At 64.5% G+C, this 111758-nt stretch carries 110 protein-coding genes (2 of these 110 cut by a window edge); 55 read left to right on the top strand and 55 right to left on the bottom strand.

What is annotated here, in order from left to right:
• On the bottom strand, positions 1-553 hold the start of the coding sequence (gene sufB / locus GGD65_RS00860; protein WP_018323031.1) for a Fe-S cluster assembly protein SufB. It extends 944 nt beyond the left edge of the window; only the first 553 of its 1497 coding nucleotides appear in the window; its start codon is at positions 551-553; the stop codon falls past the left edge of the window.
• Positions 554-678: 125 nt separating this feature from the next.
• A complete protein-coding gene (locus GGD65_RS00855; protein ID WP_183234164.1) occupies positions 679-1818 on the bottom strand; it encodes a cysteine desulfurase family protein in 1140 nt (379 codons plus the stop codon).
• Positions 1819-2168: 350 nt separating this feature from the next.
• Between GGD65_RS00855 and GGD65_RS00850 the strand changes: the two genes are divergently transcribed.
• Positions 2169-2816 (top strand): alpha/beta hydrolase, encoded by a 648-nt coding sequence (locus GGD65_RS00850; protein WP_014495555.1) that lies wholly within the window; start codon positions 2169-2171, stop codon positions 2814-2816.
• Positions 2817-2926: 110 nt separating this feature from the next.
• Here the strand turns inward: GGD65_RS00850 and GGD65_RS00845 are convergent, their stop codons facing one another.
• The 4 genes from GGD65_RS00845 to GGD65_RS00830 form a co-directional block, all read right to left on the bottom strand.
• Positions 2927-3250, bottom strand: a complete 324-nt coding sequence (locus GGD65_RS00845; protein ID WP_018323029.1) for a multidrug efflux SMR transporter — start codon at positions 3248-3250, stop codon at positions 2927-2929.
• Between the two features lie 9 nt (positions 3251-3259).
• On the bottom strand, positions 3260-3937 hold the full coding sequence (locus GGD65_RS00840) for a glutathione S-transferase family protein (RefSeq protein WP_183234163.1): 678 nt from the start codon (positions 3935-3937) through the stop codon (positions 3260-3262).
• 91 nt (positions 3938-4028) lie between these two features.
• Positions 4029-4274, bottom strand: coding sequence for a hypothetical protein (locus tag GGD65_RS00835; protein ID WP_183234162.1), 246 nt, complete (start codon positions 4272-4274; stop codon positions 4029-4031).
• An 831-nt stretch (positions 4275-5105) separates the two neighbouring features.
• Positions 5106-6209, bottom strand: a complete 1104-nt coding sequence (locus GGD65_RS00830; RefSeq protein WP_183234161.1) for an anhydro-N-acetylmuramic acid kinase — start codon at positions 6207-6209, stop codon at positions 5106-5108.
• 165 nt (positions 6210-6374) lie between these two features.
• Here GGD65_RS00830 and tyrS point away from each other — a divergent pair, with 165 nt between their 5' ends.
• From tyrS to GGD65_RS00810, 4 genes are all read left to right on the top strand, one after another.
• A complete protein-coding gene (tyrS, locus tag GGD65_RS00825) occupies positions 6375-7628 on the top strand; it encodes a tyrosine--tRNA ligase (protein ID WP_183234160.1) in 1254 nt (417 codons plus the stop codon).
• Positions 7629-7685: 57 nt separating this feature from the next.
• Complete coding sequence (locus GGD65_RS00820) at positions 7686-8933, top strand: MFS transporter (RefSeq protein ID WP_018323025.1); 1248 nt, start codon at positions 7686-7688, stop codon at positions 8931-8933.
• Positions 8934-9153: 220 nt separating this feature from the next.
• Complete coding sequence (locus GGD65_RS00815; RefSeq protein WP_183234159.1) at positions 9154-9591, top strand: DoxX family protein; 438 nt, start codon at positions 9154-9156, stop codon at positions 9589-9591.
• Between the two features lie 363 nt (positions 9592-9954).
• A complete protein-coding gene (locus GGD65_RS00810) occupies positions 9955-11649 on the top strand; it encodes a methyl-accepting chemotaxis protein (RefSeq protein ID WP_183234158.1) in 1695 nt (564 codons plus the stop codon).
• Positions 11650-11835: 186 nt separating this feature from the next.
• On the opposite strand, the gene GGD65_RS00805 is transcribed toward GGD65_RS00810, so the two are convergent.
• Positions 11836-15645, bottom strand: a complete 3810-nt coding sequence (locus GGD65_RS00805) for a DUF3971 domain-containing protein (protein ID WP_183234910.1) — start codon at positions 15643-15645, stop codon at positions 11836-11838.
• Positions 15646-15849: 204 nt separating this feature from the next.
• Here GGD65_RS00805 and GGD65_RS00800 point away from each other — a divergent pair, with 204 nt between their 5' ends.
• Together GGD65_RS00800 and GGD65_RS00795 are read left to right on the top strand one after the other, a co-directional pair.
• Complete coding sequence (locus GGD65_RS00800; RefSeq protein ID WP_092262057.1) at positions 15850-16539, top strand: peroxiredoxin; 690 nt, start codon at positions 15850-15852, stop codon at positions 16537-16539.
• A 109-nt stretch (positions 16540-16648) separates the two neighbouring features.
• Positions 16649-18001 (top strand): M23 family metallopeptidase, encoded by a 1353-nt coding sequence (locus tag GGD65_RS00795; protein WP_183234157.1) that lies wholly within the window; start codon positions 16649-16651, stop codon positions 17999-18001.
• 28 nt (positions 18002-18029) lie between these two features.
• Here the strand turns inward: GGD65_RS00795 and GGD65_RS00790 are convergent, their stop codons facing one another.
• From GGD65_RS00790 to GGD65_RS00760, 7 genes are all read right to left on the bottom strand, one after another.
• Positions 18030-19265, bottom strand: a complete 1236-nt coding sequence (locus tag GGD65_RS00790; protein WP_026202862.1) for an ABC transporter substrate-binding protein — start codon at positions 19263-19265, stop codon at positions 18030-18032.
• Between the two features lie 107 nt (positions 19266-19372).
• Positions 19373-20284 carry a DMT family transporter gene (locus GGD65_RS00785; protein ID WP_183234156.1) on the bottom strand — a complete coding sequence of 304 codons (912 nt, stop codon included), beginning with the start codon at positions 20282-20284 and terminating at the stop codon, positions 19373-19375.
• A gap of 80 nt (positions 20285-20364) precedes the next feature.
• Complete coding sequence (locus tag GGD65_RS00780) at positions 20365-21234, bottom strand: DMT family transporter (protein WP_183234155.1); 870 nt, start codon at positions 21232-21234, stop codon at positions 20365-20367.
• 14 nt (positions 21235-21248) lie between these two features.
• Entirely contained in the window at positions 21249-22130 is an 882-nt protein-coding gene (locus GGD65_RS00775; protein WP_183234154.1) for an NAD(P)-dependent oxidoreductase, read from the bottom strand.
• A 2-nt stretch (positions 22131-22132) separates the two neighbouring features.
• Positions 22133-23264, bottom strand: a protein-coding gene (prfB, locus tag GGD65_RS00770; protein WP_099091752.1) for a peptide chain release factor 2 whose coding sequence is annotated in 2 segments (ribosomal slippage) — positions 22133-23194 and positions 23196-23264 — 1131 coding nt in all. Because the reading frame shifts where the segments join, the coding sequence is not laid out codon by codon here.
• A 108-nt stretch (positions 23265-23372) separates the two neighbouring features.
• On the bottom strand, positions 23373-25883 hold the full coding sequence (locus GGD65_RS00765; protein ID WP_018323014.1) for a penicillin-binding protein 1A: 2511 nt from the start codon (positions 25881-25883) through the stop codon (positions 23373-23375).
• Positions 25884-26160: 277 nt separating this feature from the next.
• The gene (locus GGD65_RS00760) at positions 26161-27456 is read right to left on the bottom strand and encodes an N-acetylmuramoyl-L-alanine amidase (RefSeq protein ID WP_018323013.1); all 1296 of its coding nucleotides are present in this window, start codon (positions 27454-27456) and stop codon (positions 26161-26163) included.
• Positions 27457-28162: 706 nt separating this feature from the next.
• Here GGD65_RS00760 and GGD65_RS00755 point away from each other — a divergent pair.
• Positions 28163-31225 (top strand): ribonuclease E/G, encoded by a 3063-nt coding sequence (locus GGD65_RS00755; protein WP_183234153.1) that lies wholly within the window; start codon positions 28163-28165, stop codon positions 31223-31225.
• A 68-nt stretch (positions 31226-31293) separates the two neighbouring features.
• On the top strand, positions 31294-32526 hold the full coding sequence (locus GGD65_RS00750) for an FAD-binding oxidoreductase (protein WP_179730593.1): 1233 nt from the start codon (positions 31294-31296) through the stop codon (positions 32524-32526).
• 85 nt (positions 32527-32611) lie between these two features.
• Here GGD65_RS00750 and GGD65_RS00745 read toward each other — a convergent pair whose 3' ends face one another.
• The 3 genes from GGD65_RS00745 to GGD65_RS00735 form a co-directional block, all read right to left on the bottom strand.
• Positions 32612-33946, bottom strand: coding sequence for a dicarboxylate/amino acid:cation symporter (locus GGD65_RS00745; protein ID WP_018323010.1), 1335 nt, complete (start codon positions 33944-33946; stop codon positions 32612-32614).
• Between the two features lie 85 nt (positions 33947-34031).
• On the bottom strand, positions 34032-34589 hold the full coding sequence (locus tag GGD65_RS00740) for a biotin transporter BioY (RefSeq protein ID WP_092262049.1): 558 nt from the start codon (positions 34587-34589) through the stop codon (positions 34032-34034).
• 89 nt (positions 34590-34678) lie between these two features.
• Positions 34679-35866 (bottom strand): pyridoxal phosphate-dependent aminotransferase, encoded by a 1188-nt coding sequence (locus tag GGD65_RS00735; protein ID WP_183234152.1) that lies wholly within the window; start codon positions 35864-35866, stop codon positions 34679-34681.
• Between the two features lie 177 nt (positions 35867-36043).
• Between GGD65_RS00735 and GGD65_RS00730 the strand changes: the two genes are divergently transcribed.
• The 10 genes from GGD65_RS00730 (at position 36044) to aat (ending at position 45921) form a co-directional block, all read left to right on the top strand.
• Positions 36044-37444, top strand: coding sequence for a M48 family metalloprotease (locus GGD65_RS00730; RefSeq protein ID WP_179730595.1), 1401 nt, complete (start codon positions 36044-36046; stop codon positions 37442-37444).
• A 98-nt stretch (positions 37445-37542) separates the two neighbouring features.
• Positions 37543-38310: a DsbA family protein gene (locus tag GGD65_RS00725; protein WP_179730596.1), complete on the top strand. Its 768-nt coding sequence runs from the start codon at positions 37543-37545 to the stop codon at positions 38308-38310.
• Between the two features lie 208 nt (positions 38311-38518).
• A complete protein-coding gene (locus GGD65_RS00720) occupies positions 38519-39319 on the top strand; it encodes a DUF1236 domain-containing protein (protein ID WP_183234151.1) in 801 nt (266 codons plus the stop codon).
• Positions 39320-39577: 258 nt separating this feature from the next.
• Positions 39578-40045 carry a type II 3-dehydroquinate dehydratase gene (gene aroQ / locus GGD65_RS00715; RefSeq protein ID WP_092262044.1) on the top strand — a complete coding sequence of 156 codons (468 nt, stop codon included), beginning with the start codon at positions 39578-39580 and terminating at the stop codon, positions 40043-40045.
• Between the two features lie 37 nt (positions 40046-40082).
• Positions 40083-40571, top strand: a complete 489-nt coding sequence (gene accB, locus GGD65_RS00710) for an acetyl-CoA carboxylase biotin carboxyl carrier protein (protein ID WP_018323003.1) — start codon at positions 40083-40085, stop codon at positions 40569-40571.
• A gap of 81 nt (positions 40572-40652) precedes the next feature.
• Positions 40653-42011 (top strand): acetyl-CoA carboxylase biotin carboxylase subunit, encoded by a 1359-nt coding sequence (accC, locus tag GGD65_RS00705; protein WP_018323002.1) that lies wholly within the window; start codon positions 40653-40655, stop codon positions 42009-42011.
• Positions 42012-42116: 105 nt separating this feature from the next.
• Entirely contained in the window at positions 42117-43634 is a 1518-nt protein-coding gene (locus GGD65_RS00700) for a CHASE3 domain-containing protein (protein ID WP_183234150.1), read from the top strand.
• Positions 43635-43639: 5 nt separating this feature from the next.
• Positions 43640-44080 carry a response regulator gene (locus GGD65_RS00695; RefSeq protein ID WP_018323001.1) on the top strand — a complete coding sequence of 147 codons (441 nt, stop codon included), beginning with the start codon at positions 43640-43642 and terminating at the stop codon, positions 44078-44080.
• Positions 44077-45180, top strand: a complete 1104-nt coding sequence (locus GGD65_RS00690) for a sensor histidine kinase (protein WP_183234149.1) — start codon at positions 44077-44079, stop codon at positions 45178-45180. Before GGD65_RS00695 ends, GGD65_RS00690 begins: the two co-directional genes overlap by 4 nt.
• Positions 45181-45240: 60 nt before the next feature.
• Positions 45241-45921, top strand: a complete 681-nt coding sequence (gene aat, locus GGD65_RS00685; RefSeq protein WP_018322999.1) for a leucyl/phenylalanyl-tRNA--protein transferase — start codon at positions 45241-45243, stop codon at positions 45919-45921.
• A 13-nt stretch (positions 45922-45934) separates the two neighbouring features.
• Here aat and GGD65_RS00680 read toward each other — a convergent pair whose 3' ends face one another.
• Positions 45935-46969 carry a DUF2155 domain-containing protein gene (locus GGD65_RS00680; RefSeq protein WP_026202859.1) on the bottom strand — a complete coding sequence of 345 codons (1035 nt, stop codon included), beginning with the start codon at positions 46967-46969 and terminating at the stop codon, positions 45935-45937.
• Between the two features lie 209 nt (positions 46970-47178).
• Here GGD65_RS00680 and GGD65_RS00675 point away from each other — a divergent pair, with 209 nt between their 5' ends.
• Both GGD65_RS00675 and GGD65_RS00670 read left to right on the top strand, forming a co-directional pair.
• Positions 47179-48126, top strand: a complete 948-nt coding sequence (locus GGD65_RS00675; RefSeq protein ID WP_183234148.1) for an alpha/beta hydrolase — start codon at positions 47179-47181, stop codon at positions 48124-48126.
• A 32-nt stretch (positions 48127-48158) separates the two neighbouring features.
• Positions 48159-49163 carry a Na+-dependent transporter gene (locus GGD65_RS00670; RefSeq protein ID WP_183234147.1) on the top strand — a complete coding sequence of 335 codons (1005 nt, stop codon included), beginning with the start codon at positions 48159-48161 and terminating at the stop codon, positions 49161-49163.
• Here the strand turns inward: GGD65_RS00670 and GGD65_RS00665 are convergent.
• Complete coding sequence (locus GGD65_RS00665) at positions 49160-50098, bottom strand: GlxA family transcriptional regulator (RefSeq protein ID WP_183234146.1); 939 nt, start codon at positions 50096-50098, stop codon at positions 49160-49162. The genes GGD65_RS00670 and GGD65_RS00665 overlap by 4 nt on opposite strands.
• A 95-nt stretch (positions 50099-50193) precedes the next feature.
• Between GGD65_RS00665 and GGD65_RS00660 the strand changes: the two genes are divergently transcribed.
• Together GGD65_RS00660 and GGD65_RS00655 are read left to right on the top strand one after the other, a co-directional pair.
• Positions 50194-50880 carry a DJ-1/PfpI family protein gene (locus GGD65_RS00660; protein WP_183234145.1) on the top strand — a complete coding sequence of 229 codons (687 nt, stop codon included), beginning with the start codon at positions 50194-50196 and terminating at the stop codon, positions 50878-50880.
• Between the two features lie 82 nt (positions 50881-50962).
• Positions 50963-51682 (top strand): DUF899 family protein, encoded by a 720-nt coding sequence (locus tag GGD65_RS00655; RefSeq protein ID WP_183234144.1) that lies wholly within the window; start codon positions 50963-50965, stop codon positions 51680-51682.
• Between the two features lie 364 nt (positions 51683-52046).
• Here GGD65_RS00655 and GGD65_RS00650 read toward each other — a convergent pair whose 3' ends face one another.
• Positions 52047-52454, bottom strand: coding sequence for an NADH:ubiquinone oxidoreductase subunit NDUFA12 (locus GGD65_RS00650; protein WP_018322992.1), 408 nt, complete (start codon positions 52452-52454; stop codon positions 52047-52049).
• 243 nt (positions 52455-52697) lie between these two features.
• Between GGD65_RS00650 and GGD65_RS00645 the strand changes: the two genes are divergently transcribed.
• The 3 genes from GGD65_RS00645 to GGD65_RS00635 all read left to right on the top strand — a co-directional run bounded on the left by GGD65_RS00645 (position 52698) and on the right by GGD65_RS00635 (position 56412).
• Entirely contained in the window at positions 52698-53366 is a 669-nt protein-coding gene (locus tag GGD65_RS00645; protein ID WP_018322991.1) for a BA14K family protein, read from the top strand.
• Positions 53367-53734: 368 nt separating this feature from the next.
• A complete protein-coding gene (locus GGD65_RS00640) occupies positions 53735-54157 on the top strand; it encodes a response regulator (RefSeq protein ID WP_018322990.1) in 423 nt (140 codons plus the stop codon).
• Positions 54154-56412, top strand: a complete 2259-nt coding sequence (locus tag GGD65_RS00635) for a CHASE3 domain-containing protein (protein ID WP_183234143.1) — start codon at positions 54154-54156, stop codon at positions 56410-56412. The genes GGD65_RS00640 and GGD65_RS00635 overlap by 4 nt, the downstream gene beginning before the upstream one ends.
• A gap of 93 nt (positions 56413-56505) precedes the next feature.
• On the opposite strand, the gene GGD65_RS00630 is transcribed toward GGD65_RS00635, so the two are convergent.
• Positions 56506-58083 carry a sensor histidine kinase gene (locus tag GGD65_RS00630; protein ID WP_183234142.1) on the bottom strand — a complete coding sequence of 526 codons (1578 nt, stop codon included), beginning with the start codon at positions 58081-58083 and terminating at the stop codon, positions 56506-56508.
• 586 nt (positions 58084-58669) lie between these two features.
• Here GGD65_RS00630 and GGD65_RS00625 point away from each other — a divergent pair.
• Complete coding sequence (locus GGD65_RS00625; RefSeq protein ID WP_246783175.1) at positions 58670-59620, top strand: ABC transporter substrate-binding protein; 951 nt, start codon at positions 58670-58672, stop codon at positions 59618-59620.
• A gap of 8 nt (positions 59621-59628) precedes the next feature.
• Positions 59629-61428 carry an adenylate/guanylate cyclase domain-containing protein gene (locus GGD65_RS00620; RefSeq protein WP_183234140.1) on the top strand — a complete coding sequence of 600 codons (1800 nt, stop codon included), beginning with the start codon at positions 59629-59631 and terminating at the stop codon, positions 61426-61428.
• A 19-nt stretch (positions 61429-61447) separates the two neighbouring features.
• Here the strand turns inward: GGD65_RS00620 and GGD65_RS00615 are convergent, their stop codons facing one another.
• Positions 61448-62344, bottom strand: coding sequence for a DMT family transporter (locus GGD65_RS00615; protein ID WP_183234139.1), 897 nt, complete (start codon positions 62342-62344; stop codon positions 61448-61450).
• Between the two features lie 760 nt (positions 62345-63104).
• Between GGD65_RS00615 and GGD65_RS00610 the strand changes: the two genes are divergently transcribed.
• From GGD65_RS00610 to GGD65_RS00600, 3 genes are all read left to right on the top strand, one after another.
• The gene (locus GGD65_RS00610; protein ID WP_183234138.1) at positions 63105-66878 is read left to right on the top strand and encodes a vitamin B12-dependent ribonucleotide reductase; all 3774 of its coding nucleotides are present in this window, start codon (positions 63105-63107) and stop codon (positions 66876-66878) included.
• 148 nt (positions 66879-67026) lie between these two features.
• On the top strand, positions 67027-67623 hold the full coding sequence (locus GGD65_RS00605) for a hypothetical protein (protein ID WP_183234137.1): 597 nt from the start codon (positions 67027-67029) through the stop codon (positions 67621-67623).
• A 122-nt stretch (positions 67624-67745) separates the two neighbouring features.
• Positions 67746-68120 carry a hypothetical protein gene (locus tag GGD65_RS00600; RefSeq protein WP_183234136.1) on the top strand — a complete coding sequence of 125 codons (375 nt, stop codon included), beginning with the start codon at positions 67746-67748 and terminating at the stop codon, positions 68118-68120.
• A gap of 97 nt (positions 68121-68217) precedes the next feature.
• Here the strand turns inward: GGD65_RS00600 and GGD65_RS00595 are convergent, their stop codons facing one another.
• Positions 68218-69186 (bottom strand): hypothetical protein, encoded by a 969-nt coding sequence (locus GGD65_RS00595; protein ID WP_183234135.1) that lies wholly within the window; start codon positions 69184-69186, stop codon positions 68218-68220.
• Positions 69187-69428: 242 nt separating this feature from the next.
• Here GGD65_RS00595 and GGD65_RS00590 point away from each other — a divergent pair, with 242 nt between their 5' ends.
• Positions 69429-69944 carry a ParB N-terminal domain-containing protein gene (locus GGD65_RS00590; RefSeq protein ID WP_183234134.1) on the top strand — a complete coding sequence of 172 codons (516 nt, stop codon included), beginning with the start codon at positions 69429-69431 and terminating at the stop codon, positions 69942-69944.
• A 172-nt stretch (positions 69945-70116) separates the two neighbouring features.
• Here the strand turns inward: GGD65_RS00590 and GGD65_RS00585 are convergent, their stop codons facing one another.
• Entirely contained in the window at positions 70117-70587 is a 471-nt protein-coding gene (locus tag GGD65_RS00585) for an SMI1/KNR4 family protein (protein WP_092262023.1), read from the bottom strand.
• 149 nt (positions 70588-70736) lie between these two features.
• Here GGD65_RS00585 and GGD65_RS00580 point away from each other — a divergent pair, with 149 nt between their 5' ends.
• Positions 70737-71531: a transglycosylase SLT domain-containing protein gene (locus GGD65_RS00580; RefSeq protein ID WP_183234133.1), complete on the top strand. Its 795-nt coding sequence runs from the start codon at positions 70737-70739 to the stop codon at positions 71529-71531.
• 115 nt (positions 71532-71646) lie between these two features.
• Complete coding sequence (locus tag GGD65_RS00575; protein WP_183234908.1) at positions 71647-72651, top strand: hypothetical protein; 1005 nt, start codon at positions 71647-71649, stop codon at positions 72649-72651.
• A gap of 157 nt (positions 72652-72808) precedes the next feature.
• On the opposite strand, the gene GGD65_RS00570 is transcribed toward GGD65_RS00575, so the two are convergent.
• From GGD65_RS00570 to GGD65_RS00555, 4 genes are all read right to left on the bottom strand, one after another.
• Positions 72809-73354, bottom strand: coding sequence for a hypothetical protein (locus GGD65_RS00570; protein ID WP_018322976.1), 546 nt, complete (start codon positions 73352-73354; stop codon positions 72809-72811).
• A gap of 393 nt (positions 73355-73747) precedes the next feature.
• Positions 73748-74029 carry a hypothetical protein gene (locus GGD65_RS00565; RefSeq protein ID WP_018322975.1) on the bottom strand — a complete coding sequence of 94 codons (282 nt, stop codon included), beginning with the start codon at positions 74027-74029 and terminating at the stop codon, positions 73748-73750.
• A 250-nt stretch (positions 74030-74279) separates the two neighbouring features.
• Positions 74280-74816 (bottom strand): helix-turn-helix domain-containing protein, encoded by a 537-nt coding sequence (locus GGD65_RS00560; protein WP_183234132.1) that lies wholly within the window; start codon positions 74814-74816, stop codon positions 74280-74282.
• 162 nt (positions 74817-74978) lie between these two features.
• The gene (locus tag GGD65_RS00555) at positions 74979-75626 is read right to left on the bottom strand and encodes a cell envelope biogenesis protein TolA (RefSeq protein ID WP_183234131.1); all 648 of its coding nucleotides are present in this window, start codon (positions 75624-75626) and stop codon (positions 74979-74981) included.
• 390 nt (positions 75627-76016) lie between these two features.
• Here GGD65_RS00555 and GGD65_RS00550 point away from each other — a divergent pair, with 390 nt between their 5' ends.
• Together GGD65_RS00550 and GGD65_RS00545 are read left to right on the top strand one after the other, a co-directional pair.
• The gene (locus GGD65_RS00550) at positions 76017-76190 is read left to right on the top strand and encodes a hypothetical protein (RefSeq protein WP_177237474.1); all 174 of its coding nucleotides are present in this window, start codon (positions 76017-76019) and stop codon (positions 76188-76190) included.
• Positions 76191-76317: 127 nt separating this feature from the next.
• On the top strand, positions 76318-76668 hold the full coding sequence (locus tag GGD65_RS00545) for a zinc ribbon domain-containing protein YjdM (protein ID WP_018322971.1): 351 nt from the start codon (positions 76318-76320) through the stop codon (positions 76666-76668).
• A gap of 7 nt (positions 76669-76675) precedes the next feature.
• Here the strand turns inward: GGD65_RS00545 and GGD65_RS00540 are convergent, their stop codons facing one another.
• Complete coding sequence (locus tag GGD65_RS00540; RefSeq protein WP_183234130.1) at positions 76676-77596, bottom strand: DMT family transporter; 921 nt, start codon at positions 77594-77596, stop codon at positions 76676-76678.
• 80 nt (positions 77597-77676) lie between these two features.
• The gene (locus GGD65_RS00535; protein ID WP_183234129.1) at positions 77677-78099 is read right to left on the bottom strand and encodes a nuclear transport factor 2 family protein; all 423 of its coding nucleotides are present in this window, start codon (positions 78097-78099) and stop codon (positions 77677-77679) included.
• A gap of 125 nt (positions 78100-78224) precedes the next feature.
• Between GGD65_RS00535 and GGD65_RS00530 the strand changes: the two genes are divergently transcribed.
• The gene (locus tag GGD65_RS00530; RefSeq protein ID WP_026202855.1) at positions 78225-78785 is read left to right on the top strand and encodes a bifunctional transcriptional activator/DNA repair enzyme AdaA; all 561 of its coding nucleotides are present in this window, start codon (positions 78225-78227) and stop codon (positions 78783-78785) included.
• 18 nt (positions 78786-78803) lie between these two features.
• On the opposite strand, the gene GGD65_RS00525 is transcribed toward GGD65_RS00530, so the two are convergent.
• The 4 genes from GGD65_RS00525 to GGD65_RS00510 all read right to left on the bottom strand — a co-directional run bounded on the left by GGD65_RS00525 (position 78804) and on the right by GGD65_RS00510 (position 80153).
• Positions 78804-78950: a hypothetical protein gene (locus GGD65_RS00525; protein ID WP_183234128.1), complete on the bottom strand. Its 147-nt coding sequence runs from the start codon at positions 78948-78950 to the stop codon at positions 78804-78806.
• A 290-nt stretch (positions 78951-79240) separates the two neighbouring features.
• Entirely contained in the window at positions 79241-79489 is a 249-nt protein-coding gene (locus tag GGD65_RS00520) for a hypothetical protein (protein ID WP_179730619.1), read from the bottom strand.
• Between the two features lie 172 nt (positions 79490-79661).
• Positions 79662-79865: a hypothetical protein gene (locus GGD65_RS00515; RefSeq protein WP_183234907.1), complete on the bottom strand. Its 204-nt coding sequence runs from the start codon at positions 79863-79865 to the stop codon at positions 79662-79664.
• A gap of 117 nt (positions 79866-79982) precedes the next feature.
• On the bottom strand, positions 79983-80153 hold the full coding sequence (locus GGD65_RS00510; protein ID WP_183234127.1) for a Flp family type IVb pilin: 171 nt from the start codon (positions 80151-80153) through the stop codon (positions 79983-79985).
• A gap of 327 nt (positions 80154-80480) precedes the next feature.
• Here GGD65_RS00510 and GGD65_RS00505 point away from each other — a divergent pair, with 327 nt between their 5' ends.
• Positions 80481-81785, top strand: a complete 1305-nt coding sequence (locus tag GGD65_RS00505) for a hypothetical protein (RefSeq protein ID WP_183234126.1) — start codon at positions 80481-80483, stop codon at positions 81783-81785.
• A 3-nt stretch (positions 81786-81788) separates the two neighbouring features.
• Here GGD65_RS00505 and pdxY read toward each other — a convergent pair whose 3' ends face one another.
• A complete protein-coding gene (gene pdxY, locus GGD65_RS00500) occupies positions 81789-82607 on the bottom strand; it encodes a pyridoxal kinase (RefSeq protein WP_183234125.1) in 819 nt (272 codons plus the stop codon).
• 45 nt (positions 82608-82652) lie between these two features.
• A complete protein-coding gene (locus tag GGD65_RS00495; RefSeq protein WP_183234124.1) occupies positions 82653-83285 on the bottom strand; it encodes a TetR family transcriptional regulator in 633 nt (210 codons plus the stop codon).
• Between the two features lie 97 nt (positions 83286-83382).
• On the opposite strand from GGD65_RS00495, the gene GGD65_RS00490 reads away from it, so the two are divergent.
• The 3 genes from GGD65_RS00490 to GGD65_RS00480 all read left to right on the top strand — a co-directional run bounded on the left by GGD65_RS00490 (position 83383) and on the right by GGD65_RS00480 (position 85151).
• Entirely contained in the window at positions 83383-84048 is a 666-nt protein-coding gene (locus GGD65_RS00490; protein WP_183234123.1) for an O-methyltransferase, read from the top strand.
• Positions 84049-84237: 189 nt separating this feature from the next.
• The gene (locus GGD65_RS00485; RefSeq protein ID WP_092262009.1) at positions 84238-84582 is read left to right on the top strand and encodes a multidrug efflux SMR transporter; all 345 of its coding nucleotides are present in this window, start codon (positions 84238-84240) and stop codon (positions 84580-84582) included.
• Positions 84582-85151, top strand: a complete 570-nt coding sequence (locus tag GGD65_RS00480) for a TetR family transcriptional regulator (protein ID WP_018322960.1) — start codon at positions 84582-84584, stop codon at positions 85149-85151. The genes GGD65_RS00485 and GGD65_RS00480 overlap by 1 nt, the downstream gene beginning before the upstream one ends.
• 14 nt (positions 85152-85165) lie before the next feature.
• On the opposite strand, the gene GGD65_RS00475 is transcribed toward GGD65_RS00480, so the two are convergent.
• The 5 genes from GGD65_RS00475 to GGD65_RS00455 form a co-directional block, all read right to left on the bottom strand.
• Positions 85166-85486 (bottom strand): hypothetical protein, encoded by a 321-nt coding sequence (locus GGD65_RS00475; protein WP_183234906.1) that lies wholly within the window; start codon positions 85484-85486, stop codon positions 85166-85168.
• Positions 85487-85557: 71 nt separating this feature from the next.
• The gene (locus GGD65_RS00470) at positions 85558-85764 is read right to left on the bottom strand and encodes a hypothetical protein (protein WP_018322958.1); all 207 of its coding nucleotides are present in this window, start codon (positions 85762-85764) and stop codon (positions 85558-85560) included.
• A gap of 268 nt (positions 85765-86032) precedes the next feature.
• The gene (locus GGD65_RS00465; RefSeq protein WP_244550826.1) at positions 86033-86260 is read right to left on the bottom strand and encodes a hypothetical protein; all 228 of its coding nucleotides are present in this window, start codon (positions 86258-86260) and stop codon (positions 86033-86035) included.
• A gap of 212 nt (positions 86261-86472) precedes the next feature.
• Positions 86473-87489, bottom strand: coding sequence for an SH3 domain-containing protein (locus GGD65_RS00460; protein ID WP_183234122.1), 1017 nt, complete (start codon positions 87487-87489; stop codon positions 86473-86475).
• A 171-nt stretch (positions 87490-87660) separates the two neighbouring features.
• The gene (locus GGD65_RS00455) at positions 87661-89583 is read right to left on the bottom strand and encodes an FAD-binding monooxygenase (protein WP_183234121.1); all 1923 of its coding nucleotides are present in this window, start codon (positions 89581-89583) and stop codon (positions 87661-87663) included.
• A gap of 98 nt (positions 89584-89681) precedes the next feature.
• Here GGD65_RS00455 and GGD65_RS00450 point away from each other — a divergent pair, with 98 nt between their 5' ends.
• On the top strand, positions 89682-90146 hold the full coding sequence (locus GGD65_RS00450) for a MarR family winged helix-turn-helix transcriptional regulator (RefSeq protein WP_183234120.1): 465 nt from the start codon (positions 89682-89684) through the stop codon (positions 90144-90146).
• 119 nt (positions 90147-90265) lie between these two features.
• Positions 90266-90697: a hypothetical protein gene (locus tag GGD65_RS00445; RefSeq protein WP_183234119.1), complete on the top strand. Its 432-nt coding sequence runs from the start codon at positions 90266-90268 to the stop codon at positions 90695-90697.
• Between the two features lie 10 nt (positions 90698-90707).
• Here GGD65_RS00445 and GGD65_RS00440 read toward each other — a convergent pair whose 3' ends face one another.
• The 3 genes from GGD65_RS00440 to GGD65_RS00430 form a co-directional block, all read right to left on the bottom strand.
• Positions 90708-90890, bottom strand: coding sequence for a hypothetical protein (locus tag GGD65_RS00440; protein WP_018322952.1), 183 nt, complete (start codon positions 90888-90890; stop codon positions 90708-90710).
• Positions 90891-90907: 17 nt separating this feature from the next.
• Entirely contained in the window at positions 90908-91894 is a 987-nt protein-coding gene (locus GGD65_RS00435) for a hypothetical protein (protein WP_183234118.1), read from the bottom strand.
• A gap of 112 nt (positions 91895-92006) precedes the next feature.
• Positions 92007-92603 carry a L,D-transpeptidase gene (locus tag GGD65_RS00430; RefSeq protein ID WP_177237477.1) on the bottom strand — a complete coding sequence of 199 codons (597 nt, stop codon included), beginning with the start codon at positions 92601-92603 and terminating at the stop codon, positions 92007-92009.
• 371 nt (positions 92604-92974) lie between these two features.
• Here GGD65_RS00430 and GGD65_RS00425 point away from each other — a divergent pair, with 371 nt between their 5' ends.
• The gene (locus GGD65_RS00425; protein WP_183234117.1) at positions 92975-94018 is read left to right on the top strand and encodes a hypothetical protein; all 1044 of its coding nucleotides are present in this window, start codon (positions 92975-92977) and stop codon (positions 94016-94018) included.
• 358 nt (positions 94019-94376) lie between these two features.
• Positions 94377-94607 carry a DUF6894 family protein gene (locus tag GGD65_RS00420; RefSeq protein ID WP_018322949.1) on the top strand — a complete coding sequence of 77 codons (231 nt, stop codon included), beginning with the start codon at positions 94377-94379 and terminating at the stop codon, positions 94605-94607.
• On the opposite strand, the gene GGD65_RS00415 is transcribed toward GGD65_RS00420, so the two are convergent.
• Entirely contained in the window at positions 94608-95393 is a 786-nt protein-coding gene (locus GGD65_RS00415) for an SDR family NAD(P)-dependent oxidoreductase (RefSeq protein ID WP_183234116.1), read from the bottom strand.
• Positions 95394-95523: 130 nt separating this feature from the next.
• On the opposite strand from GGD65_RS00415, the gene GGD65_RS00410 reads away from it, so the two are divergent.
• Both GGD65_RS00410 and GGD65_RS00405 read left to right on the top strand, forming a co-directional pair.
• Positions 95524-95913 (top strand): hypothetical protein, encoded by a 390-nt coding sequence (locus GGD65_RS00410; RefSeq protein ID WP_092262000.1) that lies wholly within the window; start codon positions 95524-95526, stop codon positions 95911-95913.
• A gap of 109 nt (positions 95914-96022) precedes the next feature.
• Positions 96023-96274 (top strand): hypothetical protein, encoded by a 252-nt coding sequence (locus GGD65_RS00405; protein ID WP_183234115.1) that lies wholly within the window; start codon positions 96023-96025, stop codon positions 96272-96274.
• Positions 96275-96293: 19 nt separating this feature from the next.
• Here the strand turns inward: GGD65_RS00405 and GGD65_RS00400 are convergent, their stop codons facing one another.
• The 5 genes from GGD65_RS00400 to GGD65_RS00380 all read right to left on the bottom strand — a co-directional run bounded on the left by GGD65_RS00400 (position 96294) and on the right by GGD65_RS00380 (position 99709).
• On the bottom strand, positions 96294-96479 hold the full coding sequence (locus tag GGD65_RS00400; RefSeq protein WP_018322945.1) for a hypothetical protein: 186 nt from the start codon (positions 96477-96479) through the stop codon (positions 96294-96296).
• 177 nt (positions 96480-96656) lie between these two features.
• Positions 96657-96938, bottom strand: coding sequence for a cell division topological specificity factor MinE (minE, locus tag GGD65_RS00395; protein WP_018322944.1), 282 nt, complete (start codon positions 96936-96938; stop codon positions 96657-96659).
• The gene (minD, locus tag GGD65_RS00390; protein WP_183234114.1) at positions 96935-97750 is read right to left on the bottom strand and encodes a septum site-determining protein MinD; all 816 of its coding nucleotides are present in this window, start codon (positions 97748-97750) and stop codon (positions 96935-96937) included. Before minD ends, minE begins: the two co-directional genes overlap by 4 nt.
• 19 nt (positions 97751-97769) lie before the next feature.
• Positions 97770-98468, bottom strand: coding sequence for a septum site-determining protein MinC (gene minC / locus GGD65_RS00385; protein ID WP_018322942.1), 699 nt, complete (start codon positions 98466-98468; stop codon positions 97770-97772).
• Between the two features lie 224 nt (positions 98469-98692).
• The gene (locus GGD65_RS00380; protein ID WP_183234113.1) at positions 98693-99709 is read right to left on the bottom strand and encodes an ABC transporter substrate-binding protein; all 1017 of its coding nucleotides are present in this window, start codon (positions 99707-99709) and stop codon (positions 98693-98695) included.
• A gap of 100 nt (positions 99710-99809) precedes the next feature.
• On the opposite strand from GGD65_RS00380, the gene GGD65_RS00375 reads away from it, so the two are divergent.
• The 6 genes from GGD65_RS00375 to GGD65_RS00350 all read left to right on the top strand — a co-directional run bounded on the left by GGD65_RS00375 (position 99810) and on the right by GGD65_RS00350 (position 105015).
• Complete coding sequence (locus tag GGD65_RS00375; protein WP_018322940.1) at positions 99810-100457, top strand: TetR/AcrR family transcriptional regulator; 648 nt, start codon at positions 99810-99812, stop codon at positions 100455-100457.
• A gap of 83 nt (positions 100458-100540) precedes the next feature.
• Complete coding sequence (locus GGD65_RS00370) at positions 100541-101311, top strand: ABC transporter permease (protein WP_183234112.1); 771 nt, start codon at positions 100541-100543, stop codon at positions 101309-101311.
• Between the two features lie 26 nt (positions 101312-101337).
• Complete coding sequence (locus GGD65_RS00365) at positions 101338-102375, top strand: NAD(P)-dependent oxidoreductase (RefSeq protein WP_183234111.1); 1038 nt, start codon at positions 101338-101340, stop codon at positions 102373-102375.
• Complete coding sequence (locus tag GGD65_RS00360) at positions 102362-103183, top strand: GNAT family N-acetyltransferase (protein ID WP_183234110.1); 822 nt, start codon at positions 102362-102364, stop codon at positions 103181-103183. The genes GGD65_RS00365 and GGD65_RS00360 overlap by 14 nt, the downstream gene beginning before the upstream one ends.
• 6 nt (positions 103184-103189) lie before the next feature.
• Positions 103190-104245: a dihydrodipicolinate synthase family protein gene (locus GGD65_RS00355; RefSeq protein WP_179730634.1), complete on the top strand. Its 1056-nt coding sequence runs from the start codon at positions 103190-103192 to the stop codon at positions 104243-104245.
• Complete coding sequence (locus GGD65_RS00350) at positions 104242-105015, top strand: ABC transporter ATP-binding protein (protein WP_177237472.1); 774 nt, start codon at positions 104242-104244, stop codon at positions 105013-105015. The genes GGD65_RS00355 and GGD65_RS00350 overlap by 4 nt, the downstream gene beginning before the upstream one ends.
• 147 nt (positions 105016-105162) lie before the next feature.
• Here GGD65_RS00350 and GGD65_RS00345 read toward each other — a convergent pair whose 3' ends face one another.
• The 3 genes from GGD65_RS00345 to GGD65_RS00335 form a co-directional block, all read right to left on the bottom strand.
• Positions 105163-106254, bottom strand: coding sequence for a TRAP transporter substrate-binding protein (locus GGD65_RS00345; RefSeq protein ID WP_183234109.1), 1092 nt, complete (start codon positions 106252-106254; stop codon positions 105163-105165).
• 218 nt (positions 106255-106472) lie between these two features.
• A complete protein-coding gene (locus GGD65_RS00340) occupies positions 106473-106730 on the bottom strand; it encodes a hypothetical protein (RefSeq protein WP_018322933.1) in 258 nt (85 codons plus the stop codon).
• A gap of 66 nt (positions 106731-106796) precedes the next feature.
• Positions 106797-107762 carry a DUF2778 domain-containing protein gene (locus GGD65_RS00335; protein ID WP_183234904.1) on the bottom strand — a complete coding sequence of 322 codons (966 nt, stop codon included), beginning with the start codon at positions 107760-107762 and terminating at the stop codon, positions 106797-106799.
• A 189-nt stretch (positions 107763-107951) separates the two neighbouring features.
• On the opposite strand from GGD65_RS00335, the gene GGD65_RS00330 reads away from it, so the two are divergent.
• On the top strand, positions 107952-108383 hold the full coding sequence (locus GGD65_RS00330) for a DUF1810 domain-containing protein (protein ID WP_183234108.1): 432 nt from the start codon (positions 107952-107954) through the stop codon (positions 108381-108383).
• Between the two features lie 105 nt (positions 108384-108488).
• The gene (locus GGD65_RS00325) at positions 108489-110570 is read left to right on the top strand and encodes a methyl-accepting chemotaxis protein (RefSeq protein ID WP_183234107.1); all 2082 of its coding nucleotides are present in this window, start codon (positions 108489-108491) and stop codon (positions 110568-110570) included.
• Positions 110571-110576: 6 nt separating this feature from the next.
• Here GGD65_RS00325 and GGD65_RS00320 read toward each other — a convergent pair whose 3' ends face one another.
• Both GGD65_RS00320 and GGD65_RS00315 read right to left on the bottom strand, forming a co-directional pair.
• Complete coding sequence (locus GGD65_RS00320) at positions 110577-111167, bottom strand: NADPH-dependent FMN reductase (RefSeq protein WP_092261990.1); 591 nt, start codon at positions 111165-111167, stop codon at positions 110577-110579.
• Between the two features lie 49 nt (positions 111168-111216).
• Positions 111217-111758, bottom strand: partial view of an AraC family transcriptional regulator gene (locus tag GGD65_RS00315; RefSeq protein WP_183234106.1) — the 3' portion only. The gene runs 406 nt beyond the window's last position; the window shows 542 of its 948 coding nt (coding positions 407-948); its start codon lies off the right edge, out of view — the gene reads right to left on this strand; its stop codon occupies positions 111217-111219.

Below are 111758 nucleotides of genomic sequence, written 5' to 3'. Positions count from 1 at the left end.
ATTTCTGCACCAATTCAGGGTGCTCGCGGATCGCCTCAGAAATCGGCATGAAGATCACGCCGGCCTTCTTCAGCTCCGCCTTGAAGGTGGTCGCAACCGACACCGAATCGAAGACCGCGTCGACCGCGATCTTCCGGCGGGCGGGATCTTCTTCGCCTACCTTCGGCTCGACGCCTTCGAGCATGGCAACTTCCCGCAAGGGGATGCCGAGCTTCTCGTAGGTCTTCAGGATCTCCGGATCGATCTCGTCCAGCGAGGTGACCGTCTTCTTCGGCTTCGGCGCCGCGTAGTAATAGAGGTCCTGGAAGTCGATCTTGGGATAGTCGACGCGCGCCCAGGTCGGCTCGGTCATGGTCAGCCAGCGCCGATAGGCCTCAAGCCGCCACTGGAGCATCCAGTCGGGTTCGTTCTTCTTCTGCGAGATGAATTTTACGATCTCTTCCGAAAGCCCCTTGGGGGCCTTCTCGGAGTCGATCAGGGTCTCAAACCCATAACGATACTGGTCGACGTCGATGCGCTTCACGCGCTCGACCGTCTCTTGTACGGCTGGCATTCCATCCTCCGCTCGCGGTTTCAAGGACCGCGGTGGATCAAACTCGAACGATTATTACGGTGTCTATTACGATGTTTTTTGGCGGAAAGCACGCGCTTAGAACCGTTCAAGCCGTGTTTCATCGCTTAGCTCTTAAGTAGGGTATTACCGAGCTTTCGCCAAGCCTCTAACGTCCTATTGATGTCTTCGAGTTCCGTGGACCAGCCCAGACTGAGGCGCACCGCTCCCTGGGCCACGGCGGGATCGTACCCCATCGCCGACAGCACGTGGGACGGCTGGACCTTACCCGAGGAACAGGCCGAACCTGAGGAGACTGCGATGCCTTCGAGGTCGAAGCCGATCACGGCGGTTTCAGCCTTGAGGCCGGGCGCGGTGAAAAGGACGGTATTTGGCAACCGCGTCACCTCGTTCGAGAAGATCGTTGCGCCGGCGATTGCTCGGATGCCGTTTTCCAAGCGAATTCTGAGGGTTGCCATCTGTTCCGCATCTTCGGAAAGAGTTTGAAGCGCGGCCTTCACCGCTGCGCCAAAGCCGGCGATTCCCGCAACATTCTCGGTTCCCGCGCGTCGGTTCAGCTCCTGGCCGCCTCCCCGCAACAACGGCTCCAGTCCCGTCAGTCCCTCCGCCACGACCAGAGCGCCGACGCCCTTGGGGCCGCCGACCTTATGCGCAGAAAAAGTCGCAAGATCCGCGCCCATAGCGTTGATTTCAAATGGAATTTTGCCAAGCGCCTGGATTGCATCGACGTGCAGGAGGCCGCCGGCCTCGTGGACGATCCGGGCGATCTCGGCGACCGGCTGGAGCGCGCCGGTTTCGTTGTTCGCGGCCATGACGGAAACCAGTGCCGGAGCGCCGTCACCGAGCAGACTCGTGAGATGGTCGAGGTCAACCACACCGGAACGCGTCACCGGGATCGGGCTGACCCTGTCCGCCGGGAATCGGCCACCGGCCAGCACCGAAGCGTGCTCCACGGCCGAGACCAGCAGCCGCTCGACCGGGCCGCCGGATGACCGCCGCAGGCCAGGCGACAGCGCCAGTGCGTTGGCTTCCGTGCCTGCGGAGGTGAAGACGACGTTCCGCGGCAGCGCCCCTACCGCCACCGCGAGCGCGGCGCGGGCCTCCTCGACCAGCCGTCGCGCCTCGCGCCCCTCGGCATGGACTGAGGACGGGTTCCCGACCAGGTCCCAGGCGGCGAGCATCGCGCGTCGCGCTTCGGCGCGTAGCGGTGTGGTCGCATTCCAGTCGAGATAAACGCGGTTCCGCATCTAGTATTATATTACCTTGCTTGGGAAACTCGGCCCGGGGGGCGCCTCCAGCTCGACATGGCGCCCCGACATGCGCTTGGCAACGGGCGATTCCAGATCCGCGGCAGCCGATGACGCGACCATGACACGCTAACGCCTTGAGCCCATTGGGTGATGTTCAAGATGCTTGCTTTTTGACCCTCTGCCTATGTTAGAACCCGCACCGTCAAGTCACCGCACGCCTTCAGCGCATCACCGCAAGGCGCGCCTTCTCACCCTTCATTCGCGCTTCCGTCGGCACCTGCCGATGAGGCCACAATCGGTTGATTGCCGAGGATCGTCTCTCCAGCAAGTCAATCAAGAGATCATCGATGCCTGAAGTTATTTTCACTGGCCCTGCCGGCCGTCTCGAAGGCCGCTATCACCCGGCCAAGCAGAAGAACGCGCCGATCGCGATGATCCTGCATCCGCATCCGCAGTTTCACGGCACGATGAATCATCAGATCGTGTACCAGTGCTATTATGCGTTCGCGCATCGTGGCTTCTCGGTGCTGCGCTTCAATTTCCGCGGCGTCGGCCGCAGCCAGGGCTCGTTCGACCACGGCACCGGCGAATTGTCGGACGCCGCCGCAGCCCTCGACTGGGCGCAGACCATCAATCCCGAAGCGCGCGCTTGCTGGGTCGCCGGCTTCTCCTTCGGCGCCTGGATCGGCATGCAGCTTCTGATGCGCCGCCCCGAGGTCGAGGGCTTCATCTCGATCGCGCCGCCGGCCAACCTCTACGACTTCTCGTTCCTTGCGCCCTGCCCGTCGTCGGGCCTGATCGTGCATGGCGAGAAGGACGCGGTGGTGCCGCCGAAGGACGTCAACACGCTGGTCGAGAAGCTGAAGACGCAGAAGGGCATCGTGATCGACCAGCAGGTCATCCCCGGCGCCAACCATTTCTTCGACGCCAAGCTCGAGCCGCTGATGGAAACCATCACCGCCTATCTCGACATGCGGCTCGCGAACGTACGCTGAGATTTTGTAGCCCGGATGGAGCGAAGCGAAATCCGGGAAACTCCATCCGCGGATACACGGCCCCGGATTGCGCTCCGCTCCATCCGGGCTACGAAGCCAAGGCTCGCAGCTCAAGCCAGCTTGAGCGCGGCGATCCCCGTCAAGACGAGCGCGATGCCGGCAAGCTTCATCGCGCTCAGGGTCTCGCCGAACAGCACCACGCCCATGACGAAGGTTCCGGCAGCCCCGATGCCGGTCCACACCGAATAGGCAACGCCGACCTCGAGCACCTTCAAGGCGCGCCCGAGCAGGAAGACGAAGGCCGCGAGCAGCACGAGCGAAGCAATGCTCCAGCCCACCCGCGTGTAGCCTTCCGCGTACTTCATCGAGATCGCCCAGCCGACATCGAGCGCGCCGGCGATCACCAGCATCAGCCAGGCCATGGATTGTGACATCGGCTCGCCTCAGGCGGCGAGCTTGAGCAGATGCGCGTCGTGCCGCGCCAGGAAGGCGCGCAGTAATTGCGGATAGTCGGCGCCGACCGCGGTGCGTACGCTCGGACGCTTCGCCAGCTCCGCACGCCACGCCCGCACCTTCGGCAGATCGCTGAAGATGCCGAGCTCGGTCAGTTCGTCGAACACATCGAAATAGCGGAAGACGGGTGCGAACACCGCATCGACCAGGCTGAAAGCATCGCCTGCGAAATACGGGCCCGCGCCAAGCGCTGCCTCGACGCGCGCGAATTTCGCAGCGAGCGCCTGGCGCTTGGTTTCGAAGGTCGCCGGATCCGTCGTCGTCTCCAGTCCCCAGAGGTCGCCGAGGATCGCCGAGCCGAACTCCATCCAGGCGCGATGCTCGGCACGGTTCAGCGCATCCGCCGGATGCAGCTTGAGGCCTGCTTGCGTCTCCTCGATGTATTCACAGATCACGTTGCTCTCGAACAGCGCGACCTCGCCCTTGTCGGTCGTCACAACCAGCACCGGCACCTTGCCGAGCGGCGAGAGCTTTAAGAACCAGTCCGGCTTGTTGGCGAGATCGATATCGACCCGCTCGAACGGAACGCCCTTCTCCGTCAGCGCGATCACGGCGCGCTGCACGTAGGGACAAAGCTTGTGGCTGATCAGTTTCAGTGAAGCGGTCATGGCGCGATCCCGGCGGTTCGATGCAATTGCATCCAATATAAATGCACTTGCATGCACACGTCAAGATCAATGCAACTGCATTGAACTGGCGTTACGGCCGAACCGGGAGTGGGTTGATCGCCATTCCGATCGCGATAAAGGCGACGCAGGCCGCCAGAATGGCCAGCAGGACACGGGGACGAAACAGCCTTGGGGCCCTGCGGTGCAGCCAGCTAAAATAGAGATTGTTGATCATCCACATGGCCGTCATTCCGACCGCCAAGAGCAGAACGAACAGCCAGACCGGCCGGTCCGCCAGAAAGGGAAAATCCGGCGGAAGACGATCATCCAGTTTCATGGTCAGGCCCCGTGCCTAGCTCGTAGGATGGGTTGAGCCCTTGCGAACCCATCATGTCTCAACTCCGTTCTCCGTACTCGCTACCGTCGCCCATTGCGAGTGGAAGCTAAGCAAATGACGGCGTGGCGACACGTCGGGCAAAACACCCAAAACCCGTCAACCCCTTCCGGCAGAAATATATCGCTTTTCCGAATTTCGGATTTATGGCATACACGCGCTATCCCGGCCCTGCCAGAGGGGCGTTTCGCGATCGTCACGAGATGCGGGCCGGGGTGCGGTGGACGCGGTAGCGCCGGCGCGATGTGTGAGGACAGGGCGGGCAACCGTGAGTCCCGGCGCAACGTGCATACGACACGGCGCGGTCACAGCGGCCACGTTGGACATCGGGGGCGAGCACGCGTCAGCCCCTGATGATCTGGCGGGGACGTCCGCGGACGGAGAAGTCGTGTGGTCCCGGCGCCCGGGGTTCTGGCGTCAAGGCTCGCGGTGATGCGGCGGCCCGACCGGGTCCGCACATCGATCAGCCGTGAGGCGACGGGGGCAATAGTGCAACGCTCCCCGAGGAGAGCACGAAGGACACCGTTAAAACCATCCGCGCAGGGAAGGCCGGGCGACCGGCACGCCTGTGGTCCACCCCGTGTGCGTTCTTATCGCCCACGGACCTGCGGGTGCCGCCGGCGCCCGGCCTTCCCTGCGCCCTCTGGTCCGATTGAGGGCGCCGAACGACAGCAAGGCTCGGGCGAAACCTGCCGCGAGACTGCAATGGCGTGTCTGCAATCTGGAAAGCCAATTGAAAGGGCGATGCAGTTGCCCCAATTCGAAAAGCCGCGCTCAGGGCCGCGCGATCACCCCGCCCGTCATCGGCATCGGCACGCCCGTGGTGGTCGGATAGGACAATGGCAGGCCCTTCAGCCCGCGCGCCGCGAGGAAGCCGAAGGCCTGGGCTTCGATGGCGTCGGAGGCCCAGCCGAGCGTCTCGGCGGCCTCGACTGTCGCCGATCCCACCCGCTCCCGCAGCATGCGGAGCATGGTGAGGTTGCGGGCGCCGCCGCCGCAGACGATCCAGCTGCGCGGCCGACGCGGGAGCAACGGGATGATGCGGGTGATCGCCGTCGCGGTGAAGGCGGTCAGGGTCGCCGCACCGTCGGCCGGCGCCACGTCGCCGAGCCTCAAGGCGGCAAAATCGTTGCGATCGAGCGATTTCGGCGGAGGCAGCGCAAAGAACGGCAGCTCCAGCGCGCGAGCGATCCAGACCTCATCGACCTTCCCGAGGGCTGCGAACTTTCCTTCCGCATCGAACGCCTGGTTCATGGTGCGGTACATGAAATCGTCCAGCAGCGCGTTGCCAGGGCCGGTGTCGCAGGCGATCAGCGTATCGTTGCCGTCGATATAGGTGATGTTGGAGACGCCGCCGATATTGACCACGACGATCGGCCCCTCGCGATCCAGCGAGTTGGCGAGCGCGCGGTGGTAGACTGGTACGAAGGGCGCCCCCTGCCCGCCGGCCTCGACGTCGGCGGCGCGGAAATCATGCATCACTGGGATATGGATCGCCTTCGCCAGCGCCGCGGCGTCACCGATCTGCACCGTCAGGCGCCGCTCGGGGCGGTGCAGCACGGTCTGGCCGTGGAAGCCGACGATGTCGACATCCTCGGGCTTCATTCGGTTCTGGGCGAAGAAGGCGGCAACCGCCTCGGCATGGGCCTGTGTTACCGCGCGCTCGGCCTCGGCCAGGATGCCTGGCCGGGCGTCACGTTGCGCCAGGTGCACAGCCTCGGAGAGGGCCTGACGCAACAGATTGCGCTCCGCTGGGCTATAGGCCCGGTAGCCGGACGGCCCAAATGCCTTCACCTGTTTTCCATCGGTTTCGATCAGCGCGACATCCACCCCGTCCAGCGAGGTGCCGCTCATCAAACCGAGTGCCGTCAACATCATGGATCAGCGTCCTCAAGAGACCCCCTCCGGCATGCCGATCTTGTGCCAGAGGGACACATCTTATAATGCCACAGCGCCAAGGGGCGGGTAGCAATCGGGTTCCCACGGAAGACCCTTAAATTGCTCCCGAAACAGTAAACCAAGAATTGTTGGGCATGCCGACAGATGACTGCATTTAAATCGGATTTCCTCAATATCCTGCAGGAACGTGGTTTCATCCACCAATGCTCCGATTTCGAGGGGCTGGACGCGCTCGCCGCCAAGGGCGAGGCGACCGCCTATGTCGGCTACGATTGCACCGCCCGCTCGCTGCATATCGGCAATTACCTGACCATGATGATGCTGCATTGGCTGCAGCAGTCCGGCAACAAGCCGATCACGCTGATGGGCGGTGGCACTACCATGGTGGGCGATCCCTCCGGCAAGGACGAGACGCGCGCGATGCGCACCGTCGCCGAGATCGAGGCCAACAAGGAATCGATCCGCGGCGTGTTCGCGAAAGTGCTGCGCTACGGCAGCGGCGCAAGCGACGCCGTCATGCTCGACAATGCGGAGTGGCTGACCAAGCTGAACTGGATCGAGATGCTGCGCGACGTCGGCCGGCACTTCTCGGTCAACCGCATGCTGACGATGGACTCCGTCCGGCTGCGCCTCGAGCGCGAGCAGGAGATGAGCTTCATCGAGTTCAACTACATGGTCTGCCAGGCCTACGACTTCGTCGAGCTTGCCAAGCGCACCGGCTGCAAATTGCAGATGGGCGGCTCGGACCAGTGGGGCAACATCATCATGGGCGTCGATCTCGGGCGCCGCATGGGCACGCACCAGCTTTTCGCGCTGACGACGCCGCTGCTGACGACCGCATCGGGCGCCAAGATGGGCAAGACCGCGCAAGGCGCGGTCTGGCTCAACGCCGACGCGTTCTCGCCCTATGATTTCTGGCAGTACTGGCGCAACACCGAGGATGCCGATGTCGGCAAATTCCTGAAGCTGTTCACGACGCTGCCGATGGCTGAGATCAGGAAGCTCGAAGCGCTCGGCGGCTCGGAGATCAACGAGGCCAAGAAGGTGCTCGCCACTGAAGCGACCGCGCTGCTGCATGGCCGCGAGGCCGCGAACGAGGCGGCGGAGACCGCGCGCCGCACCTTCGAGGAAGGCGCGCTGGCCGAAACCCTGCCGACGGTAGAAATTCCGCGGGGCGAGATCGACGCCGGCTTCGGCGTGCTCAACGCCTTCGTCAAGGCGGGCCTCGTTGCTTCCAACGGCGAAGCCCGGCGCCAGATCAAGGGCGGCGGCCTTCGCGTCAACGACGAGCCGGTCACTGACGAAAAGATGGCACTGTCGACAAACAATCTGACGCCCGAGGGCGTGATCAAGCTCTCCTTCGGCAAGAAGAAGCACGTCCTGCTTAAGCCTGCATAGGCGTATGAGCTTTTCGCTGCTTGTCAGGGCGCACGGATGCGCGCTCCCTGACAGGCAATGGATCAGAACACTCCCAGGGAGAACGTCGCGAGCGATCAGCGGGACGCTGTTCGCACCGCGCTCGTCGTGCTCGCCCTGTGCTTCACGCTGGCCGTGCTCGGCCGCGGGCTCGGAGACAGCTTTACGGTGTTCCTGAAACCGATTTCGGAAAGTTTTGGCTGGGACCGCGCGCAGATCGTCTCGGTCTATTCACTGACCTGGCTCGCGAGCGGTCTCACTGCGCCCTTCGTCGGACGCCTGTTCGACCATTCCGGACCACGCATCGTCTATGCGCTCGGGCTGTTGCTGCTGGGCGCGGCATTCCTGGTCGCAGCCCACGCGCAACATCTCTGGCAGTTCCAACTCTCGATCGGCCTCTGCGTCGGCATCGGCGTTGCCTTCATCGGCATCGTGCCGAACTCGATCCTGCTCGGCCGTTGGTTCGGGCCCCGTCTGCCGACTGCAATGTCGGTGGTGTATTCGGCGATGGGCGGCGGCGTGCTGGCGCTGCTGCCGGCCTCGCAGCTCCTGATCGATCACGTCGGCTGGCGCGACACCTACCAGCTATTCGGCTTTACGGCACTCGGCCTGTTGCTCCCGCTGATGCTGCTGCCGTGGCGGCTGTTCGCTGCGGGCTCGCCGCATGTCGTGAAAAGGACCGACCCTGATTTCGTCGACAATGGCTGGACCCTCCTTCGTGCCATGCGCCATCACGCCTTCTGGGCGCTGTTCTGGACCTTCTTCTTCACTGCCGTCGGCATGTACTCAATTGCCGCGCAGATCGTGGCCTATCTGATCGACGCCGGCTTCCCGCCGCTGCAGGCTGCGACCGCCTGGGGCTTCTCCGGCGTCGTGCTTGTGTTCGGCATGCTCGGCGTGTCCGCGCTCGACGGCCTGATCGGGCGCAGGCCGTCGGTGCTGCTGAGCTACGCGATCTCGATCCTCGGCATCGTCCTGCTGTGGCTGTTGCAGTATTCTCCGAACATCCTGCTGCTCACCGGTTTCGTCGTCTGCTTCGGCAGCATGATGGGCTCGCGCGGCCCGCTGATCAGCGCCACGGCGATGAGGATTTTCCAGGGCAAGCGGGTCGGCACCATCTACGGCACTATCTCGATCGGCAGTGGACTCGGCTCGGCGTTCGGCTCCTGGAGCGGCGGCCTGATCCATGACGCGACCCACGGGTATAACGCGCTGCTTGCTTTCGCACTTGCGAGCGTGGTGCTCGGGATGATCCCGTTCCTGATCGTGCCCGCCTTGCGGCGGTAAGTTTCCTGGAGGTAACTTGCGCGCATCCGCGTCACCGGCAAATTACGGATGGGCGCGACGGGGAACACGCGCAAAAAGTGCGGTCGCACGGGGCTGAAATCCTGGCCTGCGGTGTTTTGTCCGACATGACGAAAATGTCAGGACGAATCGAGTGTGCACGGCTTGCAGGGCGAAACCGAATGCGGTCCAAGTCGCAGCATTGGATGGAGGGCACAAACCAATGAACTTTCCGTATCTCACTCGCTTTCAACCGGTTCTCTTGAGCCTGTTTCGCTTCGTCACCGGACTGCTGCTGTTCCAGTACGGCATCGCAAAGATCTTCAAGTTTCCGGTGCTCCCCTACTTCGCGAACATCCCGCCGCTGATCTGGACGGCCGGTGCGCTCGAGCTCGTGCTCGGCGCGCTTCTGATGCTCGGCTTGTTCACCCGCCTCACCGCTTTCATTCTCTCGGGCGAAATGGCCTTCGCTTACTTCGTGGGCCACATGCTCAAAGGCGAAGCGCCTGTGTTCCTGCCGCTGCTCAATGGCGGCACCGCAGCAATCCTGTTCTGCTTCGCCTGCCTCTACCTCGCGGCCGCCGGCGGCGGTTCGGTCAGCGTCGATGCGCTGATGGGCAAGGAGAGCGACGCGGCGGGCGACGCCTACGCACGGCGCTGAGGCGCTCGCTAGTTAACCTGAAAGCAAGTCGGCACTGGCGGATCTGCCGGTGCCGACTCAGCGCGCGCCCAGCACGTTCCAGATCAGGACGAGGGCAGCCACGAGCAGCACGGCCATGACGATGCGGTGAACGAATCGGTTCATTGCCGCTCCGGCCCGGCTCGGTCACCACCAAATTCCGACATCATCTGTCTCGACGACCGGACGCGCCACGCACTGGCAAAGCGCGATTCCGCCTGCATGCTTGCGCATCCGGCTGCGGACGCTGCGCGCGCGGCAGCACGTCGCACGCGTCCATTCATGATTGGTAAGAACTTCATGCTACCGACGCGAGCAATAACAACCATTTCTTTCGAGGCCGCGATGAAGCTGATGAGTCATCTCAAGATCCGGACCAAGCTCGCCAGCATGGTCTGTCTTTCAGCTCTCACAGTCACGGCCATCATCGGCGTATCGTCCGTCCTCAGCAAGAGTCGCATGATGGAGGATCGCGTCCAGCAGATGCGGACTGCGGTAGAGCTGCTCTACAACTACGCGCAATCGCTTCAGGAAGAGGTTGCCGCCGGCAAGCTGACGCCGGCCGACGCCAAGGCCCAGTTCCACCAGCGTGGCCGCCGCATGAACTTCAACGGCAACCAGGGCTACCCCGTTGTCTACAACCCCGACACCTCCATCCTGGTGAACGGCGCCAACCAGCAGCTGGAAGGCAAGATCACTGGGGCCAAGGACTCCAACGGCGTCTTGATCGCCGACGCCATCATCAAGGCCGGCGGCGAGACCGCACAGGGCGGAGTGACCTCCTATCTCTACCCCCGCCCCGGCCAGACCGAGCCCGTGCGCAAGACCGTCTTCGCGCGCAAATTCGCGCCCTGGAACGCGACCATCAGCTACGGTCTCTATGTCGACGACATCGACGCCGACGTGCGCGCCCTGACGCTGGAGCTTGCCGCGATCGGCATCGGCCTGATGCTGCTGATGGCGACGCTGTCCTGGCTGATCGCCCGCGACGTGCTCGGCGCTCTCGACCGCCAGAAGAACCGCATGCAGGAGATTTCGGAAGGCGCCATCGACAAGCCGGTCGAGGAGACCGACCGCGGCGACGAGATCGGCCGCATGGCCGAGACGCTCGAAGTCCTGCGTCAGACCGCACTGACGGCGCGTAACCTGGAAGCCGAGCAGGTCGCCACCAAGACCCGCAGCGAGCAGGAGAAGCGCGACGCCCTGATCGCCCTCGCCGATCGCTTCGATGCCTCCGTCGGTCAGCTCGTCGGCCTGATGGCTTCCGGCTCCGGCGAGCTCGAGACCACCGCCAAGTCGATGTCATCCACGGCCGAAGGCACCAACCGCCGCGCCGCCGTGGTCGGCACGGCCGCCACCGAGGCGAGCCAGCGCGTCCAGACCGTCGCGGCTGCCGCCGAGGAGCTCTCCTCCTCCATCACCGAGATCAGCCGCCAGGTCGCTCAGTCCGCAGAAGTCACGGGCCGCGCGGTCGACAGCGCGCGCCGCACCGACACCATCGTGCGTGCGCTCTCGGACGGCGCCCAGCAGATCGAGCACGTCGCCGAGCTGATCTCCAGCATTGCCGCGCAGACCAACCTGCTCGCACTCAACGCCACCATCGAGGCCGCGCGCGCCGGTGAAGCCGGCCGCGGCTTTGCCGTCGTCGCTTCCGAGGTGAAGTCGCTGGCGAGCCAGACTGCCGAAGCCACCCGCGAGATCGGCGACAAGATCGCCCAGATCCAGGGCGCGACCAAGGAGGCCGTCGACGCCATCGGCGGCATCACCGCCACCATCGAGGAGGTCAGCCGCATCGCCACCTCGATCGGGGCTGCCATCGAGGAGCAAGGTGCCGCCACCGCCGAGATCGCCCGCAGCGTCTCGCAGACGGCGGAAGCCACCAAGGAAGTCACCACCAATATCGGCGGCGTCTCGACCGCCGCGAACGAGGCCGGCAACGCCGCCGGCATGGTGCTCGCCGCCGCCTCGAACCTGTCCAAGCAGGCCGAGCAGCTCTCCGGCGAAGTCGGGACATTCCTGGCGGGCGTGCGCGCGGCCTAACGCGTCACTCCAGAATCAAGACATTTGGCGCGAGAGCGTCGCCACATTCGTCATGGCCGGGCTTGTCCCGGCCATCTACGTTTTTGGCCGCGACGAAGAATGTGGATGCCCGGCCTTCGCCGAGCCGAAGCCGCTCCGGCCGCGCAGGCGGGACAAGCCCGGACGGGCACTTGGGACTATGGGTGGTTACCGCCGTGTCAGGCTACAGCCGCTCGAGAGCTGGCGCGTCGACCCGGTCGAACCGTCGTTCGACTGCGAGGGGAATTCCTCGAACGGCGAGTTCTGCTTGCCGGTGTTGAACTCGAAGATCTTGCGGAACAGGCCGGGGGCCATCGCCGAGATCGGATTGACGCGCATCACGGGCGCAGCCGGTGTGCCGACGACCTCATAGGTCACGCCGATCAGCCCTTCATTGTTGCCGCCGCCGAGGAAGATGCCGAACAACGGGATCTGGCCGAAGATGTTGTTGACGCCATACATCGGCACGAAGGTACCGCTCATGCAGACCTGGTTGCCGGGATAGTCGATCGAGCCCTCGATGGTGGCGCCGATCATGGGCCCCTTGACCACACCGTCGCGGACCGTCAGCGCACCGTTCTGCCGCGTGAACTCGGCGCGGAGCGCACTGAACGAGACGCCGTTGCCGGTGCCGTTGGGCGCGCCAGCGGCGACGCGTTCGAGCTGCGCCTCGCCCTTCACCGTGAAGTCGCGGACGTTGATGAGGCCCTCGCGCGAGGTGTTCGGCTCGGATGTCGGCGGCTCCATCGCCACCACCATCTGGCCGCCGACCGCCTTGGTGTAGGTGTCGGTGAACCGCAGCAGCGCGCCGGCATCGTTGGTCTGGAGGTAGATCACCTCGCGGTTGCCCTGCGCACGGCCGCCGCGCAGGTCAGCCGCCACCGGCGTGTCCTTGCCGACCTTGCCGCTCAGCGTGAACGCCTTGATGGCACCATTGCGTTTCGACATCTTGGCATCGACACTGCGCATCGCCTCGCCGTTGAAACCGGCGACGGCGCCGAGCTTCACGTCGATGTCGAAATCGACGTTCTTCATCTTGTTCTTGTCGTCCTTGGAATTGCCGGAGATCGCCGACTTCAGGAAGCCGCGACCGTCGAACACGTCGCCGCGCATCGTGCCCTTGATGACGCCATCCTGGCTGCGCTCCACCTTCAGCGACGCCTTGTCGCCATCGGACGGCGAATAGGTCGGGAAGTTCGCGTTCATGAGATCGCCGTTCGCGTCGACCTCGAGCGAGCCCTTGATCGAGGCGCCACCGCCTTCGATGACGATGTCTTCCAGACGCGTCGATTGCGCGGTCGGCACGACCTTGAAGCTGGCCTTGCCCGACTTGCCCGGCAGCTTGACCCAGCCGGGCAGGATATTGTCGAGCTTCACCGAGGTCAGGTCGGCCTCGACGCCGAGCTTCGTCGTCTGGTCGGGACCGCCGGCGATCTTGCCCGACAGCTTGATCGGCAACGATCCGCTGACGGCGGGGCTGAGGTCGAATCCCAGGCGCGCCCGGCTCGCATCGTCCAGCGTCGCCTGCAACCTGACATCCGCGTCGCCCTCGGCCGGCTTGCGATAGTCGAGCGAGGCCGCCTGCCCGTTGATCTTGACGTCGCCCTTGACCTGATAGCCCGTGTTGCTCGCGACGATCTTGAGGCTGTTGGCCTCCAGCTTCTGGTTCATCACCAGCTTGTCGGCGGCAAAACCGTTGAGATCGGCGGTGACGGCGTAGGTCGTGTCCGCCTTGGTCAGCTCGCCCTTGACCGGCAGGCCGAGCTGGATGTTCGCCGTGAACGTCCCCTTGCTGGTGTTGGGATCGACGACGGTCGATGACAGATCACTCAGGCGATCGTTCGAGAGCATCTCGGCCGCCGCAGGCACGGGTCCGTCGACGCGGAACCTGGTCCGCGACGGCGACGGCTTGGGCGCCATATCCGGCACCTCGAAGACGAAATCGGAAATCGTGACCTTGCGGCCGGCGGGCGTATCGGCAATGCCCTGCCCGATGGTCACGGTCGCGGTGCGGCCGGTCACGCGCGCCTTCAGATCGGCATCGTGCACAACGGGCATGCCGTCCACGGGACGGACCGCGACGCCGCTCGCGACGATGTTGACCGAGAGGCCGTCGTCGGGAATCGGCGGGCCCTTGCGCGGAAGGTTCTTCGTCGGCGAATTGACGCCGATCTCGATGCGCTGGAGCGTACCGCGCTCGATCCGCTCGATCACCCATTCGCGCAACTCGGGAACGACCAGCGTCGGCCACATCCGCTTCAGCGCGGAGGCCGACATCGGCGTTCCCGCAAAGCCCAGCGTCAGCCGCGGCTCGCCGGAATAGTCGATCGCACCCGTGCCGGCGACACCGATCTCGCCATTGCTGATGTCGGCCTGCGTCAGCAAGAGGCGCTTGTGGTCGGTGTCGAAGCGGAAGCCGATCGCGATGCGGTTGAAGACGAGCGGCGGCTCGTTGTCGATGCCGCCGAGCAGGATCGAACCGCCGCTGAAGCCGAGCTGCCAGTCATTGATGGTGCCGTTGGGCGGCTCCAGATGAGCCAGAAGCGTCAGGCGGTTCGCGCCCGACAGGATCTTGAACGGTGCCACCAGCACCCGCCGATTGGCGTCCCACTCGACGTTGATCTCGGCCTGGTCGATCGCCATCGGATAGTCCGGCGTGTCGGTGTCGATGATATTGCCGGCGCCGACCGCGATCTTGCCGCGGAAGAAGGTCGGCACGCCATCGCGGCCGAGCTCGCCCTTGAGCTCGCCCGTCAGCGGCAGGTCGGCGGTGTAGGTGAGATCCTTGACCCGCAGTGCCAGGAGGATGTTGGAGGTCGAGACCTTGTCGGCCTTGATGTCGACCGAGCGCACGCCGTTCTCGGCCGGCCCGATCGTGGCACGCAGCATCCACGGGCGCGCGCCCTCTTCGCCCAGGCTGAGCGTGACGCCACCCCGGCTCGGCCGACGCAGGCTGAGCGTGATGTTCTCAAACGACCATTTGCTGCCGCGCTGCTGATCGTCGACGATCAGATTGCCGTTCTTCAGGCCGATCTCGTTGAGATTCTGGCCGTCGAGGCCGGTCATGCTCAGACTGTCGAGCCAGTCGAGGCCCTGAAGGATGCCGCTTTGTGCCGTCGCCTGAGGCGGGCCTTGAGAGGCGGCTTGGGATGGATCCTGGTTCGCAGGCGCCGTGGCGAATGGCGGCGGCGGGACGCCGTTGCGCGGGAATGTCGGCGGCAGGCCCGCGTCCTTCTTCGAGGCGACGCCGGTTGCCAGCGGCTTTGCGGTATCGCCGGCGGACACGGTGACGGTACCGTCGGGCGCGATGCGGATCGCGAGTTCGGCATCGACCAGATTGAGACTCTCGGCGCGCAGGTGACCCATCAGCAGGCCGGCACCCGATAGCTTCACTTCGGCCTTCGGCGCGCTGGCAACGACGGCGTGATCGCGATCGCGGACGATGATGTCTCGGATGCGGACGGCGATGCGAACCCGGCCGGCGCGCTCGATCTGGGTGCCTCCGATCTCAACCGTGTTGCCGTGACCGATATTGTCCTCGATCGCGGCCGCCAGCCATGGCGTTGCAATGTCGAGATTGATGGGGCCGGCACCGAGCCGCCACCACAGCGCGCCGAAGCAGCCGATGAAGATGACGGCGAGAGTCCCGACGACAAGGACGACGCGCTTCAGCCAGCGATCGGCAGCCAGCCAGCGGCGTAGCGCCCCAAACCCGTCACCGAAGCGATGAAAGCCCGAATTGGAACGCGACAGCAGCCGGCGCGCGCGATGGCCCGCGGCCGCCTCCTGATCCGGATCCCAATCGGCGTCGTCCCATTCCTGCGGCTGTTGCTGAACGCCGCGCCGATCGAAGTCCCGATTGTAATCCTGGGGCGACTTATTCCTTGCCATTGCCTCTCGATACAGGCGCCCGTCATAGGATTGAGCGCCGCCGGGACCGCAGCCGTCCGCGGGAAGCGAAGCTCCCTGCGCCGGCATTGCCGCCATACCTCGAATATTCCTGCTGTTCGTCATTTCGCCCCGGGAGCGCGTTCAACGAGCAGTGGGGTGGTGCGTGGAATTCCTTGTAACCATACTCCGGCGCCGCCAGACTTGCCCAGCCGAGGGCGCGATTCCGGCACACCGGACGAGAGCTGCAATACCGTTTCGGTTGACCCGCCGAAAGCGTCGAAAGGAAGGCGTATGTCCAAGAAATCCCGAACGAAATCGTCCAAAACGCCCTCCGGCAGTCCGACGGCTAAAAAGCAGGCCCCGAAAACGCGGGCCTCTACTCCGACAAAGTCCGCGAAAACGCCGCGGACACCGGCGAGCAAATCAACCGGGACCTTAGCAAAAGCAGGATCACATACGGCCGCATCGAAACAGTTAAATTCCTCCAAATCGGTGTCTCCGCCCGCCAAGGCGAAGTCGGGCCTGACCGAGGGCCAGAAGGCCCCCGCCTTCCGCCTGCCCCGCGACGGCGGCGAGGTCGTCACATTGGCGGACTATGCCGGCCGAAAGCTCGTCCTGTTCTTCTACCCCCGCGCCGACACCCCGGGGTGCACCCGGGAGGCGATCGACTTCACTCGCCTCGCCGGTGCCTTCGCGGCTGCCGACACTGCCGTGCTAGGCGTCTCCGCCGATCCGTTAAAGGCTCAGGAGAAGTTTCGCGACAAGCACAAGCTCGGTATCCCCCTGATCTCGGATGAGACGCACCAGATGCTGGAAGCCTATGGCGCCTGGGGCGAAAAGTCCATGTATGGCAAGAGCTTCCTTGGGATTCTTCGCACCACGATACTGGTCGGGGCCGATGGCAAACTGGCCAGGATCTGGCGCAATGTCCGGGTCGACGGTCATGCCGACGAGGTGCTGGAAGCGGCAAGAAGTCTTTAACCAGTCCTTTAAATTCGCGCGTTCCCGTTTCCGGAAAATTAACCATGACCGCCCAGATTGCTGCGGCAATTAGGCCGTACGGACTCATCCGACCGGCGCGGGAGTGCCGATGTCGAAAAGTTCTGCCCAATACTCGCAGCAGGCCCAACATCATCCTCACGACCGCGGACGGGCCTCCCAACGCCGTCCTGCCCCCGCGGCAACCGCAGCGATTCCCCTTCCCGCGACCGACGACGCCTACACCATCGTCCATGCCGGCAAGCAGGTTCGCTTCGGGCCCGTGGTGTTCTGGATCGTGGTTGGCACGGTGGTGCTGCTCGGTCTTTGGTCGGCGGCAACCGCTACCTATTTCGCTTTCCGTGACGACGTCCTGACCCGGCTGATCGCCCGCCAAGCCGAGATGCAATACGCCTATGAGGACCGTATCGCCGAGCTGCGCGCCAAGGTCGACCGCACCACCAGCCGCCAGTTGCTCGACCAGGAACAGTTCGACCAGAAACTCGACCAGATCATGAAGCGCCAGACGGCGCTGGAGTCCCGGGCGACGGCGCTCGGAGCCATGCCTGATGTAACCGGCTCGATTCCGCGTGCGACGCCCCAGCGCGGCGATTCGAGCCAGAGCACGCCTAAACCCTCGCCGATCAGCGACACCGTGATCTTCGTGGCGCCTCCGGACCGTGAGGCCCGCCTGGAATCGCGCGCACCCACTGTCGCAGCGCCCCCGACCAGCCAATTCGCCAAGAACCAGGGTTTCGACAACGTTTTGGTCCGGCTCACGACCTCGCTCGACCAGGTTGAACGGCGCCAGATGGCGGCGCTCAGCGCCGTCGAGGAAGGCATGGATTCACGGATGCGCCGGATGCGCGGCGTCGTCAGCGATCTCGGCCTGAATCTCGCCAATCTCGAATCCGCCGTGCCGCGCACCGCGATGGGTGGTCCGTTCGTGCCGGTCAAACTGACGGCCAACGCCGGACCGTTCGAGAAGCAGCTCTATCGCATCAACACCACGCGCGCCGAGATGGACCGTCTCAACCGCACGCTGGCGCTGGTGCCCTACCGCAAGCCCGTCATCGGCGAGGTCGAGTTCACCTCCGGCTTCGGCGTCCGCAGCGATCCGTTCCTCGGCCGGCCCGCGATGCATACCGGGCTCGATTTCCGCGCTGCCACCGGCGATCCGGTTCGCGTCACCGCCAACGGCAAGGTGGTGTCGGCCGGCTGGTCCGGCGGTTACGGCCGCATGGTCGAGGTCGACCACGGCAACGGACTTTCGACCCGCTACGGCCATCTCTCCGAGATCAACGTCAGGGTCGGCGAGACCGTGAAGATCGGCCAGGTCGTCGGTCTGGTCGGGTCGACCGGTCGCTCCACCGGTCCGCATCTGCACTACGAGACCCGCATCGAGGGCGAAGCGGTCGATCCGCAGAAGTTCCTCCGCGCCGGCGTGCGTCTCAGCGCGGGCTAAGCCCGCGACAAAAGGCGACTGTACATCATCACTGGCTGCGCTCGTGGCCGACCTCGCCGGTGATGACGTCGCCGAACAGCTCCCAGGCTTGCCCGTTGAAGCGCATCAGCTGCATCTGCTCGATCGGGAAATAATCGTCCGGTGAGGTGTTGACCATGATGCCCGGCAGCATCAGGTCGGTGTGATAGTCCTTCAGGTTTGCCGCCTGCTTCATGACGTTTTCGCGGGTGAGATTATCGCCGCATTGCTTCAGCACCTGCGCCATCGCCTCGGCCTGGACATAACCGTAGACGTTGTTGGAATTGGTCTTGTCGCCATCGGGGTAATATTTGTCCATGAACTCCCGCCATTTCACCACGGCCGGATCCTTGTCCCAGGCCGGGTCGGTCGGATCTTTCAGATAGATGGTCGAGATGATGTCCTTGGAGTAGTCGAGCCCGGCCGGCTTGAGTACCGAGGCGACGGAGGTCGCGGTGTTGGCCAGGAAGAATTTTGGCTTCCAGCCGAGCTCGCCCACCTTCCGGATCGCCTGCGCCGAGCCTTTCGGCGCGGCCCATGAGAAGAAGATGTCCGCACCGGAATCGTGCAGGGCGACGATCTGCGAGTCGATCGAGGGATCGCTGACCTCGTAGGACTTGTCGGCGATGATCATGCTGGCCTTGTCGCCGAGCCCGTCCTTCAGGCCCTTGAACTGGTCCTTGCCGGCGTCGTCATTCTGCCAGAAGACGGCGATCTTGCTGCTCGGGAAATGATCGCGAATGTACTTGGCGTAGATGCGTCCTTCGCTCTGGTAGTTGGGCTGGAAGCCCATGGTCCACGGGAAGTTCTTGGGGTCGCCGAACTTGGTGCCGCCGGACGCGACGAACAGCTGCGGCACCTTCTTGGCGTTCATGTATTTCATGATCGCGGAATTCGAGGGCGTGCCGAGCGGCTGGAAGATCAGCAGCACCTCGTCGCTCTCGACCAGCTTGCGCGCCTGCTCGATCGCCTTCGGCGGCGAATAGGCGTCGTCATAACTGATGAAGTTGATCTTGCGGCCGTTGATCCCGCCCTGATCGTTGATCATCCTGAAATAGGCGGCCTCGGTCTTGCCGATCACACCGTAGGACGACGCCGGCCCACTATAGGGCATGATGTTGCCGATCTTGATTTCGGTGTCGCTGGCGCCGGGGTCGTATTTTTTCTGCGCCGAGACCGGTGTCGTGGCGAGCACTCCGGCGGCAAGCATGGCGAGGGCAGCAAGGTTTTTGCGACGACCCGGCATCGGTCTCTCCCCTGTTTTGTAGTCTTGTTTTGTGGGGAGTGTCGCAAGGCCGTTGGCGGCTGGCAAGCGCTTCGATTTTCCGCGAGATGAAACCGCGAATCCGGACCTTACTCGCTGCGCCGCGGCAGGTTCAAAACGCGTCCGTCGATCACGAGCAGCGCGCTGCCAATGACGATGGCGCCTGCGATCTCGCGCATCGAGATCGGCTCCCCCAGCACCAGCCATCCCAGCAGGATGGCGGTGACGGGAATGAGCAGCGTCACCAGCATGACATTGGTCGCACCGGAGCGCCGTATGATCTGAAAGAAGACGATGTAGGCGAGCGCCGTCGACAGGGCCGCAAGGCCAAGCACCGCGGACCATGTCGCGACACCCGGCACTGCGAGGCGCCATGGCTGCTCCACCACGCCAGCGATGATTGCCATCATCACCGTCGATGCCATCAGTTGAAACGTCGCCGTGCCCAGCGGCGGAGAGTCCTTCAACAGCCGCCGCGCCGCCAACGCCGCAAAGCCGTAGCTGAGGGCGCCGCCCAGGCAGAGCAGGATGCCGAGCCCCTGCCCCGGTCTTGTCTCGAGGCCCCATCCGCGCAGGATGATGACGCCGACAAGGCCCAGCGCCACGCCGGCCACGCGGCGGATGTGCAAGGCCTCTTCGCCTGCCGCCGCCATCACGAGCACCGTGAACAATGGCGTGGTCGCGTTCAGGATCGATGCCAGACCGCTCGGGATGAAGGTTTGGCCGATCACGATCAGCGAGAACGGGATGGCATTGTTGAGCAGCCCGATCGAGACGAACGGCTTCCAGCCCGTCGTGCCTCTGGGAAAGCTGATTCCCTGCATGCGCAGCAGCGGCAGCAGCATGGCCGCGCCGAGCGCGACCCGCAAGAACACCAGCGTCAGCGGCGGCAATTCCCGCAAGGCCGCGCCGTTGAAGAAGAACGAGCCGCCCCAGAGAACGGAGAGCACCGCGAGCAGCGACCAGTCGCGCGCGTCGATCCTGTTGTCGGTTGGGGGCATGCGTTTCACCTCGGCGCGGCTGCTCGCCTAGGACAACGCGGAAAATCTCGCCACCCGGTTTCCGACAAAATTGCTCGAGATCATCCCCGTGACCGGCGATCGCCCGCGATATCCGCAACTACCGCCCCAATCACCAACGCGCCGCCAATGAGCGCGTGGACGGCGGGTATCTCGCGGAAGGCAACCCAGATCCAGAACGGCATCAGCGGCGTTTCCAGCGTCGCGATCAGGGAGGCCTGCCCCGACGGCAGCAGTCGCGAGCCGAGCATGTAGAAGGTCAGGCCGAGCGCGACCTGGAGGCAGCCGAACATCGCAAGGATCGCGAGGCCGTTGCCGCCGACATGAGCGATGTCATGGGCGAATGGAAGGCTGACGAGGCTTCCGATGAAATTCGACAGCGCGGCTGCCGCCACCATCGACGTCTCGCGATGGCGCCGGACCACCACCGTCATGGTGGAGATGGCGAGCACCATCAGGCAACTGAGCGCGATGCCACCGAGATCGGCACCGGCTTGCACACCGCCGACCGTGATCACCACGCCGGCAAAGGCAATCACGCTCGCGACCAGCGTGCGCCATGTCGCGGCCTCATTGAGCCACAGCCAAGCCAGCGCGGCCGCGACGAACGGCTGTGTTGCGATCAGCACCGCCACGTTCATGACGTCGGTCATCTGCAGCGCGGGAATGAACGAAATCATGCCGATCGCGGACAATGAGGCCACGAGCAGGCCTGCCTTCCCCGGCACTAGCAACTGCCGCAGCCCGGCGCGGCCTTGCATCACGACGAGGAGCATGGTGACCAGGCTGCCGGCGAACAGGCCGCGCCAGAACAGAATGGTCCAGGGATCAAACGGCAGAAGGCGCGTGAAGAACGGCGCCGTGCTCCAGGCAATTGCGGCGGCGATAACGAGGGCAATGCCGAGACCGCGTTCCGAACGTGGCTGCCCCATGTGGATGCGACCGGCTAAGACGGCTTCTTCGGCCGCGACACCAGCTCGATCATCTTGCCTTCATCATCATCCGGCATCGCAGCCTTCGCCTGCGCGTAGGCTTCCACCGCGGCGCGCGAGACCAGCGGCTTGTCCGCCAAGAGGCTCTCGGCGAGCTTCACGGCGTAGGCCGCATCCTTGTGCCGCAGTGCCGCCGTGAAGGTCGCGCCGGAAAAATCGCGGGCGACCATGCGCTTGGAGTGACGCGTTACATGCGGGCTTGCGGCCACGCCTGCCTGGATCGACTCCAGCACGAGCTTCATGTCGAGCCCGGCCTGCTCGGCGATCGCAAGGCCCTCGGCGAGGCCGGCGATCTGGATCGCCCCCATGAGATTGTTGATCAGCTTGTAGACGGTGCCCGAGCCGACGGCGCCGAAATGACGGATGATCGAGCCGATCGGCGTCAGATACGGCCGCGCGCGTTCGAGATCGGCGGCGTCGGCGCCGACCAGCAGCGTCAGTTTCCCGGCGGCTGCCGCATCCGGCAATCCCGTCACGGGGCAATCGATGTAGATCAGCCCGCGCGCGTTGAGCTCGCGGCCCATCTCGCGAGCATGGTCATAGGAGACGGTGGAGCATTCGATCGCGATCGTGCCTGATTTCGCCGTCTTCGCGGCGCCCTTCAGTCCGAGCCAGACCGCGCGCGAGGCCTCGTCGTCGGCCACCATGGTCACGACCGCGTCGGCATCGATGGCGGCGTCCTCGGGCGAGGTCGCCCAAAGCGCGCCGCGCGCGATCAGCTCTTCAGCCTTGGCCTTGCTGCGATTCCACACCGTCACCGTGAAGCCCGCATCGAGGTAGCGCCCGGCCATGCCATGACCCATTCGCCCCAATCCGATGAAGGCGACGCGGGGCATGGCTAGTCCACGTCCTCGATGTCGGCACCCGTGGTGCCGAAGGCGCGCTGCGCCAGCGTCGCGGCCATGAAGTCGTCGAGATCGCCGCCGAGCACGCCCGAGGTGTCCGAGGTCTGCACCCCCGTGCGCAGATCCTTCACCATCTGGTAGGGCTGGAGCACGTAGGAGCGGATCTGATGGCCCCAGCCGATATCGGTCTTGGCGGCCTGGTCGGCGGCGGCCTTCTCCTCGCGCTTCTTCAACTCGATTTCATACAGGCGCGCGCGCAGCATGTCCCAGGCCTGCGCCCGGTTCTTGTGCTGAGAGCGGCCGGCCTGGCAGACCACGGCGACACCGGTCGGAATGTGCGTCAGCCGCACTGCGGATTCGGTCTTGTTGACGTGCTGGCCGCCGGCGCCGCCCGAGCGCATGGTGTCGACGCGGACGTCGGCTTCCTTGATGTCGATCTTGATGCTGTCGTCGATGACCGGGAACACCTGCACGCTCGAGAACGAGGTGTGCCGCCGCGCGTTGGAATCGAACGGCGAGATGCGCACCAGGCGATGCACGCCCGCTTCCGTCTTCAGCCAGCCATAGGCGTTGTGGCCCGAGACCTGGATCGTCGCGGACTTGATGCCGGCCTCTTCGCCCTCGGACTCTTCCAGCACCTCGACCTTGAAGCCGTGGGTGTCGGCCCAGCGCGTGTACATGCGCAACAGCATCTGCGCCCAGTCCTGGCTCTCGGTGCCGCCGGCGCCGGCATGGACTTCGAGATAGGAATCGAACCGGTCGGCTTCGCCCGACAGCAGCGCCTCGAGCTCGCGCCGCGCCACTTCCTTCTTGAGATTCTTGAGAGCCGCTTCGGCTTCCGCGACGACGCCGGCATCGCCCTCGGCCTCGCCGAGCTCGATCATGCCAATGTCGTCTTCAAGCTCCTGCTCGACCTTGCCGATGCCCGAGAGCGAATCCTCCAGCGAGGTCCGCTCCTGCATCAGCTTCTGGGCTTTCTGGGGATCGTTCCAGAGATTGGGATCTTCTGCGAGCTTGTTCAGCTCGGCGAGGCGCGCCGTCGATTTCTCGACGTCAAAGATGCCTCCTCAGCAGCCCGACTGACTGCTTGATCTCTTCTACCAACCGTTCGATTTCGGCGCGCATGTCGTTCTCTGGTCTCGCGGAATCCCGCGTGCAATTGAGTGGGGGATGTAGCGGCGGCGGCTGCAAAGCGCAACCGCTGACGCGAATAACGTCCCTATTGTTCTAGCCTCAGTACAGCCTGCCGGTGCCCGGCTGCATGAAGAAGCCGGAATCCGGCTGCTGCTGCTGCGAGGCCGGCATGCCGCCGCCACGCCCGTCAGCGTCGGCAACGCCAATGACCGAATAATTATCCGGCGGCGCCGTGCCCGGCTTGAAGGCCTCCAAAATGGTTCCGCCGGTCTCGCCGGGGCCGGCGCGCATGCCGGTTTTGGAGACGACGCGCACGAGCTTGATGCCGGCAGGCACCTTGAACGGAACGGCGGGCTTGTCGGCGAGCGCGAGCTTGAGGAAATCGCGCGCGATGGGAGCGGCCAGATGGCCGCCGGTGGCGGCATTGCCTTTACCCAGCGGACGCGGCTTGTCGTAGCCCATATAGATGGCGACGGCGACGTCGGGAGAGAAGCCGACGAACCAGGCGTCCTTGGCCTCGTTGGTGGTGCCGGTCTTGCCGGCGACGGGTTTGCCGACTTCCTTGATGACCGTGGCCGTACCGGCCTGCACCACGCCTTCCATCAGCTCGGTGATCTGATAGGCGGTCATGGAGTCCAGCACCTGCTCGCGGCGGTCGATCAGCTGCGGCTCGGCCTGGTTCTTCCAGCCGCCCGGCGCGTCGCAGCCGCGGCATTCACGCTGGTCGTGCTTGAAGATGGTGTGTCCGTAGCGGTCCTGGATGCGATCGATCAGCGTCGGCTTCACCCGGCGGCCGCCATTGGCGAGCATCGAGTACGCCGTGACCATACGCATCGCCGTCGTCTCGCCGGCGCCCAGCGCATAGGAGAGATAGTTCGGCAGTTCGTCATAGACACCGAAACGGCGGGCATATTCGCCGATCAGGGGCATGCCGATGTCTTGCGCCAGCCGCACCGTCACGGTGTTGAGCGATTGCCGCAGCGCGTTGCGCAGCGTCACCGGTCCCTGGAATTTGCCCGAGGAGAAGTTTTCAGGCCGCCACACGCCGGCGCCCTGCCCCTGGTCGATTTCGATGGGGGCGTCGAGCACGACGGTCGAGGGTGTATAGCCGTTGTCGAGGGCGGCCGAATAGACGATCGGCTTGAACGACGAACCTGGCTGCCGATAGGCCTGAGTGGCGCGGTTGAACTGGCTCTGGTCGAACGAGAAGCCGCCGACCATGGCGAGCACGCGGCCGGTCCAGGGATCCATCGCCACCATCGCGCCGGACACTTCGGGGATCTGGCGCAACCGGTACTGGCCCTCGACCGGCTGGCCATCCTTGTAGAGCGGATCGGCATAGATGACGTCGCCGGGCTGCAGCACCTGCGACACCGCCGTCGGCGTCTTGCCTTTGGTTCCGCCCTGCACGGCTCGCGCCCACCGCACGCCGTCAACCGTGACAATGCCGGTCTCGCGCTGCTTGCTCACGGCGCCGCCAAGCTCGCGGTTCGGCTGGAAGCCGATCCGCGCCGACTGGTCGCTGGTCTCCAGCACCACCGCCATGCGCCACGGCGAGATGTCGGACAGCGATTTGATCTCAGCGAGCTTGACGCCCCAATCGCCCGAAATATCGAGCTTGCTCATGGCGCCGCGATAGCCCTGCTGCTCGTCATAGTTCACGAGGCCCGAGACCATGGCCTTGCGCGCCATGACCTGGATCTTCGGATCCAGCGTGGTGCGGACGGACAGACCGCCCTCATACAGCTTCTTCTCGCCGTAGCGCTCGAAGATGTCGCGGCGGACTTCCTCGGCAAAATATTCGCCGGCGAAGGTGTGGGCGCCGTTGGACCGGTTGGTGACGGCCAGCGGCTCCTTGCGGGCCTTGTCGGCATCGGCCTGCTTGATCCAGCCGTTCTCCACCAGACGGTCGATGACGTAGTTGCGGCGCTCGATGGCGCGGTCGCGGTTGCGGACCGGATGCAGCGTCGCCGGCATCTTCGGCAGCGCGGCCAGATAGGACGCTTCCGCCACCGTCAGCTCGTTCACCGACTTGTCGAAATAGACCAGCGAGGCGGCAGCAATGCCGTAGGCACCCAGACCGAGATAGATTTCGTTCAGATACAGCTCGAGAATCTTGTCCTTCGAGTAGGTCTTCTCGATCCGCATCGCGAGCAAGGCTTCCTTGATCTTGCGGGCGAAGGAGACCTCGTTGGTCAGAAGGAAGTTCTTGGCGACCTGCTGGGTGATGGTGGAGGCACCCTGCGGACGCCGGTTCGAGCCGTAATTCTGGATGTAGACCACGCCCGCGCGCGCCATGCCGGTGTAGTCGATGCCGCCATGCTCGTAGAAATTCTTGTCCTCGGCCGCGAGGAACGCGTTGATCACGAGCTTCGGCACCGCCTGGATCGGCAAATACAGCCGCCGCTCCTTGGCGTACTCGCCGAGCAGCGAGCCGTCGACCGCGTGCACGCGGGTCATCACCGGCGGCTCGTAATCCTGAAGCTGAGAGTAGTCGGGCAAGTCCTTGGAGAAATGCCAGATCAGGCCTGCCACGGCCCCGACACCAACAAGGAACACCACCGTTCCCGCGGCGAACAGGAAGCCCATGAACCGCACCAGCAAGCGCATTATGTGTTTATCCGTTCAATCTCTGGATCAGCTCAGTATCAGCCCCTTGGCACCCAAACAGGGGCCAATCTTCACGTCACGAATTCACCGGCTTACGCAATACCATCAGTGCCGGACTTTAGACGCTTGCCGAGCGGGATTCTCTCCGATTCCGGAACCCCCTGCGGCATTTTTATAAAGCGCCGGCTGTGGCCAAACTAGGGCTTTTGCGGCGGGACGGAAAAACCCTTTCAATGCGACGATCCCCCCGGTCGTCAATTTGACGATCCGGCGGTCGTCAATTTGACGATCCCGCCGTGGCCATCCGCTTGGTCAAGAACCCGTCGATCGCCTGCGCCATCGAGCCCACGGCACGCGACCGCCAGCCCTCGGAGACCAGATGCTCGAGGTCGCCCTTATTTGAGACATAACCGATCTCGACCAGCACCGAGGGCACGTCGGGCGCCTTCAGCACCCGGAAACCCGCCGACTTCAGGGGATGCTTGTGCATCCGCACCGTCGACTTCATCTCGCCCATCAGAAGACGGGCGAAACGGTTTGAAAAGGTGCGGGTTTCCCGCTGCGTGAGGTCGATCAGGATGTCGGCGACGTCGGTCGGCTCCTCGGCGAGGTTGAAGCCTGCGATCGCGTCCGCCCGGTTTTCCGCGTCCGCCAGCCGCTGGGCTTCGGCGTCAGACGCCTTGTCGGACAGCGTATAGATGGTCGCGCCCTGCGCATCGCCCTCGGCACGGGGCAGCGCATCAGCGTGAATAGAGACGAACAAGGCGGCCTTCAGATTCCGGGCGATCTTGGTGCGGTCATTGAGGGGAATGAAGGTGTCGTCGTCCCGCGTCATGACCACACGGTATTTGCCGGCCTTCTCCAGCTTGTCGCGGAGCGCCAGTCCAAAGGCCAGCACCAGGTTCTTCTCGCTCTCACCGCTCGACTGCGTGCCGTTGTCGATGCCGCCATGGCCGGGATCGATCACGACCACCGGGCGGCCATCGGCCTTCTGCTGCGCCGTGTCCGGGGTTGTCGTCGCGGGAGCCGTTGCAGGCTGCGCCTCGGCGATCGTGGGTCGCAGCTCGGGGCGGTTCTCGGGTGCGAGCGACTGCACGAAGGCGGTCCGGTCGACCTCCTCCAGCTCCAGCACGAGCCGGGCCGGCTGGCCGTTGGCCGCCTCCAGCACATAGGAATTGGCGATCCGGGCCGGTCCCGTCAGGTCGAAGACGATTCGCGAGCCGCCGGGCATGACGAGCCCGTAGCGGAAGGCCTTGACCAGGCCGCGCCCCCCGACCCCCGTGCCCGCGGGCAGCTGAAAATTGACCTGCGGCACGTCAACGACGACCCGGTACGGGTCTGCGAGCGTGACCGCACGGAAGGTAACGGTCTGGTCGATGTCGAGAATGAAGCGGGTCTGCTTGCCGTCGCCGGCCAGCCGGGCGGCGGAGGCGACTGGAAAATTCGCTACCGCAACAGTGGGTTGCGCCTGGCTTTCTGCAGCGCTCAGGCGCGAGGAATCAGCGCACGGCAACGCTGCGGCGCACAGAAGTGCGCATCCCAGCAAAACCCGTTGATTTGTGCGGCTCGCCACCGATTCCGTGCCTCCGAGCAGCCCTTTTAACGCAATAGAACCACAGGGTTAATTGATCCTTAATGACAGAAACGCGAAACTCGCTGACTGTGACCGCCGTGCGACGCTCCCTTGCACCGATGGCTCATTCCTCGTATGTACGGAATGCTGACGGCCGATATTTCCGGTTGTGTCGCATTCAGCCTCCCGGTGCAGCGCCGGAACTCTCAAGGTTTGGGAATTCCAGCGTTTTTCCGTTCCCCTCTAAGACCAGCGCGGTGCGCGGCAGCGAGGTGGAGCGGGTCAAGCGCCGGCGGCGGACGGTCCTGGGTTACCTCTCGCGTTACCGGGACAGTTCTGACAGCGACGTAACCCATTACCCGGTCCCTTGATCCCAGGGGAGCGGTTCGTGATCCTCAAGGCGAGCGCGCTCGCGCCATGCCTGGCCAGCAGCAACTGATTGAAGGGCGGCCTCGCCGCCCAATGTTTCATACGGGCCGACGCTTGATGCGCCAGACTGTGCCGACGAATTCTGAAGGATCATTCGCGACGCTGCGGAGTGAAAATCCCGCGCGCCGCCTTGGTCCTGAAGCTTCCGGTTCGGCAAGGCGCGAGAGACGGCGTTTCGGCCTTCCCCTCACCCCCGAATCAGGTGGACCGTCGCGTCACCCGGCAGCGCAGCTCGCGCCCACGGTGAATCGCGCCCGCCGCCGCCAAGAGTTAAGACATGCCCAACAAGATGTTGATCGATGCCACCCACCCGGAAGAGACCCGGGTCGTCGTGGTCCGCGGCAATCGCGTCGAAGAGTTTGATTTCGAGACCGCGCAACGCAAGCAACTGCGCGGGAATATCTACCTCGCCAAGGTCACAAGGGTCGAACCCTCGCTCCAGGCCGCCTTCGTCGAATATGGCGGCAACCGCCACGGCTTCCTCGCCTTCAGCGAAATCCATCCCGACTACTACCAGATCCCGGTCGCCGACCGTCAGGCACTGATCGAGGCCGAGGAACAGGCCCATCGCGAGGCCGAGGAAGAGAGCGAGAACCGCTCCCACGGCCGTCGCCGTTCGCGCCACCGCAACGCCCGCCGCCGCGGTCATGGCGAGCGCGTGCGCAGCGACATCGTCGAAGGCGCAGATCCCGCGGCCCAGCCGATCGAAGGCGCGGCGCTGCCGGAGCACGCCGAGGGCGCCCTGCACGAAGGCGAGCATCTGCACGCCGACACAGAGCATCACGGCGAGCACGAAGCTCACGATCACCACGATCATGATCATGGCGAGCATGATCACGACGATCATCATGCCCATGATGACGGGCACCTTCACGCTCACGATCATGACCATGGTCACGATGGCGAACATGATCATCACGACCACGATCACGCCGACGAGACGCCCGGGCCTGTCGCAACGATTGGCGCCGAGCCCGTGGTCGCTGCCGAGCTGCAGGAGACCGCCGCCCCCGAAGCGCATGCGGAAGCTCTGGCTGAGGCCGTGAGCTCCGCCGCTGAACCTGCCGATGCCGTGTATGCTGCGGTCGAGAGCGCCGAGGCGCCGCATGCCGAGGCTGCGGAAACAACCGGCGAAGACGACGAGGACGAGGACGAAGACGGCGAGGAAGCCGAAGAGGAAGTCGTTGAATCCGTCGGCGGCGACGACGTGCTGGAGGAAGTGCCGGAGCGCACCTTCCGCCCGCGCCGCCAGTACAAGATCCAGGAAGTCATCAAGCGCCGCCAGGTGATGCTGGTGCAGGTCGTCAAGGAAGAGCGCGGCAACAAGGGCGCGGCGCTGACCACCTACCTCTCGCTCGCCGGCCGCTATGCCGTGTTGATGCCGAACACCGCACGCGGTGGTGGCATCAGCCGCAAGATCACCAGCGCTCAGGACCGCTCGCGCCTGAAGGAAGTGGTGCAGGATCTCGACGTGCCCGAGGGCATGGGCATCATCCTGCGCACCGCCGGCGCCGCCCGCACCAAGCCCGAGATCAAGCGCGACTTCGAATACCTGATCCGGATGTGGGAGACGGTGCGCGACCTGACGCTGAAGTCGCAGGCCCCGACCCTCGTCTACGAGGAAGGCTCGCTGATCAAACGCTCGCTGCGCGACCTTTACAACAAGGAGATCGACGAGATCTCGGTTGCCGGTGAAGCCGGTTACCGCGAAGCCCGCGACTTCATGAAGATGCTGATGCCCGCCAATGTCAGTGCGGTGAAGCAGTATCGCGACGGCCAGCCGCTGTTCTCGCGCATGGGCGTCGAGAGCCAGCTCGACGCGATGTTCTCGCCGACCGTGCAGCTGCGTTCCGGCGGCTACATCGTGATCAACCAGACCGAGGCGCTGGTCTCGATCGACGTCAACTCGGGACGATCGACCCGCGAGCACCATATTGAGGACACCGCGCTCAAGACCAATCTGGAGGCGGCCGAAGAGGTCGCCCGCCAGCTTCGCCTGCGCGACCTCGCCGGCCTGATCGTCATCGACTTCATCGACATGGACGAGAAGCGCAACAACCGTGCGGTCGAGCGCAAGCTGTCCGATTGCCTGCGGCAGGACCGCGCGCGCATCCAGGTCGGCCGCATCTCGCATTTCGGCCTGCTCGAGATGTCGCGCCAGCGCATCCGTGCCAGCGTGCTCGAGAGCTCGACCGATCCGTGCCCGCATTGCGGCGGCACCGGCCATGTCCGCTCGGTGTCCTCGGTGGCGCTGCAGCTGCTGCGCGGCCTCGAAGAGATCCTGATGAAGGGCGCGACCCACAATCTCGTGGTCCGCACCCGCACCGACGTCGCGCTGTATGTGCTGAACCACAAGCGCGGCCATCTGCGCGATCTCGAGAACGGCTTCAAGGTGACGCTGTCGGTCATCGCCGACGCAAGCGTCAGCGGGCCGCAGGCCTATCTCATCGACCGCGGCGAGCAGGTCCATACGCTGGAAGCCGCCAAGGCGCTGCTGGCGGCGCAGGCGGCAGCAAGCCCGCCGCCGATCGTTGAAGACGCCTATGACGACGAGGAATTCGATTCCGAACTCGAATCCGAGGTCGAAACCGAGGAGACCGAAGGTCTCACCGAGGAGCAGGCTGCGGGCGAGGCAGCTTCCGAGCAGGACGGCCAGCGCCGCAAGCGCCGCCGTCGCCGGCGCGGCCGCGGTGGCCAGCGCGACGGCGAGTTGCGTGAGGATAGCCCTGCCGCCCTCCCCGAGGCGGCCGTTGCGGCCGGCGAAGGCGAAGAGGATGCCGAGTCCGAGCAGGATGGCGAAGAAGGCGAGGAACAGGCGGCCCGCGGCGAGCAGCAGGGCAGCGGTGACCGTCGCCGCCGGCGTGGTCGCCGCGGCGGACGCCGTCGGCGTGGTGGCGGCGAGGACGGTCTCGCCGGCTCCATCAGCGACGAGCTCGCGGCAAATGCGCCGTCGGAAGCGTCCGACGCAGTCGCCGATTTCGACGGCTTCGGCGGCGAGGCTGCGCCCTCGATTGCCCAGGCCGAACACACCGCTGAGCCTGAGGTCTCGCAGCCTGAGCCGCGCGCCGAGGTGCAGACCGAGGCGGTGCCGGCCCAGCCTCAGCCGGTTGCCGCGGAGGAAGAGCCCGCCGACGACAAGACCGCGCGGCGCCGCTCCACGGTCCGGGAAAAGGTGAGCTTCCTGTCGAGCAGCCCGATCGAGCCCGCAGCCCCGGTTGCGCAGGCGCCTGAGCCGGCCGCCCCGCCGGCAGCTGAACCCGTGCCGGAACCGGCAAGCGAAACACCGGCGGCGCCACGCCGCGCCGGCTGGTGGTCGCGCCGCTTCGGCGGCGGTGAATAAAGCCGAACACTCAAGAGAAAACGCCCGGGTCAAGCCGGGCGTTTTTTGATTTGGCGAGGTCAGTTCCAATGCAAAGCGCAATTGTTCTCGGCGGCGGCATGATCGGCGTGAGCGCGGCGCTGCACCTCCAGCAGCGCGGCTGGGCCGTCAGGCTCGTCGACCGCAGGGAGCCGGGCCGCGAGACCAGCTACGGCAACGCCGGGATGATCCAGGCCGAAGCGGTCCGCCCCTATCCGATGCCGCGCGACCTTGCGACGCTGCTGAAGATCGCGACCGGCCGCACCAACGATGTGCGCTACAGCCTGTCGTCGCTTCATCTCCATATCGAGCCCCTGCTCCGCTACTGGTGGCATTCGGCCCCGAAGCGCCATCGCGAGGCGGTCGAGGCATGGGCGCGGCTGATCGCCTACGCGACGAGCGAGCACGACATCCTCATTCGCGAAGCCCATGCCGACAATCTCATCCGCCGCGCCGGCTATCGCATGCTGCATCGCGATGCCGCTTCATTCGATCTGGCGATCAAGACGGCGGAGGAAGACCGCCGCGAGTTCGGCGTGAATTTTCGCGTGCTCTCCGGCAGCGAGCTTGCCAGGGTCGAGCCGGTCCTGCGCGACGATCTTCCCGGCGCGATCCATTGGCTCGACACCTGGACCGTGTCCGATCCCGGCGCGCTGGTCACGGCCTATGCCGAGCTTTTCGAGCGCCGCGGCGGCGCCATTGTGCTCGGCGATGCGCAGTCGCTGCGGCAGACCGCGACCGGCTGGTCGGTCGATACGGACCAGGGGCGTCTCGACGCCGCCAACGCCGTCGTGACCCTCGGGCCGTGGTCGCCCGATCTCCTCCACAAATTCGGCTATCGCATTCCCCTGGTGCGCAAGCGCGGCTACCACATGCATTACAGCGGCGGCGCTTCGCTCGACCTGCCGCTGATCGACAAGGCCGGCGGTTATGCCATGGGGCCGATGGCCAAGGGCATTCGCATCACCACCGGAGCCGAGCTGACGAGCCCGGATGCACTCGCGACGCCCGTGCAGCTTGCGAGCGCCGAAGCATCCGCACGCGAGCTGATCGACCTCGGCAAGCGCGTCGAGCCGGATCCGTGGTTTGGCACCCGCCCCTGCACGCCCGACATGCTGCCGGTGCTCGGGCAAGCTCCGCAGCATCCCGGCCTCTGGATGAATTTCGGCCACGGCCACCAGGGCTTTACCCTCGGACCCGCGACCGGGCGCCTGCTCGCCGAGATGATGAGCGGCGAGACGCCTGCGATTGATCCGATGCCGTACCGGCCGGAGCGGTTCTAGCCGAAAGAAAAAGGGCTGATCGAGCATCTCGACCAGCCCTATGACTTCAAGGTCTGACAGCGCAGCTCGCGCCGTCAGGTCCAGATCAGTCCGTCGTGATCGCCGTCTCCATGTCGGTCGGATCGATCTGCTTGGAGAGGTTGGCGTTGAGCTTGTCGCGGTCGAGCTCACCCTCCCACCAGGCGACGATCACGCAGGCCACGCCGTTGCCGCAAAGATTGGTCAGCGCGCGGCACTCGCTCATGAACTTGTCGATGCCGAGCACGATCGCCATGCCCGGCACGAGGCGCGGATCGACCACGGCCAGCGTCGCCGCCAGCGTGATGAAGCCCGCGCCGGTGATGCCGGAGGCGCCCTTCGAGGTCAGCATCGCCACGACCAGGATGGTGAGCTGCTGGCTGAAGCTGAGATCGACGCCGAGCGCCTGCGCGATGAACAGCGTCGCCAGCGTCATGTAGATGTTGGTGCCGTCGAGGTTGAACGAGTAGCCCGTGGGCACTACCAGACCGACCACCGACTTGGAGCAGCCGAGCCGCTCCAGCTTCTCCATCATGGACGGTAGCGCGCTCTCCGAGGAGGAGGTGCCGAGCACGATCAGCAGCTCGTCCTTGATGTAGGCCAGGAACTTGAAGATCGAGAAGCCGGCCAGTCGCGCGATGATGCCGAGCACGACGAACACGAACAGCGCCGCGGTGGCATAGAAGGTCGCGATCAGACCGATCAGGTTGAGGATCGCACCGGTCCCGAACTTGCCGATGGTGTAGGCCATCGCACCGAACGCACCGATCGGTGCCGCGCGCATCACGATCGAGATGACGCCGAACACCGCATGCGCGGCATCGTCGATGAAGCTGCGGATGGTGTGGCCGCGCTCACCTAAGCTCATGATGGCGAAGCCGAACAGCACCGAGAACAGCAGCACCTGCAGGATCTCGCCCTGCGCGAAGGCGCCGACCACGGTGTCCGGAATGATGTGCAGCACGAAGTCGACGGACTTCTGGCCGGCGGCCTGCTTGGCGTAGTTCGCAACGGCCGCCTCGCTCGCCGCAGCATTGCCGAAGCCTGCGCCCGGCTTGACGAGATTGCCGACGACGAGGCCGATCACCAGGGCGAAGGTCGAGACGACCTCGAAATAGACCAGCGCCTTGACGCCGATGCGGCCGACCTTCTTGGCGTCCTGGATGTGGGCAATGCCGGAGACCACGGTGCAGAAGATGATCGGGGCGATCACCATCTTGATCAGCTTGATGAAACCGTCACCGAGCGCCTTGATCCATTCGTTGGTTGCGAACTGTGGCCACAGCCAGCCGACGATGGCGCCGAGCACGATGGCGATCAGCACCTGGACGTAGAGAACCTTGTACCACGGCTTTGCTGCGGGCGGCGCGATCGGCGCCTCCGCCATCGTTGTCGTCGTCATTGTTTCACTCCCCCTCAAAACGCTGGGCCAGCCAAGATCAACTTGGCCGGCCCTGTCAATTGGAACCGCGAACTCTTTGCGCGCTTTACCGGCGACGCTCGATCAGCCTGCGCGCCGCCGGCATCAACGTCGCGCCAAGCGCATTCTTGACCAGCGAAGCTGCAATGAACGGCACGATGCCGACCTGCCAGGCTTTTCCAACGCCCAGCCCGAGGCCGAACGCCAGCCAGCCGAACCCGGCGGCCAGAATGACGATATGGCCAACCGCCATCGCTGCAAACAGCAGCGCCACGCTGCGATCCCAGCCGCGCTCGGCGAGCCAGCCGGTCACGAAAGCGGCAGCGACGAAGCCGAACAGATAGCCCGCGGTCGGGCCAACCAGCGGTGCAATCCCACCCACCGGTCCGGCGAATACCGGCACGCCAAGCGCGCCCTCGGCGAGGTAGGCGATCATGGTTGCGCTGCCAAGGCGCCAGCCATAGGCCGCGCCGATCATCAGCACGACCAGCGTCTGTAATGTCATCGGGACATAGGGCAGCGGCAGGCTGACCTTGGCTGATAGCGCCATCAAAGCGGTGCCGAGCGCAACCAGCACGACGGCACGCATCGCGCCAACGGTTTCGCCCGGCCGGGTCGGCCACATCAATGCGGCGAGAGAAGAATGTGGCGCAGCAGCGGTCGAGACAGATCGGTCAGACAAGTTGAACTCCGGTGGTGGTCGAAAACTGGCGGCTATTTAAGCCAGTGAGCGATCCGGTCAACTGCCTCGCGCATCTCCCCGGGCGAGCGTGCATAAGAAAAGCGAATGAACGATCGGCCGTGAACGGGATCGAAATCGACGCCGGGCGTGGCCGCAACGCGTGCCTGTTCCAGCATCTGCTTGGCGAACTCGAAACTGTCGGAGGTGAAGTCCGAGACGTCGGCATACAGATAAAATGCACCATCGGCCGGCAAGAACTTGCTCAGGCCGGCTTTCGGCAATCCCTCGATCAGAATTCGCCGGTTTTCCTGATAGCCGTGCTTGATCGTCTCCATCTCGGCTGCGCCGTCGAAGGCGGCCTCTGCCGCGATCTGTGACAGCGACGGCACCGAGATCGATAGGTTCTGCTGCAGCCGCTCGATCGGCCGCACCAGAATTTCGGGCACGACCATCCAGCCAACACGCCAGCCGGTCATGCAAAAATATTTCGAGAACGAGTTGATCACGAGTGCGTGCTCGGAGAGCGCGGCCGCGGTGACCGCCGGAAACGCATAGTCGAGCCCGTGATAAATCTCGTCCGAGATGAACCGGATGCCTGCGTCTTCGGCGGCCGCCATCAAGCCGGCGAGCGCTTCGCGGGACATCATCGTCCCCGTCGGATTGGCGGGGCTTCCGACCAGCACGCCCTTCAACGGCATCTTGCGATGCGCCGCGAGCAACGCCTCGCCGGTGAGCGCATGGCGCGTCTCGTTTGTGGTCTCGATCAGCACCGGCTCGCAACCGAGCGCGGTGAGGATATGGCGATAAGGCGGATAGCCCGGCACCGTCACCGCGACGCGGTCGCCCGGCTCGAACATCGACAGGAAGGCCAGGATGAACCCGCCGGAGGAGCCGGTGGTCACGACGATCCTGTCAGGGCTGACGTCGCAGCCATAGGCATCGCGATAATGGCGCCCGATGCGCTCGCGCAGACCGGGAATACCGAGTGCGGAGGTATAATCGATCCGCCCGGCCTCGAGCGCCGCGTGGGCGGCCGCAATCGCGGTGCTGGGCGCCCCGGCCGCGGGCTGGCCGACCTCCATGTGGATGACATGGCCGCCGGCGGCCTCGATTCGGGCTGCCGCGGCCATGACGTCCATCACCATGAACGGGGGAACATCACTGCGGCGGGAGGGCTCGAGCCACTGCCCCAACCGGTTCCTCAATGTCGCATCGTGCATCGATTTCTGCTATTTCGCTGGCGGGCCGGTGCGTCCGGTCCGGGAAACGGGGCGCTTGCGCCCCAGACTGGCCGCATTGTACGGCTCATAAGGGGTAAGGCTCATAAGGGCATATCGCGTATCCGGTCCGCCGCCAATCGCCAAAACCAATCACGAAACTGCTCTCCAGACCGTTTGATGTTGCTTCAGATCGCATTGCGCAAGAAGGCCACCGCCCTCACCGCCCTCGTCACGGCTGCGGCGATCGCGCTGCTGCCGCTCCCGGCGGCGCGGGCGCAGCAAAAGGGGCCGCCTGTCCTGCGCGACACCGAGACCGAGCAGCTGCTGCGCGAATATACGCGCCCGATCCTGCGCGCCGCGGGTCTGGAGAAGCAGAACATCCAGATGGTGATCCTGAACGACAGCTCGTTCAACGCGTTCGTCGCCGACGGCCGCCGCATCTTCGTCAATTACGGCGCGATCCTTCAATCGGAAACGCCGAACCAGATCATCGGCGTGCTCGCGCACGAGACCGGGCATCTGGCCGGCGGCCATCTGTCCAAGCTGCGCGAGCAGCTCGCCGCCGCCCAGACCCAGATGATCATTGCGATGCTGCTCGGCGCCGGCGCGATCGCCGCGGGCAGCACCCAGCGCAGCAGCGCAGGCAACAACGGGCTGGCCAATGCCGGCGCCGCCGCGATCTCCGCTCCGCAGGAGGTGATCCGCCGGACGCTGCTGTCCTACCAGCGCCAGCAGGAGGAGAACGCCGACCGCGCCGGCGTGAAATTCCTGACCGCGACCCAGCAATCGCCGAAAGGCATGTACGAGACCTTCAAGCGCTTCACCAGTGAGAGCCTGTTCGCCGCGCGCGGCGCCGATCCCTATCTCCAGTCGCATCCAATGCCGGCCGAGCGCGTCGCCGCGCTTCAGGAATTCGCCAGCTCCAGCCCCTACTGGAACAAGAAGGACGATCCCGCGCTCCAGCTCCGCCACGACATGGTGCGCGCCAAGATCTCCGCGTTCATGGAGCGGCCCGAGACGGTGTACCGACGCTATCCCCAGACCAACGACAGCATGCCGGCGCGCTATGCCCGCGCCATCAGCACCTATCTGCACGGCGATCTGCGCAGCGCGCTGGCCCAGATCGACGCGCTGATCCAGGTGCAGCCCAACAACCCGTACTTTTACGAGGTGCGCGGCCAGGCCCTGTTGGAGAGCGGCAAGCCGGCCGATGCGGTCGCTCCGCTGCGCAAGGCCGCGCAGCTTTCCAACAACGCGCCCCTCATCGAGATGTTACTTGGGCAAGCTCTGGTTGGAACCGATAATAAGGCCTACACCGACGACGCCGTTCGGATTCTCCGCGCCGCGGTGGCGCGAGAACCGGAAGCGGTGCTCGGCTATACCCAGCTCGCGATGGCCTATGGCCGGAAGGGCGACTATGCCGAAGCGGATCTCGCCTCGGCGCAAGCCGCTTACCTGCGCGGCGACAACAAGACCGCCCGCGAGCTCGCCACGCGCGCGAAAACCCGTTTCGCCGTCGGCACACCCGGATGGGTCAAGGCCGACGACATCGTGGCGGCGAAGCCGCCGCGCAACTGACGTAACTCGAACGACGCCCGATACCACGACGTCACGACACCGAGCTTAAGTCCGCCGGGACTTATTCCGAAACCTGCTTTGGATAAGAGGATTTACCTATGCCTTCGCTGCGCCTGCTTGCTCCCGCGTTGTTTGCGCTCGCCCTGTTCGGCGCAGCCGTGCCCGCGTCGGCCGACAGTTTCTCCGACACCCAGCGCACCGACATCGAGAAGATCATCAAGAACTATCTCATCAGCCATCCCGAGGTGCTCGAGGAGGCGATGGCCGAGCTCAGCAAGCGGCAGGCCGCGGCCGAGACGCAGAAGCACGAGGCCAGCATCGCGCAGAATGCGGACGCGATCTTCAACTCGCCGCGCCAGGTCGTGCTCGGCAACAAGGACGGCGACGTCACCTTCGTCGAGTTCTTCGATTACAATTGCGGCTACTGCAAGCGCGCGATGGACGACATGCTCACCATCATGAAGGCGGATCCGAAGCTGAAGGTGGTGCTGAAGGAATTTCCGGTGCTGAGCCAGGGCTCGGTGGAGGCTGCGCAGGTCGCGGTCGCCGTGCGCATGCAGGATCCCTCGGGCAAGAAATATCTCGACTTCCACCAGAAGCTGCTCGGCGGCCGTGGCGCGGCCGACAAGGCGCGCGCGCTTCAAGCGGCCAAGGAAGCCGGCCTCGACACCGCAAAGATCGAGAAGGACATCGCCAGCCCCGAGGTGCGCGCCACCATCGAGGAGAACTTCAAGCTCGCCGAAGCGATGGGCATGAACGGCACGCCGAGCTATGTCATCGGCAAGCAGATCGTGATCGGCGCGGTCGGCGTCGAAAGCCTCAAGGAAAAGATCGGCATTGCCCGCTGCGGCAAGGCAACCTGCTGATCATACGTTTTACGATCCTGAAAACCCGAAAAGGCCGGCTGACAAGCCGGCCTTTTTCTTGCGCCGAACGTTGGCGTCTTCGTGCAAAATCATTCATCTGGCATTCAACAAACAAATGCCGCGGAACAGGCGAAGTTCCGGAACAACTCAAATCTCCTTTCGTTGTCGGCGCGGGCAATGACGCAAAGAAACACGTGAGGAGAATTCGATGTTGAACCGCTTTATGATTTCGGTTGCCACGCTCGCGCTCGTCGCCGGCGCCGGTCTGGCGAACGCACAGAACACCATGGGCCGTGACAGCGGCGGCGGCGCCGGTGGCGCGCAGATGCAGCATTCGCAGCCTTCCGGCGGCGCCGCGGAGCGCGGCGCGACCGGCCGCGATTCCATGAGCCATGACAAGGGCACCGTCGGCCAGGCCGGTGGCGCTGGCACCATGAAGTCCGATCGGGCTTCCGAAGACAAATCCGGCGCGATGAAGGACGAGCGCTCCCCGGGCGGCGCGATGAACAAGAACGCGGCCGAGGACAAGGCCGGCGCCACCAAGGGCCAGCGCACCGACGAACGTGCGCAGGACAAGTCCCAGCAGGACAAGTCGAAGAGCATGAGCTCGGACTCGACGACAAAGTCGGACCCCGCCAAGTCTGCCAAGGACATGAAGGCTGAGGAGAACAAGGCGGGCGGCGCTGCCAAGACCAACAATGCGGCTACGACCGACAAGTCCCAGACCACGACCGGCACCGCCTCCGCGACGGCTTCGGCGCCGCCGGCCGAAAAGCGGTCTGAAATCTCGACGGCGATCAAGTCGACCAAGATCGAAGAGACGACGAACGTCAACTTCAACATCTCGGTCGGCACCGCGATCCCGGCCTCCGTCAGAGTCCATCCGCTTCCGCCCCGGATCGTGGAGATCTACCCGGAGTGGCGTGGCTATGAGGTGATCTTCGTCCGCGGTCAGTACGTGATCGTCCGTCCGCAGACGCGCGAGATCGTCTACATCATCGAAGGCTAAGCTGCTTCGCTGATACCCAAATGGGCCCTTGCCGAGAGATCGGCAGGGGCCTTTGGCCTATGCGTCGCCCTCCCCTGCGAGCCTCCCTCGGACAGCCACGATTAGAACTGGTTAACAAGCGATTTCCGTAGCTTCCGCACAGGTTTTTGCACCGGGGATGAGGTACTTGAAGGCCCCTGGGAGGCCCTTCAAGGCTTCCCCTAGGCCGCTTTGTTACCTATAACCCCGCCACGCCGAGCACCTCTTCCCGGGATTGGAATGGCAGAACCTGCAACCGATACGATCCTCGTCCTGAACGGGCCGAACCTCAACATGTTGGGAACGCGCGAGCCCGAGAAGTACGGCCACGCCACGCTGGCCGACGTCGAGGCACTGTGCCGGGAGACCGCGGCAACGTTCGGCCTCAAGGCCGATTGCCGGCAGTCCAACCGCGAGGGCGAGTTGATCGACTTCATCCACGAGGCGCATGCGCGCAAGATGAAGGGCATCATCGTCAATGCCGGCGGCTATTCGCACACCTCGATCGCGCTGCACGACGCGCTGCTCGCGGTGCAGATCCCGACGGTCGAAGTGCATGTGACCAACATCCACGCCCGCGAGAGCTTTCGTCACCACTCCTACACCGCACGCGCCGCTTTCGCCTCGCTCTGCGGTTTCGGCATCGAGGGCTACCGCCTCGCCATCCAGGGCCTTGCCGCCAAGCTTGCCATCAAGCCCAAAGCCTGAAGCCCCCTCATCAAACAGAACATTCGGATCAAACAACATGGCGCGCCAGCCAGACGACAAAGCAGCCGCAAAGTTTTCCAGCGAGGATTCCGCGCTCGTCCGCGAGCTCGCTTTGCTGCTCGATGAGACCAGTCTCACCGAGATCGAGATCGAACGTGCGGGCCTGCGCCTGCGCGTCGCCCGCAACGTCAGCGTTGCTGCGACCATGCCGATGCAGATGGCAGCCGCTCCCGCCGCCCTGCCGGTCGCCTCCGCCGCGCCTGTCGCCGCCGGACCCGACCTGTCGAAGCATCCTGGCGCGGTCAGCTCGCCGATGGTCGGCACCGCCTATTGGGCACCGGAGCCCGGCGCCAAGCCGTTCATCGAGGTCGGCAGCAAGGTCTCGGTTGGACAGACCCTGCTGATCATCGAAGCCATGAAGACCATGAACCAGATCCCCTCGCCGCGCGCCGGCACGGTGACGCAGATCCTGGTCGAGGACGGCCAGCCGGTCGAGTACGGCGAGCCGCTGGTGATTATTGAGTAAGCGAATGGGGAATAGCGAATAGCGAATGGTCCACCCCTTCCCTACTCGCCATTCGCCACTCGCCATTCGCGACAGGACACCATGTTCGACAAGATCCTCATAGCCAATCGCGGCGAGATCGCCCTTCGCATCCTCAGGGCCTGCAAGGAGCTCGGCATCGCGACCGTCGCCGTGCACTCCACCGCCGACGCCGATGCCATGCATGTGCGCCTGTCGGACGAGAGCGTCTGCATCGGACCGCCGGCATCCAAGGACAGCTACCTCAACGTGCCCGCGCTGCTCGCGGCCTGCGAGATCACCGGCGCCGATGCCGTGCATCCCGGTTATGGCTTCTTGTCCGAGAATGCCCGCTTTGCGGAGATCCTCGCCGAGCACAATCTGCATTTCATCGGCCCCAAGGCCGAGCACATCCGCCTGATGGGCGACAAGATCGAGGCGAAGAAGACCGCCAAGCGACTCGGCATCCCCGTGGTGCCCGGCTCCGACGGCGCGGTCGGTCCCGATGACGACGCGCTGGCGATCGCCAGGAAGATCGGCTTTCCGGTGCTGGTGAAGGCGGCGGCCGGCGGCGGCGGCCGCGGCATGAAGGTGGCGCACAGCGAGGCCGACCTGCAGGTGGCGCTGTCGACGGCGGCCAACGAGGCCAAATCGGCCTTCGGCGATGCCTCGGTCTATCTGGAAAAATACCTCCAGAAGCCGCGTCACATCGAGATCCAGATTCTCGGCGACGGCCGCGGCGGCGCGATCCATCTCGGCGAACGCGACTGTTCGCTGCAACGCCGCCACCAGAAGGTCTGGGAAGAGGGCCCCTCGCCTGTCCTTGCCGCCGCCGCGCGCGCCAAGATCGGCGAGACCTGTGCGAAAGCCATGCGCGAGATGAAATATCTCGGCGTCGGCACCATCGAGTTCCTGTTCGAGGACGGCGAGTTCTACTTCATCGAGATGAACACCCGCATCCAGGTCGAGCATCCCGTCACCGAGAGCATCACCGACATCGACCTCGTGCTGGAGCAGATCCGCATCGCCGCCGGCGGCGATTTGCCGGCCAGGCAGGAAGAGGTCCAGGTCATCGGCCATGCGATCGAGTGCCGCATCAACGCCGAGAATCCACAGACCTTCCGCCCCTCGCCCGGCCGCATACTGCAATACCATCCGCCCGGCGGACTGGGGGTCCGGATCGATTCCGCGGTCTACCAGGGCTACACGATCCCGCCCTATTACGATTCCCTGGTCGGCAAGCTGATCGTGCACGGCAAGACCCGCGCCGAATGCCTGATGCGGCTGCGCCGGGCGCTGGACGAGATGGTCGTGGAAGGCATCGAGACCACGCTGCCGCTGTTCCGCGCGCTGGTGCGTGAAGACGACATCATCAACGGCGATTATCACATCCACTGGCTGGAACAGTATCTGGCCGGCAAGACGGAACCCGCTCCGCGATAATCCGCTTTCGTCGTGGAACCCTTTGGCCCCCATCGCGTTCTCGACGCGGGGACAGTTCCAAGGGGGCGTTTTGACTTCCGCTGAACGTGACAGAGCGAGGCCGTCGTGACGGCCGAGGCCCATCGACGGCGCGCATTTTGGCAGATCCTGCTGATTTCGGCGGGTCTTTTGATTCTGACCGTGATCAGCGCCGGCTCGGTCTATCTCGTCAACAAGGCGAGGGAAGACAGCACATGGGTGCTTCACACGATCGAGGCGGAGAGCCAGATCAACGCCCTACTGCTTGAAATCCGCCGCGCCGAGAGCAGCGCCCGCGGCTTTCTGCTGACGCAGGGACCGGATTTCCAGTCGGACCACGAGAAGGCCGTCGCAGCGATCATTCCGGCGCTCGACAAGCTCACGCGCCAGATCGGCGACAATCCGGCGCAACGCGACAGCATCGAAAAACTGAGCGCGGCGATCGAGACCCGACTCGACCAGTTCTCGCGCGAAATGAAGTTCGTGAAGGACGGCCAACCGGACCGGGCCACGGCGCTGATCCGCGAGGCCGCGGCCGGCAACACCACAACCACCATCAGCAATTTGGCCAACGCGATGATCCGCGAGGAGGAGCGGCTGTTCCGGGTCCGAACGGCCAACTCCGACCGGAGCCAGACCCTGGCTGCATCGATGACCGGCATCGGCTCCGGCCTCGTCGTGCTGCTGGCCCTGATCTCGACCTGGCTGGTGCGGCGCTCGGCCCGCGCTCGTGACGAGGCCGAAGCGCGCCTGCGCGATGCCAACGTCAATCTGGAGTCCGTCGTCGACGAGCGCACTGCGGATCTGCGCGAAGCCAACGCAGAGATCCAGCGCTTTGCCTATATCGTCAGCCACGATCTGCGCTCGCCGCTCGTCAACATCATGGGCTTTACCAGCGAGCTCGAAGAGCTCAGCGGCGATGTCTTCCGCCGCATCGGCAGCCTCACCCAAGTCCCCGCCGGCGGGCCGCCGCTGGCGCCAGGCTCGCCCGGCGAGATCGTGCTCGAAGGCGCCGACAAGCAGCTCTCGGAGGATTTTTCCGAGGCGCTCGGCTTCATCAAGACGTCGATCGCCAAGATGGACCGGCTGATCTCGGCCATCCTCAACCTCACCCGCGAGGGCCGACGCGAATTCCAGCCGGTGAAGATCGACACCAGCGAGCTGATCGAGGCCATCGTGTCGACACTGGCGCACCAGGCGGCCGAGGCGCAGGCCGAGATCCACCTCGAGCCGCTGCCTGACATCGTCAGCGACCGGCTCGCACTCGAGCAGATCTTCTCCAATCTGATCGACAATGCGATCAAGTACCTGAAGCGCGGGGTGCCCGGCGAAATTAGAATCCGCGGGCGCACCAAGCTCGGCTACGCTATCTTCGAGATCAGCGACAATGGCCGCGGCATCGATCCGAAGGACCATCAGCGGATATTTGACCTGTTCCGCCGTGCGGGAACCCAGGACCAGCCCGGCCAAGGCATTGGTCTTGCGCATGTGCGTGCACTTGTGCGTCGCCTCGGCGGCACCATGTCGGTATCGTCGGAACTGGACGCGGGCAGCACCTTCACGATCACGCTGCCGATCGCCTGGAATGTGAGCAACCGGAACTGAGATCGATGACCCAGCCTGTCACCATCATCATGATCGAGGACGATGAGGGCCACGCCCGCCTGATCGAGCGCAACATCCGCCGCTCGGGAGTCAACAACGAGATCGTCTCGTTCCCCAACGGCACGGACGCAATGCAGCATTTGTTCGGCGCCGACGGCTCAGGGCTCGTGCAGAAGGGTAATGCGCTGCTGATCCTGCTCGACCTCAACCTGCCCGACATGACCGGGATCGACATCCTGAGGCAGATCAAGGAAAACAAATATCTGAAGGCTTCGCCCGTGGTGGTGCTGACCACCACCGACGATTCCCAGGAAATCAAGCGTTGCTACGAGCTCGGCTGCAACGTCTACATCACCAAGCCCGTCAACTACGAGAATTTCGCCAATGCCATCCGGCAGCTCGGCCTGTTCTTCTCGGTCATCCAGGTCCCTCCCGCCGCCCCATGAACCAGCGCACGCCAACACTGCTCTACATCGACGACGACACTGCGCTGGCGCGCCTGGTCGATCGCGGCCTGACGCGGCGCGGCTACAGGGTCGTCCATGCCGCGAGCGGCGAGGAAGGCCTGGAGCGCATCCGCCGCGCCGCGGTCGAGGGCGGCATCGACGTGGTGGCGCTCGACCAGTACATGCCCGGCCTCGACGGGCTGGAGACGCTGGAGCAGATCATGGCGATCCCGGGTGCGCCGCCCGTGGTGTTCGTCACGGCCTCGCAGGATTCCAGCATCGCGGTGACCGCACTGAAGGCCGGCGCGGCCGACTATCTCGTCAAGGACGTCACGGGCGATTTCATCCCCCTGCTCCACGTCGCAACCGAGGGCGCGCTACGCCAGGCCGAACTGCAGAAGGCGCGCGAGGAAGCCGAGGCCGAGATTCATGCCTCGCGCGACCGCTACGCCGCCCTTGCCGCCGAACGCGAGCTGCTGCTGCGCGAGGTCAACCACCGCGTCGGCAACTCGCTCCAGATCATCGCCTCGTTGCTGCACCTTCAGGCAAGCTCCGCCGCGCAGGACGAGGTCAAGGCGGCACTGACCAACGCGATGGGCCGCGTCGCCGCGGTCGCGCAAGTGCACCGCCGCCTCTACACCTCGCAGGATCTGAAGAGCGTGGTCCTGAACCAGTATCTGGACTCGCTGCTCGAGGATCTCCGCCGCTCCGCCGAAGGCAACCGGATGTCGCGCCTGACGCTGAAGGCCGAGCCGATCGAGATCGATCCCGACCGCGCGGTCGCCGTCGGCATCATCGTCAACGAGCTGGTGATGAACGCGGTGAAATACGCCTATCCCGACGGCGCCGGCCCGATCCATGTCGAGCTGCACGCGCAGGGCGAGGATGTCCTGCTGTCGATCACCGACAACGGCGTCGGTGACAACGTCAAGGCCGATCCGCGCTCCACCGGCATGGGCCAGCGCATCGTCGCGGCCATGGCCTCGAAGCTCGACGCCACGGTCGAGCGCGATCCCGCCCATTCCGGAACCCGGATCGTGCTGAAATTCGCGCGCATGCCGGCAGCCCCCGGCAGGACCAGCACCGCCGCCGCGAGCTGATCTCGCTGCCCTGCTCACCCCCATCGCAACCGCGTCGCGATCCTGCTATGGTTGCGAACCATGACTTCGCGCGACTCCGCCCCGTCTGAAATCACACCGGCCGTGCTGCTGCGCGCCTATGCCTGCGGCATCTTTCCGATGGCCGAAAGCGCCGAAGATCCGACCCTGTTCTGGGTCGAGCCGGAGCTGCGCGGCGTCATCCCCCTTGACGGATTTCGCGTCGCCTCGCGGCTCGCGCGCACCGTGCGCTCGGATGTGTTTCGCGTAACCGTCAACACCGCGTTCAAGGCGACGATCGCCGGCTGCGCCGCGCCGCAGGCCGGACGCGAGGACACCTGGATCAACAAGCGCATCCGTGACCTCTATGGCGGCCTGTTCGAGCTCGGCCATTGCCATAGCGTCGAGGCCTGGCAGGGCGAGGACCTCGTCGGCGGGCTGTACGGCGTCAGCCTCGGACGGGCCTTCTTCGGCGAGAGCATGTTCCACACCGCGCGCGATGCCTCGAAGGTCGCTCTGGTGCATCTGGTCGCGCGGCTCATCCATGGCGGCTTCGAGCTGCTCGACACCCAATATGTCACCGAACATCTGAAGAGCTTTGGTGCGGCCGAGATCTCGCGGCGGCGCTACACCGCGCTGCTCGACAAGGCGCTCGCGGGCGAGCCGGGCGATTTCCTGAAGCTCTCGGCGGGTGAGGCGATCCCAGGCGCACGCGCGCTCGAGATCATCGCCGCGCGGCAATAATCGATAGCCAGGCCTAGCGGCCAAACCCCGGGATACCGAACAGACCTGGTCGCTGCTCCGGCGGCGGAGGCGGCGGCGGTGCCGGTTGCTGCTGCTGGATCGGCGGCAGAGGCTGCGGCGGACGCTGCTGCACCTGCTTCGGCGCGGCCTTCTTCTGCGCGGGCGGCGGCGGAGGTGCAGGCTTGGTCGCCGGATCCGGCGCTGCGGTCGCAATGGTCTGCTGCGGCTCTTTGCAGTCGGTGAGCCAGATGTCGTAGATCGGATGCTCGACGCCGTGCAGGCCCGGGCTTGCCGCGTACATCCAGCCCGAGAAGATCCGCTTCACCTCGCCCTGCAAGGTGATCTCGTCGACCTCGACGAAGGCGTCGGTGTTGGTGGCCTCGGTCGCCGGTCGCGTGTAGCAGGCGTCGGTCTTGACCCTGAGCGCGCCGAACTGGACGGTCTCGCCGATCTCCTCGTCGAAATTGATGATGCGCCCGGTGATCTTGTCGAGCCCCGAGAAGGTCGCCTTCTTGTTCACGATCTTCTGGGCCGGCGGCTCGGTGACGACCTCGTCGCCCGGCTGCAGGCTCGCCGGGGTCTGCGGCACGGCGCCACCCGGCCCGCCCTTCTGCTGCGGCTGGCGACCCGGCGCACCCGGCTGGCCGGCGCCCGGCGGCGCGACCGCCACAGGCGGCGGCTGGTTTGGCGGGGCGACGGTGGAGCCCGGCGGCGGCGCCAGCGGCTGGGTCTCGACCGGCCCCGGCATCACATTGCCCTGCCGGCCCGGCGGTGGAGGCATCGGGCGCGACGGCAGCACGCGGCCCTGCGGCGGCAGCTCCGGCACCTCTTCGTCGTCATCGGGAATCTGCTGCGGCTGGGGCTGGCCGCGCGGAATGTTGCCGGGCGGCCGCAGCGGCGGTGGATCGGAAAAAATCGTGCCGATCTGCGCCTGAGCCGGCGTCGCAACCGTCAGTGCGGTGGCGGCCAAAAACGCCGCAAGACCTGTCAGGGTAATGGTTCGAAACATCTCGCGCGGCTTCAACAGCGAATCGGGCTTGTTGGACATTCTACAGGGGATACCGCCGCTCGCAGGCCCTCCGGTTAACACGGGGAATACGGCGGGGGAAGGGCGGCATCCCTGCCCTGCCCGCCGCCCGCTGGCCAGGGCGGCTGACGGGTGGGATAGTCGGAAAGCCCCTCCTTGGGGGCGCGCGGCGGGCATCGCCCCGAAAATCACATTCAACGATAACCGGAAACCCCGAGGTGCGCCGTTCCATGCCCGTTATGCTCGATCCCGATGCCGCCGCCGTCTATAGGGCTTTCCAGGAGGCCGGCCGCCCCGCTTACGAGACCCTGACCGCGGACCAAGCGCGCGCCTATTACGCTCAGGCCCGCTTTGCCACCAACCCCGAGCCGCCGGAGCTCGCGCGCGTCACGCCGCTATCGATCCCGGCGCCGCACGGGGTGATCCCCACCCGCCTCTACGTTCCCAAGGAGCCACGCCGGCACGACGGCCTGTCGCCGGCGCTGGTGTTCTTCCATGGCGGCGGCTGGGTGATCGGCGATCTCGACTCCCACGACGTCGTCTGCCGCCAGCTCGCGGTCGAGGGCGCGCTGATCGTGATCTCGGTCGACTACCGTCTCGCGCCCGAGCACAAATTTCCCGCGGCGACTGAGGACGCCATCGCCGCGACCCAATGGATCACCGCGAACGCGCGCGAGCTCGGCATCGATGCCTCGCGCCTGTCGATCGGCGGCGACAGCGCTGGCGGCAACCTCACCGCGGTCGTCGCGCTCGCCGCGCGCGAGGCTGGCGGTCCCGCACTCGCAGGCCAGGTGTTGATCTACCCGGCGACCGACTTCGCCATGACCCACGGCTCCCACAGCGAACCCGAGACCAGCGTGCTGCTGACGCATTCGGTGATCCGCTGGTTTCGCGACCACTACCTCAATGGCGCCGCCGACATCCATGACTGGCGCGCTTCGCCGGCACGTGCGCAAAACCTGGCCGGCCTGCCGCCCGCCTATGTGCTGACCGCCGGCGCCGATCCGCTGCGCGACGAAGGCGACGATTATGCCGCGCGGCTCAAGCAGGCCGGCGTACCCGTCACGCACAAGCACTATCCCGGCCAATTCCATGGCTTCTTCACGATGGGCAAGTTGTTGCAGCAGGCCAATGTCGCCGTCGGCGAGATCGGCGCATGGTTGAAGGGATTGGGATGACGTTCGCGTAGGCCGACGCACCAACGATACCGATGCCTGTCCTTCTCCAAACCATCATCACCTTCCCGCTGCGCGTCCTGACATGGCTCGGCAGCCAGGGCACACGCGGAGTCGCGGCTGTCGTGTTCATCGCGGCTGCGGTGCCACCGCTCGGCGGGCTGCTGCGTCCCTATCTCACCGAGGCAATCCTCTGCCTGCTCTGCATCTCCTTCATGCGGGTCGATCTGGCCGCCCTCTACAGCCATCTGCGCCGGCCGGCGCTGGTTGCAACCGCCACGGCCTGGACCACGATCGGCGTGCCGCTGATCGTCGGATTGATCGCCCACGCAACCGGACTTACGGCTCGCGCGCCCGGGCTTTCGCTCGCGCTGATGCTCCAGAGCATGGCCTCGCCGATGATGGCCTCTCCGGCACTGGCCGCACTGATGGGTCTCGATGCCACGCTCGTGCTGATCACGCTGGTGACCTCGACCGCGCTGGTGCCCTTCACGGCCTCGCTATTCGCCGGCCTCTTCCTCGGCGACATGCTGAGCGTCACACCGCTGACGCTGGGCCTGAAACTGCTCGGCATCCTCGCAGCATCGCTGCTGGCCGCCACAGCGATCCGATGGATCTTCGGCGCGGAGGCGATCCAGCGTCACAAGACGCCGATCGACGGCCTCAACATCATCATCCTCTTCATCTTCGCTGCTGCGATCATGGGCGATGTCGTCAGCGACCTTCTCGCACAGCCGCTGTTCACCCTCGGCCTCGCAGCTCTCTCATTCGCGATCTATTTCACCCTGCTCGCGATCACCACGCTGCTATTCCGCCGCATCGGCACCGAGCGCGCGCTCGCACTCGGGCTGATGGTGTCACAGCGCAATCTCGGCCTGATGCTGGCGGCCACGGCCGGCGCATTGCCGCCCACCACCTGGCTCTATTTCGCGATGACACAGTTTCCGATCCATCTCGCGCCCTACATGCTGATGCCGACCGCGCGGCGCCTGACGGTACGCGCGAACACCTCCAGCTCTGCTGCGACGAGCATCCCCTAACCCGCCCGCGCCGCGCGCCGCAGCGCCTGGGGCGGCTGGCCGAAGGCGCGGATGAAGGCGCGGCGCATGCGCTCGGGATCGCCGAAGCCGGTCGCCTCTGCGACCAGCTCGATCGCTTCGCGCGAGGACTGCACGCGCTCGCGCGCGACTTCGAGCCGCAGCCGCTCGATCGCTTTCGACGGCGTCGCGCCGGTCTCGGCGGCGAACGCGCGGGCGAAATGCCGTGCGCTCATGCCGGCGCGATCGGCGAGGTCCTCCACCGTCAGCGGCGCGTCGAGATTTTCGCGCGCCCAGGACAACAGCGCGCCGAAGCGGCCGTTCGGCGTCTTCAGCTCCAGCAGCGAGGAGAACTGCGACTGGCCGCCGCTGCGGCGATGGTAGAGCACGAGCTGTCGCGCGGCCTGCTGCGCGATCTCCTCGCCATGGTCCTCGGTGACCATGGCGAGCGCGAGGTCGATGCCCGCCGTAATTCCTGCCGACGTCCAGACATTGCCGTCGCGGGTGAAGATCTGGTCCGGCTCGAACTTCACCTTCGGATAGCGCGCGACGAAATCGCGCGTCCGTCCCCAATGCGTGGTGGCGCGGCGGCCGTCAAGCAGTCCCGCCTCGGCAAGCACATAGGCGCCCGAGCAGACGCTTGCGACCCGCACGCCGCGCCGCGCCAGCCGCTGCACGAAGGCGCGCGTGACCTCGCAGCGCGCGGCATCCGCAACGCCCGCGCCGCCCGCGATCACCAGCGTCGTGATCGCATTCGCCGACTTGAAATCACGCGCCATCATCTCGACGCCCGACGAGCTGCGCACCAGTCCCGCGCTCGCGGCCAGCACGCGCAGCGCAAGCGTCTTGCCAGTGCAGCGCGCCGCGACCTCGAACACCGAGATCGGGCCGGCCGCATCGAGCAGCTGGAAGTCCGGGAAGATCAGGATGCCGATCATAGGGTATGTCCGAAATAGAGGGAATTACGCCATTTCAGACACAACCGCACCATGCCAATCTTCGCGCGTCAAGCTCATCTTTGGAGAATCTGCCGATGTCGTCACCGCTCCAGATTGGACTTTTGGTGTTCCCGCGCGTCACCCAGCTCGACTTCACCGGTCCCTTGCAGGTGTTCGCCATGGTGCCCGGCGCAAAGCTGCATTTGATCTGGAAGCGGATCGAGCCGGTGCCGAGCGATTCCGTGCTGACGCTGACGCCGACCACGACATTCGCCGACTGCCCGCAACTGGACGTGATCTGCGTACCCGGCGGCCGCGGCACTGACGACCTGCTCAATGACGAGGAGGTGCTCGACTTCCTGCGCCGGCAGGCCGAGGGCGCAAAATACGTCACCTCCGTCTGCACGGGATCGCTGGCGCTCGGCGCTGCCGGTCTGCTCAAGGGCTACCGCGCCGCCACCCATTGGAGCGCGATGGAGATGCTGGGCCAATTTGGCGCCACGCCGACCAAGACGCGTGTCTGCATCGACCGCAACCGCATCACCGGCGGCGGCGTCACCGCAGGAATCGATTTCGCGCTGACGCTGGTGTCGATCCTCGTCAATCGTACCACCGCGGAAGCGATCCAGCTCCAGATGGAATATAACCCCGCCCCGCCGTTCAATTCGGGCTCGCCCGATACAGCGCCGGCCGAAGTGATGACCTTGCTCCGGGAGCGCGGCGCGCAAAACCATGCACGGCGGCTCGAGGCGGTGAAGCGCGCGGCGGAGCGGGTGGTGTAGACGTTCCACTTTCGGCGACGGAACCGAGGTTTCGGGGGACGAGTTGAATGCGCACGAAACTCACAGCATCCGGAGCGCAATCATGGAGCATCTCCACTACCCCAACGAAAGCACTGAGTATCGTGCCGCGCGAAATGCATTGCTGGATGAGGAGATTGCCCTCCGGGCTCAGATTGAGGTCGTTTCTGCCAGGCGTCGCGCGCTGCCGCTCGGTGGCGAGGTGCCCCAGGATTACGTCTTCGAACGCATCGGCAAAACGAGCATGCCGGAACAGGTCAGGATGTCGGAGCTGTTCGGCCCGCATGACACGCTGATCCTGTACAGCTTCATGTATGGGCCGGAGCGCGAGCTGCCGTGCCCCGGCTGCACCCATTTGCTTGACGGGCTCGACGGCGCCGCAAGGCATGTCGGCGAGCGTGCCGCGCTTCACATCGTTGCAAAATCGCCGATCGCGCGTCTCGCCGCCTGGGCCCACGAACGCGGTTGGGAGCATCTGTCGCTGCTGTCCACAGCCGGCAACTCCTTTGACGCGGATTACTTCGGCGACACCTCGAAGTTCTCCAAGGGTATGCGCGCGCAGCACCACGTTCCCGACGGGCAGAATTGGGACGAGACGATCTTCAACGTCTTCAAGAGAGCGAACGGCAAGATCAGGCACTTCTGGGGTTCGGAGATGAGTTTCGCGCCGCCCGCGCCGAAGCAGCATCATCGCGCCGGTGATCTGGTCGATCCGCTCTGGGGCCTGCTCGACATGACACCTGAAGGCCGCGGCGACTTCTTCCCGAAGGTGCGCTACGACTGAGGCGCACAAACCGGCCGACGAAGCGCCTCAAAGAAAAAGGCCGCTCGGTTTCCCAAGCGGCCTTTCCTGTCTTACGGCGGCTGCACATTCACATCGGGCGATTTCGGACCTTCCAGACCGGGGGCCTATCTCCCGATCGAGTCCTTGTCGGCGGCCGCTGCATTTCGGGACAGTCGCGAGCTGTTGCCCGAACCGAACGCGATGGTTTCCCATCTCCGTAAGATGGGATCATTGAGCCGCATGGCTTGCGCGGCTGCAACGCCCACGCAGAAGGCATCCCCGCTGTTCCCGTTGTCCACAGCAGGGTGAGGCGGATGCGCGTGCATCCAACCGAACGATCGAGATTCGAGGAAGGACCGAAAGCCTAGCCAGGCGTCCAGGGCTGATAATCGCCGGTCGCCTTCGGACGCCTGCCGCTGGCAAGGGTCGAGCCCGAGGGCCGATAGGCCTTTGCCGTGCCGGTAAGATTCGGCTGGTGCGGCTTTTCCCATTCGCGCGGCTGATAGTTGGCCTCGGTCGGCGGCACATCGACAACGTGATGAATCCAGCCGTGCCAGGACGGCGGGATCCGGCTGGCTTCCGCATAGCCGTTATAGACCACCCAGCGTCGCTCGAAGCCGAGCGTGGGATCGACCGCCCCGCCGCGGGTGCGATAGTAGAGATTGCCCTGCTCGTCCTGGCCGACCAGCTCTCCGTACCGCTTGGTCCAGAGTTGGGTGCCAAAAGTCTGGCCGTTCCACCAGGTGAAGAACTTGAGGAAGAATTGTTTCATGCGGCAAGGGCCCTGCTTCGTCGGGTCCTGATGCCATCCGGGCGGCGAAATGTCCAGTTCGGCGGGGCGGCGGTGCCCTCGGCAAATGCGCCGGCCTCGCCATGAACGCTGCCGCAAATCGGACGCGATCCGTTCATGCGGGGTACAGCCATTGAGAGCGAGGCTCCGTTCACGCGCAAACCGGCGTGATCCCAGGAACCCCAGCCCTTTCATAGGGTTTGCTTCCGGGAAAGGAGTTTTATCATGAAAAGTCTGAAAGTTTTGAGTGCCGCCGCAGCGCTGGCGCTCGTTCTACCCATGACTTCACCGAGCTTTGCACAGGGGCCCGGCGGCGGTGGCCGTGGCGGCGGTGGTGGCGGCCACGTCGGCGGTGGCGGTGGTGGTGCTCACATCGGCGGTGGCGGTGGCGGCGGCGCTCACTTCGGTGGTGGCGGCGGCGCGCGCATGGGTGGCGGCGGCTTCGGTGGCGGAGCACGGGTTGGCGGCGGCCCTGCGTTGCAGGGAGGTGGCGGCAGCTTCGCGGCCGGCCCAGCGGTCCGTCCGGGCGGCGGCACGTCCTTTACCGGCGGCGTCAGCCGTAACTTTGCAGCCGCCAACAGCGGCACCTGGCAAGGCCGCGGCGGCAACTGGAGCGGCGGAGGCTGGCATCATCATCATCATCGTCGCGGCGGCTTCTGGCCGGGCTTCGCGGCCGGTGCGGCGATCGGCGGGCTCGGCTCGTATGCCTATTACGGCGGCGGCTATTACGATGACCCCTACTACTATGGCGACAGCTACTATGATGAGCCGACCGTGGCGGTGGTGCCGGATAGCGGCGGCGACTCTGCCTATTGCGCGCGGCGCTACAAGTCATACGACCCGGCTTCGGGCACCTATCTCGGTTATGACGGCCAGCGGCATCCCTGCCCGTAAGACGGTCTGAACAATCGACGATGCAACAAACCTCATGGGCGGCGCCGGTGATGGCCGGGCGCCGCCCATGTCTGTTCTGCGAGCCGCTGCAGTTTCGCCAGTCGTCTTGCCGATCGCGTTCGGCCTCGCGATCCCCTCGACTTTGCTTCAACCTTTCATCGAAGCTGCTCCCACTTCGCGTGCCGCGTGCGCTCCCGGGCGAACCATGACGCATAGATGACGCATGGCCCAAGATAAGGCACGGAACACGCGCCGCAGCCTATGCACCGCACCGTGCATATCTACCCCGATCCAATCCAAAATTGACCCGAGGCACGATTCGCGGATATCACCAATCACAGTGGGGACTTCGATTACTGGGAAGTGTCATGCCGCGTATTCTCGTGGTTGATGACGATCCGATGGTCGGCGCGACCATCGAGGTCCTCCTCCAACGTCAGGGCTTCGACGTCACGCTGGCCGACGGCGGCGAAACAGGACTGGCTGCGCTGGAAGCGCAGGCCTTTGAGGTGATGCTCGTTGATATCTTCATGCCGCATATGCGCGGCTTCGAATCCATCCGCATCTTTCACGAGCGCGCGCCGGCTACTCCGCTGATCGCGATGTCCGGTTATGCCTTCGCCTCATCCGCCTCGCCCTCTCCCGATTTCCTCCGCATGGCGCTGGAGCTCGGGGCAACGCGCTGCCTGCGCAAGCCGTTCACGCCGGAAGCGCTGCTGACCACGATCCGGGAATGCCTCGCCGGTCCGGGCGAGAGCGCACAGCCGAAGGACAAGAAAGAAGCCCCTTGATCCCAACGCAGCGCGTCATTCTCGGTGCTGGACTTGCCATCCTCCTGATCATCACCGCGGCCTCGATCGCCCTCGACGTCAAGTCGCGGTCCGACGCGGCGTGGGTCAACCACACCGTCCAGGTGCAGAAGAAGATCTCCGATCTGCGCGTGCTGCTGCGCCGCGCCGAGAGCGCCGCCCGCGGCTATGAACTCTATCGCAGCCAAACGCTCGCCGACGAGTTTCAGGGCGTGCGGGTCCAGATCGCACCGGCGCTGGCCGAGCTGAAGCGCGGCGTGCGCGACAATCCCGACCAGGTCACGCTGCTGGAGGACACCGAACCGCTGGCGCTGCGCCGGGTCGAGATCGCCGCCGAAGCGATGCGCCTGCGCGCGGCGAATGACCAGGCCGGCATTGCCGCGCTCAACAGCAAGGCCGAGGGCCGCGGCCTGATGGACACGGTGATGGGCAATCTCGACCATCTGAGCGCGGATGAAGAACGCCTGCTCACCGCGCGCTCCCAGGACTCACGTCGCACCGGCATCGTGCTGCTCGGCATCGACGTCGCCGGCGCCGTGCTGATCCTGCTGCTGGTGGCGCTGGTGATGCGCGAGAGCCAGCGCGCCACGGTGCAGCTGCAGAGCACGCTCGAGCAAACACAAGCCGCCAAGCACGCCCTCGAAGCGGCGGTGGCCGAGCGGACCGAGCATCTGGTGACCGCGCATGACGAGCTGCGCCTGTCGGTCAACGTGCTGCAAAGCACGTTTCACAGCATGGCGGAGGCGGTGCTGGTCATCGACGCCGAGGGCAACGTCCTGCTGTCCAATCCGGCCGCGGAGCGCATGCTGCTGCATCGCGCCGGCATGAACCTGCGCAATCTGCGCGCGCTGTCAGATGTGTTTCACGGCGACGGGGTCACGCCGATGAAGGCCGACGAGCTGCCCTCGGTGCGCGTGCTGCGCGGCGAGAAGTTCGAGGATCTGGAGATGATCGTCCGCCCGCACAGCGGCAATGCTCCCCGCCATCTCATGATCAGCGGCCGGCCGATGCTGGACGGGCAAGGCGACATCACGGGCGCGGTGCTGGTCTATCACGACGCCACCATGTCGCGCGAGACCGAGCGGCAGCTGTACCAGTCGCAGAAGCTCGACGCGATCGGCAAGCTGACCGGCGGCGTCGCGCACGACTTCAACAACATGCTGACCGTGATCTCCGGCAACACCGAGACGCTGGTGGCGAGCCTGAAGCAGCAGCCCGAGCTCCAGCGCGCGGCGCGGCTGATCGACGATGCTGCCGAGCGCTGCGCCGAGCTGATCCAGCATCTGCTCGCGTTTGCGCGCAGGCAGCCGCTGCAGCCGCGCAACGTCGAGATCAACGCCGCGATCGCGGACATCGCGAAACTTCTGCGGCCCACCCTCGGCGAGCAGATCCAGATCGAGACCGTGCTGGAACAGGGGCCGATGACCGCGCATATCGATCCGTCCCGGCTCACCAATGCCGTGCTCAACATGGCGATCAACGCGCGCGACGCCATGCCGAACGGTGGCAAGCTGCTGCTGGAGACCCACCGCGTCGTGCTGGATGAGGCCTATGCGCAGGCCCATGTGGACGTGGTGGCCGGCCCCTACGTCATGCTCGCGGTGAGCGACACCGGCACCGGCATGTCGCCCGACATCCAGCAGAAGGCGTTCGAGCCCTTCTTCACCACCAAGGAAGTCGGCAAGGGATCAGGCCTCGGCCTTTCCATGGTCTACGGCTTCGTCAAGCAGTCCGGCGGCCACATCAAGATCTACAGCGAAGAAAACCACGGCACCACGATCAAGCTCTATCTGCCGCCGGGCGAAGGCACGGCGGACGTCGTCGCAGCCGCCGCGCCGCAGGCCGAAGGCGGCGCCGAGACCATCTTCGTCGTCGAGGACGACAATCTCGTGCGCAACTTCGTCACTGCGCAGCTCGAGAGCCTCGGCTACAAGACGGTTGCCGCGCCCGACGGCAAATCCGCGCTGGAATTGATCGCGGCCGGCCAGCCGTTCGATCTCCTCTTCACCGACGTCGTCATCCCCGGCGGCATGAGCGGACGCGATCTCGCCGACGAGGTGGCCAAGCTGCGGCCGGGTGTGAAGGTGCTCTACACCTCCGGCTACACCGACAACGCCATCGTCCATCACGGCAAGTTAGATGACGGCGTGATGCTGCTGACCAAGCCCTATCGGAGAAACCAACTCGCCGAGATGATCAGGAAGGCGCTGGGCGGCGGGACGATGACGGCGAGCTAGCGCGTGCACTCATAAATCCGCGATGTCCGCCTATCCCCCAAACAACGGCGCAGTAGCGGACATAACAGGAGGTCCGAGAAGGGCCATAAGCAATCATTCCGGCCGCGGGCCGGATGCGGTGCCGTTGCCGCGCGGCAGGGTAATGATAAACTCAGTAAAAGCGCCAGGCTCGGTCTCGACGTCGATCCTGCCGCCGTGTTGTTTGACAATGATGTCATGGGTCATTGAGAGGCCGAGCCCCGTTCCTTCTCCGGCCGGTTTAGTGGTGAAGAAGGGATCGAAAATCTTTTCTCTGACTTCGGGTGAAATGCCGACACCATTGTCGCGAATCCGGATTTCGACTGTCTTGCCAAGGTTCTTGGTGGCAGCGCTAAGGACAGGCTCAAAGGTATAGTCGGCTGCTTCGGCCTTTCGCCTAGTCGCGGCATAGAAACCGTTCGAGATCAGATTAAGCAACGCGCGCGTGATCTCCTGCGGAAACAGCTCGGCCGCACCCGCATTCGCATCGAAGTCGCGCTGCAGCGTGATGCTGAAGCCGGGCTTTTCGGCGCGTGCGCCGTGGTAGGCAAGATTGAGGCTTTCATCCACCAGCGAATTGATGTCGGCGGGCCGCTGCTCACCCGGCCCCTCGCGGGAATGCAGCAGCATGTTCTTGACGATGGAGTCGGCGCGCTTGCCGTGCTGCCCGACCTTTTCCAGATTCTCCTTGAGCAACTTCGTCAGTTCGTTGACTTCCTCGCGGAGCTTGTCGTTCAGAGCAGCGGCTTTCAGCGTATCGTTCAGCTCGTCGATGAGCTCGGCAGAGAGCGCGGAGAAATTGTTGACGAAGTTGAGCGGATTCTTGATCTCGTGGGCGATGCCGGCGGTGAGTTGACCGAGCGACGCCAGCTTCTCGGTCTGCACCAGGCGGTCCTGCGCGGCGCGCAGGTCGTCGAGGGAACGAGTCAAATCGTCAGTGCGCTCGCGCAGCTCGCGGAGCAGCCGCGTGTTCTCGATGGCGATCACCGCTTGTGCTGCAAAATGCTCTAGCAACTCGACCTGCTTGTCGCTGAACTCTTGCACCTCCTTGCGGTAGACGGCAAAGGCGCCGATCAGCTCGCTCTCCTTGAGCATCGGCACAATCAGAACGGTGCGGGCTGCGGCGACCTTGTAGATCAGATCGTCGGGATACTCGATGGCAATATCGGCAATGTGAACCAGCGCCTTGGTCTCGACGAGGCGCCCCAGCGAAGGCGTCCCATCAAACGGCGCGATGAAGTGTGGCGGCGTTTCCTGGTCGGGCGCATACAATTGCGGCACGTTTTGCGCGGCCATTCGCGCCACCCGCCGGAACCTGTCGCCTTCGTATAGGAGCAGCGTCCCAAAACTGGCGCTGCAGATGCGCACGGCATTTTCCAGCATGGCCTCGAACACGGGCCCAAGCTCACCAGGCGAACTGGATATGACTTGCAGCACTTCCGAAGTCGCGGTCTGCTGCTCCAGCGCTTGATCCAGCTCCACAGTCCGACGTTCAAGCTGCGCCTGTAGATCGGCAACCGAAGCTGCCTCGCGACGAGTGACAGATGGGGCTATCCCGCGCTTGGTCTTGGCCGATTTGCGACCTTTTGGCGAACTTCTCCTGCGGGCTCTCGCCTTGGCTGCCTTGTTGCCCGTCTTTACCACGCGCGTCATTTCCGGCCCCTGGGTCGAGCGCGGGCATCTTATCTGTCTTGGCCATCGGAACGGAAGGGCGGTTCGCCCAGTCAGCCGCAGACTAGCCGCTTAACGTCCGGCTTGGGTCACAAGCCGTAGTACTCCGGCCGATCAGAAGATCTCCGCTCGTCCCTCTGGAGCGGACATTGCCTTGATGAGTACTCTAGGGCGTGAACTGCCGAAGGCGCGCTGCAATCACACCATATAAGAGGTCGAGGGCCTGGCTCCTGATGTGAGTTCCGGTTGTCCTCTTGAGACGCCGTAGCTCGCCTGGATCCGCGTCCGAGGTGTTTAGACACCGTGCTATGCACCAAGTAAGGCCGTTTTGATCTCGATCGGGCCGGTCTCAAGCAAAACTCAAGCGCACCTCAAGGACAAATCGTCTCACCAACCCAATCTCTGAGCATGCTCTCAGCGACAAATGTTGGAGTCGGTGTCGCGACAGTCCGCTTGCGGAGCGCGATACCGAGCGCAGTCATCAGATGCACAGCTAGGATCTTGGTCTGCGGCCGGAATTGACGGCACAGCTTCGACAGGTGCTCGCATGAGAAGACGAGAGTTCATCTTGTTGATTGGTGGCGGACTGGCCTGGCCTGCGATCGCACGGGCGCAGGGCGGAGCCAAGCTGCATCGGATCTTCTGGGTCTCCACCGAGTCCCAACCAGATCCCTTCCTGGACGGCTTTCGCGAGGGAATGCGCGCGCTGGGATACGTCGAGGGCAAGACCGTAACCTTCGAGACGCATTATGCCCCTGGAAATCCGCAGGCACTGCGCAAGATCGTCTCCGAGTTGCAGCGAGGGGATATCGACCTTGTGGTATCGAGCGGTCCGGCGACACGCATCATGACTGCGGTCACCGACATCCCCGTGCTGTTTGCATTGAGCGGTGACCCCGTCGCTTTGGGTGTGGTCAAGAGCCTTGCTCACCCCGGCACCAATTTCACCGGCAGCACATTCCTGTCGCTCGAGCTGGCAGGAAAGCGCGTTGAGCTGCTCAAGGACATTTATCCAAAGCTGCGAAAACTGGCGGTCTTCTCGAACACGGATCATCCGGGAGAGCCATTGGAATGGCGTGCGACTTTGGAGTCGTGCCGGAATCTCGGCATTGAGGCAGCCTACGTTCCGTTCTGTGGCGCTCGCGAAATCGAGAATGGGTTGATGGCTGCCGGCAAGGTGGACGCGGATGCTCTCCTCGTGTTTCCCGATGTCGTGACGCTGGTGCATCGTGCGAAGATTGCGGAGTTTGCAATCGCGCACCGGCTGCCTTCGATGTTTGGCTGGTCTGAATATTGTGACGCTGGAGGTCTCTTGAGTTACGGCGCAAACCAGCGCACGACCTATTTTCGGCTTGCCACTTATGCCGATCGCATCCTGCGCGGTGAAAATCCGTCAGATCTTCCGGTGATGCGCCCCGAGAAGTTTGAACTGGCAGTCAATCTGAAGACAGCCAGGCTTCTGGGTATCGACCTGGATGTGTCGTCGATCCTGTTTCGCGCCAGCAAGGTGATCTCCTGAGAGTAGTTATGACGGACGGTGCTGCGCAGTCCTCTTCGTGTACGATGCCCCCGCGTCGCTCGCTGTTCTGCAAGTACTTCGCGACGTTGTTTGTCGCTGCGGTCGTGCCTCTGATACTCGGCGCGGCCGTCGAGGCTTCTTTCGGTTACCGAGACCAGCGCCGCCAGATCAGCGCGGTGCTGCAGGCCGATGCCCGCGCGGCGTCCGACAGGATCGAGGCGTTCACCGATGGCATCCGAGATCAGCTGGGTTGGATGGTGCAGCTTCCCTGGTCTGTCGGAGACGATGCGCAACACAAGATCGATGCCTTGCGCCTCCTCCAGCAGGTGCCCGCAATCGTTTCGGTTTCGCTGCTGGATGAGACCGGTGCCGAACGGGTCTTTGTTTCCAGGCTGCATCTGAACAGGACCGGGCGCGGCATTGATATGTCTACGGATCCCGCTGTTCTGGACGCACGCGCCAACAAGGTTTGGTACGGACCGGTTCAGTACCAGCGAGATTCAGAGCCCTACATGAGGATCGCGGTTGCCGGGAGCCTGCCGGCCGCGGGGGTTGCGATCGCCGAGGTCAATCTGAAGCTGATCTGGGATGTCATCGCAGCCATCAGAATTGGCGAGAACGGCTACGCCATTGTTGTCGATGATTCCGGTCATCTGATCGCACATCCCGATATCAGTCTGGTCCTGCGCGGCCGCGCCAGCTCGGGCAGTTTCGGCCGGATCAAGCATCTCGCCGGCGCGGCGAGCGGAGCGGCGGTGATAACCGGGGACCGAGGCAACCCGGTGGTGGCGCTATCCGTTCAGGCCGCCGATGTGGGATGGACGGTGATCGCGATGCAGCCGGTCTCGGAAGCCTTTGCATCAATTCGCGCGGCGTTGTGGCGCTCGTCAATTCTCATTGCCTTTGGTGTTCTCATCGCGCTGGCGCTCGCCTATTGGCGCGCGCACAGAATGTCCGGCCCGATCAAGCAACTGGAAGAGGGCGTGGAGCGGATCAGAACTGGACAATTCGAGCATCGCATCAAAATCTTCAGCGGTGACGAGTTGCAGCAACTGGCGTTGCGCTTCAATGAAATGGCTTCTGAACTGGCGATCTCGCAGCAGAAATCCGCGCGGATCGAACGGCTGAAGCAGTTCCTGCCGTCACAGGTCGCCGAACTGGTCGAGCATTCTCATGAGCTGCTCGAAGGGCAGCGACGCGAAGTGGCTGTCATTTTTGGCGACTTACGCGGCTTCACGGCGTTCTCCACCCGCAATGAGCCCGATGTCATCATGGCCGTCATGCGAGAGTACTACGAGGCCGTCGGCGCCGTGACGACTCGTCACGAGGCAACGCTCATCGGCTTTGATGGCGACGGAGTCATGCTCCTGGTCAATGCCCCGGTCGCATGCGAACAGCCGGCAACTCAAGCGGTCCGACTCGCGATCGACCTGCAAATGACGGTGCAGTCCCTTGCCGGCAAATGGTGCGATGCCGGCCACGCGATCGGCTTTGGTGTGGGCGTTGCCATGGGACCGGCAACGGTAGGAACGGTTGGTTATAACGGTCGGCTGGACTACACGGCGATGGGAGCCGTGGTGAATTTGGCGTCGCGGCTCTGCAATCTCGCGAAGGACGCGCAGATCCTGGCTGATCCCACTATCGCTGGAAGGGTAAGGGATAGCGTTCCGTTGGCATCGCTCGGACAGCGGACCATCAAAGGCTACGACCAGGCCCTCGAAGTCTTTGCTGTCGCACCTGCTGACCTGCGGTTGAAACCGCCGGGCTCCGGACAACGCCGGCGAGAGAAAGAGCCTCAGGACCACTGATACCCCGGCGGCCGGACGGCTAACGCGTCGCCAGCACCACCGCCGCCAGCGTGAAGATCAGCGCCGCGATCTGCCCTGCCCCCAGCGGCTCGCCGAGCGCGATCGCGGAGGCGACGACGCCGATGACGGGCACCGCCATGGTGCCGATCGCGGCAACCGAGGCCGGCAGGCGGGCCAGTGCTGCGAACCAGCTGACATAGGCGATGCAGAACTGCACCACGGTCGAATAGACCAGGAGCCACCAGCCGACCGGCGTCACCTGGGACAGATGCGTGGTCTCGACCAGGAGGCCGATGATCGAGATCGGCAGGCAGCCGATGCCGATCTGCCAGGCCGCGGCCGTGATCGGCGGCAGATGGATCGGGTACTTCTTCGAGAACACCGTGCCGACGGCAAAGCCCAGCGCGCCGCACAGCGCCATGATGATGCCAGGCAGCTTCTCGACGCTGGCGGCGATGCCGTTGCCGCCCATGATCGAGGCGAGGCCGACGAAGGCCATCACCAGCCCCAGTGTGCGCGGCACGGTCGGCCGCTCGCCGAGCACCGGCCAGGCGATGATCGAGGCCCAGACCGGCATCGTATAGGCGATCAGCGCCGCCTCGCTCGCCGGCAGCCAGAGCAGCGCCAGGCCCATCAGCACCATCCAGCCGGTGACGTTGAGCACGGCGGCGGTGAGGAGGCGCGGCCAGATCGCGGGGTCCACCGTGAGGCTCTGCCGGCGGATGACCGCCAGCGCCGCCAACAGCACCGCCCCCAGCACGCCGGTCACCCCGCGCAGCGTCAGCGGCGGCAGCTCGGAGAGCAGGAATTTCGTCACCGGCCAATTGAAGCCCCAGCCGATCGAGGTGATGGCAAGGAACATCAGGCCGGCCGGGGCGATGCGCGGCCGCGCATCCCGGCGGGTCGAATCAAGCATGTGGGTGGTCCGGCAAAATCGACCCTCAGCTTGGCCCGGATTCGCCCCTCTCACCACCACCTCGGCGGGCATGCCTGCCCTCACCTTCCGTAGGGCTACGTGAGTCCCGCTGACGCAATCCCATCGCTCAAAAATATACCTGCCCTGTGAACAGCGGGATGAAGCATCCGCAGCACCACGGGATGCAAATTTTTTCGGTTGGGAATCTCTGAGGACTCACTGATACTTGCCTCCACAACAGGCGCGGGCTTGCCCCCTGTTATCCCCCGCAATCCACCATATTTAGTATTTGATTCAGGAACTCGCACTAGTTCTTGACGGGCGCAACGGAGAGTCCTAGCTTTCGGTCCGTTCGGCGCGAGTGAGTTTGCGTCCCGCCGGCACTCCCCCAAAGGGTCTCGCAAATCTCAACTCCGCCAAGCCAGCCAAAGGCAGCGGATGAGGGCTTGTCTGCCCGCGAAAGGCGGACTTTTCGGGCGCCAGAACGGGCCGGCAACAGGCTCGAATGGCATCGGTAGAAGTGACGTTGTGGGGCGTTGAACGCATGTCGGGCTCATCCCCTTGGGGGCGGATGTGTCTGGACATGCCGGCGGATGATCGGTGCGCGCATCGAGCATCGCGTCGGGAGAACAAGAGCCGGATCCACCGGCTGAACTGCGGTGCCAAAGGCCGAATGGCTGACAGCGCCGCGAAACGAAATGTCGAGCGGCACGCCTGAACGGAGGCGGGACCGGTCAAAACTTAAGGACGGGGCAAGACGATGCGGATTGAGCGGCGCCACACCACGGCAGGACAGTCACCTTACGCGGGAATCGATTTCCGCCAGACCACGTCGGAGATCAGGAATCCCGACGGCTCGGTCGTGTTTAAACTTGATGGCGTCGAGGTCCCGACCGAGTGGTCGCAGGTCGCCTCCGACGTGCTCGCCCAGAAGTATTTCCGCAAAGCCGGCGTCGCCGCGCGCCTCAAGAAGGTCGAGGAGGAATCCGTCCCCTCCTTCCTGTGGCGCTCCGTGCCCGATACTGACGCACTCGCCGCGCTGCCCGAGAAGGAGCGCTATGTCAGCGAGCTCTCAGCAAAGCAGGTGTTCGACCGCCTCGCCGGCTGCTGGACCTATTGGGGCTGGAAGGGCAAGTACTTCTCGACCGACGAGGACGCCCAGGCGTTCTACGACGAGCTCCGCTACATGCTCGCCATGCAGATGGTCGCGCCGAACTCGCCGCAATGGTTCAACACCGGTCTGCACTGGGCCTATGGCATCGACGGCCCCGGCCAGGGCCACTATTACGTCGACCCCTTCACCGGCAAGCTGACCCGCTCGAAATCCTCCTACGAGCATCCGCAGCCGCACGCCTGCTTCATCCAGGGCGTCGGTGACGACCTCGTCAACGAGGGCGGCATCATGGACCTCTGGGTCCGCGAAGCCCGCCTGTTCAAATACGGCTCCGGCACCGGCTCCAACTTCTCGCGCCTGCGCGGTGAAGGCGAAAAGCTCTCCGGCGGCGGCCGCTCATCCGGCCTGATGAGCTTCCTCAAGATCGGCGACCGCGCCGCCGGCGCGATCAAGTCGGGCGGCACCACCCGCCGCGCCGCCAAGATGGTCGTGGTCGACGTCGACCACCCCGACATCGAGACCTATATCGACTGGAAGGTGAAGGAGGAGCAGAAGGTCGCGGCCCTCGTCACGGGATCCAAGATCAACCAGAAGCACCTCAAGCTGGTGCTCAAGGCCTGCGTCAACTGCGAAGGCTCGGGCGACGACTGCTTCGACCCCGAGAAGAACCCTGCCCTCCGCCGCGAAATCAAGCTGGCCCGTCGCTCGCTGGTGCCCGATAACTACATCAAGCGCGTCATCCAATTTGCAAAACAGGGCTACAAGGACATCCAGTTCGACACCTACGACACCGACTGGGATAGCGAAGCCTATCTCACGGTTTCCGGCCAGAACTCCAACAACTCGGTTTCGCTGAAGGACGATTTCCTGCGCGCCGTGGAAACCGATGGCGACTGGAATCTGAACGCCCGCACCTCCAAGAAGGTGACGAAGACGCTGAAGGCGCGCGACCTCTGGGAGAAGATCGGCTACGCCGCCTGGGCCTCGGCCGACCCGGGCCTGCACTTCAACACCACCATGAACGACTGGCACACCTGCAAGTCGTCGGGCGACATCCGCGCCTCCAATCCGTGCTCGGAATACATGTTCCTGGACGACACGGCGTGCAACCTCGCCTCCGCGAACCTGCTGACGTTCTACAACACCGAGACCAAGCAGTTCGACGTCAGGGGTTATGAGCACCTCTGCCAGCTCTGGACCATCGTGCTCGAAATCTCGGTGATGATGGCGCAGTTCCCGTCCAAGGCCATCGCCGAGCTCTCCTACGAGTTCCGCACGCTCGGCCTCGGCTACGCCAATATCGGCGGCCTCCTGATGACCATGGGCCTGTCCTATGACAGCAAGGAAGGCCGCGCGCTCTGCGGTGCCCTCACCGCTGTGATGACCGGCATCACCTACAAGACCTCCGCGGAGATGGCGGCCGAGCTCGGCACCTTCCCCGGCTACAAGAAGAACGCCGCGCACATGTTGCGCGTCATCCGCAACCACCGCCGCGCCGCGCACGGCGAGGCCTCCGGTTACGAGGCGCTCAGCGTCAACCCGGTGCCGCTCGACCACGCCTCCTGCCCGCAACAAGACCTCGTCACCCATGCCAAGGCGGCCTGGGATGCGGCGCTTCAGCTCGGCGAGCAGCACGGCTATCGCAACGCCCAGACCACTGTCATCGCGCCGACCGGCACGATCGGCCTCGTGATGGATTGCGACACCACCGGCATCGAGCCCGACTTCGCGCTGGTGAAGTTCAAGAAGCTCGCCGGCGGCGGCTACTTCAAGATCATCAACCGCGCGGTCCCCGCAGCGCTCCGCGCGCTCGGCTATCGCGAAGCTGATATCGCGGAGATCGAGGCCTACGCCGTCGGCCACGGCTCGCTCTCCAACGCCCCCGGCATCAACGCCTCGACGCTGAAGGCAAAAGGCTTCACCGATGATGCCATCGCCAAGGTCGAAAAGGCCCTGCCCACCGCCTTCGACATCAAGTTCGCCTTCAACAAGTGGACCTTTGGCGAGGATTTCATCCGCGACCAGCTCGGCATCGGCGCCGAGGCGATCGCGGCCCCCGGCTTCGACCTGCTCCAGGCCGTGGGCTTCACCAAGCGCGAGATCGAGGCGGCCAACGTCCACATCTGCGGCGCCATGACGGTGGAAGGTGCCCCGCACCTCAAGGCCGAGCACTATGCGGTGTTCGACTGCGCCAACCCCTGCGGCAAGATCGGCAAGCGCTATCTGTCGGTCGAGAGCCACATCCGCATGATGGCCGCTGCCCAGCCCTTCATCTCGGGTGCGATCTCCAAGACCATCAACATGCCGAACGACGCAACTGTAGAGGACTGCAAGTCCGCCTACATGCTGTCGTGGAAGCTGGCGCTGAAAGCCAACGCGCTCTATCGCGACGGCTCGAAACTCTCCCAGCCGCTGAACTCGCAGCTCATCAGCGACGATGAGGACGAGGACGATGCGGTCGAGAGCCTCTACGAGAAGCCGATGGCGGCGCGCACCGCCCAGGTCTCGGAGAAGATCGTCGAGAAGCTGGTCGAGCGCATCATCGTGATGCGCGAGCGCGAGAAGATGCCGGATCGCCGCAAGGGCTACACCCAGAAGGCGGTCGTCGGCGGCCACAAGGTGTACTTGCGCACCGGCGAATATGACGACGGCCGTCTCGGCGAGATCTTCATCGACATGCACAAGGAAGGCGCGGCGCTCCGCTCCTTCATCAACAACTTCGCCATCGCGGTGTCGCTCGGCCTGCAATACGGCGTGCCGCTGGACGAATATGTCGACGCCTTCACCTTCACCCGCTTCGAGCCGGCGGGCCCCGTGCAGGGCAACGACAGCATCAAGTACGCGACCTCGATCCTCGACTACGTCTTCCGCGAGCTGGCGGTGAGCTACATGTCGCGCTTCGATCTCGCCCATGTCGATCCCAACGAGACCGGCTTCGACGCGCTCGGCAAGGGCGTCGAGGAAGGCAAGGAGCCGGACGAGGACGGCGGCCACCACGCGACCCGGCTGGTCTCGCGCGGCCTCACCCGCTCCCGCACCGACAACCTCGTCGTGATGCGCGGCGGCTCCGCCGCCATCGCGCCGGGCAATGACGGCGCCCCCACCGGCGGCAGCAAGGTCACCGCGCTCGCCGCGCACGGCACCAGCGCCCGCGTCGGCGACGCCCTCGAAGGCGCCGTCGCCCTGAAGCAGGAAGCCGCCCACGACCTCTCGCCCACGGAGAAGCTCGAGGCGCTGCAGTGGAGCAAGGCCGGCAGCACCGCCCAAACCCTCGTCCCCACCAAGGCCGAGCGTCGCGCCGAAGCCAAGGCCAAGGGCTACGAAGGCGAGATGTGCTCAGAGTGCGGCAACTTCACGCTGGTGCGGAATGGGACTTGTATGAAGTGCGATACTTGCGGGTCCACGACGGGGTGTTCGTGAGGCGGATCGACGCTATAGCCAATTACATGCCCGAGCCTCGCTCTGGGTATCCACAGAGGGCGGCCGAAAGGCCGCCCTCTTTGTTTACAACTGATGCGAGTAGCCACTAGATTAGGCTCTAACATTCCCCAAATCTGAAATACTCCCCATGATCGCAAGTCGCTTAGTAGCAATAGCCCAAGACTTAGCGAGAGAATACCAAAGGTTCCAATTGACGGAGCTTTTGCAACGGGCCTCGCAGGTCTCTGCATCCCGCCCAAATATGAACCCGCAACAATACAACCAAGCAGTTAATGAGCTAAAGACAAGAGCTCAAGCTATCTTGGAGGAGAACGTATTTCGGACCTATCCACTAGATACGTTGAAGGTCCTTTCGAACAGCGAGATCTCCTCGATATTACCCTCAACCATCGCCAATCTCATCATCGGCGGATTTCCGGGTCGCAAAGAAGCAGGCATTTCTTCGGCTGAAATCAACATGTACCTATCTGAGGCAAATAGCGTACTTGCCCAGATCAATGGGTTCTTACAATTCAATAGTAGGCTTGGTGTCGAAAAGCACGAAGTGCCGGAACAGAAAGTCGCGCTCGATTTAAAGCTACCTCGCACAATATTTCGGAACGAACTCGGCATCTTTGAGCAGCGTCTATCAAACTTCTCCAACTTCTTCAAAAGCGTGACGGAGCTAGCAACTGGCACTCGAGAGAATGCCGAACTGGTCTATCTATCCACAAGCGACCAATAATCTCGTTTGCTGTTCTTGGAACCACCGCCTACGCAATTCTGAAATTCTACAAACTCTTTCTCGAGGTCGCCGAGAAACATATCAGCCTATACAAAGCAATCCGAGAACTACGAGGGTCCAAATTGGAATCGATTGACTTCACTGAGATGGAAAAAGGGATCAATTCCAGAATCAAAAGCTCAGTTGAAGAAGCCGTCAGTGACGCGATCGCACAGATTCAGCACAAAGTCCCACAGGAACGGGCCAGCGAGTTGAAAGTCGAAATTACAAAACAGTCTGTGGAGATTGTAGCCGATATAACTAAAGGCGCTCGCATCTTTGTGAGCTTAGAAAGTCAGCAGCAGGTTGAATTGTTGGTTGATAAGGACCCTGAAAAGATAAATGAAATGCGGTCTGAGATCGAACAACAAAAACTGCTGGAATCAAAGCTGGATAATCTGACGATAAACTTTCCTGAATCTACTCCAGCCCTGAACCACATCAAGACTAGCCCCTAGCTCGTAGGATGGGTGGAGCGAAGCGATACCCATCACTGCTCGTTCGGCAAAAGGCGATGGGTTTCGCAAGGGATCAATCCTATGGGCTACTTGCTCCCTACTTTTCTTTCCCGGGAAGTTTGTTGACGATCTTCTCAAGCAACCCCTTCAGATCATTGTATTCAGTTATCGCTTCGGTGGAGATCGTCTTCTCGTTCTTCTTAATCAGGAAATTGCGTTCAGTGGCCGCCAGCGATCTTACAATTTCTTTCTTTGATGGTGCATCGCCAAAGCTCTGAGCTAGCTGAACTCCGATCATCTTCATTTCGAAATTAGTTATCTCGTTCTTGTTGTGCTTGAGATCCAACTCGTTGGCCACGTACAATCGAAGAAAGAAGAAGCCAACAAATTGAAGCAGAATTCCCACAGCAAATCGAGGGAGATAGTATTGGGATGCCCAAGCGAGGACACTAAAGTCCTTTAACTCGATGGCCTGCTGGAAAGATGCCGCGATTAAAGGCCAAGCAAGTACCCCAAGTGCGATCGCGCTGAATAGTATTCCAATCATCAAATTTCTACGACTAATGGAGTCTAGCCGCACCGCCTCGTCCAGCAATCTCTGACGCGCAACCTGAAATATTTTTTCAGGACTTGAGACATCTATGTCAGGTGGGGTCTCCTTCCCGGCCGCAACCTCTACCCTCAAATCTCGTATTGTAGTACGAAGGTGATCTGCGTTTCCCTCTTCATCTGCGTCAGAGATTGTAGATGGAAAGGTCTGCCGACGGGATATCTTCCGGGCATAGTCTCTCGATTCCCTTTGCAAGCCAAAAATCGTCACCATGACGGTTCCAAAGGCCACAACCGCCGCCACAAGCGGAAGCACTGCGGCAAACAATTTAGGACCCACCAAGTAGTAACCGACTAGCCAATCAGGAACGGAGCCTACGCCAGCTGCATTCAGGATATTTGCAATCTCCCAGAGAAGAAACGCACCAAACGCGCTTATCGCAAGACCAAAAAAAATCATCCGGCCAGTACGTCCAGATACGCCAATCCTAGCTAGAATTTCACTGAACGTTTCCATTCCCCAACCCCAAAACACAACTTCAGGGTTGTAGCATCCCGGAACGTTCCGGCAAGCTCGCAATACACGAGCCCGCTAGGCCAGAACTTGCGGGAATTGCGGTGCACTAAATTCACACTCTCCGTGCTGCCGATCTGCACTCCAATTCCCATCGACACTCTTTCCGGCCGAGCCCTTCGCCCTTAAACTCCCGACCTCACCGGCATGGGTTCCGACGGGCCCGGTAGAAGCGGAGTCGAGTTATGCCCAAACCGGAAAGCTTCCCGATCGAGAAGATCTTCGTTCCCACGAAACAGAAGAAGTCCATCAAGCCCGAGACCGTCGCGGAGGTCGCGGAAAGTATTATGGAGATCGGACAACAGGAGCCCATTTCCATCAGGCTCGACGGAGACCGCCTCGTTCTGGTCGAGGGACTGCATCGGTTAGAGGCCTGCAAGGCGCTCGGCGAGACAACCATTCTCGGCGTCCTGGTCCCGGCCGAGCTTGCTCAATCCAAGCCGCTGCTGGCCGAGCGACCCGAAGTCGAGGCGGAGCGCATCAAGATGGCGCGATTGAAACAGTTGCGCCTCGAGAAGGAAGCCGCAGAGGCATCGACGGCTAGCTTGAAGGGCGCTGGCGCAACGGAATCGCCGCGCACCCGTCTGGCGAAAGGCGTCCGCGACAATCCGAAGGCATCACCGGGCCGGACTGCGAAGGCGGCACCGAAATCATTGTCGGCCTGGATCACGCAGCAAAAGGGCAGCGGCGGCCGCTATTGATTGTCGGCAATTAGCACATGGAGCGCGTAGCCCGGATGGAGCGCAGCGAAATCCGGGGCGGTATACCCTGCGGCAACATCCCGGATTGCGCTGCGCTCCATCCGGGCTACCAAATTACAGTGACAGTGCACTCAACTCTTTGGGTCTGATCTTTGCGGACTAATCTCCGAACTCACGCCTCCCCCAACCCGAGAATAAAGCTCTCAAGATCAGGCGCCAGTTGGTTCGTATTCGCGAAATCGGCGAACTCTTCGCCACCGTCCGGCGGCTCACGCTCGTGCTCCCAGTAGAACACCTGGCCATAGCTGTCCGGCTCGAGGCTCAGCAGGAACAGGTCGCCGCCGGGATCGGGCGCGAAGGGGCAGCTCAGGCGGGGGATTCGGTTCATGCTCCGATACATGTCGTAATTGTCGATGACGCCGTAGCTGTCGGTCGGATGGGTCGTGAACAGCAGATCCAGGACGGTGCGGTCGTTGCGCCAGGGCAGCTCGACGCCGCAGGGCTCGAAGCCGCCGCCGTCGGATTGCGCCAGCAGCGCCTTGTAGGGCGCGGGCAGCGGCGCGCCGATATGTTGTTCCAGCGCGCGGATGGCGTCGGCGGACGCCGGTGGGCGTCGGTTGTCCATGAGATCGAGATAGTTCATGGGCCTAGGCGTCCTGTCCCGTGGTCATGCAGTCGCCGCCACTGGGGCCGAGCGCTCTGTCTATGCTACGTGATCCCAGCTGCATGGTCTTCATGTCTTGATGGTGGCGCCATGCATCATTGTCTCCGCGATTTACGCCCACAGCGCCCATGCCAAGGAAAAGCAAGCTCCTCCTCCGCCTGCGCAGTGTCCGGCGGAGCGTCCAGTGGGCGCGAAAGAAGTTTGCGCGCGCGCCGCGGACGGTCCGGATCACGGGCAGCGTATTGATCCTTCTGGCAGCCCTCGCGCTCCTCAACATCGCCTATCAGATCTTCCGCAAGCCAACCGAACTCTTCGTCGTCGTCGGTCACGCCCTCGACAAGGAGCCGGCCGAGACCTGGGCGAGATACGGGCCGCTCTTCCACACCTATTCCACGGCTGCGATCACGCCGGAATTGCTGGCCGCGCTGGCGCAGGTCGAGAGTTCGGGCAATCCGGTGGCGCGCACCTATTGGCGCTGGCGGTGGAGTCTTAATCCGCTGGCGATTTACAAGCCCGCCTCCAGCGCCGTCGGGCTCTTCCAGATGACCGATCCGGCCTTCATGGAAGCCGCGCGGTTCTGTGTCCGCGGCAACGCGGTCACGCAAACCGGCTGCGGGTATCCCTTCCTCTACGTCCGCGCGATCCCGAGCCACGCCATCGAGCTGGCTTCGGTATATCTGGACCGCCAAGTAACCATGGTTCTCACGCTCGCCGGCGATGTGAAGCCGAGCGCGCAGCAGAAGCAGGATCTGGCCGCCTTCATCCATCTCTGCGGCGCGGGCCCCGCCGCGGCCTATGCGCGGCGCAAGTTTGTGATGATCGCGGGGACACGCTGCGGCGATCATCTCGTCGCGGGCTATGTCGGCAGGGTCAATGCGATGAAACGGCAGTTTGCGCGGCTGGCGGCGGACCAGGATCATTGAAGAGCACAGCCCCGCTCCCGTCCCGCCATAATTTTTCCTTTGCACGCGCGTTGTGTTGGATAGCGGCGAGACCTATCCTTCTTGATCGGACTGCCTCCCATTGACGCCCGACCGGATGGAGAGCGCATCGGTGCCTGACACGAACGACCCCAAACCTGACACCAGCAAGCCTGACGCCCCCAAGCCGGACGAGGCGCGCGCCGATAGCGGGTTCGCGCAGGCCTACGACCGGATCAAGAGCGCGGAGCAGGACCTGGCGCGGTTGGACCGACTGGTTTCCGGAATGGAACGCGAGAGCGAGAGCCCGCGGGCCTCACGTGCAAGCGCCGCGCCGACAGCAGCCGCCACTCCCGGAGACGAGGCGCCGAAACCCGATGCCAGGGTTCCGAGCCCCTACGTTCCGAATACCGGGGGTCGCGATCGCGGCTTGAAGAACGATCCGGCCATGATGCGCGCCTTGGTCATTCTCGTGCTGGCGATCGGCCTGCTCGGTGCCGCCGTCGCTTCGCAATATCGCGATGAGGCCCAATCGATCGGCCAGTCGATCATGGCGCGATGGGCTCCGCCGGTCGCGAGCACGCCCCCGCAGGCGTCCGCGGCGGAAAACCCGGTGCAGCCGCCCGTCGTGCTGCTGGCTGCTGCGGATGAGCCGAGCCCGGTGGCCGCGCCGCCAGTGCCCAAGGAAACGGACAGCGCCCCAAGGTCCGGCGCCGCGGCGCCTGAGGCGTCGTCATCGGAGCTGGCGCAATCGCTCAAGGCCATCACGAGCGAGCTTGCGAGCATCAATGGCAAGCTCGAGCAACTGAAAAGCCGGAGCGAGCAGACCCTGCGCGAGCAGGCCGACACCATTCAACAGCTCAAGACAGCGCGAGAGAAGGATGCGGCGGACAATGCGCGCCTCGCCGCACAGGTCCAGGCGCTGCAAACGCAATTGACCGCGTCACCGGCGTCATCCGCCTCTGCAGCCGCCAAGCCGGTCGCGCGCAGTGTGAACAACGATTCGGCTGCGCGTGCCCGGGCGCACGTACCAGACGCCGCGCCACGGCGGCCGAGGCCGCCGCCTCGAGGCCCGTGGATGCCGCCGCCCTACGACCCTTATTACGGCGATCCGGATTGGTGAGCGAGCTGCCGTAGGGTGGGCAAAGCGACTTGTCCGCCGTAGCTCGAAGAGCGAAGGCGGAAGCGTGCCCACGTCTTGGCTGATCGAGGAGAAGACGTGGGCACGGCGCAAGTGCGCGTTTGCCCACCCTACGAAGCTACTATGCTCTCCACTCGCCTTACCGTATCTCGCTCATCGTCACCTTGGCCGCGATCCCCGTCAGTTCGGGATCTTGCGGCGCAAGCTCCTCATCGGAAGATGGGCCAAATGAAACTCCAGCCATTCTGCGTTTGACCTGTTCGCAGGTCTTGCGCACGTCTTCGGTGAACAGCGCGCATTCTTCGATGCGTTGGAAGATCTTCCGTCCCTCTTCACGATACCCCGCCGCCGTTTCTCGCATGAAGGCGATCGCATCATGAACCTGAGCCGTCAGCGCCTCGCATTTTCGCGCGGCGTCGATCAACTCGGTGCCCATGGCCTCGATCTCTTTTGCAGCGGACTCATAGTCGCGAACGACCGCCTCTGCACTGAGCGCACCGACGCGCGACACGCCCGCGGTGTGCTCGACGTAATCAGGCAAATTAATTGAAGTAATGGAGCTTCCCGAGCGGATCGACGTGATGTCCGCTTCGAGTTGGACCAAGTTCACTCCCTCTCGTCTGTGCAATTGTTCAACACTTGCCACGACTGATCCTCCCGATACGCCCAGAACCCCAAACAGCATCGGGTTTATTACGGGGATAAGTGTCGTTCTACCTCGATGTACTCTTGACAGCCCCCACTTTGCCATTTTTTCCCAATCGTCACCTCTGCACGCAGAGATGACGCGCAATCAAACTTCAACTTATCGGAGATGTCGTTTTCTCAAGCTCCGGACCTGTCAAACACAAATGAACCGGTCCGAATTGCTGAACGAGCCTGGCCCCGATCGAGCGTGGCGGAATCGAGGGCCGCCGCACGCGCAGTGCCGTAGGGTGGGCAAAGCGACTTGTCCGCCGTAGCTCGAAGAGCGAAGGCGGAAGCGTGCCCACGTCTCGGCTGATCGAGGAGAAGACGTGGGCACGGCGCAAGTGCGCCTTGCCACCCTACGAAGCTGCGAACTGCGAAGCGTCTATCACTACCACCAATACGGCCAGCGCCATCCCTCATAGCGAACATAGGACGGCACCAGCGGCGGGCCGTAGGGATCGACCTTGTCGTCCTCGGGGCGATAGCGATAGCGCGGAACGACATTGTAATCCCACGGCGTCGGCCTCAGCACCGGCGCCGTGACGATGAGCCGCTCTTGTGGGGCTCGAACGACGACGGCTTTCCGCGTCCGCGCTTCCGCGCCTGATGTTGCAAGGCTGCTCAGCACCAGGGCAGTTCCGAGCGCGCAGGCGGCGGTCATTTTTGTCATGCGGTGGTCTCCTTCGCGGCAAGAGTGCAAAAGGACTCGGGGCAAGGCAAGCAAATTTCGCGCGACTTTTTCTGCGGCCATGCTTTGAGACGCCCGCCTTGAGCGGGCTCCTCAGCGACGAGGCGCGCGCTTGGGCGCTTCAGCGCGCGTAGCCCGGATGGAGCGCAGCGTAATCCGGGACCAGTGAACCCGGTGGCAACACCCCGGATTGCGCTTCGCTCCATCCGGGCTACGGGAGGCTTGCGAAACCCTACCCCGCGTCGACATCCTCAGGCACCGGCCCCGCCACGAGCCCGTCGAGACTGACCATTAGCAGATCGGCGATGTGCATCAGCTGGTACAGCGGAATGTCCGCCTCGCCCTGCTCTGCCTGCGACACGAAGGCGGGGGTGACGCTGAGGCGCTCGGCGAGCTGGGCCGCAGTATAGCCGCGGGTCTCGCGTGCGGCCTTGACGCGCGCGCCGATCCCCAGCCTATGCCGGGTCTGCTCGTCCGCGGTCATCATGGCCACCTGCTCGTCCACGCTCGCATAGCCGTCCGCGAACGCGCCGCCGATCAGCCGCTCCTTGCGCCAGGCGAGCCGGCAGCCCTTGCGCAGACCGTTCGAGAAGATCAGCGAAAACTGCTCCGGCACCCATGCCGAGCTGTTCAGAGCCACGCGCGCGCCGGTGCCGGAGACATCGCGGATCGTGCAGGGCACGCTGACGATGCTGCCGGTGCCGTTGTCGAATTCGACCATGCCGGTGCGCAACGTGTGATGCCTGACTGCGGCGCGATGATCGCTCATGACAGCTCCCGAAAACTTGCGGCAGCGTTTCCAACGCTGCCGAAATCGGGACGAAGATAGCGCAGAACTTTCCTGCAACTCCTAACCCGCAGCCGCCCCAGCCGGGACTGGATGGCATGGTAAAGGAATTGCTCTCGCGATCTCTTGGATCGTAGCAAGGCCCTACTCCCGCGCGCGGCGCAGGGTCTGCTCCAGCTTCGCCCGCTGCTTGTCCCAGCGCGCCTCCTCCGCCGCGGCGCGCTCATCCAGTGCGGCCCGCTCGGCGTCGATCTCCTCCGCCTTGGCATCGTGCTCCCGTCTCGCTTTGTCCAGCGCCGCTTCGGCAATGGCGACCGCCTTGTCGCGGCGCGCGCGCTCTTTGGCACGGGCGGCCTCCTCCTTGCGGCGCTCGGCCTCGCGCCGCCGCTCCTCCTTCTCGAATGCCGCAGCGGCCTTGCGGGCGGCCTGAGCGTCGATCTTGCCGGATGATTTGTTGGCGGCCTTGGAGGGAGCCTTCGTCGATCGCGTCTTGCTCTTGGCCTTGCGTCTGGGCCTGGCAACGTCATCGACGAGGTCGGTGGGCAGCTCGGCGCTCTCGGTGAACCGCCCGTCCGATCCCACGGGGCGCCTGAGCACGACGCCTGGCTTTGCCATGGTCGCCGCGACGATATCGGGATCGTCAGTCTCCTTCGCCGCGCCCTGATGGAACAGGTTGGAGCTGGCGCCCCAGGCCTCCAGCGCCGCCTTCATCGAAGGCGCGGCGATGGCCTGGTCATAGAAGCCGAGCGAGGTCTGGTAGGTCTTCAGTTTTCGTTTCGGTTTTGCCGGCATGTGGTCCCGTTATCTCGACTGCCGGCGCAGCGTAGCCCGGATGGAGCGAAGCGCAATCCGGGTCTTGTCTCGGAAGGATGAAATCCCGGATTACGCTTGCGCTCCATCCGTGCTGCGCACTCCGATCAAAGCGCCTCGCGGACGAGCGGCACCATCGCATCATGCCACTGTTTTGCCCGACGCATCAGAACATTATTCGGTAGAACCGAAAACACGAGCCTTATCAAGGCTGTCTCTACTGTGCATGGGGTTGTTTTCGCGATTCGATGTGTCGGAGGCGTTGAGGCAGTCAACTCGCAAGGGCGACATTGCCTCATGGATCAAGCCGGTCGCCAGGATCGCGGCAACCGCATAGGCTCGCGCCCGTCAACGACTCACGGAGGCATCACCATGAACGGCAATCGCTCTTACGGCGTCCGCGTCGAGGGCGCGAAATACGGCGTCGGCTTCGGCTCGGCGCTCGCCATCGCGATCTCCTACACCAACAACCATTCCATCCTGTGGGCGATCATCCACGGCATCCTGGGCTGGTTCTACGTGATCTTCGTCGCGCTGTTTCGGTGATATCGCACCGGCAGGCGACGGCGATTGCGAGCAGGCCGCAGCTTTCCCTTGCTTTCCCAAATCCTGCCCCTACGGTCGCGCCGCGAACGAAGCGTTGAGACGAGCGAAGGGTTAGACCAGACTTGCCATGACCGACACGATGAAATGCCCCGCCTGCAGCTCCGAGCACGCCTATCAGGACCGCGATCTCTGGGTCTGCCCGGAATGCGGCCATGAATGGAGCGGTGCGGCGGAGGCGGCCGCGGACACCGCGCAGGACGCGGGCGTGCGCGATGCCAACGGCAATGTGCTCGCGGACGGCGACAGCGTCATCGTGATCAAGGATCTCAAGATCAAGGGCTCCTCCTCGGTGGTCAAGGGCGGCACCAAGGTGCGCAACATCCGCCTGCAGGACGCCAGCGACGGCCACAACATCGCCTGCAAGATCGACGGAATCGGCGCGATGAACCTGAAGTCGGAGTTCGTGAAGAAGGCGTAGCTCGCGCTTACCTTTGCCGCTGCGCCAGATAGAACCCGCACAGCACCGTCACCAGCCCCGCCGCCTGCAGCATCGTCGGCGGCTCGCCGAGCAGCAGCCAGCCGGTGAGCAGCGTCAGCGCCGGCACGCAGGCCGGAAACACCGCGGCGCGGGCAACGCCGAGGCGCTGGACCGAGACGGCGTAGAGATAGAGCGCGGCGGGGCCGGCGAGCACGCCCTGCGCCAGCGCCTGGATCGCGTTCTCGGTCACGCCGATCGCCGCAACATGGGCGAGCCCGACGGTTGCGATGTAGACCGGCAGCAGCAGCAGCGACAGCACGTTGATCACCAGCGCAGCCGACACGGCCGAGACGCGCCAGTGGCGCAGAGCTGCGCCGAAGCCGGCGAACATCAATCCGGTGAGCACGAAGATCAAATCGCCGAGCACGCCGTCGGCCCCGATATGGCCGATCGATTCCGCCCCGATCACGCCGAGGCCGCCGACGATGACGACCGCGCCGGCAAGGCGCGAGGCGGAGATGTGCTCCTTCAGCACGACCGCCGCGAGCAGCAGGCCGCCCAGCGTCGCGCAGGAGGGCTGGATCACGCTGCCGTGGCCGAGCGGCACGAACAGGAAGCCGGTGTAGGAGATCAGCGACATCACGGGGCCGCCGAGCACCATCAGCACAAGGCCCCTGCTCCAGCCGATGCCGCAGAGATCGGAGATGCCGGCGCGGAACACCAGCGGCAGGAACGCGATCCCCGACCAGACATAGCGATGCACCAGGAGATCGACCGGCGTGAAGCCGAGCTTGAGGCCATGCCGCGTGGCGGCAAAGCCGAGCGCCCAGAACAGCGCCGCGGCAAGGCCACAAGTGACGCCGAGCAGTGCCGGCGCCGCATCCTTGTTCTGAGATAGAGCGTCGGCGCCGCTCGTTCGCTGGTCCATGGGGTCAAGCCTTATGTCAGCGCGTATATCGGCTCAACCCACGCGGCTGCAGGGCTGGCACGCGGCGGTGATTGTGGGGCTCACGCATCAGCCTCCTGTTCGAAGACCATCCGCCATCCCTTGCGCGTGTCCATGTATTCCCGCACCTGCCTGATCCGGTCGCCCGCCACCGTGAACACGAAGCAATAGTCGTTCTCGTAGGGCCTGCCGCCGACCAGCGTGGCGCGCATCCGTTCCTCCACGATCACGACATCGCCGTCGGCATAGACGCCGCGGAACGCGATATCGATGTTCGAGAACATCCCGTGCATCTCCTGCGCGATGAAGCGCGCGATCTGGTGCGGTCCCACCATGTGGTCGGTGTGATCGAGCGCGACGGCGGTGGCATTGCCCTTCGGCGCGATCCATTCGGCGTCATCGGTGAACAATGCGGCGATGCGCTCGGCATCGCGCGTCGAAAAGATCTTCCACGCGTTCAGGACGATATCTCTTGGGCTGGACATGATGCGCTCCCTCGTTTTCGTTGAGGGGCGCCTTCTAGGCCGCGATGCGCCTTGCAGCTCGCCACAATCGGACTCGGTCATCCCGCAGCCCTTCCGCCCCTGCCCTCATGCGTTATGATCCGGCCATGCTGAGCTTCGATGTCTGCAACGCCGCCCGCCTGCGCCGTGATCCCCGGTATGACGGCCGCTTCTTCACGGCCGTGAAGACCACGGGCATCTATTGCCGCCCGGTCTGTCCGGCCAAGCAACCGCTGACGCGCAACGTCGCCTATTATCCGACGGCAGCGGCGGCCGAAGCCGCCGGCTTCCGGCCCTGCCTGCGCTGCCGGCCCGAAACCGCGCCGTTCTGCCCGGCCTGGAACGGCACGCGCTCCACGGTGGCGCGGGCCATGAAGCTGATCGATGACGGCGCGCTCGACGAAGGCTCGGTGGTCGATCTGGCGATGCGGCTCGGCATCTCCTCGCGTCACCTGGCGCGCCTGTTCGAGCGCCACGTCGGCGCCACGCCGCATCAGCTCGCCAGGACGCTGCGGGTCCAGCGCGCCAAGCGCCTGCTCGATGCCGGCGACGACAGCATGACCGATATCGCATTCCAGGCCGGCTTCGGCAGTCTGCGCAGATTCAACGCCGCCTTCGCCGAGCTCTACGGCCGCGCGCCGTCAAGCCTGCGCGCGCGGAGAGCTTAGCGCGCGGCGGAAGATCGCTCAGAAAAATCCGGGGCTGAGATCAAGGCCGTAGGTCAGGCTCAGCACGAACACGAACAAAGCGGCGGCGGCGAACAAAGTTGTCTGCTTGAGAATGAACGCACGCGGCGACGTGGTGGGGGCAACGACTTTCTGCGCAACGGGCATAATGGCCTCCATTATGATTTCAAAATTGGCCGCAACAATGCGGCGGCCGCATCAAGCAACCCGACGTGCAAAGCAACTGTTAAAAGGATCAAGCCCGTTATGAACGGGCATACATCACCGGCACATTCACGCGAACTTGTTCGCGGCCGGATTCTCAATCAGCGCATCGGTGTCAATTCATCGTGCCGAGACCTTGCACGATGCGATGCGCGAGCAGCGTCGACTTCGATCACGTGATGCAGATGGGTCCCGCCTCTCCGCGGAACCCATCTGCCGTTCACGATGTCAGCTTAGTGGGCCACGCCAACGGTCGCGGTCTTCACCTTGCGCGGGCTGAGCGCCTTCGCCTGGTGGACCGAGGCCAGCGTGGTCGGCGCAGCGGTCTGCTGCTCGACATGCGCGGCGCCGAGGACGCGAACCTGCAAGGGCGAGACCGGAAATCCGTTGGTCTCGTAAGTCGGCAGTTCGGCGGCGAAAGCCGCGGTGCTGCCCGCGATCGTCAGGATGGCGGCGGCGATCGACAGAGTCTTCTTGTTCATTGGTGATGCTCCTGAGTGGAAGAGTCGGAGCATATTTAGGCGCGTTTTGCTGCAATGCGACATGCTTTGTTGCATTGCAACAGCGCGTGTTATGCATGGCGATATGTTTAATGCGTACAAGGCGTTGGCCGAATCACCGCCGGCCGCGACATGACGGTTTTATGGACGGTGCTCAGCCACCGAGCACATTGCCCCAGCCATCGAACACGTAGGCCTTCCAGGCCACGGTTCCGTCCTCACCCGGGCGGCTAGCCTGGCGGTAATCGTCGGCCTGGTCAGCGGTCCAGGTGATGATCGTGTCCGTGATGCGATCGTGCAGAATGGCGGGCTCGGTGGGATCGAAGGCGTCCATGGGACGAAGCGAGGAATGCGTCATGGCCCACCAAACGCGCCAGCCGCAACAAAGTTGCGGCAACGCATCGGGCAAGATGCCCTCATCAAGAAGATGATGCTGGCCCCCCGCACTCCATCATCGATGCCGTGGCGCGACGCCCTATTTCAAAGCGGTCGCCAGCGATTGCAGCTTTGCGACCAGATTGGTGCCGAGCGCATAGATGATCTCGATGATCGCGAGCGCGATGCCGGCTGCGATCAGGCCGTATTCGATCGCGGTGGCGCCGGATTCATCGGCGGCGATTTCAGCCCATTTGCATTTCAACTTCACTATCGTGTCCTTCCCAACTCTGCCGGAACGGCCGTCAGGCGAGAAATGCACGACCACAATCCAAGATTGAGTAAACCCAATGGCTTCAAGTTGACGACAATGAACGCTGCATTTGCCGACGATTCCCTTGAAAACTACGGTGGGAACTCGCGTTGCAGCTTGGCAACACCTCCGCGAAAAGCCCGATTTCACCGAATTACGCCATTGCGTCGCCACACGGTCCTCCGAACAATCGAGGCGCTGCGTGCCTTTCCGTGCAAGATTGTTTTTGCATCATGACTGTTCCGACAGAGCGTGTCCGAACAGAACCGTTTGGAGGCAGGGATCATGAACGATCGGCGGTCTCTTCTGGTGGCGGTCGCGTGCCCCTCGGCCGTTCTCGCCGGCTGGCTGGCACTTTCCCTCTCCGCCTATGCCCCTGCCCTCATCGAGAACAGCGGCGCCAATGCCGCTGCCGTGTCGCGCGCGAAAGATCTCAGCCGGCTCGACCTCGCGGACGTGCCGCACGCTGCGACGATCGAGGACGGCATCGCCTTGACCGCCGACATCGCGGCTGCCGTCGCTGCGGCCCCGGCCCCGATGATCACTGAAGCGGTGCCCGAGCCTCCCGCCATCAAGCTCGCCTCGGCAGATCCGGCGCTGATCCTTCCGACGGAGACGCCGCCCGCGCCGCAGATATCGCCTGAACCAGAGCCCGTCATCAGCGAGACTGCTCCAGTTGCAGCGCCGGCGCCCGTCAAGCTCGCATCTGCCGATCCCACCGAGATCGTGACGACCGACGCGCTGTCCCCCGCGGCGATCGCGAGCGGCCCCGTCACGCCTGCGAGCAAGGCATCGCCACCGGCCGACACCGTCGCCGTGCTCGACGAATGCTTCGTCATGGATGCCTGCATCGACCGCTACCTCTGGGCGCTCTATCAGCGCACCGCAAAAGAGGACTCGATCAAGGTCCAGGAGCGCCGCGCCGTCACCATCAAGCGCAAGGGCAAGACGGTCACGGTGATGCGCAGCTTCACCAAGCTGGTCGACCAGGATTTCACATGGAAGGATCCGAAGGCCGCCGAGCATGCCGGCATGTCGATGATGGACTACGTCATCGGCGGCATGGACAAGAGCTTCAAGCGGAAACTATTCCGCACGCTGCTCGCTGCGGAAGCCGCCGGCCTCTCGCCCGGCATCACCAGCGCGTTCCGTGACGATTATCGCCAGTCGATTGCGAGCGGCCTGAAGGCCGCGTCCGACCGCTCCTATCACGGTGGCAGCACGCGCGGCGGCTACGGCCACGGCATGGCCGCGGACATCGTCAGCACCCAGGGCAACAACCGCGCGCAGCGCTGGGTCTCGACGGAAATTCTGTGGAAGTGGGTCGACGCCAACGGCAAGGCCTACGGCATCGGCCGGCCCTATCTCGGCCGCGATCCGCCGCATGTCGGCCCGGTCGACGGCGCTGAATACATCTCAAAGCGTGGCACGAGCGAGCGCAAGGAAGTCGCCAGCGCCAAATCGAAGAAGACGCGGACTGTTGCGAGCGCCAAGCCGTCAAAGGCCCAAAAGGCACAGGCCGCGCGTGAGCAGAAGAGCCTGGCCAAGCCGCAGAAGTCGGCGCAATCGACCGGCAAGCGCGCGACCTGAGGCCTACGGCTGGTGTCGCGGCGTCGGCAGCGGCACGAGCCGCATCTCGGCTGTGCCGGCGTCCTGCGTGCGCACGAGCACCGCAAAGATGGTCTCGACCGCGAGCCGTACCGCGGCCTCCGTCGCCTGGCCCTTGGCCAGATGCGCGGCGATCAGGCCGGTGAGGAGATCACCGGTGCCGTAGGGACGGATCGGCAGGCGCGACGTCGCAAAGCGCGACAATTGCCCGTCGGCGCACAGGATCGTCTCCACTTGCCCTTCGAGCTTATCGGTGAGCGTACAGCCAGTGGCGACGATTTCGATGCGGCCGGTCCCCGCCAACGCCGCACACGCCGCGCGCAGGCCCTGCGCATCCGCAGTTCTGAGCCCTGAGAGCAGCTCGAGCTCGAACTGGTTCGGCGTCGCCAGCTTCGCTGCCGGCAGCAGCCGGTGCCGGACCACGTCCAAAATGCCGTCGGCGACATAGACGCGGCCATCATCGCCGATCACGGGATCGCAGAGATAGACGAGCTTGGAATTCCGCGTGAGCGCCCGCTCGACGAAATCGGCGATGACGGCAGCGTTGCCCGGCGAGCCGAGATAGCCGGTGACGAGCACGGCGGCCTCATCGACCAGACCGCGCTCCTCCACGCCCGTCAGAAGATCGGCAATGAGCTCGGTCTCCAGCACCCGCCCGCGCAGGCTCGGATAGCGCGGATGATTGGACAGCAGCGTCGTCGGCACCGCCGCAACGTTCACGCCCTCCGCCTGGATGGCGTAGGCGGCCGCGCTGTTGCCGACATGGCCGTGGACCACCTGGCTTTGAATGGAGATCACGAGCATGAAAGAGGTCCGTAAGGTCAAACGTCGTGTGTGGCAAGAGTAGCCTCAGCGTCGCGCCAGCTCGCCGAGGTAAGCGCAGAACATGTCGGCGAGCCCGTCAGCATGACGCGCGATCTCGGCCTCGCTGCGCGACGTCTCCGAAAACCGCTTGCCGACCTCACTCAGCGTCGTCTTGATCAACTCGCCGGCAAGCGCGCGGGTCGCCTCGGAGGCTTTGGGCAACGCTTCCCGCATGAACGCCGCGATGATCCCCTCGCCGGCGGCGCGCGCGTCCTGCGCCTCGGGCGCGTCGCGATAGAGCGGCGCGGCATCGCTGAGCGCGCCGCGGATCGCGGCCTCATCGCACTCGGACAGAATAAAGGCATGGACCAGCGCGCGCAGCCGCGCCGGCGGCGGCTTCACCCGGTCTTCGAGGATGCCGCGCAAAAGGTCACTCGTGCGCCGCCACTCATCGCTTTGCAGGCGGAACAGGATCGCGGCCTTGTTCGGAAAATATTGATAGAGCGAGCCGACGCTCACCCCGGCCCGCTCCGCCACCCGCGCCGTGGTGAAACGCTGCGCGCCCTCCTTGGTCAGGACCTGAACAGCAGCATCGAGAATGGCCGCGACAAGCTCGCTGGAGCGGGCCTGTTGCGGCTGTTTTCGTGAAGAAATTGAACGGCTTCGACGATCGGCCATGGCTCACTCAGGCAATGCGAATAGGAAATGCGACGAATTAGTCGTATTTCACTCGGCACGCAAGCACGCGTTTCTTCGCCAACTCTGGAGACCTCATATGACCACCCCGACCATCACATCGCTTGCGCCGCTGCTGGACCGCCTGTTCGACGAGGCCGAGGCGGCAAATGGCGCAACGCGCGTCGCCGTCGCAGATTTGTCCGACGCAGATCGGGCGCGCTTGATGCGAAGCAAGACCGACTATCGCGACCTCTACGGACGCCTGAAGGACGCGCCGCTCGCGGTCTCGCGCGAGACGGGCCACCTGCTCTACATGCTGGCACGCAGCTCCCGCGCCCGGGTGATCGTCGAGTTCGGCACGTCGTTCGTCATCTCGACGCTGCACCTCGCCGCAGGCCTGCGCGACAATGGCGGCGGCCACCTCATCACGAGCGAGTTCGAGCCGTCCAAGGCGGCGCGGGCGCGGGAGAACCTGATCGCCGGCGGCTTGATCGATCTGGTCGAAGTCCGTGAAGGCGACGCGCTGAAGACGCTCAGCACCGATCTGCCCGATGCGATCGACCTCGTGCTGCTCGACGGCGCCAAGGCGCTCTATCCGGATATCCTTGATCTGCTGGAAGGCCATCTCGGACCGGGTGCGATTATCGTCGCCGACAATGCCGACGACAGCCCGGACTATCTGGCGCGCGTGCGCGCGCCCGGCAGCGGCTACATGTCCACGCCCTTCGCCGAAGACGTCGAACTCTCGATGCGGATCAGCTGAACACCGGCCGAAACGCCACGAAATTTTTCGAGCCGCCGCTTGTTCACCACGCGGCGGCTTCATGCTGCGTTGCCGGGTGTCGCAGCCGCGTCACGCACACGTGATACCTCGTCCTGGTCAAAGCCGGACACGGCGTGCTAAACATACCTACCGCGCGGTATCTTTCTATCGCCCCCGCCGGAGCTGACCATGACCTCCGCCTTCAGTGCCTACGCAGCGCTCGCCCTCGCCATCGTTCTCGAGGTCACGGCGTCCGCCTTCCTGCAGCAATCCGCCCAGTTCAGCCGCCCGTGGCCGACGCTGGCGATGGTGCTGTTCTATGTCGCCTCGTTCTATGCGCTGTCGGTGGCGATCCGCGTCATCCCCTTGAGCATCGCCTACGCGATCTGGGGCGGGGTCGGCATCATCCTGACGGCGACCGTCTCCTTCGTGCTGTTCCGCCAGATGCTGGACTCCGCGGCCTTCGTCGGCATCGCGCTGATCGTGTCAGGGGTCGTGGTCATCAACCTGTTCTCGCAGACCACGGCGCATTGATGCCGGAGAACCGCTACACCCGCGCCAAGCAGCCCGAGCAGGTCCGGCGCGCCCTGCTCGACTGTGCCGCGGCGATCGCCATGGACCACGGCGTCGCCGGCGTCACGGTGCAGGCGGTCGCAGTCGCAGCCGGCGTCACCAAGGGCGGGCTGTTTCACCACTTTGGCAGCAAGCAGGCGTTGATCGAGGGCCTGTTTGCCGACCTGCTCGCGCGCGTCGATACCGAGATCGACGCCGCGATTGAAGCCGATCCGAAGCCTCGCGGCCGCTTCACGCGGGCCTATGTGAATGCCGTGTTCACCGGCAAGGCCTTCGGCTTCGCGACCCCATGGGCGGCGTTGAGCATGGTCGTCGTCACCGATCCGCCGCTGCGCCGGCTCTGGAACGACTGGATCAAGGCGCGCCTGAAGCGTCATCGCACGACCGACGACGCGCCCGATCTGCAAATCGTGCGCCTCGCCGCGGACGGCGCATGGCTCTCCTATGTCACGACGGGACAGACGCGGATGAGCGCCGAGCTACGCGCCCTGCACGCACGGCTGCTCGCTCAGACCAATCGGCGCAGATAGCGGCCTCGCACGTGCTACTGGCTCTGCACGGGCTTGGGCGGACGCGATGCGGACCGGGCGGGCTTCTTGGCGGGTTTGGCAGCAGCGCGCGGCGGCGGAGTATCGACTGACTCAAGATACGCCGCGAGCGCCTTGGCCGAGTCCGAGCTGGTCGCGTAGTGGTCCTTCAGGAACCAGGTTAACGTCAGGCTGAAGCGACCCTTGGCAAGGCCGCGCGGGCTGCGATGGCAGGTCGCGCAGCCCTCAGCGAAGAGCTTTGCGGGCGGCTTGCCGGCGTCGAGATTTTGCGCGGCGGCGACCGTCACCGTCAGAACAGCGGCGGCTGCAAAAGTCATCACGGGCACGATCCGATCGCGCCCCAGTCGAAACAGCGATCTCAAATGCCGTCCCCTCGCCCGCCCTTCGGTCACGCCGCCGACAGCTGATCGAACTCCGGCGGTGCGTAGGCCTTGCCGTCCTGGTCGGTGATGACGACCCGCCACCCCTCGCTCGCCCACACCTTCGCCTTCGCCACGATGAGCAGCCGGCTCTCGCGGGCGAAACTGTACTTCTCGTTGTCGCGTTCTGCGACCATCTTGTAGGCCAATTCGCATCCCCTTGCGTCGCCCTGCACCCCGGCCTCCTCGTGGCAGCGGGCTTTGGCGGCAATTCGCCGGGAGCATGGCAATTTGGTGCCATCCGCAGGCATGGCGCCGATGATCGGCGCCGGCGACCGGCGTCGAGCCCTGCCCCGCTGGGATGCGATTCCGGCCCGCCGCAGGTTTTCCCTGCGACGACGGGGCCGTCTACCAGCCGTGCTGGACCATGGCGCGCCGGATCGACCGCCGGGGGCGGCCCGTCACGGCAGCAACGGAACCGAGCGTCCCATGGCCGAGCCCCCGCTAGTGCACGCGGATGATGTGGGGTCGGCCGAGATCGATCAGCCCCTGCACCGCGGAGAGGCGGTCGTCGAGGGCTGCGATGGTGAGCAGCAGGTTGTTGCGACGCTCGTCGAGCATGCCCATCTCGGCGCCGGTGAGCTTTGTGCTCGTCCGTTCCTTGTGGATCCCTTCGAGGGATTCGCGCAGCCCGGCAATCAGGCCGGTCAGCTGTTTGGCCTCCTTCGTCATCGAACGCTTCGCGACATTTTGGCGGCGCGTCTCCGCCTGGCTCTGTCTCATATCATCCTCCCGTGCCCCGCTGCCCCGAGTGGATGCTTACACCTTTGGGTAGACATGTTACGATCGATGAAATCTGCCCGCGAAGATCTGACTTAAATTGTAAAGGCCTCGGCACGGCGAAGAAAAAGCCCGGCATCAGGGCCGGGCTTTTCCTTGCAAAGCTAGTGCTTCTGATGTCCGCCGGCGGGCCCGCCCGCCGGGGCGCCGCCGCCACGCGGGGCGGCATTGATATGCGGAGCACCACCCCCGCCGCCGTGCGGCATGGCAGGCGCGGCCGCGCGCGGCGCCGGCATCTGCGCACGGGCATTCATCGGCGAACCATGGCTCACGCTTGGCTGGGCGACATGCGGCGTCGCGGGACGTGCTGAAGGCGCGGCCGACGCACGCGGCGCTTCATGCGTGCGGGCCATCGGCTGCGCGCGCACCGGGGCGCGGGTCGGGGCCTGCTCACGCATCATGCGGGCTTGTGCATCACGCGGATTGCGGGTCTGCACATTGGTCCGCTCATGCGCGATGCGCTCACTTGGTCCAACGCGGGTCCGGTCGGGCGTAACCGCAGCGCCGCGCTTGGCGACCGCAGCGTCCCGCCTCGCGATCGCAGCGTCGCGCTTCGCGATCGCCGCATCACGCTGTGTAGTCGCGGCGTCGCGCGTTGAGATCGCGGCGGCTCCCTTGCCGCGCACGCCGCTGCGTTCGAGTGCGATCGCCGCGTCGCGCGTTGCCGCGCGGCCGATGCGGGCCGCGCGCGGATCAATCGTCATCCGCGTCGCGACGCTCTGATGAGAGGTCCAGTAATTATTCCAATAGGCATGGCGTCGATACCAGGGACGTCCCCCATAGTAACTCGACCAATACGAGGTCAGCACGAAGGGAACGACGGGCACATCGATCTGGTCGACATAGTCGGGGAGATAGACATAGTGATTGCGATAGAGATATTCGAGATATTGCGACGACACCCAGCCGCGATCATCGGAGAAGCTGACGTCGCACCAGGCATTGCCGCGCAGGCAGCCATGGATGTTGACGCGGGCGCCCCCGGGGATGCGATCGACCAGGGGAAAGCCTGAACCCGGCCCGGCGCGCAGGCCGGTCGAGACGGTGACGATGCCCGGCGCGGCCAATGCGGCTGTTGGCGCGAGCAGCAATGCGGCAACCAAAACGCTCTTGAATGTCATGGCGTGTTCCTCCTCTTTCGAGTCGGAACGCGCGGGCTTAACAGGCGTTCCGCGCATGGCGCGCCCATCCATCGAAAGATTGAAACGCGTGCCGCGCGCGGTTCAATATTCATCCGCCATTCATCGGCGCAACGCGTAAGCGGCGCTGGCGGACCGTCAGTCGACCTGCAATCAGTTGACCTGCAACATGAACGCGTCGAAGTACGATGCAAGCCCGGCAAAGTCAGAGAGCGGCAGCACGTTCGCGACATACTGGTCCGGGCGCACCACGACCATGCAGCCGGTTTTCCGATCGATGCCGCGCATGGCGAAAACGTCCTGGCCGCTCTTGAGGTCCGGACAGAACATCTTCTCGTAGTCGTACAAGCCGTAACGGCCTTTGCTCGGAAGCAACATGGGCGGCATCGCCTCGATCGCGAGTTCTCGATGATCCTGCTGAAACACCACCCGCAGATCGATCACGCTGTCGATGTCGGAGCTTCGGGTCGTGTATCGCCGGATCGGAGATTTCGGGGATTCCGCGAGAAAATTGCACAATTTACGAATGGCCGAGTCCGATGCTGCGGGATTTTCAGCAGGCGAAAACGCATAGATCCGGAAGCGGCCATCAGCCTGCGCGGCGTGGCCGAGATGAAACGGCTTGGCATCCGCCAGCCGTATCACCGGGGCGGAATGGAAGCGCTTGCCGATGACGAGGCCTTGCGCGAGGTGCTGATGCGAGGCTGCACCAGTGAGGATCGATGGCGCGTAATGTGTCGCCGTGCCCGCGGTGTAGCGGCCATGCCTGACAAAATAGTCCTGCGTCCTGGCGGCGTCGGCGCCGCCCGCTTTTGCTGACGAAGCCAGAATCCCCGCCCACTCGCGATCAAAATCGATCAGCTCTTTCGCAACCGCCTGACGCTCCGCCGAATAGGAATGCAGCAGGTGTGGGGCGCACTGCTTCCGGAGGACGGCGGCAAGCTTCCAGCCGAGATTGAAGGCATCCTGCATCGAGACGTTCATGCCCTGCCCGGCTTTCGGACTGTGGGTATGGCAGGCATCGCCGGCGATGAAGATGCGCGGCAGGCGCGTTGCGATCTCGGCTTCCGGCACGTCGTCGAACTTGTCGGTGAGACGCTGGCCGATCTCGTAGACCGACCACCAGGCGATCTCCTTCACGTCCAGCGTATGGGGCTTCAGGATCCTCTGCGCTTTCGCAATCACGTCATGGGCGGTGATGTTGCGGCTGGCGACGCGCTCGCCGACATCGAGCTTGGCGAGCTCGACATAGATGCGGACCATGTAGCCGCCTTCGCGCGGAATGATCAGCAGGCTGCCGTCCTTCGCCGATTGGATCAGCGACTTGAAGCGGATGTCCGGAAAATCGGTCACCGCCAGCACGTCCATCACGCCCCAGGCGTGGTTGGCGGAATCGCCATGCAGCTCGCGCCCGATCGACTTGCGCACGGTGCTGCGCGCGCCATCGCAGCCGACGACATAGCGCGCCTTGATCGTCTCGACCTTGCCCTCGCTTCCGACATCAACGCGTTCGAGGCGCGCGGTCACGGCATGGTCGGCTGGACCCGCGTCCGGATCGACCTCGAGGTCGAGCAGGCGGCGGCTGTAATGTGGGGCGAGCTTGGCCGGCGATTTGCGCATCACGTCGAGAAAGCCGTCGTGGATGCGCGCCTGGTTGAGGATGACATGCGGGAATTCGGACAGGCCGTCCTCGACGTCCTGCACCCTTCCGCTGCGGACGATGGTCTCGGGCAGGCGCTCGTCCGGCTTCCAGAATGTCGTCTCGTTGACCCAATAGGCCTCCTTCAGCACGCGCTCGCTGAAGCCGTAGGCGTGAAACATTTCCACGGTGCGGCAGGCGATACCGTCAGCCTGCCCGACCAGCAAGCGATCCGGCTTCTGCTCGACGATGCAGGTCTTGATGTCGGGGAATTGCGCGAGCTGGGCAGCGAGCGTGAGGCCCGCAGGACCACAGCCGACGATGAGGACATCGACCTCGTCAGGCACGGCGCCCGCCGCGCCCGGGGCCTGAACGCGCTCGGCGGGGTCGGCAATGTCAGGGTCGCCCGGCTGAAATCCATTCAGATGGAATTGCATGAGCCTCTCCCGTCAACCTGTTTTGTTATTGCTCAGTATGCTGACTATCAGTATACTTGTCAACGATCGCGCACCGCCCCGCCTTCGAGGAGAATTCGGTGAAAGACAACAACGACATGCCCGGGCATCTGGCACGCCGGTTCCAGCAGATCGCCGTCGCGGTGTTCCTGGCCGAGGTCGAGGATGCCGGCTTTGATCTCACGCCGGTCCAATACGCCGCGCTCGCAACCATCAAGGCCAATCCGGGGCTCGACCAGGTGACGCTGGCAGGCTTGATCGCCTATGACCGCACCACCATCACCGGCGTGATCGACCGCCTCGTGCAGAAGGGACTGGCCGAGCGCCGCGCTTCCAGCCGCGATCGCCGCGCCCGCGAGCTCGAGATCACCGACGAAGGCCGGCGCACGCTGCGCAAGATCACCCCGGCCGTGGAATCGGCCCAGCGCGTCCTGCTGCGTGGCCTCAGCGCAAAGGAGGGCGAGGATCTGATGCGGCTGCTGCGCAAGGCGATTGCCGCCGGCAACGATCTGAGCCGCGCACCGCTGCGCGAAACTCCGGTATGATACGGTATGTTTGCCCGCAATTGTCGCAGGGCTGCGAAACCTTGAACTAACCTTCGGCTGCTACGGTCCGCAACATTCTGCGCTTAACGCGCGATTAACTTTGCGCTTCGGGGGTTCGGATGTTCAGGTTTCTCATCGCGGCCGCGGCCATCGCACTCACGTCAGGCCATGCGCTCGCAAACGGCCATGGCGGCGGCGACCCTCCTCCGCCCAAGCCCGAAGCGACGGTCGCGCCGGCGAAGGTTATTCTGACCAAGCAGGGACCCAAGCTCGTCGATCTCAAGGGCATGACGCTCTACACTTACGAGCGCGACACCACGGGAAAGACGTCGAACTGCAACGGCAAGTGCACCGAGAGCTGGGTGCCGCTCTCCGCGACGGCCGACGCCAAGGCCGTCGGCGACTTCACCGTGATCAGCCGCGACGACGGCAGCAGGATGTGGGCGTACCGCTATCGCCCGCTCTACACCTCCCCCGCCGACAAGACGCCGGGTGAAGCCAACGGCAATGCGACGACGCTGCAATGGCGCGTTGCCCGGCCTGAGAACTAGAGCGAGATCGTCACCGGTTGTCGCGACCGGTCGGGCCGGCCAGTTCGTTCGGAACGGGCCTGAAGGCCGGCATATCTGCGCTCGGCTGAAGCGGCTTGATCTCGGCATCCACCACCACGGGCCCGGTCGCGAACCAGAGCACCGCCACGGCCGCGATTGCCAATCCCGCGCCAAGCGCCGCAAGCTCTTTCATGTCTCCGTCCCAGGCGATCAGTTGCTGAGGATGACGCCATGTTGGTGGCGCGACGGATGATCGGCATCGACCAGCGTGTTCGGATCGGTCGCGATCACGGCTTCCGGTAGCGGCATCGGCTCGAGGCCGGCGAAGCGGCGGTAGATCGCGCCCATGACAGCCCCGCAGAATGCTGCCGGCACCACGAGAAAGGCAAGCAGCGGCACCGCGAACGCAAGCAACAGCATACAGGCGAACGCCGCAACGCCGCCAATCGCCGCGTACTCCCATGCGTTGCGGCGGCTCATCGCTCGCGCGGCGTGGTGAACGCAGAGCATGAAGATGCTCGAAGGAATGACAGAGATTACCATCATGACCATGAAGGTCTGCGCCGGGATCACCGCCGCGAAGATATGTGCGGTGCTCTTGTCGCCGAAACCGTTCATCAGCAGCGGCACCAACGTGTAGGGCAGCAGAGTTGCGAGCACCGTCGGTATCAGCGCGGCGATGATGATGCCCGCGAAGGACGTGCGGACGCGGACCGGCCCGTTGAACACCAGCGGCAGCGGCTTTCCTGACGCGTCGGCAGCGAAAGCATCCACGGCTACGCGCGCAACAGGGCTCAGCCCGGCGAGCTGGCCGTAGAGGAAGCCACCGATCATTCCCGCAATGGTCGGCAACAGTCCGATCGTCATCACTGTGCCGTCGCCCGGCGCCGTCAGCTGGATGTGGTTGCGGATCGCAATGCCGTAACTCACCGCCGCCATGACGCCGCCCATCAGGCCGTAGGCGAGCCGGCTGGAGACCGTCCATTGCCGCAGCACAATATGTCCGGCGAACAGCAAGGCGGCGTTCATCGCCATGCGGCCAGCATACAGCACCAGGATCTGATCCGGCGCGGGCACCCCCACCGGATCGTTCACCTGTCCGCCCGCGAGGGCGTAGACCAGCAGCACGGCTTCGACGAGGGCCAGCGGAATCAGCGCTGCGAACAACGCGCGCGGCGAATTCTTCACGAGATACATGCGAGCAACCCCTTGCTCGCTGCACGCTAGGCGCGAGACGTTAGAGACCGCGCAAGACAATGGCTAAAATTGTCCGCAAGCAGCGCGCCGGACGTGCACGCCCTGCGAGCCTTCACCCGCGCCAGCGCGCGCCCGTCTCGGCCTGCGCGTTCTGTCCGGGCGGCAGCACCACGACCATCGAATTGAGCTTCACCCGGTCGTAGAGATCGATCACGTCCTCGTTGCGCATCCGGATGCAGCCGGACGAGATCGCCTGCCCGATATATTCCGGCTGGTTGGTGCCGTGGATGCGGTAGAGCGTGTCCTTGTTGCCGGAATAGAGATAGATGCCCCGCGCGCCCAAGGGATTGGCGGGACCGCCGGGAACGCGCGCCGGATACGGCCCGAGCCGCGCCTGGATATCTGCTGTCGGAACCCAGTCCGGCCATTCCGCCAGACGGCCGACCCGTGCGACGCCGGAGAACGCCATGGCTTCCTCGCCGACCGCGACCCCGTAGCGGATCGCCTTGCCCCCAGGCAGCACGTAATAGAGGTAGCGTGCGTCGGTATCGACCAGAATGGTACCTGGTTGCTCCTTGCGCTGGTAGTCGACGACGTGACGGAGATATTGCTCGGGCACATTCGCTTGCGCGTAAGGCGTGTGCGCAAGCAACTGCCGGTCGCGCGGCGTCATGCTCGCGTCGGTCGACGGCGAAAGCGTGGCCTGCATGCAGCCGCCCAGCGGCAGCAAGGCAACGACGAACAAAGCGATTAAAGATCTTGGCACCGCCGGCCCCCCGATAGCGGATAGCAGCGCCCCCAGCATCCCCAGATGCTGCCAAAATCGTGCTGAAAACAAGGCAGCGCGGAACACGTGCGCGTGTTCAACAAAAGGGGTTCCATCACCACAAACGGCAGAAGACAGTCGCATCATCTCCATCCCCTCGCCTTGCTTTGGTCAAACCCGGCTGGACTCGTGCGTCATCATGCGAGGCTCATCCGGTTGGGATGGGCTCGCCCCAATAGATCGGCTCGCGCCAATGCGGACGACCAGTATTTCAAGCGCCCGGCCTTCGAACACCGGGCTTCAAAGGAGCTGCGATGCTCGCGACGCTGAACCCCAAGCAAATCGTCGATGAGATCGTGAAGGACACGGTCAAGGACAACGATCCGCACGACGCGATTCAGATTTCGCCCGACATTGTGCTGGCCTCGCGCCCCGTCAGCGTTGCGCCCGCGCTCGCGCCTGACATCGCGACGCGTCCGGAGCCGAAATTCGCGCCGGAGCCCAAACCCTTGCTCGATCGCAAAATCTCCATTGAGCCCAAGTTCAGTCCCGTCTCGGAGCCGCAGGCGGCGCCCCCGCCCTCTGTCGACACGGCCGTCCGTGTCGCGGCGAGCGATGGTCTCGGTCCGCGGAAGCGATCCGCCGCGGGCAAGTGGCTGCGCGGCGCTTTCGTCACGTTTCTGTTTGCAGGCGGCAGTGCAGCCGCCACCATCGCGTGGGAGAAGCACGGCGACACCGCCAAACAGATGCTCACCGAATGGACACCGGCATTGACGTCGCTGCTGCCGTCGACATCGCAGACCGCGCCGGTCGCTGCCGCACAGGCCGCGCCGCCCGCGGAACAGGCCGCCCCGCCCGTAGCGCAACCGGCAACCGATCAAACGGCCGATCAATCTGCGACGCCACCCGCAGTCCAGGTCGCGGCCGCCACGCCCGCAGCGACGCAGCCCGATGCAGCGCAGTCGGTGCAAGCGATGACGCGCGACCTCGCCGCGATGGCGCAGCAGATCGAAGCGCTCAAGGCCAACATCGCCGAGTTGAAGGCCGGACAGGAGCAGATGGCGCGCGAGATGACAAAACCGCCTGCGCCGAAGCCGGTAGCTGAGGTCAAGCCCGTTGATCCGCGCGCACGTGCTGCTGCGGTCCCACCGCGAGCTCCGTCACCGCCGCCGGTTCGCAAACCGAAGCCGGTCGTGTCGCACACCTACATGCCGGCCTATTCGCCCGCGCCGCTCGCAGCTCCGCCGCCGCCTTCGCAGGCTGCCGCGATGCCGCCGCCGGCCGCACCTGTTACCACGACCCAAGCAGTCGCGGATGACGACGGACCGGTCGTGCGTCCGCCGATGCCATTGCGCTAGACTGAAACCGCGCAAGCAGAACGTCGCGTACGCTGTCCGAGTCGATGTGATGCGTTGAGTCCGGACAATTACGGAAAGCGATTTTTTCGCTCAAGAGAAAAGGCCGTCGGGATCTATGCCGGCGGCCTTCTCTTGCAGCTGCCGGTTCCCGGAGCCCGGTTCTGCTGCAATTCCATGCCTTATGATCACGCCAACATATTTAATTAAATGTTAAGGCCGTCACACGTTGCACATCATTTCTGCGCCATAAGCACAGAGATTGCGCGGTCCGTTCATCGGTAGATGTCGACTCAGTGGTACCATCCGACATGTGTTGAGACTTCCACTGAAGCTCATCTCGTCACACCGGGGAATTCGGATGCCGTACTACTCTTTCGATCTTGTGGTTGGTGGAGAGTTCAGGAACCAGGGCGGAATCATCCTCGAAGACATCGAGGTTGCCTCCGATCGTGCCGACCAGCTCGCCACCGAGCTGTCGCAGGTGAAGCCGGAGCTCCAGCAGAAGGGTTGCGCGGTGCGCGTCACCGATCGCGACGACAACGAGCTTTACCGCACGCCGCTCGATCCCGTGCCGGCCTGGCGCCGCTGACTACTCGTCAAGCGCGGGCGGTTCGAACCAGTTCGTCAGCGACAATCCTCCGTCGACGACGAAGGCTGCGCCGGTGACGTAAGCGGAGAGCTTGTTCGACAATACGGTGAGCGCCATCGGCGCAAGGTCATTGGCCTCGCCGAGACGCCCGAGTGGAATGTGCCGCGCCAGCGCGGGGTCCGCAACGAACCCGCCGGCGGCGATCGCGCCGGGCACCAGCGCATTGACGCGGATGTCGTGGCGGCCGAACGTCTTGGCCAACTCCTTCACCAGCATCGCCATTGCCGCCTTCGCCGTCGAATAATGCGGCAGGTTGCGCGGCGTGCCCGCATGCAGCGAGGTGAGGAACAGGAACGAGCCCGGCCGCTTCGCCGCGATCAGCCGCTTTGCGAGTTCGCGCGCCAGGTGAAAGCCGGCATCGAGATTGACAGCATGCATCTGCTGCCAGATCCTGCGATCGACCGCGAGCGCATGATCGGCCTCTCGCCGCGGCGGCGAAGCGCTGTGGACGAAATGCGTGATCCCGCCCAACGCTGCGTCCGCGGCGGCAAGCAGCGCGTCGCACGCATCCAATTCGGCGAGATCGCCGACCCAGGGCACCGCCAGCTCGGGCCTCTTGCTCGCGCCGATCGCGGCGTTCACCCGCTCCGCGCTGATGTCGGCGAACACGGTCCGGACGCCCTCGCCGACTAGGGCCTGCGCGATGGCGCGCCCGATGCCGTTGCCCGCGCCGGTGACGAGCGCTGTGTCACGGGTAGGATCGAACGGCGTGCTGAACAGGCTCATGTCGCTCTCCGAGGCCGGGATGCGGGCCACGATAGCGCACCGCGCCGGGGCGCGACAAATTCGCCCCGATACCATTGCGGAGCAGCCCGGCGGACGCTAGCCTCCCAAAAAAATGGAGGAGATACCAAGGATGCGCTACGGTTTCCTGATGGCTGGCCTGTTGCTGATCGCCGCTCCGGCCCAGGCCGAGGACCATCTACGCTCGACCTATGTGACCCTGGTCCTGCAGGCCTTTGCCACCAAGGTCGAATGTCCGGGCACGGACGTCGTCTACCAGGATCTCGTGCAGAAGGCGCAGCAGATGAAGCTGCCTGACGGCACCACTGAGAAGGTGCGCAAGGCGATTGCCTGGATGCATACCGGCGGCAAGATGGGCGAGAAGCAGGACGACGATCTGATGGCCGAGGTCGCGGTCGCGACCCAGGCGACCGATCTCAACCAGCGCCGCCTCGGCATGCCCAACTGGTGCGAGGCCCAGAAGACCAACCTCGCTGGCCTGATCCGGGCCAAGGGCGGCTAGCAAGCCGGCTGTCGCGGCGTTAAGCACACCGCGACGGAACCCTCATTTTGGCCAATAATCGTCACATTCCTCGCCAGCATGCGGGCTCCTTTCGCACAGGAGAAGCCCAATGCGGATGACGCATTTCATGGTCGCCGGCGTGCTCGCGATGAGCGCAACGCTGGGCGCCCCGGCACAGGCAAAGAATTCCGACGCCCAAAAGGGCGAGGACAAATCGACCTCGTCGTCCTCGTGCAGCGCCTATCAGCAGGCGCCGGACGGATCGTGGGAACAGCTCCCCTGCAGGGAGGCGGGCGAGCGCGGCCAGCCGCAGACGCAGCATCGATCCCCGTCACGAGGGCCGGATCGCGAGGAACGCTGAAGTGATTCCGGTCCAGCGATCAGCTGTGGGCCGGCCCGCGGATGATCCTCATGGCGTCGGCGATGTGACGCCATTCCTTGGCCTCATCGGCCTCGCCGCGGCCCTCGCAGGCCTGGGCCTGCTCAGCAGCCTTCGCAATCGCAGCAAAACCATGCCGTTCGAGCATCTGCCGCGCGACGGTGTGGACCTGGACCTCGGACATCATGGGCGCTCTCCCGTCTGACCAGACCGCAGGCCGCATCGCTCCCGCGGTCGTTCACAACGATTGAGGGCGGGACCTCGTTCCGCACCGTCCCTATGGTCCCAAAACAAAGGCGGCCCGCTATGCCCAGCGGACCGCCTTCTCACCCACCCCAAAGCTGGAGTTCGTCGGCCGCGTCCCCTATGCGACCGCCGCTTTCTTGCGATCGAAGTCGTTGGGCACCTCGATATCGACCTCCAGGGTCGATACGTCGTCGCCACGCTCGAGCCGGACGATGACCTTGGTCGGGTCAAGCGTGACATGCTTGGACACGACGGCGAGAATTTCCTCACGCAGCACCCCGAGCAGATCGGGTTGGCCACGCATTCCGCGTTCATGGGCGAGCAGGATCTGCAGCCGCTCGCGAGCGACGGGTGCAGAGGCCTTTTTGCCGCGGAGAAGCCGAAGCAGACCCATGCTCATGCAGCCCTCCGTCGCAGCAGACGATCCATAAAACGCTTGCGCTCAGTCGGAATCTGCATCGGCACGGTGTCGCCGCACAGCCGGCGCGCCGCGTCGATATAGGCCCGCGCCGGTGCGCCGTCCGCGTTCGACAGCGTCACCGGTGTGCCGACATTGGAGGCCTTCAAAACGTCCTGGCTCTCGGGGATGATGCCGAGCAAGGGCGTTGCGAGGATTTCCAGGATGTCGTCGATGGTCAGCATCTCGCCGCGCGCGGCGCGGGAGGGATCGTAGCGGGTGATGAGAATGTGCTTCTCGACGCGCTCGCCCTTCTCGGCCCGCACCGTCTTGGAATCGAGCATGCCGATGATGCGGTCGGAATCGCGCACCGAAGAGACTTCCGGATTGGTGACGATCACGGCCTCGTCGGCAAAGCGCATCGCCATGGAGGCGCCGCGCTCGATGCCGGCGGGGCTGTCGCAGATCACCCAGTCGAAACGGCTGCGGAGATCGTCGATGACCTTGCCGACGCCCTCTTCCGTCAGCGCATCCTTATCGCGGGTTTGCGAGGCTGGGAGCAGCCAGAGGTTTTCCAGCCGCTTGTCCTTGATCAGCGCCTGCGGCAGCTTTGCAACGCCCTGCACCACGTTGATGAGGTCGAACACGACGCGGCGTTCGGCGCCCATCACGAGGTCGAGGTTGCGCAGGCCGACGTCGAAGTCGACGACGACGACCTTGTCGCCGCGTTGCGCCAACGCGGCCCCCAGCGCGGCGGTCGTCGTGGTCTTGCCGACGCCCCCCTTGCCTGATGTCACGACCAGTACCTTTGCCATTTCTGAAATCTCCTTCTGGTCAGTTCAGCGCGGTAATTCGCATGGTGTTGCCCTGCAGCCAGGCCTGGGCCGGCTTGCCGCGCAGGGCCTCGTCGATATCGTCGGCGGTCTGATAAAACCCATCGATTGCAAGCAGTTCGGCTTCGATCTTCTGGCAATAGATGCGCGCGCTCGTGCGACCGTTCACGCCCGCCATGGCGCGGCCGCGTAGCGCGCCATAGACGTGGATGGAACCGCCGGCGACGACTTCGGCACCCGAGCCGACCGAGCCGAGGATGGTGACATCGCCTTCGGGAAAGATCACGGTCTGGCCCGATCGAATTGGGTTCTCCAGCAGCAGCGATGTCGGCTTGGCCTCGGACTTCGTCTCGGCCTTCTTCGGCGCGTTCGGCTCGATCACGCAGCTGCGCCCGCCTGAGAGCAGCGGCGGCATCATCGGGGTCAGCCTCGCCTCCTCAACACCCTCGATGCCGAGCACGCGGATGTTGCGGTCCTGAAGGCTCGTGAGCAGATGGCCGATCCCGGACTGGCTGAGATCGACCGAGGACAGGTCGATCACCACGGGCCGGCCGGCAAAGAAGCCCGGCGAGCGCGCAATGGTGGCATCGATCTCGTGCAGCCAGTCCTGCACCGGAACCGTCGGCGTAAACACGAAGGCCACATAAGAGCGCCCGCGCAGGCGCACCATTTGGCGTTGAGGTTTGACTGCAGCCTCCATATCGGCCGACTCGTTCCCTGTTATTGAATGGTTAACGATGCGGCGGATATGGTTAACGGCCGGTTAATTTCTCCGTGGGTTACCCGTCCCAAACTGTCATCGCCCCCGAAGGCGGGCGATCCAGTACTCAGAGACCTTATGGGTTCGTCGAAAGGCCGCGGCGTACTGGATGCCCCGGTCAAGCCGGGGCATGACACCGCTGTGTGGGGGCCAAGATGCCCTCCCTACTTCTTCACCTTGCTCGCATCCATCTTGATATTCGGATCGAGCATCTTCGTCGTGAACGCCGTGGTCACATCGAACGGCTTTTCCATGCCGAGATAGGTCTGGACCAACTCGTAGTCCTTCTTCATCCGCTCGCCATCGATCCAGCCGAGACCCTTGGTGGTGGTGAACTCGTCGGTCATCAGGAACTTGATGCGCTCCCACTGGCGCTCCTGGTTCGCCTGGTCGAGACCGGAGACCTGGTCGAGCAGCGCTTTCAGGCACGGCGCGACGTCGGCAACGCAGGCCGCAAAGGCCTTCTGCGTGACGCGCACGAACTCTTCGACGACCTTCGGATTCTTCTGCAAGTAGGCGCCGTTGACGATCAACGAATTGCCGTAAGGGTTGAGCCCGATGTCCTTCCAGTTGACGTAGCCGAGATCCTGGCCGAACTCGATCACCTTCAGATCGTGCTCGTTGTAGAAGTCGCTGATGATGTCGACGGTGTGGCTCTTCAATGCCGCGATCTTCGCGGTCGGCCCGACATTGACGAAGCCGACGGCATCGGGCGCAAGCCCGGCGGCCTTGGCAAAAGCCGGCCACATCACGCGCGAGGCATCGCCGGGCGGATTGCCGATCTTGTGGCCGGCAAAGTCCTTGACGCCGTTCACGCCGTAGCTCTTCAGCCAGTAGAAGGTTTGCCCGGTATTGGCATAGACGCTCATCACCGCGACCGTGTCGGCGCCCTTGCTCTTGGCCACCAGCATGGTGGCGAGATCGGCGACGCCGAAGGGCGAGCCGCCGGAGCCGACCTTGGCGGCGGAAACGCCCGAGCCCTTGCCGGTCTCGATCGTGAGGTCGATGCCCGCCTTCTCGTACCAGCCCTGCGCCTTGGCATAATAATACGGCGCGTGATCGGCCGTCGGCGTCCAGTTCAGGATCAGATTGACCGCTTCGCCCGCATGCGCGGGCGCCGCGGCTGCACCGAGCATCAGGGTCAAGACCAGGGCCGAGCCCGCCGCCTGCAAACGCTTCATCGCATCTCTCCTCGTTGCCGCGACCCGGCTTGTCGCTCTCCCCTTGTGAGGATACCAATGCAACAAGCCCGCCCTCAACTTGTCAACTGTTTGGTTGGAAATGCCCGCAAAACGATCTGGCGACACCGTGCCGCAGCGCCGCGACCCCGTCGCCACCCGCAACAAGCTGCTGACCGCGGCGCGCCTGGAATTTGCCCGGCACGGCTTTGCGGGCGCCCGCGTCGACGAGATCGCCGAGCGCGCCGGCGTCAACAAGCAGCTCGTCTACCACTATTTCGGAGACAAGGACGCGCTTTACCTCGCCGTACTCGAATGGGTCTATGAGGACATCCGCGAGCAGGAGCGCAAGCTCAATCTCGAAGGCCTGCCGCCGGAGAAGGCGATCCGCAAGCTGATCGAGGCTTCGTTCGACCATCTGGCCGCACACCCTGATTTCATCGTGCTTTTAAACGACGAGAACCGCGGCGGCGCCCGCCACGTCCGCGGCTCGACGCGGCTGGAAGCGATGCACTCCCCGCTGGTGAAGAGCGTCTCCCACATTCTCAACGAGGGGGTGCGCGCGGGCGTGTTCCGCAAGGGCGTCGACCCCGTCCAGCTCTATATCTCCATTGCGGGCCTCAGCTATTTCTTCTTCTCCAACACGCCGACGCTGTCGGCGATCTTCGGCAAGGACCTGTCGAGCCGCACCGCACGGCGCGCCCGCCGCCGCCATGTCGCCGACCTGGTGCTGCAGTCGCTCCGGCCCTAATCAACCAACTGGTTGAAACTTCCCCGGAAGGCGGCTAGGCTTGCGACCTGCGGCATCGCCGCCGCGCCAACAGGGAGCAATCGGTGGCAGGAGACAGCGCACGCGCCTCGCGCAGCTTTGCGATCATCCTGATCGTGCACCTCGCCGTGCTCGTGCTCTGGCAGGTCGCGGTCGATGCCTTCCACGTGCCGAAATTCATCCTGCCCTCCCCGCTGGCGACGGTGCAGACGCTGGGAACCGCGAGCTACGCCTGGGGCGCCAATACGCTGGTGACAGCGGTCGAGATCCTCGGCGGCTTCGCGCTCGGCGCCTTCGTCGGCGTCGCGCTGGCCGTGATCTTCAGCTGGGCGCCGCTGCTCAGCCTCGTGCTGTTGCCGCTGTTCGTGACGCTGAACATGATCCCGAAGGTCGCGCTCGGCCCGCTCTTCATCGTCTGGTTCTCCTACGGCATCATCCCGAACATCCTGATCGCCTTCAGCATCTGCTTCTTTCCGATCCTGCTCACCACCGCGCGGGGCCTGCGCGAGGTCGAGCCGGATCTGCTCGATCTCGTCAAATCCCTGCGCGGCTCGCGCTGGACGCTGTTCCGCAAGATCCAGCTGCCGGGATCGCTGCCTTACGTGTTCTCCGGCATGAAGGTCGGCGCCATCCTGGCGGTCGCCGGCGCCATCGTCGGCGAGTTCATCGCCTCCGAGCGCGGGCTCGGCTACCTCATGATCCAGGTGCAGTCGGCGCTCGACACGCCCGCGATGGTGATGGCCGTCGTGCTGCTGACGCTGCTCGGGGTCGCTCTCTACGGCCTGGTCCTGGTCCTCGAACGCATGTTCGTGGTCGGTGACGCAAGGCAAACCTGACAACGGCAGAACCAAGGGACAAATCCATGCTGCTCACCCGCCAGACGCTGCCGAAGACCATCCCCGATATCGCAGCCCTCGACGAGTTGCTGTGCCGTCCGACGCAAGCGCTGATCGACGACCTCGCCAAGGTCGAGGGCGACATCATGATCCTCGGCGTCGGCGGCAAGATGGGCCCGACGCTGGCCGGGCTCGCCAAGGCCGCCGCGCCCGATCGCCGGATCATCGGCGTGGCCCGCTTCAGCGACGCCGGCGTGAAGGACTGGCTGCACGCGCGCGGCGTCGAAACCATCAATTGCGACCTGATGGACGAGAAGGCAATTGCGGCCCTGCCGAAGGCGCCCAACATCATCTTCATGGCCGGTCGCAAGTTCGGCGCCGAGGGCGATCTGTCGCTGACCTGGGCGATGAACGCGCATGTGCCGGCGCTGGTGGCACAGGCCTTCCCGTCCTCGCGCATCGTGGCGTTCTCGACCGGCTGCATCTATCCCTTCGTGCCCATCGACGGCAAAGGCTCGACCGAGGAGATGGCACCGAACCCGCCCGGCGAGTACGCCCAGTCCTGCGTCGGCCGCGAGCGGATGTTCGAGTATTTCTCGCACAAATTCGCAACGCCGGGCCGGCTATTCCGTCTCAACTACGCGATCGACATGCGCTATGGCGTGTTGCACGACATCGCGACGAAAGTGCTTGGCGGCACGCCGATCGACGTCAGCCTCGGCCATGTCAATTTCATCTGGCAGGGCGATGCCTCGGCGCAGGCGCTGCGCTGCCTCGCTCATTGCACGACACCGACCTCGCCGATCAATGTCAGCGGCCACGAGATTCTGGCGGTGCGCGATCTCGCCCAAAGTTTCGGCGCAAGGTTCGGCCGCGCGCCGGTGCTGACCGGCAAGGAAGAGCCGACGGCATGGCTGACCGACACGTCGAAGGCGGTCGAGCTGTTCGGCCTTCCGGTCGTCGACACCGAGCAGCTGATCGGCTGGACCGCCGATTGGGTCTCGCGCGCCATGCCGAGCCTCGGCAAGCCCACCAAATACGAGGTGCGCGATGGCCGTTACTGACGCCCCGCACATCGTCCAGCTCGGCGTCGACGACGCGACCGCGGGGCTGGCGTTGTCGACGGAAGCGCACTGGAACCAGACCGACGAGGATTGGCGCATCTTCCTGCGCGACGGCGTCGTGTTCGGCATTCGCGACGGCATGCGGCTGGTCGCAACCGCGGCACTGCTGCCCTATTCCGGCAACAACGCCTGGATCAGCATGGTGCTGGTATCAGGCACGCATCGCCGCCGTGGCTTTGCCACCCGTCTGGTCGACGCCTGCCTGGAGACGGCGCGTCAGAACGGCCTGACCAGCTGGCTCGATGCCACGCCGGACGGCGCCGCCGTCTACGGACCGCTGGGGTTCACGCCGACCCTGCAATTGCGCCGCCTGAAGCTGTTGAAGCCAGCGCGGGCCGAAGCGCCGCCATCGTCATCCGGGACCATCGAAGCGCTTCGTGCGCGGGACCGGCGGGCCACCGGTTTCGACCGGACCGCCCTCCTCTCCGCCTTCGCACAGCGTTCCGGCTCGCGCATCGTCGGTGCGAACGGCGCCATCGCACTGGTTCGCGACGGCCGGACCGCTCGCCATATCGGCCCGTTGTTGGCCGACAATGCCGCGGCAGCTCTGGCGCTCGTTGACGCGATCGTGCGTTCCGAGACCAGCCCGCTCCTGCTCGACGTCGTCGCGTCGCAAGATGCGTTCCTGGAAGGACTGACCGCAGTCGGCTGGACCATCGAACGGCCGTTCCAGCGCATGCGGCTCGGCCCCGCCACCGTCACGGGCGAGGAAATGCCATTCGCCGTCGCCGGCCCTGAATTCGGATAGGACATCATGCATCACAGCCAGATCAACAGCGACATCCGCAACCTGATCACTGAGGGCACCGTGATACCGGCGCATCCGCTCGCGCTCACCGCCGAGCGCCAGCTCGACAAGACGCATCAGCGTGCGCTGACGCGCTATTACATCGACGCCGGCTCTGGCGGCCTTGCCGTCGGCGTGCACACGACGCAGTTCGCGATCCGCGACGTCGGTCTCTACCGTCCGGTGCTCGAGCTCGCCGCCGAGACCGCGGCGAGCTGGACCAGGCGACCGCTGGCGATGGTCGCAGGCCTCGCGGGTCCGACAAACCAGGCGGTCACCGAAGCCCGTACCGCGCGCGACATCGGCTATCATGCCGGCCTGCTCAGCCTCGCCGCGATGAAGAGCGCCTCCGAGGACGAGATCATCGCGCACTGCACGGCGGTCGCCGCCGAGATCCCGCTGGTCGGCTTCTATCTTCAACCGGCCGTCGGCGGCGTCATCCTCTCCGCCCGGTTCTGGCAGCGCTTCGCCTCGATCGACAATGTCATCGCGATCAAGATCGCGCCGTTCAACCGCTATCGTACCCTCGACGTCCTGCGCGGCGTCGCGGCCGCCGGCGCGCTCGACCGCGTCGCGCTCTACACCGGCAATGACGACCACATCCTGCTCGATCTGATGCTGCCGTTCGATCTGCGCGACAACGGCGTCACCACGCGCACCTACTTCAAGGGCGGCCTGCTCGGCCATTGGTCGGTGTGGACGGCCAGTGCGATCAAGCAGTTCGAGCGCTGCAAGGCGGCGCGGCACAAGGACAGCGTGCCGGCCGACCTGCTGGCACTCGATGCCCGCGTCACCGACTGCAACAGCGCCTTCTTCGACGTCGCCAACAACTTCCACGGCTGCATCGCCGGCTGCCATGAGGTGCTGCGGCGCCAGGGCCTGATGCAAGGCCTGTGGTGCCTCGATCCGAACGAGGGCCTCAGCCCGGGCCAGAAAGAGGAGATCGACCGCGTCACGCGCGAGCACGCCGATCTCAGCGACGATGCCTTCGTTGCCGCCAATCGGGACAAGTGGCTGGCATGAGCCCTGCCCCCTTCATCAGCCTGCAGGGCGTCCGCAAGGTCTATCGCAGCGGCGGCGCCGAATTCCTGGCGGTGTCCGACGTCACCATGGACGTGCAGGAAGGCGAGCTGGTGTCGCTGGTCGGCCCGTCCGGCTGCGGCAAGACCACGGTGATGAAGATCCTGGCCGGCCTGCATGGCGCCGACGGCGGCACGGTGAAGATCGGCAACGCCAACAGCCCGTTCGATCCGACCCGCGACATCGGCATGGTGTTCCAGCAGGCCTTGCTGCTGAAATGGCGGACGATCCTGGACAATGTGCTGCTGCCGGCCGAGATCGTCGGCCTGCCCATGAAGGCGGCGCGCGAGCGGGCGCGCGATCTTCTCAACCTCGTGGGCCTTGCCGGCTTTGAGCAAAAATATCCGCAGCAGCTCTCCGGCGGCATGCAGCAGCGCACCGCGATCGCGCGCGCCTTCATTCACGACCCAAAGCTGATCCTGATGGATGAGCCGTTCGGCGCGCTGGACGCGCTGACGCGTGAGCAGATGAATCTGGAGATGCTGCGGATCTGGCGGGAGAGCGGCAAGACCATCATCTTCGTCACGCATTCGATCCAGGAAGCCGTGTTCCTGTCGTCGCACTGCGCGGTGCTGACGGCGGGACCTGCGAAGATGGCCGACTATTTCCCGATCGACCTGCCCTTCCCGCGCGACCTGCCGCTGAAGACGACCGATGCGTTCGGCGCCTATGCAAGGCGGATCTACGCGAAGCTGGGGCTTGGGGCGGCGTAGGACCGCTTGCTCAGGTCCCGTAGGGTGGGCAAAGCGAAGCGTGCCCACCAATTCTACGAAACGCGGGGCAGTCGTGGGCACGGCGCAAGGGCGCCTTTGCCCACCCTACGAAAGCGGGGCGCGGCACAAACACCACGCCCCTCACAATCAGCTCTTGTTGCGCATCTTGCTGAGCAGATAGTTGTCGTAGAAGTTCTCCGCGATCTGCGTATAGAACAGCAGCTCCTTCATATACGCGTCGTGGCTTTCCTTGGTCCGCTTGAACAGGTCGCTCTTGGCGGCGAGCTCGTTCAGATGCTCCTGGGTGGCGTTGTAGCAGGCCTCCAGCACCGGTTGCGGGAACGCCCTCAGCTCCGCGCCATTGGCGATCAGCCGCTTCAGCGCCGCCGGATTCACGCTGTCGTATTTCTCGAGCATCCAGGCGCCGGCCGCCGCGCCGGCCTGGTTGACGATCGCCTGGTACTGCTTGGGCAGCGACGCCCATTTCTCGTCGTTGACGATCATGTGCAGCATCGCGCCGCCTTCCCACCAGCCCGGGAAGTAATAGTACTTGGCGACCTTCTGGAAGCCGAGCTTCTCGTCGTCATAGGGGCCGACGAACTCGACCGCGTCGATCGTGCCCTTCTCCAGCGCCGGATAGATGTCGCCGCCTGCGATCTGCTGCGGCACGACGCCGAGCTTGGCAAGCACGTGGCCGCCCATGCCCGCGATGCGGAATTTGAGGCCCTTGAGATCGTCGACGGTCTTGATCTCCTTGCGGAACCAGCCGCCCATCTGGGTGCCGGAATTGCCGCAGAGGATGGCGTGCGCCTTGAACGGTTTCAGCGCCTCGTTGGTGAGATCGGCGCCGCCGCCGAAGTGCCACCACGACTCCTGATGGCGGTGATTCATGCCGAACGGCGCGCCGGTGGCGTAGGCCAGCGCCGGCTCCTTGCCGATGTAGAAATAGAGCGGGGTCTGCGCCATCTCCACCGATGCGGTGCTGACGGCATCGAGCGCCTGGAGGCCCGGAACGATCTCGCCGGCACCGAAGGTCTGGATCTGGAATTTGTTGTCGGTGGCCTCAGCGACGTATTTCGCGAAGGTCTGCGCCGTGCCGTAGATGGTGTCCAGCGACTTCGGGAAGCTCGACGTCAGGCGCCATTTGATCTCGGGCGCGCTCTGCGCGATCGCAGGTGCGGCAACCAGCGTCGTCGCGCCGGCGACCGCGCCGCCCTGCAGAAATGTACGGCGTTTCATGATGGGGTCTCTCCCTGAACTAAATTTCAGACATGGGCTTGCGGCGACGATCTCCGCGGACCGTTTGCCCGTTCGCAAAGCAGAGTTCAAGATGCGCGAGGAGATGGCCCTGTAGCCTGGATGGAGCGGAGCGAAATCCAGGAATCGTGCCACAAGCGACAGGGGTCCCGGACTACGCTGCGCTCCATCCGAGCTACGAGACTAAGAGCTGAAGGGCTTCAGAGCAGTTTGGCGCTGACGAACAGCGCGCGCACGGCGTTGGTTGCCTGCACCGCCAGCATCGCATTACCGGCTGCGCCTTCCAGAGCCTCGACGGCGTCCTCGTGCAGGGAGCGGAATTCCATCCATTCGACCGACTTGAAGTTGGTCAGGAATTGATAGGCCTGACCGACGGTCGCGATCGCCAACGTGTCGCCGTTCAGCTTGATCTTGAACGTCGTACGCAGCGGGGTCTCGGAACTTGATGGATCACTCATGGGCTGCTTCTGGACGATGACGGCTTAACGAAGGGGAAACGGCAGCCCCGCCGCAGCAGGCGAATATCAGGAGTCGGTGCTGGCGCGCTGCGAGGCAGTCGCAGATCCGCTCAGACTCGGCACCACGACCAGGCGGTTGAACTCGCCATTGTCGTAAGCCTTGAGGAAGCGATCATAGTCCTTGATCGAGACGCAGCCGTTGGAATCGCCGCGCGGCCCGAGCATGTAATTGTGGGTGAGAAGGCCGACGCGGCCGAGCGCGCTGGTGCCATCGGTGGGCGTCAGGCGCAGCGCGCGGACACCGTGGAACAGCTTCTCGCGCGGCTTCAGGTCATAGGTTGCGGGCGGGGTCGCGCCGACCATGCGCTGGTCGACATGATTGGGGTCGTCCATCAGCGCGCCCATGCCGGAATGGGCTTCCAGCGCGACGCCGCTCGGCAGGTAAAGCGCCTTGGCCTTGATGTCATAGACCGCCGTCCGCGAATCGTAGCCGAGGGCGGCCAGATCTGGCGCCTTGCCGAACAGGCCGTCGCTGGGCGTCAACGAGGCGAGCCTGATCTTGTCGGTGAATTTTTCGAAGAAGTTGCGGTTGTCGACCCTGGGGTTGGTCTCCGCATAGGCCTGGCTGGAGGCGATCTGGGCGGAGAAGTCCGCCTGGGTCGGGCGCGAGCGCGGCATCGGGATGGCGTCGGCACGCTGCGACGGCCGCGTCTCGTCGACCACGTGCCGGTCATCATCGGTAAGGGTCGTGCGCCAATCGTCGCCCTGGAGCTTCTGGGCGAGCATTGCCTTGGCGTCGCGGAGCTTGAGCTGGACCGCACTCAGGGCGGACCGCTCCATCGTCCGCAGGCCGAGCTCGCGGGCGGGCGGGTTGCCGGACGCCGACGCGAAACGGTCCTCGAAAGAAGGGGCATTGGCCGGCGGCAGCGCAGCAGTGATTAGCGGGGTCGAATTGCCAAAATTCGAATTCCCGATGTCAGTGACCCAGGCGGCGGCGCCAAGCGCCATCGCGACGGCGGCCAGAGACAGCAGAACTCTCTCGGCTCGCCCGACACGGCGGCGCGACAACAGCCTCTCGGCATGTGCTGCGTCGGAAACCATCAGATCCCCAAATCGACCCCCGGGGGGCCCAACCCCCGCCCGGAGACTCTATACCAGCTACCACATTGGGAGCCAAAAGTTAGGCATAATCGCGGCCGGCAAGCCCTCCCAAGGTATCCAATGACCGATCCTTTCGATCTAGAGCGCTTCGTAACGGCCCAGAACCCGGTTTTTCGCGCCGTCCAGGCGGAGCTGGCCCGGGGCCGGAAGCAGACTCACTGGATGTGGTTCGTCTTCCCTCAGATCGCCGGCCTCGGCTTCAGCGCCATGTCGCAGCGCTACGCCATCGGCTCCCCCGCGGAGGCCAAGGCCTATCTCGCCCATCCCGTGCTCGGGGCGCGCCTGATCGAATGCACCGGGCTGGTGCTCGCGGTTCAGGGCCGGAGCATCAACGCGATCCTCGGCGCGCCGGACGATTCCAAATTCCGCTCGTCGATGACGCTGTTCGGCGCGGTCTCCGATGAGCCCGTGTTCGGCGAGGCGCTCGCCCGCTATTTCGCAGGCGAACGCGACGCCTCGACGCTGGAAATCCTTGCCACCCTCGGTCGCTAAGCCAGGCGCGCACCCGCGGCACCCACCAGCGTAAACCCGCGATTAATACGGTCTGTCTATTTTCCGGAGAATATCTTTCTCCCCGCGCCAATTGCCGGACAGATCATGAAAATCGGAACGCTGCTGACCACCGCCATCGTCTCGCTCTCGACCGTGGGCGGCGGCCTCGCCGTCTACGTCGCCGTGACCAAGTACCAGACGATGGAGCGGATCGGCGAGGCGCAAGGCCGCCTGGCGATCGTCCGCGCCGCCAGCGACATCCCGCGCTATCTCAACCCCGAGCGCGGCTTCTCCACCAACATCCTCTACGGCCCCGCCACGATCGACCCTGCACTGCTCGCCGAACAGAACAAGCTGCGCAAGCAGACCGACGGCGCCCGCGACAGGATGAACGCGCTGCGCAAGAAGCTGCCCGGCTCGTTCGACGACGGCAACAGCGTCGGCAGCAACATCGATGGCATCAATGCGAAATTCACCGCCTTGCGCGAGGCCATCGACAAGGCGCTCACCGGGCCGGCGGAGACCCGCAAGGACGCAGCCAAGAAGATCGTCGCAGACAATGCCGTGCTCAACAGCGGCGTGACCGCGCTGCTGAACGAGCAGGTCCGCCGCATGGCGATCCTGAACGGCGACGCCTACCGGCAGGCCAGCTACGCCAATACCGCCATGACGCTACGCGACGTCGGCGGCTTCAACTCGAGCCTGCACAAGAACCTCGTCGGCGGCAAGAAGCCGGCGACCGATGCCGAGAAGGCCGACATCGGCCGCTCGCAGGGCCGCAACGACCAACTCGTGATGGCCCTTCTGGAGTTGCGCGGCAATCCGGCAACGCCGGCGAACGTCGCCACCGCACTGGAAAAGTTCAATTCGATCTATGTCGAGGAATTCGGCCGCGAGCTCAAGCTCGTCAAGGACGGCGCCGTCAGCGGCAAGTACGAACACGATATGGACACCTATTACGCCGCCACGCAGCGCGGCCTCGGCACCATCATCGAGGTCCGCGACGCGTTCTATGACAATGCCGAGCAGATCCTCGCCGGCGCCTCCTCGGCCGCGCGCACCAGCTTCACCATCGCGCTTGCAGGCCTTGCCGCCGTGCTCGTCGCGAGCGTCGGCCTCATCGTGATGGTTCGCCGCCGCGTCTGCGCGCCGATCGTCGGCCTGACGAGCCGGATGTCGCGGCTTGCCGAGGGCGAGGTTGCGGACAGCATCCCGGGCGCCGAGCGCTCCGACGAGATCGGGGCGATGGCTGCCGCCGTCCAGGTCTTCAAGGACAACATGATCCGGGCCGACCGGCTCGCGGCCGAGAAGCAGGCCGAGAACGACGGCAAGATGCGCCGCGCCCAGGCGCTCGACGAACTCACCCGCGCGTTCGAGGCCAAGGTCACCGAGCTCGTCGGCGGCCTGTCCCGGGCCTCCTCGACCATGGAAAGCACGGCCCAGTCGATGACTTCGACGGCGGCCCAGACCAACAGCCAGGCCGCGGTCGTCGCCACAGCCTCGGAGCAGACCTCGACCAACGTGCAGACCGTCGCCAGCGCCACCGAGGAGCTGACCTCCTCGATCTCCGAGATTGGTCGTCAGGTCGCTCAATCCACCGAGATCGCGGCCCGCGCCGTCGAGAACGCCCGCCGCACCGGCGACACCGCACGCACCCTCGCCGAGGGCGCGCAGAAGATCGGCGACGTCGTCACGCTGATCCAGAGCATTGCCGAGCAGACCAATCTGCTCGCGCTGAACGCGACCATCGAGGCCGCCCGCGCCGGTGAGGCCGGCCGCGGCTTTGCCGTGGTCGCCTCCGAGGTGAAATCGCTGGCGGGCCAGACCGCCAAGGCCACCACCGAAATCTCCGAGCAGATCACGGCGATCCAGACCGCGAGCGACGAGACAGTGGCCGCGATCCGCAACGTGGCCGACGTCATCGGCGAGATCGACCAGATCGGCACCGCGATCGCCGCAGCGATCGAGGAGCAGGGCTCGGCGACCAAGGAGATCGCCCGCAGCGTCCAGGAGGCCGCCCGCGGCACCCAGGAGGTGAACACCAACATCGCAGGCGTGCAGCGGGCCGCCGACGATACCGGCGCGGCCGCAAGGGAAGTGCTCGGCGCCGCCGAGCAGCTCTCGACCCAGTCGCGCGATCTCGCCGGCCAGTTCGACCGCTTCCTCGGCGAAGTCAGGGCGGCGTAGACAAGTTCAATAAGGCGGCGCCTTGCGCGCCCGCTGCGCCTTCGCCGCCTCGATCCACCAGGCGAGATCGTCGGCAAAGCGCGGGAACGCGCGCTCCAGGGCCTTGCCGCCATCACCGATCGGCTCGCCGTCGGCCGACAATGTCTGTGCGATCGGGCCGACCCCGATGGTGCTCGACACCACCACCATGCCCATCTCCGACAGCGTGCCGTGCCAGGCGGTCGCGGCGCGCGCGCCCGAGAAGCGGCCGGCGGAATAGCTCACGATCGCGGCCGGTCGCCAGAACCACTCTTCGAGGAAGTGGTCGGTGAGATTCTTCAGGCCGGGCTGGATGCCCCAATTGTACTCGCCGGTGACGAAGACGAATCCGTCGGCGTCGCGGATCTGTCCGGCCAGAATCTCCAACGCTTCGGGTGCCGACCCCTTCGGATACTCCTTGTACATGCGATCGAGCATCGGCAGGCCGATCGCCTTGGCGTCGATCAAGGTGACATCGTCGCCCCGCGCGCGCAGCCGGTTGATGACGAAATTCGCAAGGCGGATGCCCATGCGGTCGGAACGGTAGGAACCGTAGAGGACGAGGATGCGATTGCTCATGGCCGGATGGTAGCACAAAACCGGCGTCCGGCCCTACTCGATCCGTCAACTATCGCCCGCGTCCGCGCTCCAGCGTTTGCGACGGCGTCTCGCCAAACTGGTCGCGGTAACTTCGGGAGAAATCGCTGAGATGCCAGAAGCCGAACGCAAGCGCCACCGCCTTGACGCTGTCGGCGCCGGCGAGCAGCCGTCGGCGCACCAGCCACAGCCGGCGCAGGCGCAAGTAACGGTGCAGGCTCATGCCGCGATAGCGGCGGATGACGTCGTGCATGGTGCGGACGGACAGTCCGAGCTTGCGGGCAATCTCCTCGCTGTAGATCGGCTGCGAGAGGTCATCGGACAGTAGCGCACTGATATCCCGGAACATCCTGAAGTTCCGCTCGTCATTGGGGCGCAGCGTCCAGCGGACCGAAACGACATCTCCCAACACGTGGTCGACGGCCGCGAGCAGGGATTCCTTCATTGCTCTTGCCTTGACCGGGAGATCTGACGCCTCGACGGGCTCTGAGGCCGCGGCCAGCACCTCACGCACCACACTGCGCAGCCGGTCCAGGCCAGCGGCACTCGTTTCGAAAATCTTGAAGGTCTGGG

It is taken from the genome of Bradyrhizobium sp. CIR18, from assembly GCF_014198295.1.
GTDB lineage: Bacteria > Pseudomonadota > Alphaproteobacteria > Rhizobiales > Xanthobacteraceae > Bradyrhizobium.
The sequence above is the reverse complement of the archived record's forward strand: the minus strand, read 5'-3'. Positions and strand labels throughout refer to the sequence as shown.

Coding starts and splice junctions, on each gene's coding strand:
- GGD65_RS00855 (WP_183234164.1), bottom strand. CDS start 1,818: ATGCGGAACCGCGTTTATCTCGACTGGAATGCGACCACACCGCTACGC.
- GGD65_RS00850 (WP_014495555.1), top strand. CDS start 2,169: ATGCCTGAAGTTATTTTCACTGGCCCTGCCGGCCGTCTCGAAGGCCGC.
- GGD65_RS00845 (WP_018323029.1), bottom strand. CDS start 3,250: ATGTCACAATCCATGGCCTGGCTGATGCTGGTGATCGCCGGCGCGCTC.
- GGD65_RS00840 (WP_183234163.1), bottom strand. CDS start 3,937: ATGACCGCTTCACTGAAACTGATCAGCCACAAGCTTTGTCCCTACGTG.
- GGD65_RS00835 (WP_183234162.1), bottom strand. CDS start 4,274: ATGAAACTGGATGATCGTCTTCCGCCGGATTTTCCCTTTCTGGCGGAC.
- GGD65_RS00830 (WP_183234161.1), bottom strand. CDS start 6,209: ATGATGTTGACGGCACTCGGTTTGATGAGCGGCACCTCGCTGGACGGG.
- tyrS (WP_183234160.1), top strand. CDS start 6,375: ATGACTGCATTTAAATCGGATTTCCTCAATATCCTGCAGGAACGTGGT.
- GGD65_RS00820 (WP_018323025.1), top strand. CDS start 7,686: ATGGATCAGAACACTCCCAGGGAGAACGTCGCGAGCGATCAGCGGGAC.
- GGD65_RS00815 (WP_183234159.1), top strand. CDS start 9,154: ATGAACTTTCCGTATCTCACTCGCTTTCAACCGGTTCTCTTGAGCCTG.
- GGD65_RS00810 (WP_183234158.1), top strand. CDS start 9,955: ATGAAGCTGATGAGTCATCTCAAGATCCGGACCAAGCTCGCCAGCATG.
- GGD65_RS00805 (WP_183234910.1), bottom strand. CDS start 15,645: ATGCCGGCGCAGGGAGCTTCGCTTCCCGCGGACGGCTGCGGTCCCGGC.
- GGD65_RS00800 (WP_092262057.1), top strand. CDS start 15,850: ATGTCCAAGAAATCCCGAACGAAATCGTCCAAAACGCCCTCCGGCAGT.
- GGD65_RS00795 (WP_183234157.1), top strand. CDS start 16,649: ATGTCGAAAAGTTCTGCCCAATACTCGCAGCAGGCCCAACATCATCCT.
- GGD65_RS00790 (WP_026202862.1), bottom strand. CDS start 19,265: ATGCCGGGTCGTCGCAAAAACCTTGCTGCCCTCGCCATGCTTGCCGCC.
- GGD65_RS00785 (WP_183234156.1), bottom strand. CDS start 20,284: ATGCCCCCAACCGACAACAGGATCGACGCGCGCGACTGGTCGCTGCTC.
- GGD65_RS00780 (WP_183234155.1), bottom strand. CDS start 21,234: ATGGGGCAGCCACGTTCGGAACGCGGTCTCGGCATTGCCCTCGTTATC.
- GGD65_RS00775 (WP_183234154.1), bottom strand. CDS start 22,130: ATGCCCCGCGTCGCCTTCATCGGATTGGGGCGAATGGGTCATGGCATG.
- GGD65_RS00765 (WP_018323014.1), bottom strand. CDS start 25,883: ATGCGCTTGCTGGTGCGGTTCATGGGCTTCCTGTTCGCCGCGGGAACG.
- GGD65_RS00755 (WP_183234153.1), top strand. CDS start 28,163: ATGCCCAACAAGATGTTGATCGATGCCACCCACCCGGAAGAGACCCGG.
- GGD65_RS00750 (WP_179730593.1), top strand. CDS start 31,294: ATGCAAAGCGCAATTGTTCTCGGCGGCGGCATGATCGGCGTGAGCGCG.
- GGD65_RS00745 (WP_018323010.1), bottom strand. CDS start 33,946: ATGACGACGACAACGATGGCGGAGGCGCCGATCGCGCCGCCCGCAGCA.
- GGD65_RS00740 (WP_092262049.1), bottom strand. CDS start 34,589: ATGTGGCCGACCCGGCCGGGCGAAACCGTTGGCGCGATGCGTGCCGTC.
- GGD65_RS00735 (WP_183234152.1), bottom strand. CDS start 35,866: ATGCACGATGCGACATTGAGGAACCGGTTGGGGCAGTGGCTCGAGCCC.
- GGD65_RS00730 (WP_179730595.1), top strand. CDS start 36,044: ATGTTGCTTCAGATCGCATTGCGCAAGAAGGCCACCGCCCTCACCGCC.
- GGD65_RS00725 (WP_179730596.1), top strand. CDS start 37,543: ATGCCTTCGCTGCGCCTGCTTGCTCCCGCGTTGTTTGCGCTCGCCCTG.
- GGD65_RS00720 (WP_183234151.1), top strand. CDS start 38,519: ATGTTGAACCGCTTTATGATTTCGGTTGCCACGCTCGCGCTCGTCGCC.
- aroQ (WP_092262044.1), top strand. CDS start 39,578: ATGGCAGAACCTGCAACCGATACGATCCTCGTCCTGAACGGGCCGAAC.
- accB (WP_018323003.1), top strand. CDS start 40,083: ATGGCGCGCCAGCCAGACGACAAAGCAGCCGCAAAGTTTTCCAGCGAG.
- accC (WP_018323002.1), top strand. CDS start 40,653: ATGTTCGACAAGATCCTCATAGCCAATCGCGGCGAGATCGCCCTTCGC.
- GGD65_RS00695 (WP_018323001.1), top strand. CDS start 43,640: ATGACCCAGCCTGTCACCATCATCATGATCGAGGACGATGAGGGCCAC.
- GGD65_RS00690 (WP_183234149.1), top strand. CDS start 44,077: ATGAACCAGCGCACGCCAACACTGCTCTACATCGACGACGACACTGCG.
- aat (WP_018322999.1), top strand. CDS start 45,241: ATGACTTCGCGCGACTCCGCCCCGTCTGAAATCACACCGGCCGTGCTG.
- GGD65_RS00680 (WP_026202859.1), bottom strand. CDS start 46,969: ATGTCCAACAAGCCCGATTCGCTGTTGAAGCCGCGCGAGATGTTTCGA.
- GGD65_RS00675 (WP_183234148.1), top strand. CDS start 47,179: ATGCCCGTTATGCTCGATCCCGATGCCGCCGCCGTCTATAGGGCTTTC.
- GGD65_RS00670 (WP_183234147.1), top strand. CDS start 48,159: ATGCCTGTCCTTCTCCAAACCATCATCACCTTCCCGCTGCGCGTCCTG.
- GGD65_RS00665 (WP_183234146.1), bottom strand. CDS start 50,098: ATGATCGGCATCCTGATCTTCCCGGACTTCCAGCTGCTCGATGCGGCC.
- GGD65_RS00660 (WP_183234145.1), top strand. CDS start 50,194: ATGTCGTCACCGCTCCAGATTGGACTTTTGGTGTTCCCGCGCGTCACC.
- GGD65_RS00655 (WP_183234144.1), top strand. CDS start 50,963: ATGGAGCATCTCCACTACCCCAACGAAAGCACTGAGTATCGTGCCGCG.
- GGD65_RS00650 (WP_018322992.1), bottom strand. CDS start 52,454: ATGAAACAATTCTTCCTCAAGTTCTTCACCTGGTGGAACGGCCAGACT.
- GGD65_RS00645 (WP_018322991.1), top strand. CDS start 52,698: ATGAAAAGTCTGAAAGTTTTGAGTGCCGCCGCAGCGCTGGCGCTCGTT.
- GGD65_RS00640 (WP_018322990.1), top strand. CDS start 53,735: ATGCCGCGTATTCTCGTGGTTGATGACGATCCGATGGTCGGCGCGACC.
- GGD65_RS00630 (WP_183234142.1), bottom strand. CDS start 58,083: ATGACGCGCGTGGTAAAGACGGGCAACAAGGCAGCCAAGGCGAGAGCC.
- GGD65_RS00620 (WP_183234140.1), top strand. CDS start 59,629: ATGACGGACGGTGCTGCGCAGTCCTCTTCGTGTACGATGCCCCCGCGT.
- GGD65_RS00615 (WP_183234139.1), bottom strand. CDS start 62,344: ATGCTTGATTCGACCCGCCGGGATGCGCGGCCGCGCATCGCCCCGGCC.
- GGD65_RS00610 (WP_183234138.1), top strand. CDS start 63,105: ATGCGGATTGAGCGGCGCCACACCACGGCAGGACAGTCACCTTACGCG.
- GGD65_RS00605 (WP_183234137.1), top strand. CDS start 67,027: ATGATCGCAAGTCGCTTAGTAGCAATAGCCCAAGACTTAGCGAGAGAA.
- GGD65_RS00595 (WP_183234135.1), bottom strand. CDS start 69,186: ATGGAAACGTTCAGTGAAATTCTAGCTAGGATTGGCGTATCTGGACGT.
- GGD65_RS00590 (WP_183234134.1), top strand. CDS start 69,429: ATGCCCAAACCGGAAAGCTTCCCGATCGAGAAGATCTTCGTTCCCACG.
- GGD65_RS00585 (WP_092262023.1), bottom strand. CDS start 70,587: ATGAACTATCTCGATCTCATGGACAACCGACGCCCACCGGCGTCCGCC.
- GGD65_RS00580 (WP_183234133.1), top strand. CDS start 70,737: ATGCCAAGGAAAAGCAAGCTCCTCCTCCGCCTGCGCAGTGTCCGGCGG.
- GGD65_RS00575 (WP_183234908.1), top strand. CDS start 71,647: ATGGAGAGCGCATCGGTGCCTGACACGAACGACCCCAAACCTGACACC.
- GGD65_RS00570 (WP_018322976.1), bottom strand. CDS start 73,354: ATGCTGTTTGGGGTTCTGGGCGTATCGGGAGGATCAGTCGTGGCAAGT.
- GGD65_RS00565 (WP_018322975.1), bottom strand. CDS start 74,029: ATGACAAAAATGACCGCCGCCTGCGCGCTCGGAACTGCCCTGGTGCTG.
- GGD65_RS00560 (WP_183234132.1), bottom strand. CDS start 74,816: ATGAGCGATCATCGCGCCGCAGTCAGGCATCACACGTTGCGCACCGGC.
- GGD65_RS00555 (WP_183234131.1), bottom strand. CDS start 75,626: ATGCCGGCAAAACCGAAACGAAAACTGAAGACCTACCAGACCTCGCTC.
- GGD65_RS00550 (WP_177237474.1), top strand. CDS start 76,017: ATGAACGGCAATCGCTCTTACGGCGTCCGCGTCGAGGGCGCGAAATAC.
- GGD65_RS00545 (WP_018322971.1), top strand. CDS start 76,318: ATGACCGACACGATGAAATGCCCCGCCTGCAGCTCCGAGCACGCCTAT.
- GGD65_RS00540 (WP_183234130.1), bottom strand. CDS start 77,596: ATGGACCAGCGAACGAGCGGCGCCGACGCTCTATCTCAGAACAAGGAT.
- GGD65_RS00535 (WP_183234129.1), bottom strand. CDS start 78,099: ATGTCCAGCCCAAGAGATATCGTCCTGAACGCGTGGAAGATCTTTTCG.
- GGD65_RS00530 (WP_026202855.1), top strand. CDS start 78,225: ATGCTGAGCTTCGATGTCTGCAACGCCGCCCGCCTGCGCCGTGATCCC.
- GGD65_RS00525 (WP_183234128.1), bottom strand. CDS start 78,950: ATGCCCGTTGCGCAGAAAGTCGTTGCCCCCACCACGTCGCCGCGTGCG.
- GGD65_RS00520 (WP_179730619.1), bottom strand. CDS start 79,489: ATGAACAAGAAGACTCTGTCGATCGCCGCCGCCATCCTGACGATCGCG.
- GGD65_RS00515 (WP_183234907.1), bottom strand. CDS start 79,865: ATGACGCATTCCTCGCTTCGTCCCATGGACGCCTTCGATCCCACCGAG.
- GGD65_RS00505 (WP_183234126.1), top strand. CDS start 80,481: ATGAACGATCGGCGGTCTCTTCTGGTGGCGGTCGCGTGCCCCTCGGCC.
- pdxY (WP_183234125.1), bottom strand. CDS start 82,607: ATGCTCGTGATCTCCATTCAAAGCCAGGTGGTCCACGGCCATGTCGGC.
- GGD65_RS00495 (WP_183234124.1), bottom strand. CDS start 83,285: ATGGCCGATCGTCGAAGCCGTTCAATTTCTTCACGAAAACAGCCGCAA.
- GGD65_RS00490 (WP_183234123.1), top strand. CDS start 83,383: ATGACCACCCCGACCATCACATCGCTTGCGCCGCTGCTGGACCGCCTG.
- GGD65_RS00485 (WP_092262009.1), top strand. CDS start 84,238: ATGACCTCCGCCTTCAGTGCCTACGCAGCGCTCGCCCTCGCCATCGTT.
- GGD65_RS00480 (WP_018322960.1), top strand. CDS start 84,582: ATGCCGGAGAACCGCTACACCCGCGCCAAGCAGCCCGAGCAGGTCCGG.
- GGD65_RS00475 (WP_183234906.1), bottom strand. CDS start 85,486: ATGACTTTTGCAGCCGCCGCTGTTCTGACGGTGACGGTCGCCGCCGCG.
- GGD65_RS00465 (WP_244550826.1), bottom strand. CDS start 86,260: ATGACGAAGGAGGCCAAACAGCTGACCGGCCTGATTGCCGGGCTGCGC.
- GGD65_RS00460 (WP_183234122.1), bottom strand. CDS start 87,489: ATGACATTCAAGAGCGTTTTGGTTGCCGCATTGCTGCTCGCGCCAACA.
- GGD65_RS00455 (WP_183234121.1), bottom strand. CDS start 89,583: ATGCAATTCCATCTGAATGGATTTCAGCCGGGCGACCCTGACATTGCC.
- GGD65_RS00445 (WP_183234119.1), top strand. CDS start 90,266: ATGTTCAGGTTTCTCATCGCGGCCGCGGCCATCGCACTCACGTCAGGC.
- GGD65_RS00440 (WP_018322952.1), bottom strand. CDS start 90,890: ATGAAAGAGCTTGCGGCGCTTGGCGCGGGATTGGCAATCGCGGCCGTG.
- GGD65_RS00435 (WP_183234118.1), bottom strand. CDS start 91,894: ATGTATCTCGTGAAGAATTCGCCGCGCGCGTTGTTCGCAGCGCTGATT.
- GGD65_RS00430 (WP_177237477.1), bottom strand. CDS start 92,603: ATGCAGGCCACGCTTTCGCCGTCGACCGACGCGAGCATGACGCCGCGC.
- GGD65_RS00425 (WP_183234117.1), top strand. CDS start 92,975: ATGCTCGCGACGCTGAACCCCAAGCAAATCGTCGATGAGATCGTGAAG.
- GGD65_RS00420 (WP_018322949.1), top strand. CDS start 94,377: ATGCCGTACTACTCTTTCGATCTTGTGGTTGGTGGAGAGTTCAGGAAC.
- GGD65_RS00415 (WP_183234116.1), bottom strand. CDS start 95,393: ATGAGCCTGTTCAGCACGCCGTTCGATCCTACCCGTGACACAGCGCTC.
- GGD65_RS00410 (WP_092262000.1), top strand. CDS start 95,524: ATGCGCTACGGTTTCCTGATGGCTGGCCTGTTGCTGATCGCCGCTCCG.
- GGD65_RS00405 (WP_183234115.1), top strand. CDS start 96,023: ATGCGGATGACGCATTTCATGGTCGCCGGCGTGCTCGCGATGAGCGCA.
- GGD65_RS00400 (WP_018322945.1), bottom strand. CDS start 96,479: ATGATGTCCGAGGTCCAGGTCCACACCGTCGCGCGGCAGATGCTCGAA.
- minE (WP_018322944.1), bottom strand. CDS start 96,938: ATGAGCATGGGTCTGCTTCGGCTTCTCCGCGGCAAAAAGGCCTCTGCA.
- minD (WP_183234114.1), bottom strand. CDS start 97,750: ATGGCAAAGGTACTGGTCGTGACATCAGGCAAGGGGGGCGTCGGCAAG.
- minC (WP_018322942.1), bottom strand. CDS start 98,468: ATGGAGGCTGCAGTCAAACCTCAACGCCAAATGGTGCGCCTGCGCGGG.
- GGD65_RS00380 (WP_183234113.1), bottom strand. CDS start 99,709: ATGAAGCGTTTGCAGGCGGCGGGCTCGGCCCTGGTCTTGACCCTGATG.
- GGD65_RS00375 (WP_018322940.1), top strand. CDS start 99,810: ATGCCCGCAAAACGATCTGGCGACACCGTGCCGCAGCGCCGCGACCCC.
- GGD65_RS00365 (WP_183234111.1), top strand. CDS start 101,338: ATGCTGCTCACCCGCCAGACGCTGCCGAAGACCATCCCCGATATCGCA.
- GGD65_RS00360 (WP_183234110.1), top strand. CDS start 102,362: ATGGCCGTTACTGACGCCCCGCACATCGTCCAGCTCGGCGTCGACGAC.
- GGD65_RS00355 (WP_179730634.1), top strand. CDS start 103,190: ATGCATCACAGCCAGATCAACAGCGACATCCGCAACCTGATCACTGAG.
- GGD65_RS00350 (WP_177237472.1), top strand. CDS start 104,242: ATGAGCCCTGCCCCCTTCATCAGCCTGCAGGGCGTCCGCAAGGTCTAT.
- GGD65_RS00345 (WP_183234109.1), bottom strand. CDS start 106,254: ATGAAACGCCGTACATTTCTGCAGGGCGGCGCGGTCGCCGGCGCGACG.
- GGD65_RS00340 (WP_018322933.1), bottom strand. CDS start 106,730: ATGAGTGATCCATCAAGTTCCGAGACCCCGCTGCGTACGACGTTCAAG.
- GGD65_RS00330 (WP_183234108.1), top strand. CDS start 107,952: ATGACCGATCCTTTCGATCTAGAGCGCTTCGTAACGGCCCAGAACCCG.
- GGD65_RS00325 (WP_183234107.1), top strand. CDS start 108,489: ATGAAAATCGGAACGCTGCTGACCACCGCCATCGTCTCGCTCTCGACC.
- GGD65_RS00320 (WP_092261990.1), bottom strand. CDS start 111,167: ATGAGCAATCGCATCCTCGTCCTCTACGGTTCCTACCGTTCCGACCGC.